The 113,115-nt window shown below is 70.5% G+C and carries 104 protein-coding genes and 1 riboswitch (2 of these 105 only partly in view); of the genes, 60 read left to right on the top strand and 44 right to left on the bottom strand.

Going from position 1 to position 113,115, the window contains the following annotated elements; translation table 11 throughout:
* Positions 1-363: the 3' portion of a PLP-dependent aminotransferase family protein gene (locus RUR49_RS14525; protein WP_409147092.1), read on the top strand. It extends 1,152 nt beyond the left edge of the window; only the last 363 of its 1,515 coding nucleotides appear in the window; its start codon lies off the left edge, out of view; it ends in the stop codon at positions 361-363.
* 16 nt (positions 364-379) lie between these two features.
* On the opposite strand, the gene RUR49_RS14520 is transcribed toward RUR49_RS14525, so the two are convergent.
* From RUR49_RS14520 to RUR49_RS14510, 3 genes are all read right to left on the bottom strand, one after another.
* On the bottom strand, positions 380-1,177 hold the full coding sequence (locus RUR49_RS14520) for a L,D-transpeptidase (RefSeq protein WP_409147091.1): 798 nt from the start codon (positions 1,175-1,177) through the stop codon (positions 380-382).
* Between the two features lie 80 nt (positions 1,178-1,257).
* On the bottom strand, positions 1,258-2,115 hold the full coding sequence (locus RUR49_RS14515; protein WP_409147090.1) for a thaumatin family protein: 858 nt from the start codon (positions 2,113-2,115) through the stop codon (positions 1,258-1,260).
* A gap of 44 nt (positions 2,116-2,159) precedes the next feature.
* Entirely contained in the window at positions 2,160-2,939 is a 780-nt protein-coding gene (locus tag RUR49_RS14510; RefSeq protein WP_409147089.1) for a thaumatin family protein, read from the bottom strand.
* Between the two features lie 339 nt (positions 2,940-3,278).
* On the opposite strand from RUR49_RS14510, the gene RUR49_RS14505 reads away from it, so the two are divergent.
* The 5 genes from RUR49_RS14505 to RUR49_RS14485 all read left to right on the top strand — a co-directional run bounded on the left by RUR49_RS14505 (position 3,279) and on the right by RUR49_RS14485 (position 6,398).
* Positions 3,279-3,614 carry a hypothetical protein gene (locus RUR49_RS14505; RefSeq protein ID WP_409147088.1) on the top strand — a complete coding sequence of 112 codons (336 nt, stop codon included), beginning with the start codon at positions 3,279-3,281 and terminating at the stop codon, positions 3,612-3,614.
* On the top strand, positions 3,611-4,189 hold the full coding sequence (locus RUR49_RS14500) for an RES family NAD+ phosphorylase (protein WP_409147087.1): 579 nt from the start codon (positions 3,611-3,613) through the stop codon (positions 4,187-4,189). Before RUR49_RS14505 ends, RUR49_RS14500 begins: the two co-directional genes overlap by 4 nt.
* 342 nt (positions 4,190-4,531) lie before the next feature.
* Positions 4,532-5,389, top strand: coding sequence for a pentapeptide repeat-containing protein (locus RUR49_RS14495; protein ID WP_409147086.1), 858 nt, complete (start codon positions 4,532-4,534; stop codon positions 5,387-5,389).
* 60 nt (positions 5,390-5,449) lie between these two features.
* On the top strand, positions 5,450-6,079 hold the full coding sequence (locus RUR49_RS14490) for a hypothetical protein (RefSeq protein WP_409147085.1): 630 nt from the start codon (positions 5,450-5,452) through the stop codon (positions 6,077-6,079).
* On the top strand, positions 6,072-6,398 hold the full coding sequence (locus RUR49_RS14485; protein ID WP_409147084.1) for a hypothetical protein: 327 nt from the start codon (positions 6,072-6,074) through the stop codon (positions 6,396-6,398). Before RUR49_RS14490 ends, RUR49_RS14485 begins: the two co-directional genes overlap by 8 nt.
* A gap of 161 nt (positions 6,399-6,559) precedes the next feature.
* Here the strand turns inward: RUR49_RS14485 and RUR49_RS14480 are convergent, their stop codons facing one another.
* A complete protein-coding gene (locus tag RUR49_RS14480) occupies positions 6,560-7,549 on the bottom strand; it encodes an acetamidase/formamidase family protein (protein ID WP_409147083.1) in 990 nt (329 codons plus the stop codon).
* 354 nt (positions 7,550-7,903) lie between these two features.
* Here RUR49_RS14480 and RUR49_RS14475 point away from each other — a divergent pair, with 354 nt between their 5' ends.
* Complete coding sequence (locus RUR49_RS14475; RefSeq protein ID WP_409147082.1) at positions 7,904-8,662, top strand: SDR family NAD(P)-dependent oxidoreductase; 759 nt, start codon at positions 7,904-7,906, stop codon at positions 8,660-8,662.
* Positions 8,663-8,680: 18 nt separating this feature from the next.
* On the opposite strand, the gene RUR49_RS14470 is transcribed toward RUR49_RS14475, so the two are convergent.
* Entirely contained in the window at positions 8,681-9,169 is a 489-nt protein-coding gene (locus tag RUR49_RS14470) for an Lrp/AsnC family transcriptional regulator (RefSeq protein WP_409147081.1), read from the bottom strand.
* A 112-nt stretch (positions 9,170-9,281) separates the two neighbouring features.
* On the opposite strand from RUR49_RS14470, the gene hppD reads away from it, so the two are divergent.
* The gene (hppD, locus tag RUR49_RS14465) at positions 9,282-10,382 is read left to right on the top strand and encodes a 4-hydroxyphenylpyruvate dioxygenase (protein ID WP_409147080.1); all 1,101 of its coding nucleotides are present in this window, start codon (positions 9,282-9,284) and stop codon (positions 10,380-10,382) included.
* Positions 10,383-10,429: 47 nt separating this feature from the next.
* Here the strand turns inward: hppD and RUR49_RS14460 are convergent, their stop codons facing one another.
* The 10 genes from RUR49_RS14460 to RUR49_RS14415 all read right to left on the bottom strand — a co-directional run bounded on the left by RUR49_RS14460 (position 10,430) and on the right by RUR49_RS14415 (position 20,342).
* Positions 10,430-11,590 carry a BMP family ABC transporter substrate-binding protein gene (locus tag RUR49_RS14460; protein ID WP_409147079.1) on the bottom strand — a complete coding sequence of 387 codons (1,161 nt, stop codon included), beginning with the start codon at positions 11,588-11,590 and terminating at the stop codon, positions 10,430-10,432.
* A gap of 121 nt (positions 11,591-11,711) precedes the next feature.
* Positions 11,712-12,173, bottom strand: coding sequence for a GFA family protein (locus tag RUR49_RS14455; protein ID WP_409147078.1), 462 nt, complete (start codon positions 12,171-12,173; stop codon positions 11,712-11,714).
* 15 nt (positions 12,174-12,188) lie between these two features.
* Positions 12,189-13,478: an amidohydrolase family protein gene (locus tag RUR49_RS14450; RefSeq protein ID WP_409147077.1), complete on the bottom strand. Its 1,290-nt coding sequence runs from the start codon at positions 13,476-13,478 to the stop codon at positions 12,189-12,191.
* Between the two features lie 68 nt (positions 13,479-13,546).
* Positions 13,547-14,491: an ABC transporter permease gene (locus RUR49_RS14445; RefSeq protein ID WP_409147076.1), complete on the bottom strand. Its 945-nt coding sequence runs from the start codon at positions 14,489-14,491 to the stop codon at positions 13,547-13,549.
* On the bottom strand, positions 14,488-15,567 hold the full coding sequence (locus RUR49_RS14440; protein ID WP_409147075.1) for an ABC transporter permease: 1,080 nt from the start codon (positions 15,565-15,567) through the stop codon (positions 14,488-14,490). Before RUR49_RS14440 ends, RUR49_RS14445 begins: the two co-directional genes overlap by 4 nt.
* On the bottom strand, positions 15,564-17,090 hold the full coding sequence (locus RUR49_RS14435; protein WP_409147074.1) for an ABC transporter ATP-binding protein: 1,527 nt from the start codon (positions 17,088-17,090) through the stop codon (positions 15,564-15,566). The genes RUR49_RS14440 and RUR49_RS14435 overlap by 4 nt, the downstream gene beginning before the upstream one ends.
* Positions 17,087-18,607: an MFS transporter gene (locus tag RUR49_RS14430; RefSeq protein ID WP_409147073.1), complete on the bottom strand. Its 1,521-nt coding sequence runs from the start codon at positions 18,605-18,607 to the stop codon at positions 17,087-17,089. Before RUR49_RS14430 ends, RUR49_RS14435 begins: the two co-directional genes overlap by 4 nt.
* A 64-nt stretch (positions 18,608-18,671) precedes the next feature.
* Positions 18,672-18,995 carry a HigA family addiction module antitoxin gene (locus RUR49_RS14425; protein WP_409147072.1) on the bottom strand — a complete coding sequence of 108 codons (324 nt, stop codon included), beginning with the start codon at positions 18,993-18,995 and terminating at the stop codon, positions 18,672-18,674.
* Positions 18,985-19,269, bottom strand: coding sequence for a type II toxin-antitoxin system RelE/ParE family toxin (locus RUR49_RS14420; protein ID WP_409147071.1), 285 nt, complete (start codon positions 19,267-19,269; stop codon positions 18,985-18,987). The genes RUR49_RS14425 and RUR49_RS14420 overlap by 11 nt, the downstream gene beginning before the upstream one ends.
* 68 nt (positions 19,270-19,337) lie before the next feature.
* Positions 19,338-20,342 carry a BMP family protein gene (locus RUR49_RS14415; RefSeq protein WP_409147070.1) on the bottom strand — a complete coding sequence of 335 codons (1,005 nt, stop codon included), beginning with the start codon at positions 20,340-20,342 and terminating at the stop codon, positions 19,338-19,340.
* 474 nt (positions 20,343-20,816) lie between these two features.
* Between RUR49_RS14415 and RUR49_RS14410 the strand changes: the two genes are divergently transcribed.
* The 3 genes from RUR49_RS14410 to RUR49_RS14400 all read left to right on the top strand — a co-directional run bounded on the left by RUR49_RS14410 (position 20,817) and on the right by RUR49_RS14400 (position 26,768).
* Entirely contained in the window at positions 20,817-22,316 is a 1,500-nt protein-coding gene (locus RUR49_RS14410) for an aldehyde dehydrogenase family protein (RefSeq protein ID WP_409147069.1), read from the top strand.
* A 262-nt stretch (positions 22,317-22,578) separates the two neighbouring features.
* The gene (locus RUR49_RS14405; RefSeq protein WP_409147154.1) at positions 22,579-24,306 is read left to right on the top strand and encodes an ABC transporter ATP-binding protein; all 1,728 of its coding nucleotides are present in this window, start codon (positions 22,579-22,581) and stop codon (positions 24,304-24,306) included.
* 83 nt (positions 24,307-24,389) lie between these two features.
* Entirely contained in the window at positions 24,390-26,768 is a 2,379-nt protein-coding gene (locus RUR49_RS14400; RefSeq protein WP_409147068.1) for a putative bifunctional diguanylate cyclase/phosphodiesterase, read from the top strand.
* A 12-nt stretch (positions 26,769-26,780) separates the two neighbouring features.
* On the opposite strand, the gene RUR49_RS14395 is transcribed toward RUR49_RS14400, so the two are convergent.
* Positions 26,781-28,448: a methyl-accepting chemotaxis protein gene (locus RUR49_RS14395; RefSeq protein WP_409147067.1), complete on the bottom strand. Its 1,668-nt coding sequence runs from the start codon at positions 28,446-28,448 to the stop codon at positions 26,781-26,783.
* 375 nt (positions 28,449-28,823) lie between these two features.
* A riboswitch (cobalamin riboswitch) is annotated at positions 28,824-29,042 on the top strand.
* Positions 29,043-29,148: 106 nt separating this feature from the next.
* On the opposite strand from RUR49_RS14395, the gene RUR49_RS14390 reads away from it, so the two are divergent.
* Positions 29,149-30,390 (top strand): BLUF domain-containing protein, encoded by a 1,242-nt coding sequence (locus RUR49_RS14390; protein ID WP_409147066.1) that lies wholly within the window; start codon positions 29,149-29,151, stop codon positions 30,388-30,390.
* Positions 30,391-30,489: 99 nt separating this feature from the next.
* On the opposite strand, the gene RUR49_RS14385 is transcribed toward RUR49_RS14390, so the two are convergent.
* Positions 30,490-30,741, bottom strand: coding sequence for a DUF6894 family protein (locus RUR49_RS14385; RefSeq protein ID WP_409147065.1), 252 nt, complete (start codon positions 30,739-30,741; stop codon positions 30,490-30,492).
* 343 nt (positions 30,742-31,084) lie between these two features.
* On the bottom strand, positions 31,085-31,723 hold the full coding sequence (locus RUR49_RS14380) for a TetR/AcrR family transcriptional regulator (protein ID WP_409147064.1): 639 nt from the start codon (positions 31,721-31,723) through the stop codon (positions 31,085-31,087).
* Between the two features lie 107 nt (positions 31,724-31,830).
* Here RUR49_RS14380 and RUR49_RS14375 point away from each other — a divergent pair, with 107 nt between their 5' ends.
* Positions 31,831-33,144: a flavin monoamine oxidase family protein gene (locus RUR49_RS14375; protein ID WP_409147063.1), complete on the top strand. Its 1,314-nt coding sequence runs from the start codon at positions 31,831-31,833 to the stop codon at positions 33,142-33,144.
* A gap of 107 nt (positions 33,145-33,251) precedes the next feature.
* The gene (locus RUR49_RS14370; RefSeq protein WP_409147062.1) at positions 33,252-34,328 is read left to right on the top strand and encodes a saccharopine dehydrogenase C-terminal domain-containing protein; all 1,077 of its coding nucleotides are present in this window, start codon (positions 33,252-33,254) and stop codon (positions 34,326-34,328) included.
* A gap of 5 nt (positions 34,329-34,333) precedes the next feature.
* On the opposite strand, the gene RUR49_RS14365 is transcribed toward RUR49_RS14370, so the two are convergent.
* Positions 34,334-34,900, bottom strand: coding sequence for a hypothetical protein (locus RUR49_RS14365; protein ID WP_409147061.1), 567 nt, complete (start codon positions 34,898-34,900; stop codon positions 34,334-34,336).
* Positions 34,901-35,146: 246 nt separating this feature from the next.
* On the opposite strand from RUR49_RS14365, the gene RUR49_RS14360 reads away from it, so the two are divergent.
* Entirely contained in the window at positions 35,147-35,425 is a 279-nt protein-coding gene (locus tag RUR49_RS14360) for a hypothetical protein (protein ID WP_409147060.1), read from the top strand.
* A 75-nt stretch (positions 35,426-35,500) separates the two neighbouring features.
* On the opposite strand, the gene RUR49_RS14355 is transcribed toward RUR49_RS14360, so the two are convergent.
* The 5 genes from RUR49_RS14355 to RUR49_RS14335 all read right to left on the bottom strand — a co-directional run bounded on the left by RUR49_RS14355 (position 35,501) and on the right by RUR49_RS14335 (position 39,647).
* Positions 35,501-36,094 (bottom strand): hypothetical protein, encoded by a 594-nt coding sequence (locus RUR49_RS14355; RefSeq protein WP_409147059.1) that lies wholly within the window; start codon positions 36,092-36,094, stop codon positions 35,501-35,503.
* Between the two features lie 9 nt (positions 36,095-36,103).
* A complete protein-coding gene (locus RUR49_RS14350) occupies positions 36,104-36,346 on the bottom strand; it encodes a DUF2783 domain-containing protein (RefSeq protein WP_409147058.1) in 243 nt (80 codons plus the stop codon).
* Entirely contained in the window at positions 36,343-37,953 is a 1,611-nt protein-coding gene (locus tag RUR49_RS14345; protein WP_409147057.1) for an FAD-dependent oxidoreductase, read from the bottom strand. The genes RUR49_RS14350 and RUR49_RS14345 overlap by 4 nt, the downstream gene beginning before the upstream one ends.
* A 437-nt stretch (positions 37,954-38,390) precedes the next feature.
* A complete protein-coding gene (locus RUR49_RS14340; protein ID WP_409147056.1) occupies positions 38,391-38,618 on the bottom strand; it encodes a thioredoxin family protein in 228 nt (75 codons plus the stop codon).
* Between the two features lie 30 nt (positions 38,619-38,648).
* Positions 38,649-39,647, bottom strand: coding sequence for a permease (locus RUR49_RS14335; RefSeq protein WP_409147055.1), 999 nt, complete (start codon positions 39,645-39,647; stop codon positions 38,649-38,651).
* Positions 39,648-40,133: 486 nt separating this feature from the next.
* On the opposite strand from RUR49_RS14335, the gene RUR49_RS14330 reads away from it, so the two are divergent.
* The 3 genes from RUR49_RS14330 to RUR49_RS14320 all read left to right on the top strand — a co-directional run bounded on the left by RUR49_RS14330 (position 40,134) and on the right by RUR49_RS14320 (position 43,352).
* On the top strand, positions 40,134-40,880 hold the full coding sequence (locus tag RUR49_RS14330; RefSeq protein ID WP_409147054.1) for a HugZ family protein: 747 nt from the start codon (positions 40,134-40,136) through the stop codon (positions 40,878-40,880).
* A 206-nt stretch (positions 40,881-41,086) separates the two neighbouring features.
* Positions 41,087-42,700 carry a phosphoenolpyruvate carboxykinase gene (locus tag RUR49_RS14325; RefSeq protein WP_409147053.1) on the top strand — a complete coding sequence of 538 codons (1,614 nt, stop codon included), beginning with the start codon at positions 41,087-41,089 and terminating at the stop codon, positions 42,698-42,700.
* 103 nt (positions 42,701-42,803) lie between these two features.
* A complete protein-coding gene (locus RUR49_RS14320) occupies positions 42,804-43,352 on the top strand; it encodes a putative glycolipid-binding domain-containing protein (protein WP_409147052.1) in 549 nt (182 codons plus the stop codon).
* Positions 43,353-43,434: 82 nt separating this feature from the next.
* Here RUR49_RS14320 and xseA read toward each other — a convergent pair whose 3' ends face one another.
* Positions 43,435-44,967 carry an exodeoxyribonuclease VII large subunit gene (gene xseA / locus RUR49_RS14315; protein WP_409147153.1) on the bottom strand — a complete coding sequence of 511 codons (1,533 nt, stop codon included), beginning with the start codon at positions 44,965-44,967 and terminating at the stop codon, positions 43,435-43,437.
* 339 nt (positions 44,968-45,306) lie between these two features.
* On the opposite strand from xseA, the gene RUR49_RS14310 reads away from it, so the two are divergent.
* The 14 genes from RUR49_RS14310 to RUR49_RS14245 all read left to right on the top strand — a co-directional run bounded on the left by RUR49_RS14310 (position 45,307) and on the right by RUR49_RS14245 (position 60,934).
* Positions 45,307-46,056 (top strand): 16S rRNA (uracil(1498)-N(3))-methyltransferase, encoded by a 750-nt coding sequence (locus RUR49_RS14310; RefSeq protein ID WP_409147152.1) that lies wholly within the window; start codon positions 45,307-45,309, stop codon positions 46,054-46,056.
* Between the two features lie 119 nt (positions 46,057-46,175).
* Entirely contained in the window at positions 46,176-47,549 is a 1,374-nt protein-coding gene (locus RUR49_RS14305; RefSeq protein ID WP_409147051.1) for a glutamate--cysteine ligase, read from the top strand.
* Between the two features lie 301 nt (positions 47,550-47,850).
* Positions 47,851-49,866: a M4 family metallopeptidase gene (locus RUR49_RS14300; protein ID WP_409147050.1), complete on the top strand. Its 2,016-nt coding sequence runs from the start codon at positions 47,851-47,853 to the stop codon at positions 49,864-49,866.
* 194 nt (positions 49,867-50,060) lie between these two features.
* Positions 50,061-51,497: an MATE family efflux transporter gene (locus RUR49_RS14295; RefSeq protein WP_409147049.1), complete on the top strand. Its 1,437-nt coding sequence runs from the start codon at positions 50,061-50,063 to the stop codon at positions 51,495-51,497.
* A gap of 139 nt (positions 51,498-51,636) precedes the next feature.
* A complete protein-coding gene (locus RUR49_RS14290; RefSeq protein WP_409147151.1) occupies positions 51,637-52,338 on the top strand; it encodes a response regulator transcription factor in 702 nt (233 codons plus the stop codon).
* Positions 52,339-52,385: 47 nt separating this feature from the next.
* Complete coding sequence (locus RUR49_RS14285) at positions 52,386-54,368, top strand: stimulus-sensing domain-containing protein (protein WP_409147048.1); 1,983 nt, start codon at positions 52,386-52,388, stop codon at positions 54,366-54,368.
* Entirely contained in the window at positions 54,365-54,886 is a 522-nt protein-coding gene (locus RUR49_RS14280) for an HPr kinase/phosphorylase (RefSeq protein ID WP_409147047.1), read from the top strand. The genes RUR49_RS14285 and RUR49_RS14280 overlap by 4 nt, the downstream gene beginning before the upstream one ends.
* Before the next feature lie 139 nt (positions 54,887-55,025).
* A complete protein-coding gene (locus tag RUR49_RS14275) occupies positions 55,026-55,430 on the top strand; it encodes a PTS sugar transporter subunit IIA (protein WP_409147046.1) in 405 nt (134 codons plus the stop codon).
* Complete coding sequence (locus RUR49_RS14270; RefSeq protein ID WP_409147045.1) at positions 55,414-55,740, top strand: HPr family phosphocarrier protein; 327 nt, start codon at positions 55,414-55,416, stop codon at positions 55,738-55,740. The genes RUR49_RS14275 and RUR49_RS14270 overlap by 17 nt, the downstream gene beginning before the upstream one ends.
* Positions 55,741-55,819: 79 nt before the next feature.
* Positions 55,820-56,434, top strand: a complete 615-nt coding sequence (locus RUR49_RS14265; protein WP_409147044.1) for a CDP-alcohol phosphatidyltransferase family protein — start codon at positions 55,820-55,822, stop codon at positions 56,432-56,434.
* 35 nt (positions 56,435-56,469) lie between these two features.
* Entirely contained in the window at positions 56,470-58,230 is a 1,761-nt protein-coding gene (locus tag RUR49_RS14260) for a bifunctional alpha/beta hydrolase/class I SAM-dependent methyltransferase (RefSeq protein WP_409147043.1), read from the top strand.
* Positions 58,220-58,873, top strand: coding sequence for a lysophospholipid acyltransferase family protein (locus tag RUR49_RS14255; protein WP_409147042.1), 654 nt, complete (start codon positions 58,220-58,222; stop codon positions 58,871-58,873). The genes RUR49_RS14260 and RUR49_RS14255 overlap by 11 nt, the downstream gene beginning before the upstream one ends.
* Positions 58,870-59,811 (top strand): phosphatidate cytidylyltransferase, encoded by a 942-nt coding sequence (locus RUR49_RS14250; protein WP_409147041.1) that lies wholly within the window; start codon positions 58,870-58,872, stop codon positions 59,809-59,811. Before RUR49_RS14255 ends, RUR49_RS14250 begins: the two co-directional genes overlap by 4 nt.
* Positions 59,812-59,935: 124 nt before the next feature.
* Positions 59,936-60,934: an MBL fold metallo-hydrolase gene (locus RUR49_RS14245; protein ID WP_409147040.1), complete on the top strand. Its 999-nt coding sequence runs from the start codon at positions 59,936-59,938 to the stop codon at positions 60,932-60,934.
* A gap of 22 nt (positions 60,935-60,956) precedes the next feature.
* Here the strand turns inward: RUR49_RS14245 and RUR49_RS14240 are convergent, their stop codons facing one another.
* Positions 60,957-62,321 (bottom strand): ABC1 kinase family protein, encoded by a 1,365-nt coding sequence (locus RUR49_RS14240; RefSeq protein WP_409147039.1) that lies wholly within the window; start codon positions 62,319-62,321, stop codon positions 60,957-60,959.
* Positions 62,322-62,487: 166 nt separating this feature from the next.
* Here RUR49_RS14240 and RUR49_RS14235 point away from each other — a divergent pair, with 166 nt between their 5' ends.
* Both RUR49_RS14235 and RUR49_RS14230 read left to right on the top strand, forming a co-directional pair.
* Positions 62,488-62,826, top strand: a complete 339-nt coding sequence (locus tag RUR49_RS14235) for a FitA-like ribbon-helix-helix domain-containing protein (RefSeq protein ID WP_409147038.1) — start codon at positions 62,488-62,490, stop codon at positions 62,824-62,826.
* Positions 62,823-63,242 carry a type II toxin-antitoxin system VapC family toxin gene (locus tag RUR49_RS14230; protein ID WP_409147037.1) on the top strand — a complete coding sequence of 140 codons (420 nt, stop codon included), beginning with the start codon at positions 62,823-62,825 and terminating at the stop codon, positions 63,240-63,242. Before RUR49_RS14235 ends, RUR49_RS14230 begins: the two co-directional genes overlap by 4 nt.
* A 6-nt stretch (positions 63,243-63,248) precedes the next feature.
* Here the strand turns inward: RUR49_RS14230 and RUR49_RS14225 are convergent, their stop codons facing one another.
* The 3 genes from RUR49_RS14225 to RUR49_RS14215 are packed head-to-tail and all read right to left on the bottom strand — an operon-like array spanning position 63,249 to position 66,561.
* Positions 63,249-64,154, bottom strand: a complete 906-nt coding sequence (locus RUR49_RS14225) for a heme-dependent oxidative N-demethylase family protein (RefSeq protein WP_409147036.1) — start codon at positions 64,152-64,154, stop codon at positions 63,249-63,251.
* Entirely contained in the window at positions 64,151-64,657 is a 507-nt protein-coding gene (locus RUR49_RS14220) for a DUF6790 family protein (protein WP_409147035.1), read from the bottom strand. Before RUR49_RS14220 ends, RUR49_RS14225 begins: the two co-directional genes overlap by 4 nt.
* Positions 64,658-64,698: 41 nt before the next feature.
* Positions 64,699-66,561, bottom strand: coding sequence for a M3 family oligoendopeptidase (locus tag RUR49_RS14215; RefSeq protein WP_409147034.1), 1,863 nt, complete (start codon positions 66,559-66,561; stop codon positions 64,699-64,701).
* A gap of 432 nt (positions 66,562-66,993) precedes the next feature.
* Here RUR49_RS14215 and RUR49_RS14210 point away from each other — a divergent pair, with 432 nt between their 5' ends.
* Together RUR49_RS14210 and RUR49_RS14205 are read left to right on the top strand one after the other, a co-directional pair.
* Entirely contained in the window at positions 66,994-68,643 is a 1,650-nt protein-coding gene (locus RUR49_RS14210; protein WP_409147033.1) for a murein L,D-transpeptidase, read from the top strand.
* Positions 68,644-68,821: 178 nt separating this feature from the next.
* A complete protein-coding gene (locus RUR49_RS14205; RefSeq protein ID WP_409147149.1) occupies positions 68,822-70,636 on the top strand; it encodes a DUF882 domain-containing protein in 1,815 nt (604 codons plus the stop codon).
* 132 nt (positions 70,637-70,768) lie between these two features.
* Here the strand turns inward: RUR49_RS14205 and RUR49_RS14200 are convergent, their stop codons facing one another.
* Positions 70,769-72,109 carry a dihydroorotase gene (locus tag RUR49_RS14200; RefSeq protein ID WP_409147032.1) on the bottom strand — a complete coding sequence of 447 codons (1,341 nt, stop codon included), beginning with the start codon at positions 72,107-72,109 and terminating at the stop codon, positions 70,769-70,771.
* A 164-nt stretch (positions 72,110-72,273) separates the two neighbouring features.
* Between RUR49_RS14200 and RUR49_RS14195 the strand changes: the two genes are divergently transcribed.
* Positions 72,274-74,547 carry a mechanosensitive ion channel domain-containing protein gene (locus RUR49_RS14195; RefSeq protein WP_409147031.1) on the top strand — a complete coding sequence of 758 codons (2,274 nt, stop codon included), beginning with the start codon at positions 72,274-72,276 and terminating at the stop codon, positions 74,545-74,547.
* A gap of 528 nt (positions 74,548-75,075) precedes the next feature.
* Here the strand turns inward: RUR49_RS14195 and purQ are convergent.
* From purQ to purC, 3 genes are all read right to left on the bottom strand, one after another.
* Positions 75,076-75,741, bottom strand: coding sequence for a phosphoribosylformylglycinamidine synthase subunit PurQ (gene purQ, locus RUR49_RS14190; protein WP_409147030.1), 666 nt, complete (start codon positions 75,739-75,741; stop codon positions 75,076-75,078).
* Positions 75,742-75,758: 17 nt separating this feature from the next.
* Positions 75,759-76,001, bottom strand: coding sequence for a phosphoribosylformylglycinamidine synthase subunit PurS (purS, locus tag RUR49_RS14185; protein ID WP_409147029.1), 243 nt, complete (start codon positions 75,999-76,001; stop codon positions 75,759-75,761).
* Positions 76,002-76,140: 139 nt separating this feature from the next.
* On the bottom strand, positions 76,141-76,938 hold the full coding sequence (gene purC, locus RUR49_RS14180) for a phosphoribosylaminoimidazolesuccinocarboxamide synthase (RefSeq protein ID WP_409147028.1): 798 nt from the start codon (positions 76,936-76,938) through the stop codon (positions 76,141-76,143).
* Between the two features lie 318 nt (positions 76,939-77,256).
* On the opposite strand from purC, the gene RUR49_RS14175 reads away from it, so the two are divergent.
* Together RUR49_RS14175 and RUR49_RS14170 are read left to right on the top strand one after the other, a co-directional pair.
* The gene (locus RUR49_RS14175; RefSeq protein ID WP_409147027.1) at positions 77,257-77,580 is read left to right on the top strand and encodes a DUF1476 domain-containing protein; all 324 of its coding nucleotides are present in this window, start codon (positions 77,257-77,259) and stop codon (positions 77,578-77,580) included.
* Positions 77,581-77,582: 2 nt separating this feature from the next.
* The gene (locus tag RUR49_RS14170; RefSeq protein WP_409147026.1) at positions 77,583-78,365 is read left to right on the top strand and encodes an HpcH/HpaI aldolase family protein; all 783 of its coding nucleotides are present in this window, start codon (positions 77,583-77,585) and stop codon (positions 78,363-78,365) included.
* Between the two features lie 12 nt (positions 78,366-78,377).
* On the opposite strand, the gene RUR49_RS14165 is transcribed toward RUR49_RS14170, so the two are convergent.
* From RUR49_RS14165 to RUR49_RS14155, 3 genes are all read right to left on the bottom strand, one after another.
* Positions 78,378-79,679 carry a capsule biosynthesis protein gene (locus tag RUR49_RS14165; protein ID WP_409147025.1) on the bottom strand — a complete coding sequence of 434 codons (1,302 nt, stop codon included), beginning with the start codon at positions 79,677-79,679 and terminating at the stop codon, positions 78,378-78,380.
* A complete protein-coding gene (locus tag RUR49_RS14160; RefSeq protein WP_409147024.1) occupies positions 79,676-81,007 on the bottom strand; it encodes a capsule biosynthesis protein in 1,332 nt (443 codons plus the stop codon). The genes RUR49_RS14165 and RUR49_RS14160 overlap by 4 nt, the downstream gene beginning before the upstream one ends.
* 200 nt (positions 81,008-81,207) lie before the next feature.
* A complete protein-coding gene (locus tag RUR49_RS14155; RefSeq protein WP_409147023.1) occupies positions 81,208-82,224 on the bottom strand; it encodes a polyprenyl synthetase family protein in 1,017 nt (338 codons plus the stop codon).
* Between the two features lie 132 nt (positions 82,225-82,356).
* Here RUR49_RS14155 and RUR49_RS14150 point away from each other — a divergent pair, with 132 nt between their 5' ends.
* On the top strand, positions 82,357-82,584 hold the full coding sequence (locus tag RUR49_RS14150; protein ID WP_409147022.1) for a DUF2007 domain-containing protein: 228 nt from the start codon (positions 82,357-82,359) through the stop codon (positions 82,582-82,584).
* A gap of 23 nt (positions 82,585-82,607) precedes the next feature.
* Entirely contained in the window at positions 82,608-83,393 is a 786-nt protein-coding gene (locus RUR49_RS14145) for a tRNA1(Val) (adenine(37)-N6)-methyltransferase (RefSeq protein ID WP_409147021.1), read from the top strand.
* A 57-nt stretch (positions 83,394-83,450) separates the two neighbouring features.
* Here RUR49_RS14145 and RUR49_RS14140 read toward each other — a convergent pair whose 3' ends face one another.
* From RUR49_RS14140 to efp, 3 genes are all read right to left on the bottom strand, one after another.
* Entirely contained in the window at positions 83,451-84,488 is a 1,038-nt protein-coding gene (locus RUR49_RS14140; protein ID WP_409147020.1) for a 4-(cytidine 5'-diphospho)-2-C-methyl-D-erythritol kinase, read from the bottom strand.
* A gap of 1 nt (position 84,489) precedes the next feature.
* The gene (locus RUR49_RS14135; RefSeq protein WP_409147019.1) at positions 84,490-86,334 is read right to left on the bottom strand and encodes a tetratricopeptide repeat protein; all 1,845 of its coding nucleotides are present in this window, start codon (positions 86,332-86,334) and stop codon (positions 84,490-84,492) included.
* A 62-nt stretch (positions 86,335-86,396) separates the two neighbouring features.
* Positions 86,397-86,963 (bottom strand): elongation factor P, encoded by a 567-nt coding sequence (efp, locus tag RUR49_RS14130; protein WP_409147018.1) that lies wholly within the window; start codon positions 86,961-86,963, stop codon positions 86,397-86,399.
* Between the two features lie 62 nt (positions 86,964-87,025).
* On the opposite strand from efp, the gene epmA reads away from it, so the two are divergent.
* The 9 genes from epmA (at position 87,026) to RUR49_RS14085 (ending at position 95,732) form a co-directional block, all read left to right on the top strand.
* The gene (gene epmA / locus RUR49_RS14125) at positions 87,026-88,099 is read left to right on the top strand and encodes an EF-P lysine aminoacylase EpmA (protein ID WP_409147017.1); all 1,074 of its coding nucleotides are present in this window, start codon (positions 87,026-87,028) and stop codon (positions 88,097-88,099) included.
* 137 nt (positions 88,100-88,236) lie between these two features.
* The gene (locus RUR49_RS14120; protein WP_409147016.1) at positions 88,237-89,328 is read left to right on the top strand and encodes a Gfo/Idh/MocA family protein; all 1,092 of its coding nucleotides are present in this window, start codon (positions 88,237-88,239) and stop codon (positions 89,326-89,328) included.
* Positions 89,329-89,428: 100 nt separating this feature from the next.
* Entirely contained in the window at positions 89,429-90,235 is an 807-nt protein-coding gene (locus RUR49_RS14115; RefSeq protein WP_409147015.1) for a creatininase family protein, read from the top strand.
* Positions 90,235-90,624, top strand: coding sequence for a cupin domain-containing protein (locus tag RUR49_RS14110; protein WP_409147014.1), 390 nt, complete (start codon positions 90,235-90,237; stop codon positions 90,622-90,624). The genes RUR49_RS14115 and RUR49_RS14110 overlap by 1 nt, the downstream gene beginning before the upstream one ends.
* Before the next feature lie 5 nt (positions 90,625-90,629).
* Positions 90,630-91,643 (top strand): NAD(P)-dependent oxidoreductase, encoded by a 1,014-nt coding sequence (locus RUR49_RS14105; protein WP_409147013.1) that lies wholly within the window; start codon positions 90,630-90,632, stop codon positions 91,641-91,643.
* A gap of 105 nt (positions 91,644-91,748) precedes the next feature.
* A complete protein-coding gene (locus RUR49_RS14100) occupies positions 91,749-92,729 on the top strand; it encodes a tripartite tricarboxylate transporter substrate binding protein (RefSeq protein ID WP_409147012.1) in 981 nt (326 codons plus the stop codon).
* 10 nt (positions 92,730-92,739) lie between these two features.
* Positions 92,740-93,192, top strand: coding sequence for a tripartite tricarboxylate transporter TctB family protein (locus RUR49_RS14095; RefSeq protein ID WP_409147011.1), 453 nt, complete (start codon positions 92,740-92,742; stop codon positions 93,190-93,192).
* 201 nt (positions 93,193-93,393) lie between these two features.
* Positions 93,394-94,917, top strand: coding sequence for a tripartite tricarboxylate transporter permease (locus RUR49_RS14090; protein ID WP_409147010.1), 1,524 nt, complete (start codon positions 93,394-93,396; stop codon positions 94,915-94,917).
* A 116-nt stretch (positions 94,918-95,033) separates the two neighbouring features.
* Positions 95,034-95,732: a fumarylacetoacetate hydrolase family protein gene (locus RUR49_RS14085; RefSeq protein WP_409147009.1), complete on the top strand. Its 699-nt coding sequence runs from the start codon at positions 95,034-95,036 to the stop codon at positions 95,730-95,732.
* Positions 95,733-95,782: 50 nt separating this feature from the next.
* Here RUR49_RS14085 and RUR49_RS14080 read toward each other — a convergent pair whose 3' ends face one another.
* Positions 95,783-96,511 (bottom strand): GntR family transcriptional regulator, encoded by a 729-nt coding sequence (locus tag RUR49_RS14080; RefSeq protein WP_409147008.1) that lies wholly within the window; start codon positions 96,509-96,511, stop codon positions 95,783-95,785.
* 565 nt (positions 96,512-97,076) lie between these two features.
* Between RUR49_RS14080 and RUR49_RS14075 the strand changes: the two genes are divergently transcribed.
* The 5 genes from RUR49_RS14075 (at position 97,077) to RUR49_RS14055 (ending at position 102,389) form a co-directional block, all read left to right on the top strand.
* On the top strand, positions 97,077-98,825 hold the full coding sequence (locus tag RUR49_RS14075; RefSeq protein ID WP_409147007.1) for an FAD-binding protein: 1,749 nt from the start codon (positions 97,077-97,079) through the stop codon (positions 98,823-98,825).
* Complete coding sequence (locus RUR49_RS14070; protein WP_409147006.1) at positions 98,815-99,102, top strand: ferredoxin family protein; 288 nt, start codon at positions 98,815-98,817, stop codon at positions 99,100-99,102. The genes RUR49_RS14075 and RUR49_RS14070 overlap by 11 nt, the downstream gene beginning before the upstream one ends.
* A gap of 146 nt (positions 99,103-99,248) precedes the next feature.
* Positions 99,249-100,766, top strand: a complete 1,518-nt coding sequence (locus tag RUR49_RS14065; protein WP_409147005.1) for a tripartite tricarboxylate transporter permease — start codon at positions 99,249-99,251, stop codon at positions 100,764-100,766.
* A complete protein-coding gene (locus tag RUR49_RS14060) occupies positions 100,763-101,323 on the top strand; it encodes a tripartite tricarboxylate transporter TctB family protein (protein WP_409147004.1) in 561 nt (186 codons plus the stop codon). Before RUR49_RS14065 ends, RUR49_RS14060 begins: the two co-directional genes overlap by 4 nt.
* A gap of 46 nt (positions 101,324-101,369) precedes the next feature.
* Positions 101,370-102,389, top strand: coding sequence for a Bug family tripartite tricarboxylate transporter substrate binding protein (locus RUR49_RS14055; protein WP_409147003.1), 1,020 nt, complete (start codon positions 101,370-101,372; stop codon positions 102,387-102,389).
* Positions 102,390-102,457: 68 nt separating this feature from the next.
* Here RUR49_RS14055 and RUR49_RS14050 read toward each other — a convergent pair whose 3' ends face one another.
* Together RUR49_RS14050 and RUR49_RS14045 are read right to left on the bottom strand one after the other, a co-directional pair.
* Positions 102,458-103,498: a CobW family GTP-binding protein gene (locus RUR49_RS14050; RefSeq protein WP_409147002.1), complete on the bottom strand. Its 1,041-nt coding sequence runs from the start codon at positions 103,496-103,498 to the stop codon at positions 102,458-102,460.
* On the bottom strand, positions 103,476-104,708 hold the full coding sequence (locus RUR49_RS14045) for an LVIVD repeat-containing protein (protein ID WP_409147001.1): 1,233 nt from the start codon (positions 104,706-104,708) through the stop codon (positions 103,476-103,478). Before RUR49_RS14045 ends, RUR49_RS14050 begins: the two co-directional genes overlap by 23 nt.
* A gap of 617 nt (positions 104,709-105,325) precedes the next feature.
* On the opposite strand from RUR49_RS14045, the gene RUR49_RS14040 reads away from it, so the two are divergent.
* Positions 105,326-106,048, top strand: coding sequence for a FadR/GntR family transcriptional regulator (locus RUR49_RS14040; RefSeq protein WP_409147000.1), 723 nt, complete (start codon positions 105,326-105,328; stop codon positions 106,046-106,048).
* A gap of 22 nt (positions 106,049-106,070) precedes the next feature.
* Here the strand turns inward: RUR49_RS14040 and RUR49_RS14035 are convergent, their stop codons facing one another.
* On the bottom strand, positions 106,071-107,300 hold the full coding sequence (locus tag RUR49_RS14035; protein ID WP_409146999.1) for an alpha/beta hydrolase family protein: 1,230 nt from the start codon (positions 107,298-107,300) through the stop codon (positions 106,071-106,073).
* Between the two features lie 106 nt (positions 107,301-107,406).
* A complete protein-coding gene (locus tag RUR49_RS14030; RefSeq protein ID WP_409146998.1) occupies positions 107,407-108,291 on the bottom strand; it encodes a LysR substrate-binding domain-containing protein in 885 nt (294 codons plus the stop codon).
* A gap of 102 nt (positions 108,292-108,393) precedes the next feature.
* Between RUR49_RS14030 and RUR49_RS14025 the strand changes: the two genes are divergently transcribed.
* The 4 genes in view from RUR49_RS14025 to RUR49_RS14010 are tightly spaced (at most 49 nt apart) and all read left to right on the top strand, a layout consistent with a single transcriptional unit that may run on beyond the window.
* Positions 108,394-108,570, top strand: coding sequence for a hypothetical protein (locus RUR49_RS14025; RefSeq protein WP_409146997.1), 177 nt, complete (start codon positions 108,394-108,396; stop codon positions 108,568-108,570).
* 49 nt (positions 108,571-108,619) lie between these two features.
* Positions 108,620-111,583, top strand: a complete 2,964-nt coding sequence (locus RUR49_RS14020; RefSeq protein ID WP_409146996.1) for a molybdopterin oxidoreductase family protein — start codon at positions 108,620-108,622, stop codon at positions 111,581-111,583.
* The gene (locus tag RUR49_RS14015) at positions 111,580-112,311 is read left to right on the top strand and encodes a 4Fe-4S dicluster domain-containing protein (RefSeq protein WP_409146995.1); all 732 of its coding nucleotides are present in this window, start codon (positions 111,580-111,582) and stop codon (positions 112,309-112,311) included. Before RUR49_RS14020 ends, RUR49_RS14015 begins: the two co-directional genes overlap by 4 nt.
* 11 nt (positions 112,312-112,322) lie before the next feature.
* Positions 112,323-113,115, top strand: partial view of a dimethyl sulfoxide reductase anchor subunit family protein gene (locus tag RUR49_RS14010; RefSeq protein WP_409146994.1) — the 5' portion only. The gene runs 143 nt beyond the window's last position; the window shows 793 of its 936 coding nt (coding positions 1-793); its start codon is at positions 112,323-112,325; its stop codon lies off the right edge, out of view.

The following is a 113,115-nucleotide window of genomic DNA, read 5'->3' as shown; positions in this document are numbered from 1 at the left end:
ATGGACGAGGGCCACTTCGCCGCCCACATCCGCCGCATGCGCAAGCTCTATTCCGAGCGCCACGACGCCCTTCTCGACGCCGCCCGCGCCCGTCTCGCCGGTGCGCTGGACGTCATGCCGACCGAGACCGGCCTGCACACCATCGCCCGCCTGGCAGACGGCTTCGACGAGACCGACGTGACGGAGCGCGCCTGGGCCCGCTCCGTCACCGTCGTGCCCTTGTCGCGCTTCTGCCTGGAGCCCGTCGCCGAGCGCGGCCTCGTCCTTGGCTTCTCCGGCGTGCGGGTGGAGGAGATCGCCAAGGGCGTCGGCGTTCTCGCCGATGTCTTCGACGATGCCCGCCGCCTGCCGCTCGCCGGCTGAGGCGCGCAGCCCGTCGTCACACCGCGTAGGCGGCGCCCTCGTGCGGCTTGACGACGACGATGCTGCCGCGCGGCACGCGGTTGTAGAGATCGATGATGTCCTGGTTGAACAGGCGGATGCAGCCCGACGACAGCGCCTTGCCGATCGACCACGGCTCGTTGGTGCCGTGGATCCGGTAGATCGTGTCGCGGCCGTTGGAGAACAGGTACAGCGCCCGCGCGCCCAAGGGGTTCTCCAGCCCCGGCTCCATGCCGTTGCGATAGGGCTCGAGCTCGGGCCGGCGGGCGATCATCTCGGCCGGCGGCGTCCAGGTGGGCCACTCGCGCTTCAGCGGGATGTCGGCGCGGCCCGACCACGAGAAGCCGTCCTTGCCGACGCCGATGCCGTAGCGCATCGCCCGGCCATTCTCGCGCACAAGATAGAGGAACGGCCCGGACGTATCGACCACCAGCGTGCCCGGCCGCTCGCCGGTCGGGTCGGCCACCTCCTGGCGCAGGAAGCGGCGGTCGATCTTGCGCACGTCCACCGCCGGCACCGGGAAGCGCTCGTAGGGAAGTGCTGCATACATCTCGGTGTAGTAGGCGAGGTCGGGGCCGGTGGGGGCGTTCGGGTTGACCGCGCCGGCAGTGCCGGGGCGCGCGTTCGCCGCCCCCGGTGCCCGGCTGGCGACCGCGAGCCCCGCCACCGGGCTTCCCCCCGGCATCGTCTGGCACCCTGCCACGAACGCCGCCGCGCCGAGCACGAGCCCCCGCCGGGTCAGTTTGGTGAAGGGCGAGGCGGGGTCGCGGACCGGCGGAGGCGTGGTGCGGATCATGATTGTGTCGTTCCCGAGCAAATGAATGTCGGGCCGAAACAAACCGCCTCATCCGGCCAAAACACGGCAGGCCCCCGGCGCTACCCCTTCGGGCAGATCGTGTAGACGAGGCGGATCGGGCCGGTGCAGGTGTGCAGCCCGTGGGCCTTGTCGTAGGCCCACGCGTCGGCCTCGCCGTCGCACGCCTGGTCGACGAGCTTCGCGTACTTGGTCTTGTCGACCGGGCCGGCCCGACAGGCCTCGTGGCCGGCGAAGGCGCCGGTACAGCAATAGGCCTGGGCCTCCGTGTCGGTCTGCTTGAAGCCGAGCCCGCCGACGCGCGTCGGTGCCGTGAGTTTCCCGCACGGCGAGAAGCAGCCGATCGGCTCCTTGCTCTTCGGATCGCGCATCCGCAGGTCCTGGCGGGCGAGCTTCGGGAACGCCCCGTCGGTCGACAGGTCCTCGCGCGTCGGGCAGGCCTGCGTCGTCAGGGCGGGGCAGGCGGCCGGGCTGCAGCCGGCGACCGTGTTCTCCGCCGCCTTCGGCTCTACCGAGACCGGCAGCGTGTAGCCGCCGTTGAGCTCCAGCGAGAAATAGCTGCGGCAGCCCTCGCCCGAGCACCACGTCGCCTCGAGCCCCGAGTTCACCGTCGCCGACCGCCGCTCGCCGATCGTGCAGTTCTCGCCCGTCTTGTCGCAGCCGGCCTTCGGCCACACCTTCGTCGGCAGGATCACGGCGTCCCCGATCTTCACCGCGAGGCTCCTGCGCTCTCTCGGCGCGAGCTTCACCACCGCCTTGGTGCCCGGCAGCCCCTCCTGGGCGATCCAGACCGGGAAGGAGCAGAGGTTGCGCACCACCAGCCGGTCGTCCGCCTGCGCCGGGGCAAGGGCTGCTAGCGCCAGCACCAGCGTCGCCAGCACCACCGTCAGCGCCGCCCCGAACCTCGCGGTCCATCCCATCGCGACCCCGCCCCCGTTCCCGCCCATCGCCGCCGCTCCCGCCGTCATTTCGGCACCGGCGGGCAGAAGGTGGCCGTGATGGTGACGCTGCCGATGCAGCTGTGGGTGCCGTTGGCGTCGTCGTAGGGGTAGGCGTAGACCTCGCTGGCGCAGGCCTTGTGGATCAGCGACACGTACTTCGTCGTCGCCACCGGCCCGGCCTTGCAGGCGGCCGCCTGGCCGTAGACCGGGCCCTGGCAGCAATACTGGGCCGCCGCCGCGTCGGTCGGCTGCAGCCCCTCGACCTTGGTGAGATAGGCGCACGGCGCCATGCAGCCGACGAACGCGCCGCTCTCGTAGAGCCGGAGGTTGACGCTCTTGTAGGCCGGGAAGGTGCCGTTCGACGACAGGTTCTCGGTGGTCGGGCAGCTCGTCTCGGTGATCGTCGGGCAGACGGCCGGCGTGCAGTTGCTGGTGTGGCCGGCATTCTTGCTCGGCACGATCGAGACGGGCAGCGAGAAGCCGTTCACCATCGAGGCGTCGATGAAGGTCTGCCCGCTCGCCCCCGGCACGAAGGTGACCTCCGGCATCGAGGCGATCGGATAGGTGCAGCCCTCGGGCGGGCAGGGCGCCGCCTGCTGGCCGGTCTTGCAGTTCTGCCCGGTGTCGTCGCACCCGGTCTTCGGCCACAGCGCCACCGACGGCGTCGCCACCGTGTTGGAGATCGCATAGGTGTGCGAGGCCTTCGGCGCGAGCTCGACGACGACCGGATTGTTCACCCCGCCGCCGGCCGGGTTCATGTTCTGCTGCTGGATCCAGATCGTCTCGCTGCAGAGGTTCTGCACGACCAGCGCATTGTTCGCGAGCGCCGCCGTGGCCGCGAGGACGAGGGGGAGGGCGGCGAGGAGGGAGCGGACGCCCGACCGGCCACGCGCAGAAACAGGGGGGCGCCCGCGGCGGCCCCGACCAAACCCGAACACTATGAGACCCCCGACGACGCTTGCACCGAGGGGCAGTGTCGGCGGGGCGGGGGGCGGGGGTCAAGGTCAGCCGATGCCGCATTGGCCTTTCACGGATCGGCTGCTGTGAAAAATCCGTGCTACAATCCGGCTCGTGCGCCGTTGCCGCCGGTCCTCGTTTTCCGCCGCGGCGGCGCGGCCCCGGCTCGAGAAGGCCCTTGCACCATGACGGCCGTCGCCCGCTATATCGACACCCTCCAGGACCAGGGCGGCCTGAAGGGAACGGACATCGCGAACTTCACGGACGTCTCGTCCGCGACGGTGCATCGCTGGAAGGCGGGAACGCATCTCCCGCACCCGGACACCCAGCTGCTGCTCGCGCAGCTGCACTACATCGTCAGCCGGCTCGACGAATACTACAGCCCGGCGGAAGTCCGCCTCTGGCTCTACGCGCCGCATCCGCAGCTGGAAGGTCGGCGCGCCATCGACGCAATCGTCGCCGGCCGCGCCACCGAGGTCATCGCCATCCTCGATCGCCTCGATGCCGAGGCCTATCTTTGAGCGAGCCTCGGCCGCCGCGCCCGAAGGCGCTGCTCGATGCGATCGAAGCGGAGCCGGCCGGCGCCTTCCGCGGCCCCCTCTGGCGGGTGGTCACCGACGGCTATGATCCGCTGCGGCCGTCCCGCGCCGGCGGCCGCTGGGACGACGGCAGCTTCGACGTCCTCTACACGTCTACTGCGCGCGACGGCGCCCTGGCGGAATCCTGGTTCCACGCCGCGCGCGGCCAGCCGATCATCCCATCGAAGGTCCAGAAGCGCCTGTTCCGGCTGCAGGCCACGCTAGACCGGGTGCTCGACCTCACCGCCGACGGCAAGCTCGCCGGCCTCGGCGTCACCATGGCCACCTACGGCCGGCTGAGCTACCTCCGGCGCAGCGACGAGTACCCGACCCTCCAGCAGATCGGTGAGGTCGCCTTCTTCTACGAATACCAGGCGATCATGGTCCCGAGCGCGCGCTTTCCGGCGGCGAACGCCGTCATCCTGACCGAGCACGTCGCTCCGTCGCAGGTCCGCGTCGTCGAGGACGAGGCGGTCGATCTGGAAGCGTGGTCGCGGGAGAGCCGCGGGAGGCCGTAGGAAGGCCGCTGCGAAACGGGGGCCGCCGCGCTCACCCGCCTCAACCCCCTCGGCTCGTCATGCTCCGGCTCGACCGGGGCATCCATCCCAGGCTCGTCGCGGGCGTTTTCTACGCGGAGTGGATCGCCCGGTAGAGCCCGGAAGCGAGGTAGGGGGGACGGAGAGCGCGGCGCTCATGAGCTGGAATGAAGAAAACTGTAGCATCCTCCACATGAAACAGCGAAATGCAGCGACTAACGTTTGGGTTCTGCCGCCGCACAGATCTAGCGAGGCTTTGCCAGTCACCTCTAATGTGCGCTAACATCGTCACACGTACACGGGACTGGTTGGGGAGAAGGGTATATGAACGGGTTGGGAGGGACCAATCAGAAAAATCCGCAGGCCGCGCCGCAGAGGCTGCAAAGGATAAAAATCAAAGATAATAACGGAAGGAAAATTAACTGGATACATAGCATCGCAGTAGATGTTAATGCAAGCAAGGCAAAATTTTCAGAGTGCAAGTTTGACTACTCCCAATTTGAGTGCGGTTATTTTCGCAACTCGGAATTTAGAAATTGCAGTTTTCTCGGAGTCTCGTTCTATGACTGCAATTTTAGAGGGGCAAAATTTTACAAGTGCGATTTCCGCTATGCAACGTTTCATAGATGCCTGATAGATGTTGAAGAAATACTCGCATCAATACCCCATGAACCTAACATCAGGCGCGAATCGCTCCAGAATCTGAAGGCAAATGCTCTGGAGATGGGCGATTATGAGAGTATTAAGACTCTGGTTATGGATGATATACATGCGCGAAAGCTGCATTACCTTTACATCATAAAGGGAAAGGACTCTTACTATCGGGAAAAATATCCGACAACGATTTCAAGATTAGTTGCGGCTGTGAGGCTTAATGGCCTACGGCTGCAAGGGCTTGTTTGGGGCTACGGCGAAAAGCCATGGAGGCTCTTGGGAAGTTGCATAGTGATTTTAGCCGCGCTCTCCTTCATAAATCTCTGGGGAATCTTCCCACGGCTGACCTGGACGGAGTCGCTGGCGGGTCTGAAATCCCTTGAGTACGTTGTAAGACTGTTTCTAGATATGCAGGTCGATCCGAGATTCAGTGGATTCTACGCAATTGATTACATCGTTGTTTGCATGAGGTATCTGTACATTGGACTGTTTGTTTCTGTTCTGTTTCGTTCAGTTTCTCATAGGTAGATCACGATGCTTCTTTCCGTTGGTATATTCGGATCCGTGGGGCGGCGGGAGAACGATTCTATGAGTGATCTGGATGTTCTGGCAGTTGTAAAAAGTGGGACTAGTAAAATTGATAAAGAAATTGTAATTAGCTATCTTCCGGCCGAATATTTGCCAATGCCGCTGTCTATCTCTTGGTATGGCGAAAATAGAATAAGAAATATGTATCTAAATGGAGAGCTATTCGCTTGGCATATATTTTACGAAACAATTTTATTGTACGATGCTTATCATTTCCTTGAGTCACTTGGGCGTCCGGAAAAATATAAGAGCTGCATACAAGATGTGAGATCTTTTCGCGCGATATTTGATAATGTAGCTAGCCAAGTTACCAGTATGCCGTATAATTCTATTTACGAAGCCGGGATTATATATTCCTGTGTTCGCAATATAGCGATGTCAGCTTCATGGTATTTGTGTGCAAGGCCAAACTTCAGCAGATACTCCCCATTTGATCTGCAACTGGAGTCGCCGTGCCCGATTTCCCGCGAGGAGTACATTCTGGCGATGAAGTGCAGAATGTCGTCCCAGCGAGGAGATGCCCCGCCTCCTGGTGTGGATGCAGACTTCGTTTTGAAGATAGCGTCTGTATTGCCAGCGTGGCTCGATGATATAGAAACTGAAGTTAAGGGAAGGATGAAAAATGGCTAAGGCAGATCGGCGTACACGGTTCGAGGCGCGCATCCAGATCGAGCGGTCGATGCTATCTGCAGTGAATGCGAAACTGGGCCATCTGGAGCCGCTTGCCGGTATGACATTGCCGGCTCTGTTGTCGTGGAAAGGTCGGATCAGTCAAAAATGCGACGCCGAATTTGTAAATGATATATATAAGATACTTACAGAATGTTCGATTCGTGCCGAACTTCTCGCGGATAATAGTAAGGATGTATTCGAGAAGTCGCTTGTCAGGAAGAGCAGTCAGTTCGAAGTTATTTTGGAAATGCTGAATGAGAGGTTGGCGCATCGTTGATATCGACTATGCATTGCTGAATGTGAGGGCGCCGCAGCCATCTGCCCTTGTACCGTTCCGCAACGAAGTTTGAGTTTTAGCAGCGCTACGAGGCGATACCCGTGCGCCTCGAAGTGCACAGGGGAGGCAAAGCCCTTTGAGGTTGCCCGCTCCAGCCACCCCTACCCCACTATCTCCTTCAGCACCGAAGCCCCGATCGTGTACTTCGGGTCGACCATATTCCCGAGCCGCACCCGCCCGGCCTGCGTCAAGAGCATGTACGCGTCGAGCTCGTCGAAGCCGTAGTCGGCGGCCAGCCAGCGGGTGAGCTCGCGGTAGGCGATGCGGGCGGCGTCTTCCATCGGGCGGCCGGAGCCGATGGTCATGATGAAGCGCTCGTTCTCCAGGCGCGGCCAGCGGAAGGTCCAGCCCTTGATGAGGTCGATCTGCACCGTCGTCACCGTCGGGTGCTCGATGGCGACGCCGCAGAGCTCGCCGTCGCCCTGGGCGGCGTGGCAGTCGCCGAGGAAGAGGAGGGCGCCCGGCGTGTTCACCGGCAAGTAGACGATGGCGCCCGGCGCCATGTCCGGCAGGTCCATGTTGCCGCCGTAGTAGTCCGGGACGATCGAGGCGATCGCCTCGATCTCCGGCGAGGTGCCGATGGTGCCGATGAAGGGCTCGTAGGGCAGCGTGATGCGGTCGCTCCACTTGACGCCGGTGACCGGGTCGACGTGCACCTTCTTGACGATCTCCGGCAGCGGCTTGTTCAGCATCGCCGTGTCGCCGGTGCCGGTGAGCCCGCCGAACTCGGGGATCAGGCAGGTGGTGCCGGCCGGCTGCGGCCCGCGCGGCACGATCGTCTGGATGTGGACGGCGAGGCAGTCGCCCTTCTCGGCGCCCTCCACATAGATCGGCCCGTTCTGCGGGTTGACGTAGGGGAAGTTCAGCACCTTGGTCGGCAGGTCGGCATCGGTCTTCACCGCGCCGTGGAAGGCGTCGTGCGTCTCCGCGGCCACCACCGCGCCGGGCTTCACCCGCAGCACGGGCGCCGCGTAGGGGCCGTAGACGTATTTGTATTCGCCCTGCTCGGCCTCGGTCAGCGTGTGATGGGCGCGCGCCTCGCCCTTCGCCACGCCGCGCTTCGCCATGATCGAGCCTTCGAGCCAGGACATCCGCCACTCCCTCAAGTCGCCGTTCCCCGCGGCCGGCCGGGTGCTCCCCGACCCTTTCGCCGCGCTCCGGACCCGAGCATAGCGCGCCCGGAGGGCGGCGCCAGCCGTTCGCGCCTTCGTTTCTCTTACTCTCGAGGTCATTCCCGGCCTTGTGCCGGGAACCCATTCGCTTCCACGGGGGAGAACCTCGCGAGGGTGCATGGTGGGGCTGGCGTTGCATGGGTTCCCGGCACAAGGCCGGGAATGACCACGGAGGGGGAGGGGGCCGCTGCTTCCCCCCGTGACGGCCCCGCCGCCCGGTGCCACACTCTCACCCGAGGCCGCCGTCGGCCGTCACCACACGAGGGGAACCCCATGGATCTCGGACTGAAGGGCCTGAAGGCGATCGTTTCCGGCGGCACCAAGGGCATCGGGCGGTCGATCGCCGACACGCTGGCCGACGAGGGCGCCGACGTCGCCATCTGCTCGCGCAACGCCGCCGAGGTCGACGAGGCCGTGAAGGCGCTGTCCGCCAAGGGCGTGCACGCCTCCGGCCAGGCGGTCGACGTCGCCGACGGCCCGGCATTGGCCGCCTGGGTGAAGGAAGTCGGCGAGGCCGGCGGCATCGACATCGTGGTGGCGAACGTCTCGGCGCTCGCCATCGGCCCGGAGGAGGAGAACTGGAAGAAGGCCTTCGAGACCGACCTCCTCGGCACCGTCCGCATGGTCGAGGCGGCGCTGCCGTACCTCGAGAAGAGCAAGGCGCCATCGATCGTGGCGATCTCGTCCGTCTCCGGCCGCGAGATCGACTTCGCCGCCGGCCCCTACGGCACCTTCAAGGCGGCGCTGATCCACTACATCCAGGGCATCGCCTTCCAGCTCGCCGGCAAGGGCATCCGGGCGAACACCGTCTCGCCGGGCAACACCTATTTCGCCGGCGGCGTCTGGGAGAAGATCGAGAAGGGCAACCCGGACTTCTTCAAGCACGCCCTGTCCCTGAACCCCACCGGCCGCATGGGCACCCCGCAGGAGATGGCGAACGCCACCGTGTTCCTCGCAAGCCCGGCCGCGAGCTTCATCACGGGTGCGAACCTGGTGGTGGACGGCGCGCTGACGAAGGGCGTGCAGTTCTGACGCTCAGCTGACCCCGCCTCAGGAGGGCGCGAGCGGCAGCGCCGCGCTCTCCTTGAGCGTCTTCAGCACGAGGTTCGACTTCACCCGGTCGACGGCCGCGTGCGTCAGCAGGTGGTCGTTGACGAGGGCCGAGAGGTCGTCGAGGTCGCGCACCCGCACCTTCAGCTCGTAGTCGCTGTCGCCGGTCAGCATGTGCGCCTCCAGCACCTGCGGCAGGGCATCGAGCAGGGCGGCGAAGCGGGCGTGGTTCTCCGGCGAGTGCTCGCGCAGCCTGACCGTAATGAACACCAGCACCGGCACGCCGGCGAGCCGCGGGTCGAGCTCGGCGCGGTAGCCGCGGATGACGCCGACTGCCTCCAGCGCCTGCCGCCGCCGCGCCACCTGCGAGGCCGACAGCCCGACGGCGTCGGCGAGCGCCTGCCGGTCCTCGCCGGCGTCGCGCTGCAGTCGCTCGAGAATCCGCACGTCGAAGGCGTCGTACTTCATGTCGCGCACGCTCCGCGTCATTCGTGCGCAGTTTCGCGCATGAGGACGCTCCACGCCAGTACTGAATGCGCGCCACCGCGCGGGCTGGCGCGCTTAAGCTGCTTCCTCGCCATTCGCCCGAGGGAGCAGCATCATGGGTCCGTTTCCGCACGACGCACCGCCCGCCACGATCTCGGCCGCGAACCCCGCCGGCACCGACGGCTTCGCCTTCGTCGAGTTCGCCCACCCGGACCCCGCGGCGCTGGAAGCCTTAATGGTCACGATGGGCTTCACGGCGGTGGCCCGCCATCGCAGTCGCGCCGTCACTGCCTGGCGCCAGGGCGACGTCGTCTACCTCACCAACGCCGAACCCGGCTCCTATGCCGCCCGCTTCCTCGCCGAGCACGGCCCATGCGCCGTCGGCATGGGCTGGCGCATGGTCGATCCGGAGTTCGCCCACGCCCGCGCGCTCAGCCTCGGGGCCGAGCCCGCCCCGCGCGACCGCGGCGCGCTGGCGCTGGACGCTCCTGCAATCGCCGGCATCGGCGGCTCGGTGATCTACTTCCTGCCGCAGGATGGCGGCGGCCTCCTCGCCGAGTTCGAGCCGATTGAGGGCGCGGAACAGGCTCCCGCCGGCGTCGGCCTCGCCTACATCGACCACCTCACCCACAACGTCGTGCGCGGCCGCATGGACCTGTGGGCGGATTTCTACCGTCGCCTGTTCAACTTCCGCGACATCCGCTTCTTCAACATCGAGGGCAAGCTCACCGGCCTCGTGTCGCGGGCGCTGACGAGCCCGTGCGGCAAGATCCGCATCCCGATCAACGAGTCGGTCGACGACCGCAGCCAGATCGAGGAGTTCCTGACGCTCTACCGCGGCGAGGGCATCCAGCACGTCGCCTGCGGATGCCGCGACATCACCGCCACCGTCGCGGCGCTGCGGGCCGCCGGCCTGCCGTTCATGCCGGCCCCGCCCGCCACCTACTACGACAAGGTCGACGCGCGCCTGCCCGGCCACGGCGAGCCGCTCGAAATCCTCGCCGACCTCGGCATCCTCATCGACGGCGAGGCGGTGGAGGGCGGCGGCCGCACGCCGGTGCTCTTGCAGATCTTCTCGGGCACGGTGCTCGGGCCGATCTTCTTCGAGTTCATCGAGCGCAAGGGCGACGATGGCTTCGGCGAGGGCAACTTCCGCGCCTTGTTCGAATCGATCGAGGAAGACCAGATCCGCCGCGGCGTCCTCGACGCGGCCTGACTGGCGGAAGGGGAGGACCGCCCGGGGGCGCCCTCAGGCCACGTCCCTCAGGTCACCGAGCCGATGACGCCCTCGATCAGCCAGTCGGTGCGCTGCAGCTCGTCGGCGTAGGGCGCGAGCGTCGTGCCGGCCGGCACCACCACCTTGCCGGTATTGTCGCGGATCGGGCCGACGAAGATCGCGTCGTTGTCGTGCATCGCCTGCATCGCGGTGGTGGCCGCGGCGATCGCTTCCGGGTTGGCGCCGGCGCCGAACGGGCTCGAGCGGACATAGTCCTTGTCGTAGCCGCCGATGAGCCAGTTCGGCAGCGGCTTGCCCGCCTCCATCGCCTCCAGGAAGCCCTGGAACATCCCCGTCCAGTGGTAGTCGGCGCCGGTGATGTAGCCCCTCGGCGCGAGCGGGTTCTGGTCGAAGGCGTGGCCGCACACCTTCACGCCGCGGTGCTCGGCCGTCTCGATGGCGACCCGCGGCGCATCGAGGTGGCTGCCGATGACGTCGCAGCCGGCGTCGACGAGCTCGTTCACCGCCGCCGCATCGTGCACCGCGTCCTCCCAGCCGCCGGTGAAGATCACCCGCACGGTGGCGTCCGGGTTGGTCTGGCGCACGCCGAGCATGAACGAGTTGATGTTGAGCAGCACCGGCGAGAACGGCATGCCGGCGGCAAAGCCGATCTGGTTCGTCTGCGTGCACAGCCCGGCCGCGACGCCGTTGACGTAGTGGCCCTGGTTGATCAGTGCGTTCTGGCTGCCGACGTTTGCCGGAAAATCCGGCTTGCCGAGCGCGGTGGCCTGGCGGAACAGCACGTCCGGGTGCTTCTTCGCCGCCGCCAGCAAGAACGGGTCGTGGTCGAACGAGGTCGAGACGACGAGGCCGGCGCCCTCGGTGACCAGTCCTTCGAGCGCCGCCGCGTAGGCGCGCGTCTCGGCGTCGTCGACGCCGTCGGCATAGTTGGTGCTCTCGGGCAGGTAGCCGGCGTGGACGACCCGCGCCCCCGGCACGCCGCGCAGCGCGCCCGCGGCGCGGGCAAAGCTCTCGTTCCAGCCCCAGTCGAGCCGCGGGCCGATGTAGACGAAGCCGGCCGTCAGGCGCGCGGCGGGGCCGGCCGCGCGGGCCGCCCCCGACGGCAGCGCCGTGGCGGCGAGGGCTGCCGCTCCGGCCCGGCCCATGAGGGTGAGCGCGTCGCGCCGCGTCGGATCGAAGAGTTCCATGCCGCCCCCGCCGCGGCTCTCAAAAGGCCGCTTCGTGTAACCCCGGCGGCGATCCTACACGAAAGCCGGGCCGGCATGGCGATCTCGCGCCGGCCCGCCAGACGGTCGAGGGCTGGGGCCCTTACGCCTCACCCGCCGTCGCGTACTCCGCGATCAGCCGCTCGAAGTCCTCCATCGGCGGGAAGCCCTCGAAGCGGTGGCGCGCCGGCGTCTCGGCCCACGGCAGCTTCTCCTTCGTCATCGTCTCGATGAAGGGGACGAACCAGTCGTGGTCGTCCAGAAGCGTCGGCCGCACGTTGACGAAGCCGTCGAAGCCTACGACGCGGGTGAACATCCACGTCATGCAGTGCGGGCAGAAGAAGTGGTGCAGGTCCGGGCCGTGCAGGCCGCCGATCACCGGCGTGCCCGCCGTCACCCGGAAGCCGTCGGCGGGCATGATCGCCGTCAGCGAGAAGGCGCTGCTGCTCATCGACTGGCAGCCGCGGCAGTGGCAGGCCGCCGTGATCAGCGGCGGCGCCGAGATCTCGACGCGCACCTGCCCGCACCGGCACGCCCCCGTCAGCGGCAGCCTCGGTGGCTTCACGGGCGTCCCTCCCTCTCAGCCGAGCCGCGGCGCATACTCTGCCGCCGCCACCCGCGCCGGACGCCCCTCGATCGACAGCGTCGAGACGCGCGGCGGCCCTTCGGCGATCACGTTCCCCCGCCGCACCACGGCGAGCCGGTTCGCCTTCAGCCGGATCGCCTCGATCGGATCGCGGGCGTCCAGCACGACGAAGTCGGCGTTGCAGCCGGCCTCGAGCCCGTAACCCTCGAGCCCGAAGATCGTTGCTGGCGCGGTGGTGACGCTTTCGAAGCAGCCGCGCATGGCGTCGAGGCCGGTCAGCTGGGCGACGTGCAGTCCCATGTGGGCGACCTCCAGCATGTCGGCGTGGCCGAGCGAGTACCAGGGGTCCATCGTGCAGTCCTGGCCGAAGGCGACCGTCAGCCCCGCCGCCTTCAGCTCCGGCACCCGCGTCATGCCGCGGCGCTTCGGATAGGTGTCGTGGCGGCCCTGGATGGTGATGTTGATCAAGGGGTTGGAGATCACCCGCATGTTCGCCTCGGCCATCAGCGCGATGAGCTTGGAGGCATAGTAGTTGTCGAAGGAGTGCATCGAGGTGAGGTGCGAGCCGGTGACGCGGCCCTGCAGGCCGAGCCGCACCGTCTCCGCCGTCAGCGCCTCGATATGGCGCGACCACGGGTCGTCGCTCTCGTCGCAGTGCATGTCGACCAACAGCCCGCGCTTCTCGGCGATCTCGCACAGCGCCCGCACCGAGGCGGCGCCGTCCGCCATCGTCCGCTCGAAGTGCGGGATGCCGCCGACCACGTCGACGCCCATGTCGAGCGCCCGCTCGAGGTTCGCGACCGCCGTCGGCGAGCGGTAGTAGCCGTCCTGCGGGAAGGCGACGAGCTGCAGGTCGAGATAGGGGGCGACGCGCTTCTTCGCCTCCAGAAGCGCCTCCACCGCCAGCAGCCGATCGTCGCAGACGTCGACGTGGGTGCGCACGGCCAGCAGGCCCTGCGCCACCGCGAGGTCGCAGTAGCGCAGCGCCCGCTCCAGCACCGCCTCCTGGGTCAGGATCGGCTTCAGCTCGCCCCACAGCGCGATGCCTTCCAGCAGCGTGCCGGAGGTGTTGAGCCGCGGCAGCCCGAGCGACAGCGTCGCGTCCATGTGGAAGTGGATGTCGATGAACGGCGGCGTCACCAGCCGGCCGGTGGCGTCGATCTCGCGCGCCGCCGCCGTGCCGATCGCCGTCGCCGTCTCGACGATGCGGCCGTCCTTGACGGCGATGTCGATGCCGGTGCGCCCGTCGGGCAGGTTGGCGCGGCGGACGATCAGGTCGAGCATGGACAACTCCTCGAGGGGCACATCACCAGGGGGCGCATCAGCGCTGCGCGTTCACAGGGTCGGCAGCGTCACCGCTGCCCTTTCACATACGGGATCATCAGCGCCTTCGGCACGGCGGCGCGGCGCGACACCACGACGAGCGCGACGATCGACAGCACGTAGGGCAGCATCAGGAAGATCTGGTGCGGGATGGCGCCACCCATCGCCTGCTGCAGGCGCACCTGGAAGGCGTCGAAGGCGCCGAACAGGATGGCGCCGAGCACCGCCTTGCCGGGCATCCACGAGCCGAAGACGACGAGTGCCAGCGCGATCCAGCCGCGCCCGGCGATCATCTCGAAGAAGAAGGCGTTGAAGGCCGACATCGTCAGGAACGCCCCGCCGATCGCCATGATCGCCGAGCCGGCGACGACGGCGAGGATCCGCACCCGCGTCGGGTCGATGCCCTGCGCCTCCGCCGCCGCCGGGTTCTCGCCGACCGCCCGAACGGCGAGCCCCGCCGGCGTCTTCCACAGCACGAACGACACGACGGCGGCGAGCGCCAGCGCCAGGAAGGTCAGCGCCGTCTGGCCGGCGAGGATCGGCCCGATGAACGGGATCGCCTCCAGCCACGCCCAGCCGACCGGCTGGAACGGCTCGATGCGCGGCGGCGACGACACGTCCGGCAGGATCATCCGGTAGAGGAAGTAGCTGCCGGAGGACGCGAACAGCGTGATGCCGATGCCGGTGACGTGCTGCGAGCGCCCGAGCACGACGGTGAGCAGTGCGTGCAGTAGCCCGAGCGACGCGCCGACGAGGGCCGCCACAACCACGCCCGTCCACAGATCGGCGCCGAAATAGACGCTCATCCAGCCGGCCATGGCACCGGCCGTCATGATCCCCTCGATGCCGAGGTTGAGCACACCCGCCCGCTCGCAGACGAGCTCGCCGATCACGCCGAAGATCAGCGGCGTCGCGATGCGCAGCGCCGCGATCCAGAAGGCGACGGTCGCCAGCATGTCGAGCGCCTCGATCATGCCCGCCCTCCCGCGGCCGGCCGCCCGCGCCAGCCGACCTTCCACTGCAGGAACAACTGGCCGACCAGCATCGTCAGAAGCGACAGCGCCACGATGAGGTTGGCGATGTAGCTCGACACCCCGAGCGTGCGGCCCATCGTGTCGGCGCCGACGAACACGCCGGCCATGAACACCGCCGCCACCACCACGCCGAGGGGGTGCAGCATGGCGAGCATGGCGACGACGATGCCGGTGTAGCCGAAGCCCGGCGACAGGTCCTGGGTGAGGTTGCCCTTCAGCCCCGCCACCTCCGAGACCCCGGCGAGCCCTGCGAGCGCGCCGGACAGGATCGCCACCCGCACGAAGGTGGCGTTCACCCGGATGCCGGCAAAGCGCGCGCCGGCCGGGTTCAGCCCGACGGCACGGGCCTCAAAGCCCCACACCGTGAAGCGGTCGAACGCCCAGATCAGCACGGCGGCGGCCAGCGCCGCGAGCAATCCGGCGTGCAGCCGCGTCTGGCTGACGAGCCGCGGCAGCTCCGCCTCCGGCAGCACCGGCGCCGATTGCGGCCAGCCGCCGCCCATCGGGTCCTTCAGCGCCCCGTCGAGCATCATCGAGACGAACAGGATGACGATGAAGTTCGAGAGCAGCGTCGTCACCACCTCGTCGACGCCGAAGCGGGTCTTGAGCAGCGTCGGCACCAGCATCATCACCGCGCCCGCCGCCGCGCCGGCGACCGCGACGAGCGGGATCATGAGCACCGGCGGCAGCGTCACAGCACCGGCGCCGATCGCCACCGTCGCCAGCGCCCCGGCATATAGCTGCCCCTCGGCGCCGATGTTCCAGAGCCGTGCCCGGAAGGCGACGGCGGCGGCAAGCCCGGTGAAGATGAGCGGCGTCGCCCGCGTCAGCGTCTCGGTCAGCGCATAGACCGACCCCGCCGCCCCCTGCGCCATCAGCACGAACGCCGCCCCGACGGGCACGCCTGCGAAGGCGAGCGGCACCGCGGCGAGCAGCAGCGCCACCACCACCGCCGCCACCGGCACGCCCAGCGCCAGCGCCGGCGAAATGCGGGTGCGCGGCTCGAGCCGGATCATGCCGGCACCTCCTGTCCCGCCATCATCAGCCCGATGCGGCGGATGTCGAGATCACGGTTTTCGCCCGCCTCCGTCAGCCGGCCATGGAAGAGCACGACGACGCGGTCGGACAGCGCCAGGAGCTCGTCGAGGTCCTCGGTGATCAGCAGCACCGCCGCGCCGCGGCCGCGCGCCTCGATCAGGCGGGCGTGCACGGCCCCTGTCGCGCCGACGTCGAGGCCGCGCGAGGGCTGGGCGGCGAGCACCAGCTTCGGTTCCGGGATCAGCGCCCGGGCGAGCACCAGCTTCTGCATGTTGCCGCCGGACAAGAGCCGCACCCGCGCCGTCGGGCCGGGGCAGCGCACGTCATAGGCCTCGATCGCCGCCACCGCGCGGCGGCGGATGTCGCGGAACTGCAGGAGGCCGCGGCGCTGCGTCGCCGGCCCGCGCAGGCCCTCGAGCACCAGGTTCTCCTCGACGCTCATGTCGCCGACGACGCCGTCGCGGTGGCGGTCCTCCGGGATTCGCCCGACGCCCGCCGCCACCGCCGCGCGCGGGTCGGCGGAAAGCGCCACGCCGTCGACCGTCACCGAGCCTGCCGTCGCGGCCACGAGCCCGGAGATGACGTTCGCCAGCGCCTCCTGGCCGTTGCCGGACACGCCGGCGACGCCGACGATCTCGCCGGCCCGCACGGAAAGGTTCGCGTCGACGAGCCCCGCCCGCCCGCCGCGGCCGGCGACCGTCACGCCGGCGAGCTGCAGCACCGATCGCCCCGGCGTGCCCGGCGAACGGGCGGGCGGCGTCAGCGGCCGGCCGACCATCGCCTCGGCGAGACCCGCCCGGTCGAGGCCGCGGTTCGCCGCCTCGTAGACCTTGCGGCCCTGGCGCAGCACGGCGACGCGGTCGGCCACCGCCAGCACCTCGCCGAGCTTGTGGCTGATGAAGATCACCGCGAGGCCCTTCCCCGTCAGCACCTTCAGCGTCGCAAACAGCCCCTCCGCCTCCTGCGGCGTCAGCACCGCGGTCGGCTCGTCGAGCACGAGGATGCGGGCGTCGCGGTAGAGGGCTTTGAGGATCTCCACCCGCTGCCGCTCGCCGACCGACAGCGCGCCGGTGCGGGCCGACAGGTCCACGGTGAGCCCGCACTCCGCCATCAGCCTTTCGAGCTTCGCCCGCGCCGGGCCGGTGTCGCGCCACGGCCGCCACAGCGGCTCGGTGCCGAGCATGACGTTGTCGAGGACGGTCAGCGCATCGGCGAGCGCGAAGTGCTGGTGCACCATGCCGATGCCGGCGGCGATCGCCGCCTTCGGCGAGCCCGGCGGCAGCGCCACCATCGCCCCGTCCGGGCCGGCGACGCGCACCTCGCCTTCGTCCGCGACGTAGTGGCCGAACAGGATCGACATCAGCGTCGTCTTGCCGGCGCCGTTCTCGCCGAGCAGCGCCAGCACCTCGCCGCGGCCGAGGTCGAGGGAGATCTGGTCGTTGGCGACGAGCGGCCCGAACCGCTTCGTCACGCCGTCGATGGCGAGCACCGGCACCGTCATTGTTGCGCCCCCGCGGCCGGCTCGGCGGCCCGCGCCTCGTCGCGCCGATGCAGCAGCGCCGCCGCCGCGGCGATCAGCGCGAAGGCCGCCGGCACCAGCAGGCTGCCCGCGACGGCCGAAAGCAGCACCGCCTCGTCGACGCCGACCGTCGTCGCGCCGCCGCTGGTGCCGAGGCGCCACGACAGCACGGCGGAGGCAAACGCAATGCCGAGGCCGCACCCGATCATTCGCATCAGGTTGAGGAGGCCGCCGGCCGAGCCGGTGAGGTGCTCGGGTGCGGCCTTCAGCGTCATGTTGTTGTTGGGGGCGATGAACAGCCCGAGCGACCCGCCGAAGACAGCGAGCGCGGCGAGGCGCACCGCGAGGTCGAAGCCGCCCGGAGCCACCGCGGAGGCGAGCACGAGGATCGCCGCCGCCGCCGTCGTCATCGCCACCACGAGCGTGCGCCGCTCGCCGAAGCGCGTCCCGACCCGGCCGCTGAACGGTGCCACCAGCGCCAGCGCCAGCGGGATGATGACGAGGCGGAGCCCCGCTTCCAGCGGCGAGGCGCCGAAGCCGCGCACCAGCGCGAACGACATCAGGAAGAACATGCCGTAGAGCACGGCATAGGCCGAGGCGGTCGCCACCATGCCGCCGGCGAAGGCCGGCGTCGCCAGGAGCTCGAGCTTGATCAGCGGGTGGCGGGCGCGGCGCTCGCGCCAGACGAACGCGGCCAGCAGCACCGGCACCGCGACCATGCAGCCGAGGAAGGCGGCGGAGCCGAGCCCCCAGCGGTCGGCCTGGGTGATGGCGAGCAGGAGTGCGGCGAGGGCCGGGATGAGCAGCAGCGCCCCCCAGCCGTCGAGGCCGCCTTCGCCCGCCGGCCCGGATTTCGGCACCACGAGAAAGGCGGCGACGGCGCCCACAGCGGCGATCGGCACGCCCACCCAGAACACCGCCCGCCAGTCGAAGAGGTCGAGCAGCAGGCCGCCGAGCACGGGGCCGAGGCAGACGCCGATCGCCTGGGCGGCGGCGAACACGCCCATGGCGGTCGCCCGCCGCTCCGGTCCGGCGCTGCGCACCAGGATGACGATGCTGTTCGCCCCGGCGAGCGCGCCGGAGATGCCGAGCAGGAGCCGGCAGGCGATCAGCGTCTCGAGGTTCGGTGCCATCGCGCAGCCGGCCGAGCCGATCGCGAAGAGCGCGAAGCCGAGGATGTAGAGGATCTTGCGCCCGGCGATGTCGGCGAGGCGGGCGAAGATCGGCAGCGCCGCGGCGAAGGCGAGCTGGTAGCCGATCGCCACCCAGCTCACCGTCCCGAGCCGCGCGTCGAAGCTGCGCTCGAGCGTCGGCAGGGCGAGCTGCACGATGCTCGCATCGAGCTGCCCGAGGAACGCGCCGATGCACGTCGTCGCCACGACATACCACGGCCACCGCGGCGAGGCGGCGAGCGCCGGCAGCGGCGCCGGCTCCCACCGCGCAATGCGGTCGGGCCACGTGGCAGCGGTTACTCCGGACCTGCGATCCTGGCTGAACAAGGAGATCTCCGCCCGGAGAGGGTGGTCGAGGGAGGCGGGAGGCGGAAAGCCCGGGCTGGGTGGCTCAGGCGGCGGCCTGGCGATCGGCGCGGAGGGTGGGGATGGCGGAGACATCGACCTCGCGCTCCGCCCTGCGGACGTCGTAGTCGGCCTGCAGCCGGACCCAGGTTCCCGCACTCCCGCCGACGAGCTTGGCGAGCCGCACGGCCACCGTCGGCGAGACCGGCTGCCGTTCGTTAAGGATGTCGTAGAGCGTCTGCCGGGAAATGCCGAGAAGCCTGGCGATTTCCGCCTTGCTGCGGCCGAGCCCGGGAAGAACGTCCTCGCGCAGGATTTCGCCAGGATGCGCCGGCTCGATCGACGGGTGCCTCAGCGTCTCAGCCGCCATGATAGTCCTCCAGATCGAGTTCGACGGCGTCGTGCCCGTCCCACCCGAACGTCAGCCGCCAGTTGCGCGACACCAGCAAGGCGTAGCGCCCCGCCTGATCGCCTCGCAGCGTGTGAAAGCCCCAGCCCGGCAGGTCGGCTTCCTCGGGCCCGTGCGCCTGTTCGAGCACCAGCAACTGACGCCTGATGCGGCCGCGCCAATCGGGGCGCAGGCCGCTCTCGTCGCCTTTCGTCCAGTATCGCTTGAGCGCACGGCTCCGGAAGCTGACGATCATGATGTGTAAGGTCTTGCCTTACAGATGTCAACCGCCGCCTGGCGGTGACCACCAGGCGATGGCTCCCCTCACATCGTCGGCTTCGGCTCGCTGTCGTTGATGTTCACGCGGAACATGCCGCTCTTGATCTCGTTGAACTGCGCATCGACCTTCGCCGCGATCTCAGGCGAAACGATCTTCTCGTCGAAGACGAGCGAGCCGCCGCCGTACTGGACGAAGGAATACTTGCCGTAGTCCTCCGGCTCGAACTCGCCGTCGAGCACGGCCTTCACCGCCCGGTCGATCGTCGGCTCCATGTGCCAGAGCGCCGAGGCGATCACCGTGCCCGGATATTCCGGCGCCGTGTCGATGACGTTGCCGATGGCGTAGACGCCGCGCTCCTTGGCGGCGTCGGAGACGCCGAAGCGCTCGGCGTACATCACGTCGGCGCCCTTATCGATCATCGCGAAGGCGGCTTCCTTCGCCTTCGGCGGGTCGTACCAGGAATTGATGAACGTCACCATGAACTTGGCGTCCGGGTTGACCGACAGCGCGCCGTCCATGAAGGCGTTCATCAGCCGGTTCACTTCCGGAATCGGGTAGCCGCCGACCATGCCGATGACGTTCGACTTGGTGCTCGCGCCGGCGATCATGCCGGTGAGGTAGGACGGCTCCTGGATGAAGTTGTCGAACACCGAGAAGTTCGGCTCCGAAGGCCCGAACGACGAGCCCATCAGGAAGGCGGTGTTGGGGAAGTCGGCCGCCACCTTGCGGGCGGCGCGCTCGACGCCGAACACCTCGCCGACGACGAGGTTCGCCCCCTCGCTCGCATACTGGCGCATGACGCGCTCATAGTCGGTGTTGGCGACGTTCTCGGAGAACGTGTAGGTGACGTCGCCGCGCGCTTCGGCCTCCTTCAGCGCCTGGTGGATGCGGCTCACCCACTGCTGCTCGACCGGCACGGTGTAGATCGCCGCCACCTTGATCGGCTTCTCGGCGGCGTCCGCCGGCCCGCCGGCAACGGCCACGGCGGCGAGAAGGCCGGCCGCCATCAGCGCGGCGCGGCGGGTCAGCCCGGTCAGCTTTGACGTCATGTCGAAACGCTCCCCATTTTCCGGCCGCGCGGCGGCCACTCCCGATTTCCCACCGCCCCGGGGCGGCCTCGTCGCCTGCCCTTGAGCCTAGCCGAGAGCGGCGGCGGCGCGAAGGCCGCTTCGTCGCAAGTTCCGGGCCGCCACGGAGCGCGTGCACCGCTTGTCCACAGGGAGCTACCGCTCACCGCGACGTGTTCGGCCGTGATCGGCATTTCGGCGGACAATGCGGATGGTCGCCTGGCTCCGCGACCTCCACGCCGCTTCGGGCGAGGGTGCGCGAAGCCTCGGGCGGCGCGACGGCTCCTCCCTGAACTCGGCCCGGTCGGCCCGCACGGCGCGTCCGGGCCGCCTTTTTTAGTGGCGCGCCTGCCCTCGGCGGGTGCAAAACCACGGCAATCACACACGAGGTCGGCCCCGCCCGGCGCATGCGCTCGATCGACATGCGCCCGGCCCCGGCCGTCGCGAGGAAGTTCGATGAGCCACCAAGATGTTCTCGCCGCCTGCGGCCTCGACGCCGCCTCCCTCACCGGCGGCACGCTCGCCGTCCGCTCGCCGGTCGACGGCGCCGCGCTCGCCCGGCTGAAGGAGCACACCGCCGACGAGGTGCAGGCGGTGATCGCAGCCGCCGCGAGCGCCTTCCCCGCCTGGCGCGACACGCCTGCGCCGCGCCGCGGCGAACTCGTCCGCCTGCTCGGCGAGGAACTGCGGGCATCGAAGGCCGAACTCGGCCGGCTGGTCTCGCTGGAAGCCGGCAAGATCCTGCAGGAGGGCCTCGGCGAGGTGCAGGAGATGATCGACATCTGCGACCTCGCGGTCGGGCTGTCGCGCCAGCTGCACGGGCTCACCATCGCCTCCGAGCGGCCGGGCCACACGATGCGCGAGACCTGGCACCCGATGGGGCCGTGCGCGATCATCACCGCCTTCAACTTCCCCGTCGCGGTGTGGTCGTGGAACGCGGCGCTGGCGCTCGTCTGCGGCGACCCGGTGATCTGGAAGCCGTCGGAGAAGACGCCGCTGACGGCGCTCGCCACCATGAAGATCTTCGAGCGCGCGCTCGCCCGCTTCGGCGATGCGCCCGCGGGCCTCGCCGGCATCGTCATCGGCGGCCGTGCCGTCGGCGAGGCGCTGGTGGAGAGCCCGAAGGTGCCGATCGTTTCGGCCACCGGCTCCACCCGCATGGGCCGCATGGTCGGCCCGAAGGTGGCCGAGCGCTTCGGCCGCTCGATCCTCGAGCTCGGCGGCAACAACGCCATGATCGTCGCGCCCTCCGCCGATCTCGAGATGGCGGTGCGGGCGGTGGTGTTCTCCGCCGTCGGCACCTGCGGCCAGCGCTGCACGTCGCTCCGCCGCCTGATCGTCCACGAGAGCGTCGCGGACGGCCTCGTGCAGCGGCTTGCGTCGGCCTATGCCGGCCTGCCGGTCGGCAGCCCGCTCGAGGCCGGCACCCTCGTCGGCCCGCTCGTCGACCGCGCCGCCTTCGAGGGCATGGAGCGGGCGCTGGAGGCGGCCCGCGCCGACGGCGGCACCGTCCACGGCGGCGGCCGCGTGCTGGAGGACCGCTTCCCCGAGGCGTTCTACGTGCGGCCCGCCATCGTCGAGATGCCCGGCCAGACCGACATCGTCCGCCACGAGACCTTCGCGCCGATCCTCTACGTGCTGCGCTACAGCACACTCGACGAGGCGATCGCGCTGCAGAATGGCGTGCCGCAGGGGCTCTCCTCCTGCATCTTCTCCACCGACGTGCGCGAGACCGAGGCGTTCCTGTCGGCGGCCGGCTCCGACTGCGGCATCGCCAACGTCAACATCGGCCCGTCGGGGGCGGAGATCGGCGGCGCCTTCGGCGGCGAGAAGGAGACCGGTGGCGGCCGCGAGTCGGGCTCCGATTCCTGGAAGGGCTACATGCGCCGCCAGACCGCCACGGTGAACTACTCCCGCGCCCTGCCGCTCGCCCAGGGCATCAAGTTCGAGATCTGATGCCCAAGGCCACGCCCGTATCTGCGTCATTGTTCACTGTTGGGAGTCATTCCCGGCCTTGTGCCGGGAACCCATGGCTCGCTGCGAGCGATAGCGTTGCGGACAAGCCCACAACCACTGTCCCGCCGTACCTGTGGGTTCCCGGCACGAGGCCGGGAATGACTCCGGAGGGTGGGGTGCATCGGGGCCGACCGGCCGCCGTCACCGTTTCGGACGCCACACGATGACCGCCATCCCCGGGCCAGAGCCGCGCGTGCGCGCGCTGCTGCCGCGCTTCTTCGCCTACTATCGGCCGCACCGCGGGCTGTTCCTGCTCGATTTCGGCTGCGCCGTTCTCTCCGGCCTGCTCGAGCTCGGCTTCCCGATCGCCGTCAAGCTGTTCGTCGACCGCCTGCTGCCGAGCCAGGACTGGGCGCTCGTCGCCATCGCCTCGGCCGGGCTGCTGTTCATCTATCTCGTCAACTCCGGCCTGATGGCGATCGTCATCTACTGGGGCCACATGCTCGGTATCAACATCGAGACCGAGATGCGCCGCAAGGCGTTCGAGCACCTGCAGAAGCTCTCCTTCGCCTACTTCGACAACCAGAAGACCGGCCGCCTCGTCGGCCGCCTGACCAAGGACCTGGAAGAAGTCGGCGAGGTCGCGCACCACGGCCCCGAGGACGTCTTCATCGCCGTGATGACGTTTGTCGGCGCCTTCATCCTGATGCTCTATGTCAGCGTGCCGCTCGCCCTCGTCACCGCCGCGGTGGTGCCGCTGATCGTCTGGGTCACCGCCCACTATGGCGGCCGCATGACCGCCAACTGGCGCACGCTGTTCAACCGCGTCGGCGACTTCAACGCCCGCATCGAGGAGAACGTCGGCGGCATCCGCGTCGTCCAGGCCTTCGCCAACGAGGCGCACGAGAAGCGGCTGTTTTCCGTCGACAACCAGAACTACCGGACGACCAAGCTCGAGGCCTACAAGCTGATGGCGTTCACCAACGCCCTCAACTACGTCTCGCTGCGCCTCACCCAGATGATCGTCATGGTCGCCGGTAGCTACTTCGTGCTGACGGACCAGCTCACCGCCGGCGGCTTCGTCGGCTTCCTGCTGCTCGTCAACGTCTTCGTCAGGCCAATCGAGAAGATCAACTCCGTCATCGAGACCTATCCGAAGGGCATCGCCGGCTTCCGCCGCTACCTCGAGTTCCTCGACACCGAGCCCGACATCGTCGACCGCCCGGGCGCCGTCGCGGTCGCCGGCCTGAAGGGCGACATCCGCTATTCGAACGTCTCCTTCTCCTACAAGGGCGGCGGCCGGCCGGTGCTGTCCGGCATCGATCTCGCGATCCACGCCGGCGAGACCATCGCCTTCGTCGGCCCGTCGGGCGCCGGCAAGACGACGATCTGCTCGCTCCTGCCGCGCTTCTACGAGGTCACCGGCGGCTCGATCTCGATCGACGGCATCGACATCCGCGACATGACCCTCGCCTCCCTGCGCGGCCAGATCGGCATCGTCCAGCAGGACGTCTTCCTGTTCGCCGGCACCCTGCGCGACAACATCGCCTACGGCCGCCTCGGCGCGAGCGAGGCCGACATCCTCGACGCCGCCCGCCGCGCCCATCTCGACGCGGTGGTGGCGGCGCTGCCGAAGGGCCTCGACACCGTCATCGGCGAGCGCGGCGTCAAGCTCTCCGGCGGCCAGAAGCAGCGCCTCGCCATCGCCCGCATGTTCCTGAAGAACCCGCCGATCCTCATCCTCGACGAGGCCACCTCCGCCCTCGACACCGAGACCGAGCGGGCGATCCAGCAGTCGCTGGCCGAGCTCGCCGAGGGCCGCACGACGCTCGTCATCGCCCACCGTCTCGCCACCATCCGCGACGCCGACCGCATCGTCGTCGTCGACGAGAGCGGCATCGTCGAACAGGGCCGCCACCGCGACCTCGTCTCCGCCGGCGGCGTCTACCGCCGCCTGCACGACGCCCAGTACGGCGCCGGCATGGTGTGAGCGCACGCGCGACGCTGGCCCCCGCCGCCCCGCTGTCTTAAGGAAGCAATCGGCGCTTCCAGCCGGAGCGCGGGATTTCGTTCATGAGCGTGTCGCGTTTCCTGTTGCGTGTCGTGCTGCCGGTCGTGGCCCTGCTCGCCGGTTCGCTCGTGCTCGCCGTCGTCGTGCTGTTTGCCGCCGTGCGCGGCGCCGACGAGGCCGCCGTCGTCGGCGAGACCATGCTGCTCGGCACCGCCACCCGCGAGCGTGTCGAAGAGGTCTCGAAGGAACAGCGCAGCGTCGCGATCTGGGATGATTCCGTCCAGAACATCCAGCTCGCCTTCGACGAGGCGTGGACGCACGTCAACTTCGGCGCCTGGATGTTCGAATACTTCGGGCACAACCTCACCTACATCCTGCGCGAGGACGACCAGCCGATCTACGCCTCGAGCGAGGGCAAGCTCGTCGAGCTCCGGCATTTCGGTCGCGTCCGCGAGGACCTGGAGCCGCTGATCGAGGCCGTTCGCGCCCGCTCCGACGCCCGGCTCCGGGCCCCGGTCGAGGAGCGTGCGGAGCTGCCGGCCTTCGCGTCCGAGGCGGCCGTCACCATCGTCGACGGCCGGCCATCCGTCGCCGCGGTGATGACGATCGTGCCGGAGGACGATGCCCTGCGCAGCGGCGCCCGGCCCTTCCTGCTCGTCAGCGTCAAATATCTCGACCGCGCCTTCCTCGACGCGCTGGTGCGCGACTACCAGCTCGCCGGTGCGCATTTCGAGAGCATGCCGCCGGCGACGTCGGAGCAGACCTTCGTGGCGCTGCGCGACGGCACCGGCACGCCGCTCGCCTTCCTCGTCTGGACCCCGCAGCGGCCGGGCGCCCATATCCTCGCCGACGTTTCCGCCGGCTTCACGCTCGCCGCCCTGGCGGTCCTGGTGCTGACGATCGCCGTGCTCGCCGGCCTGTGGCGGACGTCCTCGCGGCTGCTCGCGAGCCGCGAGGAGGCGACCGCGCTCGCCGGCACCACCGCCACCCTCGCGAGCCACGACGCTCTCACCGGCCTCGCCAACCGCCGCGTGCTGCTCGACACCGCCCACGCCTGGCTCGCCGCAAGCGGCCCGGGCCGCGGGGTCGCCCTTCACGCGGTCGACCTCGATGACTTCAAGGGCGTCAACGACCGTTTCGGCCATGCCATGGGCGACGCCTACCTGCGCGAGATCGCCCTGCGTCTGAAGAGCTTCGCTCCCCTGGACGCGTGCGTCGCCCGCCTCGGCAGCGACGAGTTCGCCATTCTGGTGGCGGGGATCGCCACGCCCGAGGAGGCCGAGCTCCTCGCCGCCCGCCTGGTGGCGGCGATGCGGGTGCCGGTGGAGGTGCGCGGCAGCGAGTTCCCCGCCTCCGCCTCGGTCGGCACCGCCTTCACGACCGATGCGGAGATCGACGGGTCCGAGCTCTTCCGTCAGGCCGACGTTGCGCTCTTCGAGGCGAAGCAACTGCCGGGCGGCGGCCGCCGCGCCTACGACGAGGCGATGAGCGATCGGGTCAGGCGCCATCGCCAGCTGCGCGAAGATCTCGCCGCCGCCATCGCCGCCGACGGCATCGCCCTCGCCTATCAGCCGATCTTCGACCGCAACGGCACCATCGTCGCCGTCGAGGCGCTGGCGCGCTGGCGGCGCGAGGACGGCGCGAGCGTCGCCCCGTCGGAGTTCGTCCCCATCGCCGAGGCGAGCGGCGTCATCGGGCGCCTCACCGACCGCGTCATCGGCCACGCCGCCCGCGACGCCGCCGGCTGGGCCGGCATCGCCGTCTCCGTCAACGTCTCGCCCGCCGATCTCGTCACCCCGACCTTCGCGGGCCGCCTCGCCGATGTGCTGGAGGGCGCGGGGCTGCCGCCGTCGCGGCTGATCATCGAGGTGACGGAACAGGCCTTCGCCGGCAGCGACGACCTCGCCGGGGCGCTGGCCGCCCTGCGCGGCCTCGGTATCACCGTGGCGATCGACGATTTCGGCGCCGGCTACTCCAACCTGTCGCGACTCTCCCGCCTGCCGGTGGACATCGTCAAGATCGATGCCTCGCTGGTCGCCGCCGCCGCCATGGCGACGCCGGTGCTGGGGCCGGGGGTGGACCGGGTGGCGGAAGCGCCGGCGCTCGGCTCGCCGCCCCCCGGCGCGCCGGCCGCGCCGAGCCCGGCCGGACCGGCGGTGCTCGGCGCCGTCGTCACGCTCGGCCGGGCGATCGGCCTCCGGGTGGTCGGCGAGGGGATCGAGCGTCCCGCCGATCGCGACGCGGCGCTCAGCGCCGGGTGCGATCTGCTGCAGGGCTTCCTGCTGTCGCCGCCGCTCGCGGCCGACGACCTCACCCGCCGCCTCGCCCAAGCCGGCGGCACGCCGGGGACAGAATCCGGCGGCAAGCCGCGTACAGATTCCGGCGGCACGCCGCGGACAGGCGCCGGCGGCGAGGACGCCCCGGCGGCCGTCACCCTCTAGCTGCGCGCGCCCTCAGGCCGCGCGGACCTGCGCGACGAAGCTGTCGAACAGGCCGCGCAGTGCCACCGCCTGCTCGTCGAGGTCGTTGGCGGCCTTCGCCACCTCGAAGGAGACGCGGCCGGTCTGGTCGGCGGCCTGGCGCACGCCGCTGATGTTCGACGACACCTGCTGGGTGCCGCTCGCCGCCTGGTGGACGCTCTCGGCGATCTCGCCGGTCGCCGTACCCTGCTCCTCCACCGCCGCGGCGATGGTGTTCGACACCTCGTCGACCCGCTTGATCGTCGCGGTGATCGCCTCGATCGCCCCGACCACCTGGCCGGTGGCGCCCTGCACCGCCGCGATCTGGGTGGAGATCTCGCCGGTCGCCCGGGCGGTCTGTTCGGCGAGCGTCTTCACCTCCTGCGCCACCACCGCGAAGCCCTTGCCGGCCTCGCCGGCGCGGGCCGCCTCGATCGTCGCGTTGAGGGCGAGCAGGTTCGTCTGGGCGGCGATCGTCTCGATCAGGCTCACCACCTGGCCGATGCGCTCGGCGCTGTCGGAGAGGCCCTTGACGAGGGCCGCCGTGCCGCTCGCCTGGCTCGTCGCCTCGCCGGCGATCGCGGCGGCATGGGTGACCTGCGCCCCGATCTCGCGCACCGAACCGGCGAGCTCCTCGGCGGCGGTGGCGACCGTCTGCACGCTCGCCGTCGCCTCCTCGGCGGCGGCGGAGACGGCGGTCGACTGAGCGGTGGTCTCCTCGGCGGCGGAGCTCATCGAGGCGGCGCTCGCCTTCAGCTGGCTCACCGCGGCGGCGACGGTGCGCACCACGGCCGAGACCTGGCCGTCGAGCACGGCGACCTTCTCCATGTTGGCGGCCCGGGCGAGGCGCGCGGCCTCCTCGGCCGCCACCTGCTCGGCGCGCAGGCGGTCGGCCTCCTCGCCGGTCGCCTTGAAGACGGCGAGCGCCTCGGCCATCGCGCCGACCTCGTCGGTACGCCCGAGCTCGGGCACCACCACCCCCGCCTCCCGGCGCGACAGCCTGAGCATCGCGTCCGTCATGCGCCCGATCGGACCGATGACGCCGGCGAACGCCGTCCACAGCGAGAAGGCGAGCGCCCCGAGCCCGAGTGCGATGGTGGCGACCATCACGGCCGTGGCGAGTTCGTAGGCCCGCTCGACGGTGTCGTAGACCTGCTTCGACACCGACACCTGCAGGCCGATCAACGCGCTGATCGCCTCGGAGATCGGGTCGATCGCCGGGTAGAGGCGGTCGATCACGAACGCGTCGAGGGCGGCCGTGTCGTTGCTGCGCAGGATGGCGACGAGCGCCTCCACCTCGGCGGAGGCGATCGTCTTCAACCCTTTGGCCCGGTCGGCGAGCGCCCGCTCGTCGGCGTCCATGTAGGTCAGTTCGTAGGCGGCCCACAGGCGCTCGATGTCGCTGCGGGCCGCGTCGATGGCGGCGATGCCCGCTTCGCTGCCGATGTTGCCGTTGCGCACCTTGTGGGCCGCGTCGACGATGTTCACGGCATAGGCATCGGCGATCGCCTTGAGGTCGGCCAGCGGCACGACGCGGTCGGCATAGACCGTCACCAGCCCCTTCTGGGCGGTGCGGGCGGCGTAGAACCCCGAGGCGGCGATCGCCACGAGGGCGACGAGCATCAGGCCGAGCGAAAGCGACAACTTCGAGCGAATGGTCATGATGATCTCTGGGCGGGTGTGCACGGCTGATAGGAGGTCCCCGCATCGGGCGTGCGCCGCGACAGGGGGGCCGGTTGTGAGCGACTGGATGGGTCGTGGAGCGTCGGCCGAACGGGCCATCGCGGCCGGTCAGACGATCAGCCGACGCTTGCGCGAGGCTTGCGGCCGGGTCCTGCATCTCCCCTCGGAGCCGCCCGACCTGCTCCGTCGTGGACAAGGTGTGCTGCCCGGGCGGTGACGCCGGCAGGCCGGGAGCGTGCGCGACCAAGGCCGACGGCGGCGCCCGGTGGGCGGGCCGTCCGCGGCCAGCCGCGCGGGCGGAAGAACTGGGCTGTGCGGCGACCGTCAACGCGCCTTGACACTTTGTGCCGGTGTGCAACGATGGGGAGCTTCGGTCCTCGCGGATAGACGAAATCTCTGAGGCTAAGAGGGAATCCGGTGCGCTGGTCGCCAGCAACGCCGGAGCTGTTCCCGCACCTGTGAGCGGAGAGCCGTCTCGCCTGGAACGCCACCGCCGGGGTCCGCCCCGTCACCACGGCCTTCCGCCGCGACCGTCCGTGAGCCAGGAGACCTGCCGGGGTCTGGACGTTCGCGGGCGGGGTGCACCGGCGGAACGCCTCGGCCTGGTGTGCCCGTTCCGGCTGCCGGTCCGGGGGCGTGCCTCGATCACTCCCGATAAAAAATCGTTTGGGAGGATCGGATGGCTGGCCTGGCGCGCGACATCTCACCGGCGGACGACGTCGCGGACCTGTCGGATGCTGGCCGCCGTGAACCCGGTCTCCGCGAGCCGTCCCGCCTCGAGCCGTCCCGTGTCGCTCTGGCCCGCCCGCTCGTCGATCCGGCCCTGACGACGCTGTCCTATCGCAGCCGCGCCCGCGACGTTCCGGGCGAGGACGAGATCCAGCAGCTGCTTCTCGATGCCCGCACGCGCAACCGCGCGCTGGGCGTCACCGGCATGCTGCATTTCACCGGCGGGCGCTACTACCAGTGGCTCGAGGGGCCGGACAAGGGCGTCGCCGAGGTCTGGCATTCCATCCGTTGCGACGGCCGCCACGCCGAGGTCGAGCTCCTCGGTGCGCGGGCGGCGCCAGCGCGCCTGTTCGCCGGCTGGGACATGCAGTGGTTCCGCCACGCCGATGCGGCGGCCGATCCGGGTGGCATCGCCGAGCAGCGCGCCCGCACGGAGGACGCCGCGGCGCTCGCACACTTCGCCGTCGCGGGCGACCGTGCCGCGGTGGACGCCCTGCTCGCCGGCCGCCTCGTGCCGGGCAGCCCGGTGCGCTCCCTGTTCGGCAGCCTGCTCGAGCCGGCCGTCCGCCTCCTCGGCGACTGGTGGCGCGAGGACCGCTGCCGCGATGTCGACGTGACGCTCGCTCTCACCCTTCTGCAGAGCGCCGTCCGCCCGCTGGTGCTGCCCCATCCCGTCCCCTTCCAGGCGAAGGCGTGCCGCGTTCTCGTCACCCCGCAGCCGGGCGAGCACCACATCCTCGGCTCCGCCCTCGTCGGCGAGTGCTTCTGGGACGCCGGCTGGAACGTCTCGGTGGAGTTCCCGAACACCGATGCCGAGCTGTCGGCGCTGGCGGAGGGCACCTGGTTCGACGCGATCACGCTTTCGCTGAGCGACGTCTACGGCCGCGAGGAGTGGCTGCCGCGCATGGCCGAGACGATCCGCGCCGTGCGCGCCGCCTCCCGCAATCCCGATCTCGTCGTCGGCGTCGGCGGGCGGGCCTTCCTCCACCATGCCCAGATGGCGGCCGTCACCGTCGGCGCCGACATCGGCGTCTCCTCGGCGATCGAGGCGGTGGACGAGGTGAGCTACGCGATGTACCGCCGCGCCACCTTCTCGATGCGCCGCTCCAGCACCCCGACCACCCTCGTCGCCCCGCCCCCGGTCATCACGCTGGCCGCCGCCGTCTCGCCGGGCTGGAAGATCGTGCACTGAGGGGGAGGGGACGGTCGCCGGCACCGCTGCAGGCGGCCTTCCGATCTCAGTTTCATGAAGGCAGCCGCCTGGCGGCTGATGCCTCTGCCACCGGGCGCTCTAGCGCCCGCGTGCGGTGGTCGCCGGCGACCGGTTCGCGGTCACGTAGATCACGTAGAGGATGAGGCCCCGCTGATCGGTCACGTCGATCTGCCAGTCCTCGTCGACCCAGAGCTGGTGCGCGTGCTCGGTCAGAAGTTCGCCGATGCGCTTGGCGGCCTCGACGCGCGCGGCCGTGCTGTCCGGCAGCTCGGCGCCCTGCGTGAGCATGACATGGGTCGGGGTGCGGACCTGGAAATTGTAGAACGGCAACGGCGCCTCCTCTGGCCACAGAACGCCACCGGCGCCGAAAGTTTCCCGGCGGCACCGACCCGCGCTCTGCATCAGTCGACGCTCGCAGCGATTGCTTCACCTGAAGGTCCCCTCGGCTCTGCCTCGCCCGGTCATCACGCCCGCCGCCGCCGTCTCGCCGGGCGTCGAAGATCGTGCACTGGGGGGCAGGGCAGGGCAGGGGGCGCGCGTGGCTCTGCCGCCCGTTACACGTGCCCTGCTGGTCTCCACTCTCCTTCGTCATTGCCGGCCTTGTGCCGGGAACCCGAGCGACACCGCCACGGTGCGCGGCAGGGCGAGGGCGTCGACCGAGCCCCGGGCCCGACTATCCGGACGGGCCGGGCGGCGTGACGGCCTCGTCGGGGGACGCCGTCAGATAGGCGAGGAGAAGGATCTTCACCTCGCTCAGCCGCGTCTCGTCCGCGCCGGCCCAGGGCAGCAGCGCGTCTCCGACCTCGATCAGGGCCGAGACGACCGACGCCATGCGGCCTTTGGCGATCGGCGCTCCCGTGGCGTGCAGCATCTCGCGGAGGTGGGCGGCGATCGTGGCGTCGGCCCGATCTTCCGTGTCCAGCACCGCCGCGCTGCGCGGCAGGGCGAGCCGGATCTCGCGATAGGCCGGGTTCGCCGCGTAGAAGGCGGCGAGCGCCGGCACGAGGACGTCGATCATCGTCTTCGGTGTCCGGGGGGCGGGCGCGTCCCGGACCGTCGCGTGACAGCGCGCCACGACGGCGACGAGGTCGTCGGCGAGGCGCGCATGCAGGGTCGCGACGAGGGCGTCCTTGGCCGGGAAGAACTGGTAGAGCGACCCCTGCGCCGTGCGCGTGCGCCGGGCGATCTGGCTGAAGGCGACGCCGTCGACGCCGTGTTCGGCGATGAGGTCCGCCGCCGCTGCGAGCAGAGCCTCGAAGCGTGCCCGTCCGCGCGCCTGTGGCGGCGGCGCCACCACCCGTTCCGATGACATCCCGCTCCCCGCGTCCGTCGGGGGCCCGAAGAGGCCCGTCGGGCTTGCCTTGCGACACTCTTGTCGTATATGCAAACACGACAACACTGTCGTATTTGGAGGGGAAGATGGCGACGAAGCTGTCGAGGCGTGGATTTCTGTCCGGGGCGGCGGTGCTCGTGGCGGCGCCGGCCGTGGTTCGCGGCGCCACCGCCGCGGTCGATGCCGACGTCGTCGTGGTCGGTGGCGGAGTGGCGGGTCTCGCTGCGGCCGGCCGGCTGGGTGCCGCCGGCCGCCGCGTCGTGGTCCTGGAAGCCCGCGGGCGGATCGGCGGGCGGGCCTTCACCGACGAGGCCGCCCTCGGCGTCCCGTTCGATCGTGGCGCCCACTGGCTGCACAATGCCGACGTCAACCCGTTCCGGGCGGATGCGGCGCGACTGGGCCGGCGCACCTGGCCGAGCCCGGCGGACGACATGCTCGTCCTGCGCGATGGCCGGCCGCTGGCGGACGGGGCGGCATCGCTGTGGTCGGCCATGGCGGCCCTCGAGCGCCGCGCCTGGCTGCGCGGTATCGTCGGCAGTGACTTCGCGCTCGGCACCGCGGCGCGGGGGGAGATGCAGCAGGCCGCGGCGGACCTTGCCGCGTTGACCATGGCCACCGACGCCGACCGCCTCTCGGCGCGGGACTACGCAACACTGGCCGAAGGCGAGGACTACGTCGTCGAGGGCGGTCTCGGGCGGCTCGTCGCGGACCTCGGGGGCGCCGTCCCGGTGCGGACCGGCCATATCGTCCGGCGCATCGACTGGACCGGTGCGGGCGAGGTCGCCGTGGCCGGAGACTTCGGCACGGTCCGGGCGCGCCGGGTCGTGGTCACGGTACCGCCGCCGGTGCTGGCGGGCGGCGCGATCCGCTTCGACCCGCCCCTGCCCGCCGACAGGCAGGCGGCACTCGCGGCGCTCGAGGGCGGTCGCTTCGTCAAGGTCGGGTTTCGCCTCGACGCGCCCCTGTCGGAGGTGCCCGAATACGTGTTCGACATCGGCCGTGCCCTGCGCGGCGAGGCGGCGGGTCTCTACCTCGACCGGCGGCTGCCGCTGGCGACGGTGATCTTCGCCGGGTCCCACGCCGAGGCGGTGTCACGCGGCGGCGCCGCGGCGCTGGAGGCGGCGGGCCGGCAGGCCCTCACCGACGCCCTCGGGGCGGCTGTCGCCGCCCGCGTCAGCCGGGCGACGTCGACGGACTGGTCGGCCGACCCTTTCTCCGGCGGGTCCTACACGGTGCTGCGGCTCGGCGCCGCGGGGGCGCGGGAGGCTTATGGCCGCCCCGTCGACGATCGCCTCTTCTTCGCCGGCGACAGCGCTGCCGGCCCCTATGCGGTCACGGTCATGGGCGCACGGCAATCGGGTGAGGCCGCCGCCACCGCCATCCTGTCGCTGCCGGTCTGACGCACGGTCGCTCCGCGGGTGGGCCACCCCAACCCCGTCCTCTGCTACTCTCCCCCATCCGCCGGCGCCACGACGTGCCGGCGCACAACACACTCGGGGGAACCGCCATGTCCTTCAACGCCATCGCCGTGCTCGGGCTCGGCAAGGTCGGCACGCTTGCCGCGACGCTGCTCGCCGAGAGCGGCTTCACCGTCACCGGGGTCGATGCGCGACCGGCAGCGCCGGACGTGCCGTTCCCGGTGGAGGTGGCCGATGTGGCCGATGCGGCGGTACTGCGGGGGCTGTTCGCCGGTCGGCAGGCGGTGCTGTCGTGCCTGCCCTACCATCTCAACCGCGCGGTCGCCGAGGTCGCGCACGCGGCGGGCCTGCACTATTTCGACCTCACCGAGGACGTGCCGACGACGCAGGCGATCATCGGCCTCTCGGCCACGGCGAAGGGGCTGATGGCGCCGCAGTGTGGCCTCGCGCCGGGCTTCGTCGGCATCGTCGGGGCGAGCCTCGCCGCCGAATTCGAGCTGTGCCGGTCGATCCGCATGCGCGTCGGCGCGCTGCCGCAGCACCCGACCGGCCTGCTCGGCTATGCCTTCAACTGGTCGCCGGAGGGCGTCGTCAACGAATACCTCAACGACTGCGAGGTGATCGAGGAGGGCGAGCGCAAGTGGGTCTCTGCCATGGAGTGGCTGGAGACGATCTATGTCGACGGGGTGAAGCTCGAGGCCTTCACCACCTCCGGCGGGCTCGGCACGATGTGCGACACCTTCCACGGGCGGGTGGCGAACATCGACTACAAGACGATGCGCTATCCCGGCCACGCCGAGCTGATGAACTTCTTCTTTCACGAGCTCCTGATGCGCGAGAAGCGCGGGCTCGCCGGCGAGATCCTGACCAACGCCAAGCCGCCGGTCGACGAGGACGTCGTCTACGTGCACGTCTCGGCGGAGGGGCGCGCCGAGGGGCGGCTGCAGCGGCGCGAGTTCGTCCGCGCCTACTATCCGCTGGAGCTCGCCGGCCGCCACCGCACGGCGATCGCGTGGACGACGTCGGCCTCGGTGGTGGCGGTGATCGAGATGGTCCGCGACGGCGCCCTGCCGGACACCGGCTTCCTCCGCCAAGAGGACATCCCACTCCCCGCCTTCCTCGCCACCCGCACCGGCCAGTTGTTTGCGCAAGGGGGGCGGCGGTAGGGGCCTCAGCGCACCGTGATGACGAACGGCTTCTCGATCCCGGCGACGGGGTCGAACTGGCTGCGCGGCACGAAGTTGAGGTGGCGGCCGTAGAGATGCAGCGACAGCGACAGGCTCGCCGTCCTGTTCTCGACGCTGTGGATGTCGGTCGGCGAGACGGTGACGACGGTGCCCCGCGAAAGGTCGGTGACGGCACCCGGCTCGAGGTGGGCATGGCCGGGGTCGGAGCCGTCGTCGGTGCGCCGCCACGCCGTGTTGGTCTCGGTGCCCTCGACGCCGCAGACGACGCCCCAGGTGCCGTGGTTGTGCGCCGGCGCGCCGCGGCCGGGCAGCCAGGCGACGCAGAAGATCGCGAGATCGTGGCCGGGCTCCTCGTGCAGCAGGTGCGAGCCGAAGCCCTGCTCCGGCACCGCCTCGCGCAAGTCCGCCGTCAGCCAGTCGGCGGACAGCGCGGTCTTGCGCATCGGCTCGGCGAGCGCCGCGGCGATTTCGGCCGGGTCGGCGGTGGTGGCGGTGACCGCGCGAGCCGCCGCCACCAGGGCGGCGATCGAGGGGGCGGACGAGAGCGTCACGGGCGGTCTCCGCGGCACGTGCAGGGGTGGCGAGCCGCAGCCTAGCGGTGTCGGCGGCGACGCGCCATGCCGTCGCCTTTCGCAGGTCTCGCTTGGCCTTCGCAGATGCGGAACCGAACGCCGGGAGAGGGCGTTCTCACCGCACGGCCCTCGCGGCCCCTCTCACCCCCGGAGTATCGAGCGATGCTCACCCGTCTCGAAACCTGTCCCGGCTTTCCCGTGCCGGGCGAAGGAGTGTGCTTTCGCATGCGCGACGTCCGCCGCCGCACCGTCCGCTTCTTCGCCTCGAACGCGCTGCTGCGCCGGGTCACCGGCCGGCCGGTGACCGACGAGCGCGAGGCCTTCGCCGTCGCCCGCGGCGACATCGAGGCGCTCGCCCGCCTCGCCCACGCGAGCTGGCCCTATGACGACGACAGCGTCATCGAGCTCGACGCCGGCCACTTCGCCGGCCGCGCGATGAAGCCGGATGCGCGGCCCTACGCGCAATCTCCGATTGCGTCCACGGGGTTGACCGTCGCGGCGTGACGGGATGCCGGAGACGGTGACCGGCAACGGCGGTCGCCGTCGCGCGGCCATTCGGGTTGGAATTCTCTTTGTGTGTCAGTGACTTATGGGCGCGCTCCGGTGCGCCTGCCAGGCGGCGATCTGCGCCCGGGAAAGGTCAACGATTTCAGACTGTTGACCCCACCGGCACGGCACTTCGACCGTGCGCGCCATGGCGGCCGCCGCTGATGGCTCCCGACGGGCACCGTCGAGGATGCCCCGCCAAACCACCGTCTCCTCGCGGGCTTTCTCCAGTCTTTCCAAGCGGTTGGCCGCCGCCAGCGTGCGCGGCAGCAGGGCGTCGTCGTCTGAAGGCATCAGGACCACGGTGAAATGGGGAACGTGATCAAAGATCACGATCGTTTCCGGGGCCGCGTCGATCAGCCAGGGGTGCGGATTGAGCGGGCAGGCGGCGGCCATCACGGTGGCGTAGTCCTCGCCGTAGAAGGCGCCGTAGAGATACTGCGCCGGCCAGAACAGCGTCCCCGCCGCTTGTCGGTAAGTCTCTGGCGAAACTGAGGTCTTGAAGCGATCCCCCGGCCGTGCCGGCCGCGTCGTCAGGGTATGGACGACGCCGCAGCCCTCAGTCGCGAGCGCCTCGATCAGCGTCGTCTTGCCGACCCCGGTCGGCCCGCCGATGAGCACCAGCACCGGCGGTCCTCAGCGGTCGCGGGCGTGGCGGATGGCGGCGATCGCCGTGTCGGCGTCGCCGACAAGATTGAGCAGCAGCAGGATCAGCCGCGCATCGAGCGCAGCACTTTCCTGCGCCGTCAGCCCGGAATGCGCAACGAGCAGAGCGGCATAGACATCGTCGCTGCGCCCGCCGAGCCGGTCGGCGCCGAGGTCGAGCGGAGCAGCCGACTGCTCTGTGGCAGCCGGGTTCGCATGGTCCGAACCGCTCATGCCGCCCTCTCGTCGCTGCGACGGCTCGCCCCGCCGGCCCTCGCGAGCGCGTCCGCCATCATCGCTGCCGTTGGACGGGAGAGGCGCGCGGCGACGTGCTGGTCGGGGCGGATCAGGTAAAGAAAATCAAGACCATAGCGCGCCGCCACGAGCTCCTCCGGATCGCCGAGCCCGCCGGTGCCGACGCGCACGAGGCGCTCCCGGGACGGCGGCACGGCGATGTCGCCGACCGCCAGCCAGCAGAAGTCACCGCCCAGTCGGTCGAGCAGGAAGCCGGCCTTGCCGTCGCTCTCCGTCACCGGCGCATCGGGACAGACGCGCCCCGGCTCGACAGCAGCTCCATCCTCCGCCGGGGTCTGCAGCGACAGCCCGGCGAGGCTCGCGGGCAAGGACAGCCGGCCGGAATTGACGAAGCGGCGGGCGAACGGCTCGGTGGCGGCGAGCCTGAGCACGGCGGCGCGGAAGGTGCGCTCGGCCTCGCTCTTCGGCGTCATGAAGTGGGTGGAGCGGGCGGAATTGAGGATGTTCTCGTCGGCCGCCCGCACGCGCTCCTCGTCGTAGGTGTCGACCAGGCCCGGCCCGGCCTCGCCGCGGATGACGCGGGCGAGCTTCCAGGCGAGGTTGTCGGCGTCCTGGATGCCGCCGTTGCCGCCGCGCGCGCCGAACGGCGAGACGATGTGGGCGCTGTCGCCGGCGAAGACGACGCGGCCGTGCACGAAGCGCTCGAGCCGCCGGCACTGGAAGGTGTAGACCGACACCCAGTCGAGCTCGAACGGCCGGTCGCCGACCATGGCGCGGATGCGCGGGATCACATGCTCCGGCCGCTTCTCCACTTCCGGATCGGCGTCGGGGCCGAGCTGCAGGTCGATGCGCCAGATGTCGTCGGGCTGCTTGTGGAGCAGCGCCGACTGGCCGGCGTGGAAGGGCGGCTCGAACCAGAACCAGCGCTCGGACGGGAACGGCGCCTTCATCTCGACGTCGGCGATGAGGAAGCGCTCCTCGAAGGCCTCGCCGGCGAAGTCGAGCCCGAGGGCGGTGCGCACGGTGGAGCGGACGCCGTCGCAGGCGACGAGCCAGTCGGCCTCCAGCGCGTAGGCGCCGTCGGGGGTCTCGACGGTCAGCGTGACGCCGTCGGGGCGCGCTGCCACGCCGGCGACGCGGTTCTTCCAGCGAAGCTCGATCAGGTCGGGGAAGTCGGCCGCCCGCTCGGCGAGGTATTCCTCGACATAGTATTGCTGCAGGTTGACGAAGGCCGGCATGCGGTGGCCGGGCTCCGGCAGGAGGTCGAAGGCGTAGACCTCTGCATCGCGGTGGAAGAGGCGGCCGACCTTCCAGGTGACGCCCTTCTCGACCATGCGCCGGCCGACGCCGAGGCGATCGAAGATCTCCAGCGTCCGCTTCGACCAGCAGATGGCGCGGCTGCCGACGGAGACGCGGTCGTTGTCGTCGAGCACGACGACGGGGGTGCCGTGCATGGCGAGGTCGACCGCGAGCGCGAGCCCGACCGGCCCGGCGCCGACGACCACCACCGGCCGCCTTGCTGCACCACCCCCGGACAGTTCCGGCGGCTTCACATAGGGAAACGTCGTGTAGGCGTAGCGCGTCATCGCCTCCCCCCGGTAGCCCGTTGAGGTGGGTCCGTTGCGCGACAGTCTAGCGGCGGAGGGGGCGGGCTGTCGCGGGGGGTAGCGGGTGCGGGCCTTCACCCCCACCGAGGTCATTCCCGGGCTTGTCCCGGGAACCCATTGTTCTCGGCGAGCACACCGACCCAAACCGGGCATGTCCTCTGATGCGGCGTCGCATGGGTTCCCGGCACAAGGCCGGGAATGACTACGGAGGGGGTAGTGTGAGGGAGGAGAGGCAAGCGATGACTGCTGCGCCGCGCTGGCTGCCGCCCGCTCGCCCCATCCTCGCCTTGCGCCACATCCCCGCCTGGGGGCCCGCCCGCTCGCCCCCCGCCCGCTCGCCCCCCGCCCGCTCGCCCCCCGCCCGCTCGCCCCCCGCCCGCTCGCCCCATGCCCACCTCGCGCTGCGGCGTCCCGCGTCAGATGAACTTGCCGATCTCCTCGGCGCTCAGGACCTTGCCGGAGGAGACGAGCTTTTCGTCGATGACGAGGCCGGGGGTCGACATCACGCCATAGGCGGCGATGGCGGCGAAATCGGTGACCTTGACGATCTCGGCCGGCTTGCCGGCGGCGGCGGCCGCGGCCCTGGCGTTGTCGCCGAGGGCGACGCACTTCCTGCAGCCGGATCCGAGGATCTTGATGATCATGGCCTGTCCTTTCACACGGGAAGAGGAGCGTCACAGCAAGAGGGCCGAGACCTCGTTGAAGATGAAGCCGATGGCGAGGATGCCCACCGTCACCACGGCGAGAAAGGCGATCAGCAGCGGCAGCTTCACCACCCGCTTCAGCAGGATCAGCGACGGCAGCGACAGGGCCGTCACCGCCATCATGAAGGCGAGCACGGTGCCGAGGCCGACGCCCTTGCCGACCAGCGCCTCGGCGATCGGCAGCGTCCCGAAGATGTCGGCATACATCGGGATGCCGATGAGCGTCGCCACCGGCACCGCCCACCACTTGTCCTGGCCCAGCAGCGCCCCGATCGCCTCCTGCGGGATCCAGTTGTGGATCGCCGCGCCGATGCCGACGCCGACGAGCACATAGGGCCAGACGCGGTGGACGATCTCGGTCACCTGGTCGCGGGCATAGGAGAGTCGCTCCCGCCGCGTCATCGTCTCGACCGCGCCGGAGACCGGCACGGTGCGGACGAAATCGGCAACCTGGCTCTCCATCCCGAGCTTGCCGATCACCGTGCCGCCGACGACCGCCACCACCAGCCCGACGCCGACATAGGCGAGCGCGATCGGCCAGTTGAAGATCGAGGCGAGCAGGATCACCGAGGCGAGATCGACCAGGGGCGACGAAATCAGGAACGAGAAGGTGATCGCCAGCGGCAGGCCGGCTGCGGTGAAGCCGATGAACAGCGGGATCGACGAGCAGGAACAGAACGGCGTCAGCGTTCCGAGCAGGGCCGCCAGCGTGTTGGCGCCGAGGCCGGAGCGGCCGCCCAGAAGGGCGCGGGTGCGCTCCGGCGGGAAGTGGCTCTGCACATAGGAGATGGCGAAGATCAGCACCGCGAGCAGCAGGAAGATCTTGATGACGTCGTAGACGAAGAACTGCACGGACCCGCCGAGACGCGAGGCGGGGTCGAGCCCGACGGCGACGACCCCCGCCCGCACCAGTTCGTCGAGCCACACCATGCGGAGCAGCTGGTCGTTCAGCCAACCGAAGACAGTCACGTCGTCGCCTCGCGGGCGGGGGCGCACGCAGGCGTCCGGAAGGGATGGGGTCGGGGCTCGCCCGCTGTCGGCAGCGTCGGCGGATCAGCGCACGCGCGGTGACAGTCTGCCTTGATGCGGATCAAGGCTGCCGAGGGGCGGGCCGTCGGGCGGGCCGTCGATGGGGGCGGGCCGTCGTGGGGGTGGGCTGCGGGAGGGCTGCCCCTTAAACCCTCCCCTTGTGGGAGGGTCGGGCCGCGCAGCGGACCGGGGAGGGCGCCGGTGGCGGAGCCGCCGGCGTGCGACGGTAGCGACCGCTCGCAGTCCCGTACCGCCGCGCGAGCGCGGCGGCCCCCTCCGGCCGGCTGCGCCGGCCACCTCCCCCACGAGGGGGGAGGAGCCAGCGCGCCGCTGAAACCTGAAACAATTCAAATATATCCGCCTTGCGTGCCGATCCGCCGCTCGCTAACGGAAAGGGATCATCCGACGCTTCCCGCGAGGTTCGCCATGTCCGACGGTTCGTTCTCCCCGGTCGCCGCCGCCCGCACCCTGTTGCGCACCGTCCGCACCGGGGCGCTCGCGACGCTCGCCACCGGCTCCGGCGACCCGTTCGCCTCGCTCGTCACCGTGGCGACGCTGCCCGACGGCACGCCGGTGCTCTTGATCTCCGACCTCGCGCTGCACACCCAGAACGCCAAGGCCGATCCGCGCGCCTCGCTGCTGCTGGCGGCGGAGGGCAGCGAGGGCGACCCCCTCGCAGGCGCCCGCGTCTCCATCGGCGGCCGGCTGCGCCGGCTCGACAAGGACACGCCCGAGGACGCGGCGGCGCGGCGCCGCTTCCTGATGCGACATCCGGACGCCGCCGGCTATGCGGGCTTCGCCGACTTCTCCGTCTGGGTGCTCGAGGTTTCGGGTGCGCACCTCGTGGCCGGCTTCGGCCGCATCGTCGCGATCGCCGCGAGCGACCTCCTCCTCGACCTGTCCGACGCCGAGCAGCTGCTCGGCGCCGAGAAGGGCTCCGTCGACCACATGAACGAGGACCACACCGACGCGCTGGCCCTCTACGCCACGAAGCTGTGCGGCGCGCCCGACGGGTTGTGGATCACAACCGGCCTCGATCCGGAGGGGATCGACCTGATGACCCGCGACGGCGGGCAGAGCGCGCGACTGGTGTTTCCGGACCGGGTGCGTACATCGGCGGAGCTCCGCGGGGTGCTCGTCAAGCTCGCCCACGCCGCCCGCGCGGCCGCCTGAGCGCGGATAAGGCGAAGCTCGCGCCGCACTTGTGCCCCTTCGGACGGTGTCCTAACGTCCGTATTCACGACCCCAGCTAATGAATACGAGGCCGAAGGCCCGACCCGTCCGACCCGGCGCCGCCAGCGCACCAGACGCCCCATAAAACTCAACAAACGGCGGCCGCCATACAACTTCAACGCGAGCGAACGTCGAGAGGGACTATCGTGAGGGAGAGCGGAACGCGCAACGCCGCCTGCGGCGTGGAGGCCAGCGGTCTCAAGGATCTGGCCGCGATCAACTGGAATTTCGGGGACGCCCGCCTCTTCGAGGAGGCGGTGCTGCGCAAGGAAGGCATCGTCGCCTCCACCGGCGCGTTCACGGCCGAGACCGGCATCCACACCGGCCGTTCGCCGCGCGACAAGCACACGGTGAAGGACGAGCACACCGCCGACCAGGTCTGGTGGGGCAACAACAACGCCATGAGCCCCGAGCACTTCGACGTGCTCTACAACGACATGATCGAGCACGCGAAGGGCCGCGAGCTCTTCGCCCAGGACCTCTACGGCTCCGCCGACCCGACCTACCGCGTCTCGGCGCGCATCTTCACCGAGTTCGCCTGGCACTCGCTGTTCATCCGCAACCTGCTGATCCGCCCCACAGTCGATCAGCTCGCGAGCTTCGTGCCGGACCTGACGATCATCGACCTGCCGAGCTTCAACGGCGATCCGAAGCGCCACGGCTGCCGCACCGAGACGGTGATCGCCGTCAACTTCACGAAGCGCATCATCCTGATCGGCGGCACGTCCTACGCCGGCGAGATGAAGAAGTCGGTGTTCACCTACCTCAACTACATCCTGCCGCCGCAGGGCGTCGTCGCCATGCACTGCTCGGCGAACGTCGGCAAGGCCGGCGACACCGCGCTGTTCTTCGGGCTCTCGGGCACCGGCAAGACGACGCTGTCGACCGATCCGGACCGCGAGCTGATCGGCGACGACGAGCACGGCTGGGGCGACACCGGCGTCTTCAACTTCGAGGGCGGCTGCTACGCCAAGACGATCAACCTGTCGAAGGAAGCCGAGCCGGAGATCTACGCCGCCACGGAGCGCTTCGGCACGGTGCTGGAGAACGTGCCGGTCGATCCCGACACGCGCGTCCCCGACTACACCGACGAAACGAAGACGGAGAACACCCGCTCCGCCTATCCGATCCACTTCATCGCCAACGCCAAGCTCGATGGCCGCGCCGGGCAGCCGAAGAACCTCATCCTGCTGACCGCGGATGCCTTCGGCGTGCTGCCGCCGATCGCCAAGCTGACGCCGGCGCAGGCGATGTACCACTTCATCTCCGGCTACACGGCGAAGGTCGCCGGCACCGAGAAGGGCGTGACGGAGCCGGAGGCGACGTTTTCCACCTGCTTCGCCTCGCCTTTCCTGCCGCGCCATCCGAGCGAGTACGGCAACCTCTTGCGCGACCTCATCGCCCGCTACGACGTCGACTGCTGGCTGATCAATACCGGTTGGACGGGCGGCAAGTTCGGCGTCGGCCGGCGCATGCCGATCAAGGTGACGCGCACTTTGCTCGCTGCCGCCCTCGACGGGTCGCTGAAGGACGTCGGCTACCGCACGGACCGCTATTTCGGCTTTGAGGTGCCGACGGCGGTGCCGGGCGTCGAGCCGCACATCCTCTATCCGATCAAGACGTGGAAGGACAAATCCGAGTTCGACGCCACGGCCCGGCACCTGATCGCCATGTTCCAGAAGAACTTCGAGCAGTTCGCCACCCACGTCGATCCGGACGTCAACGACGCGGCCCCGGTGGTGCGCGAGGCGGCCGAGTAGTCCATCCGCCGCTTCTATCGCGAAGACTTTCGACGGCCCGCGGCACCAACCGCGGGCCGTCGTCGTTTGGGGATCGACGACGTGTGGCAGACGGGAGGCGGCGATGGCGGTGACGGCACGGTGGCGGAGCGCCGACGGCGGCGGGCTCGAGCATCTGGTGATCGAGGAGACTTCCAGCGGTCAGACGGTGGATGCCGTCGTCGTCGGCGACACCGAGGGCGCGGCCTTCGCCGCGCACTGGCGTCTCGTCGTCGATGCAGGCTGGCGTGCCCGGCGCCTCGACGTCGAGGTCATTGGCCTCGACCGGCGGCTGGCGGTGCTGGCCGATGGCGAGGGCAGCTGGACCAACGCCGACGGCGTGCCGCTGCCCGAGCTCACGGGCGCGATCGACGTCGACATCTCCGCCTCGCCCTTCACCAACACGCTGCCGATCCGCCGGCTCGCCTTGCCGGTGGGCGGCGTGGCGGAGATCGTGGTGGCCTACGTGTCGTTCCCGGACCTCGCGCTGTTCCCGCACCCGCAGCGCTATACCAACCTCGGCGAGAAACGCTGGCTGTTCGAATCGCTCGATGCAGACTTCAAGCGCGAAATCACGGTGGACGAGGACGGGCTGGTGGTGAGCTATCCCGGCCTGTTCGAGCGGGTGCTGTGAGGGCGGCGAGCTAAGGCTTCGGCCGCGCGCCAACGCCCGCAACGGGGTAGCTCGGGGCACGCCTCCATCGGGGGGCCTCGTCTCAGAACAGCCGCCCCTGATCCTCCGAGGACCGCTTCGGCCGCGCTGCGGCCCGCGAAGGCTGGGCGGCGCGCTTGGCCCCGGGGGTTGCTTCGCCGCCGACCTCTGCCCCCTCCTGCGGCCGGTCCCGCGCCGCGGGCGGCTGGCTACCGCCGCCACCCGCCGGCGCGCTTCCATCCGCCCGCCGCGCCGCGACGTCGCCGTCGGCGAGGCGGACGGTGAAGGCCTCCGGCACCGCCGCGACCGATCGAACGAGGTGCCCGTCCGGACCCAGCACGAGGGCGTAGCCGCGGGCGAGCGTGCCCTTGTAGCTGAACGATTCGAGCAGCTTGGCCGTCGCGCCGAGGTCGCGCCGCCGCCGCTCCGTGCCGGCGATGAAGCAGCGCGTCAGCCCCGTCCCGGCGCGGTCGAGCCGCGCCCGCGCCTCGCCGAGCTTCAGGCGCTCGGCTCTTAGCCCGAGCGCCACCGCCTCCAGCCGCTCGCGCCGGCGGGACAGCAGGCGCAGCAGCGCTGCCGGTGTGAGGCGGGCCGCCGCGCGTTCGAAGCGCGTGCGGTGCTGGCGGCTCGCGCCGGCGAGCGCGTGGCCGAGGCGGGCGCCGGCGAGGTCGAGGCGCTGGCGCGCCGTCGCCACGAGGTCGCCCGCCTGCGGCAGCGCCCGGGCGAGCGCCCTCAGCGCCTGACGCCGGTCGGTGAGGCCGCGGCGGGCGCAGGAATCGATGCGCCGGCCGTAGTCGTCGATCGCCGCCAGAAGCTCGAGCCGCACCGGCACGGCCATCTCGGCGGCACCGGTCGGCGTCGGGGCGCGGCGGTCGGCGGCGTGGTCGAGGAGCGTCCAGTCGGTCTCGTGGCCGACGGCGGAGATGAGCGGGATCGGGCTCTCGGCCGCGGCGCGCACCACCGCCTCGTCGTTGAAGCCCCAGAGGTCCTCGAGGCTGCCGCCGCCCCGCGCGACGATGAGGAGGTCCGGGCGAGGCAACGGCCCACCCGGCGTCAGCGCTCCGAAGCCGCGGATCGCCGCCGCCACTTCCGCCGCGCTGCCGTCGCCCTGCACGCGCACCGGCCAGACGAGCACGTGGACGGGGAAGCGGTCCGACAGGCGGTGGAGGATGTCGCGGATCACCGCCCCGGTCGGCGAGGTGACGACGCCGATGACGCCCGGCAGCACCGGCAGCGGCCGCTTGCGCGCCTCGTCGAACAGCCCCTCGGCGGCGAGCTTCGTCCGCCGCTCCTCGAGCAGCGCCATCAGCGCGCCGACGCCGGCGGGCTCCAGCGCCTCGATGACGATCTGGTATTTCGAGCCGCCGGGGAACGTCGTCAGCTTGCCGGTGGCGATGACCTCCATGCCCTCCTCGGGCTTGAAGCGCAGCCGCTGGAACGAGGTGCGCCAGACCACCGCCTCGATGCGCGCCTTGTCGTCCTTCAGCGAGAAGTAGGCGTGGCCCGACGAGTGCGGCCCGCGGTAGCCGGAGATCTCGCCGCGCACGCGCACGAAGCCGTAGGCGTCCTCGATCGTACGCTTCACCGCGAAGGCGATCTCGGAGACGGAGAACTCGGCGACGTTCGGGCGGGCCTCGGCCGGGGCCGAGGCATTGGCGCGCGTCTCGGCTGGGGCGGAAGCGTCGGCGCGCGTCTCGACCGGGGCCCGTTCGGGTTTCGGCGGGCCGGCCTTCGGCGTGCCGGGGAAGCGGAACTCTGACAAGCGGCGGCTCCACGAACAGCGTTCGTCATCAGCGCCGACGCCCGCCGGCCCGTCAAGGCGGACACGACTGCGGAAGCGGTCCGGCCGAAGCACCGCCCGCTTGCGTCCGCCGTCCCCGCCGCGGCATGGTCCCGCCGCCGTCCACAGGGAAGCCGCGAGACTGGAGCCGCCCCCATCGCCCGCCACGACATCACCTCGACGCGCCTTTATGTCGACGCCCCCCTCGAGGCCGGCGCGGGCGTGCCGCTCGCCCGCGAGCAGGCGAACTATCTCATCGCCGTGCTCCGCCTCGGCGAGGGCGACGGGCTGCTCGTCTTCAACGGCCGCGACGGCGAGTGGCGCGCCGACATCGCCGACGCCTCGAGGAAGGCCGCCCGCCTCGTCGTGCGCGGGCTGACGCGACCACAGCCGCAGACGCCCGACCTGCATCTCCTGTTCGCGCCGCTGAAGCACGCCCGCCTCGACTACATGGTGCAGAAGGCGGTCGAAATGGGCGCCGGCGCGATCCGCCCGGTGATCACCCGCCGCACCCAGGTGGCACGGGTCAACCTCGAACGGATGCGGGCGAACGTCGTCGAGGCCTGCGAGCAGTGCGGCGTGCTCGCCGTGCCGCGCGTCGACGAGCCGGTGGCGCTCGACCGCGTGCTGGCCTCCTGGGAGACCGACGAGCCCGGCCGCCGCCTCGTCTTCTGCGACGAGGACGACCATCGCAACGGCCCGCTCGCGGCGCTTGCAGGCCTCGCGCCGGGGCCGCTCGCGGTGCTGATCGGCCCCGAGGGCGGCTTCGACGAGGACGAGCGCAAGCGCCTGCGCGCCATGCCCGACGTCACCGCCATCCCGCTCGGCCCCCGCGTGCTGCGCGCCGACACCGCGGCTGTGGCGGCGCTGGCGGTGGTGCAGGCGGCGCTGGGCGACTGGCGCTGAGGGTCTCCGCCGCCTGCCGGATGCGCAAGAATTTCGTGTTTGTGCCTCCCCGGACCCGCCGCTATCGTCCCGGCCGCCCGGCACCCCCTGCCCGGGCCGCCAACGACGAGCCGACCCGCATGGCACGCGATACCATCGACAGCACCCCGATCGACGGACGCGACGAGCTCGTCGCCAACCTCGCCTCCGGCGGCAAGCCGCCCGAAAAATGGCGGATCGGCACGGAGCACGAGAAGTTCGGCTTCCACACCGACGACCTCTCGCCCGTCCCCTACGAAGGGCCGCGCGGCGTCGAGAAGCTTCTGACCGGCATGGAAGGCCTGCTCGGCTGGGAGCCGATCGTCGACAAGGGCAAGATCATCGGCCTCGGCGATCCGACCGGCGGCGGCGCCATCAGTCTCGAGCCCGGCGGCCAGTTCGAACTCTCCGGCGCGCCGCTCGAAACCCTCCACCAGACCTGCCGCGAGGTGCACGCCCATCTCGCGCAGGTCCGCCAGATCGGCGAGCCCCTCGGCATCGGCTTCCTCGGCATCGGCATGTCGCCGAAGTGGACGCTCGCCGAGACGCCGGTGATGCCGAAGTCGCGCTACGCCATCATGACGGCCTACATGAAGAAGGTCGGCACGATGGGCCTCGACATGATGTACCGGACCTCGACGATCCAGGTGAACCTCGACTTCGAGGACGAGCCGGACATGGTCAAGAAGCTCCGCGTCGGCCTCGCCTTGCAGCCGATCGCCACCGCCATCTTCGCCAACTCGCCGCTGACGGAAGGCGTGCCGAACGGCTACCAGTCGCTGCGCGGCGAGATCTGGCACCACACCGATGCCCACCGAACCGGCGGCCTGCCCTTCGCCTTCGACGAGGGCTTCGGCTTCGAGCAGTATGTCGACTGGGCGATCGACGTGCCGATGTACTTCGTCAAGCGTGGCGACACCTACATCGACGTCTCCGGCGAGAGCTTCCGCCGCTTCATGGCGGAAGGCCTGCCGCAGCTCGACCCCGATGATCGACCCACCATCGGCGACTGGAACAACCACCTCTCCACCGTCTTCCCGGACGTCAGGATGAAGAAGTACCTCGAGATGCGCGGCGCCGACGGTGGCCCGTGGCGGCGCATCTGCGCCCTGCCGGCGTTCTGGGTCGGCCTGCTCTACGACCAGGCCTCCCTCGACCAGGCGTGGGAGATGGTGAAGGACTGGACGACCGAGGAGCGCGAGGCGCTGCGCCGGGCCGTGCCGCGCACCGCGCTGGAGACCCCCTTCCGCAACCGTCGCGTCCTCGACGTCGCCCGCGACGCCGCCGAGCTCGCCCGCCAGGGACTCGCCCGTCGCGCCCGCCTGAACGGCGCCGGTTTCGACGAGACGCAGTACCTCGATCCGGTGCTGGAGACGGTGACGAGCGGGCGCACCCCGGCCGATGCCATCCTCGCCAAGTACAAGGGCGAGTGGGGCGGCAACGTCGATCGGGTGTTCGCCGAGTACGCCTACTGAACTTCTTCCCGGAGCGCTTCGGGGGAAAGCCCATACTCGCCAGCCTGTTGCGATAAGGAGAATCGCATTCACGCGATGGCGGCGGCGCGGGCGCGATGCTAGTTTCGCGGTCGGCGGGGGGACGGGGGCGTCCATCCACCAACTCGGCCGGCCGGACCGGGCCGCTGCGATCCTTTGGGATCGCGCGGCCGCGTGGGTGCGCGCATCCGACCGCCGTCGCAGTGCCGGCCAGCGGCCGGGTGAATGTCGCAGCGGCCGCGCGTCATCGCCGGGCCGCGCCTCGCGGATGTGGGTCTAACCGATGAAGAAGACCGTCTTCCCAATCCTCGCTGCCCTCGCGGCGGGTCTCCTCGCCACGAGCGCGGGCGCAGCCGAGATGCGCGACGTCGGCAGTGTCTCGCTCAGCCGCGTCGTCGTCCCGAACGCTGCGGCCGCGACGGCCGAGAGCGCGGCCACTGCGATCGCGCCGGCGCTCGCCCGGGCGCTCGGCCTCGACCGAACCTCCTCGCTGCGCCTGCTGGCGAGCCGCGACCTGCCGCGCAAGCGCGGCCGCAGCCTGCGCTTCGCCCAGCTCTATCGGGGCGTGCCGATCTGGGACCAGCAGGTCGTCGTCCGCCAGGCCGCCGACGGCAAGCTGATGGATGCCAGCGGCACCGCCGTCTTCGGCCTCGCCGCGGCGGCCGCGACGCCGCCCGCCGCTGCCCTCGACGCCGACGCGGCGCTTCGCATCGCCATCGACTCCATCGTGCCGAAGGTGCGCAAGCGCGACAGCGTCATCGAGAACCCGACGTCCGAGCTCGTCTACCGGATGGGCGAGCGTGGCGACATGCAACTCGTCTACAAGGTGTCGTTCTTCACCACCGTGTTCGGCGAGAACGATTCCTGGCCGACCCGCCCGGTGATCTTCGTCGACGCCGCCTCGGGCCGCATCGTCGACGGCTACGAGAACCTGCAGCACATCCGCGACGACTACCTGACGAACTCGAAACATGCCGGCACCGGGCCGGGCGGCAACGAGAAGGCCGGGCGCTATCGCTATGGCGGCGCGGTCTTCCCGAAGTTCCTCGTCACCGAGAAGGACGGCGAGTGCCTCATGGACGGTGACGAGTACCTCCAGACGGAGGATCTCGCCGGCACCGCCGTGGCGACCGACGTGCCCTTCTCGTTCGACTGCTTCAACAACCCCGGCATCGCGGTCAACGGCGCCTACTCGCCGATGAACGACGCCCAGGGCATGGGCGAGGTGGTCTGGGACCTCTACAATTCCTGGTACGGCACCCAGCCGCTCGGGCGGCGCAAGCTGCTCCTCCGCGTCCGCTATGCCGACGACGACGGCGACATGGACAACGCCTTCTGGAACGGCGTCGCCATGACCTTCGGCAACGGCAAGGAGATCTTCTATCCCCTCGTCAGCCTCGACGTCACCGGCCACGAGGTTTCGCACGGCTTCACCGAGTTCAATTCGGGCCTCGTCTATTTCGGTGAGGCGGGCGGCATCAACGAGGCCTACTCGGACATGGCCGGCGTCGCGACCGAGGCCTTCTTCGCCGCGCGCTACGGCCAGCCGTTCAGCTACGAGATCCCGAACTTCGACATCGGCCAGGAGGTCTGGAAGGGACCGGGCTCGGCGATGCGCTACATGTGCGATCCGCCCCGCGACGGCCGCTCGATCGACCACGCCTCCGACTTCGTCCCGGACATGGATCCGCATCAGGCCAGCGGCGTCTACAACAAGGCCTTCTGCATTCTCGCCAAGTCCGAGGGCTGGACCATCCGCAAGGCCTTCGAGATCTTCCTGGTCGCGAACGAATCCTACTGGGTGCCGCGCACCACCTATGTGAGCGGCGCCATCGACGTGATGCGGGCGGCGGTGCTCGTTGGCAATGTCCCGACGGATCCGATCGCGGCCGCCTTCGAGGAGGTCGGCGTGATGACGCCGGTGCTGACGGTCGGCGAGGCGAAGCGCGCCTTCACCGGCAAGCGCGGCGGGCCGTTCGGGCCGAAGTCCGTCAACCTCCGCCTCTCCTCGAAGGTGCCGGTACGCTGGGACGTCTCGGGGGTGCCGGACTGGCTGAAGATCAGCGAGACCAGTGGCGTCGTGCGCGGCAAGACGGTGCTGAAGCTCGCCGTGAAGCCCTCGGCGGCGAAGACGCTGAAGGCGAGCCAGTCGGCGGTGCTGACCTTCCACAACGGCTCGCAGACCGGCCAGGCGCCGATCCGCCGCCGCGTCGAGATCGTCATCGACGGCAAGGGCAAGCAGCGCCTCGAGAGCGCGGCCGTCGAGGCGGGCGCGACGGCGACGGCGGCGGCGGAATAGGGACTTCCCGCTCGGGCCGGCCGCCTGCGAGGCGCGGGAGGCCGGCCCCGCCGTCCTCGAACTCGTCTGCCTCAAAAACGTGCAACCGGTTACCTTATCGGTTATAGAGCGGGGCCCCGGCACGGGGACCCCGCTGGCCGACCGGCCGGCTCCCGTGGCGGCCAGAGCCCGCGCCGGCACGAGCCCCCGATCCGATGACCCTCGCTCCCTCGCGTCCCCTCGCCGCGGCCCCCGCCACGACGACGGGGGCGGCCGTGACCGCGCCGCAGCCGCTCTCCGTGCACGTCCGGGAGACGGTGAAGCTGGCACTGCCGCTGATCGCGGCGCGCACCGGCCTGATCCTGATGCTGACCGTCGACACGGTGATGACCGGCCGCCTCGGCGGCGAGGAGCTCGCCTTCCTGGCGGTGGGCATCTCCCCGCAGATCACCCTGATGCTGGTGGCGATCGGCGCGCTGCAGGCGACCGTCGTGCTGACGGCGCAGGCGATCGGCGCCGGCGAATCCTGGCGCGCCGGCGCGGTGCTGCGCGCCGGGCTCATTCACGCGGCGCTGCTCGGCGTGCTGGCGGGGCTCGCCTCGATCTGGGCGGAGGAGATGTTCCTCGGCATCGGCCAGTCGCCGAGTGTCGCCCTCGGCGCGGCGGAGGTGTCGCACGCGTTCGCCTTCGGGCTGCCGGGGCTGCTCATGTACATCGTCGCGAGCTTCTTCCTGGAAGCGAGCGGGCGGCCGCGCACCTCGATGGTGATCATCTTCGTCGCCAACCTCGTGAACGTGCCCCTGAACGGCCTGCTCGCGCTCGGCTGGGGCGGGCTGTTCGAGCCGATGGGCGCCGACGGCGCGGTGCTGGCGAGCTCGATCCTGCGCTGGGCCGCCTTCCTCGCCGCCTTCGCCTGCATCGTCCGGCCGGCGCGCGGCGGCGACCAGTTCGGCGTGCTCGCGTCGCTCGCGGAATGGGGACGGGCGACGCTGACGCTCGGCGGCGCCGTCGGCCGGCAGATCCGCCGGCTCGGGCTGCCGATGGGCATCGCCCAGGGCATCGAGAGCTCGGCCTTCACCACCGTCGTCTTCATCGCCGGCAGTGTCGGCGCGGCGGTGGCGGCCGCCCACCAGACGACGATGACGCTGGTGGTGCTCGTCTACATGTGCGCGATCGGCTTCGGCGGTGCGGCGGCGATCCGCGTCGGGCGCGCCGTCGGCCGGGGAAGCGCGCCGGACGTGCGCCGCGCCGGCCTCAGCGCGGTGGCGCTCGGCTCGCTCGTCGCGGTGCCGGCCGGCATCCTCTTCCTCACCGTGCCCGAGGCGATGGTGCGGCTCGTCACCGACGATCAGGCGGTGGCGGCGATCGCCGCGCCGGCGCTGCGCCTTGTCGGCTTCTTCCTCGTCTTCGACGCCGCCAACGGCATCACCACCGGGGCGCTGCGCGGCATGGGGGAGGTGTGGATCCCGATGTTCACCCAGTGCGCCTCGTTCTGGATTGTCGCGGTGCCGCTCGCCTGGTGGTTCGGCGTGACGCTCGGATGGGGGCCCCTGGGGCTCATCGCCGGGATCTGCGCGGGCATGGTGGCCTCGGCGGGAACCTTGGTGCCTCGGTTCGTCTTCGTCTCGGGACGGCCGCCGAAGCGGCTGTGAGCCGGCGAAACGGCGGATTTTCGGGAAAACGTGCAAAAAAGCCGGGCACGCGCCATAATTCGGCTCGCCTCGCGCTTCACCAGCGCAAACGGGCGCCGCGCCGCGGTGTGCGAACGAACAACGGGACATGAGCCACGCCATGCCGACGATCGCTCTGGTCGACGATGATCGCAACATCCTGACCTCGGTGGCGATCACCCTGGAAGCCGAGGGCTACCGGGTCGAGACCTATACCGACGGCGCCTCGGCGCTGGACGGCCTGGCGCAGAACCAGCCCGACCTCGCCATCCTCGACATCAAGATGCCGCGCATGGACGGCATGGAGCTGTTGCGCCGGCTGCGCCAGCGCACCGACATGCCGGTGATCTTCCTCACCTCCAAGGACGACGAGATCGACGAGCTGTTCGGTCTCAAGATGGGCGCCGACGACTTCATCCGGAAGCCGTTCTCGCAGCGCCTCCTGGTCGAGCGGGTGAAGGCGGTGCTCCGGCGCGCCTCGCCGCGCGAGGGCCAGGCGGCGAAGCCGACCGACGCGGCGAAGGTGCTGGAGCGCGGCCAGCTTGTGATGGACCAGGAGCGCCACACCTGCACCTGGCAGGGCCAGCCGGTGACGCTGACGGTGACCGAGTTCCTGATCCTGCACGCACTGGCGCAGCGGCCGGGCGTCGTGAAGAGCCGCAACGCCCTGATGGACGCGGCCTATGACGACCAGGTCTATGTCGACGACCGCACCATCGACAGCCACATCAAGCGGCTGCGCAAGAAGTTCAAGGTGGTCGACACCGAGTTCGACATGATCGAGACGCTCTACGGCGTCGGCTACCGCTTCAAGGAGTCCTGACCGGGCTCCGACGGCTGCCGCGCCCGGCGCGCGCCGCAAGGACGATGATGGCCGCCGACCTCGACACTGAGGACGCCGACACCAGCGCCGGCCGGGCCCGCCCGGCGGCGGGGGATGCCGGCGCGCCCGCGTCGCGGCCAGACGCGTCCGGGGCATCGGCGCCGGGGACGGCCGAGAGCGCGGCGAACAGCGCCGCGGAGCCTTCGGCGACCGCCGCCCCCGCTGCTGGCAAGGCGCCGCAGCGCGAGTCTCGCCGCCGCTCCGGCCGGCGGAGCGATGCCGACAGCCGCAGCCGGCGCCGCACGCCGCAGGGCCGGCCGCTCGCGCGGGTGAGCCGCGTGCTCGGCACCTACGTCTTCTCGAGCCTGACGCGGCGCATCGTCATCCTCAACCTCGCCGGCCTGATCGTGCTGGTGAGCGGCATCCTCTTCCTCAACCAGTTCCGCGCCGGCCTGATCGACGCCCGCGTCGAGAGCCTGCTCACCCAGAGCGAGATCATCGCCACCGCCATCGCGGCTTCCGCCGCGGCCGAGCAGGGCGGCGTGCTGCTCGATCCCGACCAGCTGTTCCGGGCGCAGGCGAACGAGGCGGCGCCGCAGGCCTCCGACGACGGCCTCGGCGCCCTCGACTTCCCGATCAATCCCGAGCGCGTCGCGCCGGTGCTCCGGCGGCTGATCTCGCCGACGAAGACGCGCGCCCGCATCTACGATCGCGACGGCGTCCTCCTGCTCGATTCGCGTCACCTCTACGCCCGCGGCCAGATCCTGCGCTTCGATGCGCCGGCGCCGGCGGTGCCCAAGGACGACCTCCTGTCGAAGGCGTGGACGGCGGTGGAGCGCTGGCTCGGTCCCGGCGACCTCGCGATCTACAAGGACCTCGGACCGACCGGCGGGCGCGGCTATCCGGAGGTCGAGCGGGCCCTCGACGGTGCGCCGGCGACCGTGGTGCGCTCCAACGAGCGCGACGAGGTGGTGATCGCCGTGGCGGTGCCGATCCAGCGCCAGCGCACCGTGCTCGGCGCGCTGCTGCTGTCCACCCAGGGCGGCGACATCGAGCAGATCCTCGCCGCCGAGCGCATGGCGATCGTGCGCGTCTTCCTCGTCGCCGCCGCGGTGATGGTGGTGCTGTCGGTGCTGCTCGCCGGCACCATCGCCGGGCCGATGCGCCGCCTCGCCGCCGCCGCCGACCGGGTGCGCCGTGGCGTCAAGGCGCGCGAGGCGATCCCGGACTTCCCCGAGCGCAACGACGAGATCGGCCATCTCGCCCGGGCGCTGAAGGAGATGACCTCGGCGCTCTACCGGCGTATGGATGCGATCGAGGCCTTCGCCGCCGACGTGGCGCACGAGCTGAAGAACCCGCTGACCTCGCTGAAGAGCGCGGTGGAGACCCTGCCGCGGGCAAAGAGCGAGGAGTCCAAGGCGCGCCTCTACGCCATCATCGAACACGACGTCCGGCGGCTGAACCGGCTGATCTCCGACATCTCGGATGCCTCGAGGCTCGATGCGGAGCTGTCGCGCGAGGACACCGAGCCGGTCGACATGGCGCGGCTGCTCGCCGCCGTCGTCGAGGTGCAGCGCGGGCTCGTCAAGACCGACGGGCCGACGGTGGTGCTCGAGGTGGAGGCGGAGAAGCCGAACGCCTACTTCACCTTCGGCCACGACAGCCGGCTCGGGCAGGTGTTCACCAACCTGATCGACAACGCCCGCTCGTTCTCGCCGCCGGGTGGCGAGGTGAGGGTGACGATGCGGCGCGACGGCGACGACATCGAGGTGCTGGTCGAGGACGAGGGCACCGGCATCCGGCCCGACCAGATGGAGCGCATCTTCGAGCGCTTCTACACCGACCGGCCGGAGAGCGACGGCTTCGGCAACAATTCCGGCCTCGGGCTGTCGATCTCCAAGCAGATCGTCGAGGCGCACCGCGGCAGTATCATCGCCGAGAACCGGATGGCCGAGAACGGCGGCAGCGAGGGCGAGGCGAAGGTGCTGGGCGCCCGCTTCGTCGTGCGTCTGCCGGCGGCCGCCCCGTGACGACGCCGACGGTGCACGCCAACGCGGTGCTGATCGGCGCCGAGGGCGTGCTCATCCGCGGCCGGCCGGGCTCCGGCAAGAGCGCGCTGACGCGGGCGCTGATCGCGGCGGCGACGGCCGAGGGCCGCTTCGCGCGCCTCGTCGCCGACGACCGGGTGGGGCTGACGGCGTGCCACGGCCGGCTGATCGCCCGCCCGCCGGCATCGCTCGCGGGTCTCGCCGAGCGGCGCGGCCGCGGCATCGAGGCGGCCGAACACGAAAACGCTGCGGTGGTGCGCCTCGTCGTCGACCTCGTGGCGGCGGCGGAAGCGGAGCGGATGCCGGCACCGGCGGCGCTCGAAACCGAGATCCTCGGCGTGTCGCTGCCGCGTCAGCCGGTCGCGTGCGGGGCCGCGGAAGCGGCCGGTCTCGTGCTCGCGGCGCTGGCGGCGGCGGTGGCGGCGCGCGCGGCGGACCAGTCGGCGACGGCGCCCGCGCCGCTTTTCGCTTGCGCGAAAGGCGAGCCTAGCCAATCTTGAGCGGCCCGCGCGGGCGAGGCCCGCGCACCCGGAGCGGTCCCGACCCCTGGATCGCGAATCCGACCCCTGCGGGGCCGCCCCGGCCCGGTGCCGACGGCACCGGAGTGGACGGTGGGGCAGGCGGAGATGCCGGAGCACCATGATCGGTCTCGTCCTGGTCACGCACGGACGGCTCGCCAATGAGCTGAAGGCGGCCCTCGAGCACGTCGTCGGGCCGCAGGAGAAGGTGGAAGCCGTCTCGATCGGGCCGGACGACGACGTCGAGCGTCGGCGCCAGGACATCATCGATGCGGTGGCGCGGGTCGAGAGCGGCACCGGCGTCGTGCTCCTCACCGACATGTTCGGTGGCACGCCCTCCAACCTCGCGATCTCGGTGATGGACGGGCGCAGCGTCGAGGTGATCGCCGGCGTCAACCTGCCGATGCTTGTCAAGCTCGCGAGCGTGCGCGGCGAGCTCGACCTGCCGTCGGCCGTCGAGGAGGCCCGAAAGGCGGGCCAGAAGTACATCAGTGTCGCGAGTCAGATCCTTGCCGGCCAGCGCTGACGGGGCGGCCGACGGCGACGTGTGGCGAGGGGCGCTCCTTCGCGAACTCACGATCGTCAACAAGCGCGGCCTGCATGCGCGGGCGTCGGCGAAGTTCGTCCGCGTCGTTGAGGCGCACGAGGCGGACGTGCACGTCTCCAAGGACGGCCAGATCGTCGAGGGCGCCTCGATCATGGGCCTCCTGATGCTCGGCGCCGGGCCCGGCTCGACGATCATGGTGTCCGCGCGCGGCACGGATGCAGCGGCGGTGCTGGAGGCGCTCGCCGCCCTCGTCGACGACGGCTTCGGCGAGGACCACGGCGAGGACTGAACCCGTTCGCCGGCGGCCCCGACGGGGCTGCGGCGCGGCGTGTGACAGCGGGGGGGCGGCCGATGGCACGCGTGAGCCTGTGACCCTCTACGAGCTGAAACCGCGCTTCCAGGCACTGCTGCGCCCGCTGGTCGCCCGGCTGGCAGCCGCCGGCATCACCGCGAACCAGGTGACGATCGCCGCCGCGATCGTCTCGGTGGTCGTCGGCGTCGGGGTGGCGTGGGGCGCGGACGCGCGGCTCCTGTTCCTGCTCCTGCCAGTGTGGCTGTTCGTGCGGATGGCGCTCAATGCCGTCGATGGCATGCTCGCGCGCGAACACGGCCAGAAGAGCCGGCTCGGCGCCTACCTCAACGAGCTCTCCGACGTCGTCTCGGACGCGGCGCTGCTGCTGCCGTTCGCGGTGCTGCCGGTGTTCGGGGCGATCGCGGTGGCGGTCGTCGCGGTGCTGGCGGCACTGTCGGAGCTCGCCGGCGTGCTCGGCCAGACGGTCGGGGCGTCGCGACGCTATGACGGGCCGCTCGGAAAGAGCGACCGCGCCTTCGTGTTCGGGGCGCTTGCGTTCTGGATCGGCGTCGGCGGGCCACTGCCGGGATGGCTGTTCTGGCTGATGCCCGTCATCGCGGTGGCGCTCACGCTGACGACAATCAATCGTGTCCGCGCCGGGCTTGCGGAAGCGGCCGCGCGCCCCTCCTGATGGCGGCCGATTTCGACCGGCCGGAGGAGGAAGCCATGCGCCCGCACGACGAACTCTCCTTCGCCACTGCCGACGGCGTGTCGCTGTTCTACCGCCACTGGCCGGCCGTCGAGGCACCGGCGCGCGGCGCCGTCGTGATCCTTCACCGCGGCCACGAGCATTCGGGACGGGTGGCCCACCTTGCCGATGAGCTGGCCCTGCCGGGCTTCGACCTGTTCGCCTGGGACGCCCGCGGCCACGGCCGCTCGCCGGGCCCGCGCGGCCACGCGCCGAGCTTCGCCGCGCTGGTGCGCGACCTCGATGCCTTTGTGGCCCATATCGGCGCCACGCATGGCTTCGCAGTCGAGGACACGGCGGTCGTCGCCCAGTCCGTCGGAGCGGTGGTCGCGGCGACGTGGGTGCACGACTATGCGCCGAAGATCCGGGCGCTGGTGCTGGCGTCGCCGGCCTTCCGGGTGCGGCTCTACGTGCCGCTCGCCCGGCCGGGCCTCCGGCTGCTGCGGCGCCTGCGTGGCAACTTCGACGTCCAGTCCTACGTCAAGGCGCGGATGCTGACGCACGATCCGTCCCGCGCCGCCTCCTTCGACGCCGATCCGCTGATCACCCGGGCGATCTCGGTCGACATCCTGCTCGGGCTGAACGATGCGGCGGAGCGCGTCGTCGCGGATGCGGCGGCGATCACGGTGCCGACGCAGCTTCTCGTCTCGGGGTCCGACTATGTCGTCGAGGGGGGGCCGCAGCACCGCTTCTACGAGCGGCTCGGCAGCCGCACCAAGGAGCGCCACGTGCTGGCGGGCTTCTATCACGACACTCTCAGCGAACTCGGCCGGGCGCCGGCGGTGGCGGCGGTGCGACGCTTCCTCGGCGAGCAGTTCGAGCGGCTGCCAGAGCGGCCGTCGCTTCAGGACGCCGACCGCCTCGGCCACACTCGCGCCGAAGCCGACCGGCTCGCCTCGCCCTTGCCCGTGCTGTCGCCGCGCGGGCTGTTCTGGGCGACGACGCGGGCGGGCCTGAAGCTTGGCGGCACGCTGTCCGACGGCATCCGGCTCGGCCACGCGACCGGCTTCGATTCCGGCGCGACACTCGACGCCGTCTACCGCAACCAGCCGTCGGGCCGCGGCGCGATCGGACGGGCGATCGACCGCGCCTATCTCGACAGCGTCGGCTGGCGCGGCATCCGCACCCGCAAGCGCCACCTGGAGGAGCTGATCCGGGACGCGATGGCGCGGCTGCGGCACGCGGGGATGCCCGTCCACGTCCTCGACATCGCCGCCGGTCACGGCCGCTACGTGCTGGAGGCACTGGAGGCGGGAGACCTGGGGCGGCCGGATTCGATCCTGCTGCGCGACTACGTGCCGGGCAACGTCGAGGCCGGGCGGCGGCTGATCGCAGAGAAGGGGCTTTCCGACATCGCCCGCTTCGAGGTGGGCGACGCCTTCGATCCGGCGAGCCTGGCGGCGCTCCAGCCGAAGCCGACGCTCGCGATCGTTTCTGGTCTCTACGAGCTCTTCGCCGACAATGACCTCGTGCGCTGGTCGCTCGGCGGCGTGGCGGCGGCGGTGCCGGCGGGGGGCTTCCTCGTCTACACGAACCAGCCCTGGCACCCGCAGCTCGAGTTCATCGCCCGGGCGCTGACGAGCCATCGCGGCGGACAGGCGTGGGTGATGCGCCGGCGGACGCAGGGCGAGATGGACGAACTCGTCGAGAGCCACGGCTTTACGAAGCTCGTCCAGCGGATCGACGACGACGGCATCTTCACGGTGTCGCTGGCGCAAAGGGTCGGCGATGCCGGCTAGCCTCGTCCGCCGCGCTGCCGCGGGTCTCACGGCGCTCGCCACGATCGCCGTCGCCCGCATCGTCACCGGCGTGCGCGGCAACTGGGTTGGCTGCACGCCCTCGGCGACGCAGCGCGTCTACTTCGCCAACCACACCAGCCACGGCGACTTCGTGCTGATCTGGACGGTGCTGCCGCCGGCCTACCGGGCGCGGACGCGCCCTGTCGCCGCTGCCGACTACTGGCGCGCCGACCGCATCCGCCGCTTCCTCGGCACCGACGTGTTCGACGCCGTGCTGATCGACCGCGACGCCAATGCTCGCACCGCCGATCCGGTCGCGACGCTGGTGGCGGCCGTCGACGGCGGTGCCTCGCTGATCTTCTTCCCCGAGGGCACCCGCAACACCACGGAGGAGCGGCTGCTGCCGTTCAAGTCGGGCCTCTACCGCCTCGCCTTCGAGCGGCCGGCGCTCGAGTTCGTGCCGGTGTGGATCGAGAACCTCAACCGGGTCATGCCGAAGGGCGAGTTCCTGCCGGTGCCGCTGCTCTGCACCGTGACGCTCGGGACCCCGCTGACGCTGGAGGCCGGCGAGGAGCGCGGTGCCTTCCTCGATCGCGCCCGCGCCGCGCTGCTGGCGCTGTCGGTGAAGGAGGGGGCGCGATGACGGCGGGCGAGCAGACGCTGGCGCTGTTCCTCGGCGTGCTCGCCGTGCTGGCGCTCGCCTCCACCGTCGGCTGGGTGCTGTCGCGTCGCGACGGCGGCCAGACGAACTCGGGGGTGCAGAACCTCAACGCCCGCATCAAGGCGTGGTGGGTGATGGTGGCGCTGCTCGCCGCAGCCTTCCTCTGCGGCACCGGCGGCGTCGTGCTGCTCTTCGCCTTCGCCTCGTTCTTCGCACTTCGCGAGTTCCTGACGCTGACGGAGACGCGGCGCGGCGACCACTGGGCGCTGGCGGCGATGTTCTTCGTCGTGCTGCCGGTGCAGTACTGGCTGATCTTCATCGACTGGTACGGGCTCTATTCGATCTTCGTGCCGGTCTACGTCTTCCTGCTCTTGCCGATCGTCGCCGTGCTGCGTGCCGACACGACGCGCTTCATGGTGCGGATTGCCGAGATGCAGTGGGGGCTGATGATCTGCGTCTTCTGCCTGTCGCACGTGCCGGCGCTGCTCACCCTCGACATTCCCGGCTACGAGGGGCGGGAGCTGCTGCTGATCTGCTTCCTGGTGCTCGTCGTGCAGTCGAGCGACGTGCTGCAGTACGTCTTCGGCAAGCTGTTCGGCCGGCGCAAGGTGGCGCCGTCGCTGTCGCCCTCGAAGACCTGGGAAGGGCTCGTCGGCGGCGTCGCGAGCGCGAGCGTGCTCGGCGGGGCGCTCTGGTGGATCACGCCCTTCACCATCCCGCAGGCCTTCGGCATGGCGGTGGTGATCACGCTCCTCGGCTTCTTCGGTGGGCTCGTGATGTCGGCGATCAAGCGCGATCGCGGCGTCAAGGACTGGGGCCGGATGATCGAGGGCCACGGCGGCATGCTCGACCGGCTCGACTCCGTCGTCTTCGCCGCGCCGATCTTCTTCCACCTGACGCGCTACTGGTTCACGCCGTAGCGGTTGCTCCTCCGACGGTGGACGCCCGGCGTCGCTGCCCCATCTACCGGCGCGTGTCCGCCCGCCGGCCGCTTCACCGCGGCCGCGCGGGCACCCGCAATCCGCGTTGGAGGAGCCTACGACCATGCCGACCGATAGCTTTTCGACCGACAGGCGCAGCCTCATCCTGGGGGCCGGTGCCGCCAGTGCGGCGGTAGTGGCCGCCGCCACCGGCGTCTTCGCCGGCGCCCGCCCCGCCTTCGCCGCCGCCGAGAAACAAGGCCCGATGAAGCCCAACGTCTACCGCTTCAACCTCGGCGACTTCGAGGTCGTCACCGTCCAGGACGGCACCGTGCCGATGGAAAACCCGGCCGGCACCTTCGGCGTCAACCAGACACCGGAAGCGGTGGCGGAACTCGCGACCGCGAACTTCCTGCCGGCCGACAAGCTGATCAACGGCTACACGCCGACGCTGGTGAACACCGGGTCCGAGGTCGTGCTGTTCGACACCGGCACCGGCGCGGCACGCCTGCCGGCCGCCGGCAACCTTGCCGAGCGGCTGACCGCCGCCGGCTATCCGCCGGAGAGCGTCGACGTCGTCGTCCTGACCCACATGCACGGCGACCACATCGGCGGCCTGATGGCCGACGGCAAGCCGGTGTTCCCGAACGCCCGCTACGTCACCGGCGCGACGGAGTACGACTTCTGGTCGTCGCCGGACCGCCTGTCGGGCCCGACCGAGGGCGGCGCCAAGCTCGTGCAGGCGAACGTCGTGCCGCTCGCCGAGAAGACGACTTTCGTGAAGGGCGGCGACAGCGTCGTCTCCGGCATCACGGCGATCGAGGCCTTCGGCCATTCGCCGGGCCACATGATCTACAACCTCGAGAGCGGTGGCCGCCGGCTGGTGCTGACCGCCGACACCGCCAACCACTATGTGCTGTCGATGCAGCGGCCGGACTGGCACGTGCGCTTCGACATGGACAAGGACAAGGGGGTCGCCACCCGCAAGGCCGTGCTCGGCATGATCGCCGCCGACAAGGTGCCGTTCGTCGGCTTCCACATGCCGTTCCCGTCGGTCGGCTACCTCGAGCCGAAAAGCGAGGGCTACCGCTTCGTGCCGGTGTCCTACCAGCTCGACCTGTAAGGGGCTGCGGCGAGCGCCGGGCTCAGGCCGCCATCGGCTCGAGCCCGGCGCCGGCGAGCGCCCGCGCCTGACGCTCGGCGAGAAGCCTCTCCTCGTAGCCCTCGATGGCGGCGTTGAAGAGGTCGTGGAAGTTGAGCTCGGCGTCGAGGTGGATGAAGACGCCGCCGAGGCCGAGGGCGGCGCGGTCCATGAAGACGAACTCGCGCGGCACCGTCACCGGGCCGTGTTCCTTCAGGGCCTGGGCGACGCGGAACGCCTCTCGGCGGCCGTACTGGGCGGCGCTGACGCCGTCGGCGATGCGGCGCACGCGGTCGTCGAGCAGCGGGCCGTAGATGAAGCGGGCCCAGATATCGAGCGCCTCGATGATCTCCTTTTTGAGGCCGCGGAAGCCCCAGACCTCATAAGCCGCGACGACGCGCTCGTGGTCGTTCTGCTGCAGGCCGCGATAGAGCTCGATGACGCCGGTGACGAACTTCGGCGGGAAGATGCGCACGCAGCCATAGTCGAGCAGGTTGATGCCGGCGGGCGCGCCGTCCTCCTCGTAGACCGTGTAGTTGCCGAGGTGCGGGTCGCCGTGGATGACGCCGACGCGCGTGAAAGGGTGCCACCAGGCGCGGAACATCGTGTCGGCGATGCGGTTGCGGTCGGCGAGGTCGTGGCCCTTGAACTCGAGCAGGCGGCGGCCCTCGAGCCAGCCCATCGTCAACAGGCGGCGGGTCGACAGATCGCTGTGGACGTCGGGCACGCGGATGCCGGGTTCGTCGGCCAGCACAGTGCGATAGAGCTCCGCGTGGCGGGCCTCGCGGCGATAGTCGAGCTCCTCGCGCAGGCGCGCGCCGATCTCCTCGGCAACCTCGCGGGTGTCGATCGCCGGCCGCATCCGCCGATGCAGCGACAAGACCAGCGAGAACTGCTTGAGATCGGCCTCCACCGCCGATTCCATGTCCGGGTACTGCAGCTTGACGGCGAGGGGCGCGCCGTCGAGGGCGGTGGCGCGGTGGACCTGGCCGAGGGAGGCGGCGGCCGCTGGCACCCGCTCGAAGCGGGCGAAGCGGCTTTCCCAGTCGGGGCCGAGCTCGGCGATCATGCGGCGGCGGACGAAGGCCCAGCCCATCGGCGGCGCGTTCGACTGCAAGCCGGCGAGCGCCTCGGCATATTCCGGCGGCACCGCCTCGGGGATGGTCGAGAGAAGTTGTGCCACCTTCATCAGCGGGCCCTTCAGCCCGCCGAGGACGGCGGTGATCTCGGCTGCCGTCTTCTCGTCGTCGAGGGCGCGGCCGAGCAGGCGCGAGCCGACGATCTTGGCGGCGACGCCGGAGACGTCGCCGCCGACGCGGGCATAGCGCGCCGCGCGGGCGGTGAAGCGGTTGCGTTCGTCGTCGGCCATCAGGGCGTCCCGGCTGTCGTCGGCAAGAGTGCGTCGGGCGCGGGGAGGGCGCCCGTCAGGCATATGGACAGGGGAGAGGAGTTCGCCAAGCCGGCGCGGCGTTGTGGGCGGGGGAGGTGGTGGGCTATGATGTAAGCAATGCTGTCAAAGACGGCGATGCTGCGCCTTGGAGTTGGAGCTTTTCTCTAGAGGCAGTTCTGCATCGTCATTTTTCGAGGAGGGTGTCGTGGCCGTTCTGACGATCCGCAACCTCGACGAAGCGACGAAGGCCCGCCTGCGCATCCGCGCCGCCCACAACGGACGCTCGATGGAAGCGGAGGCGCGTGAGATCCTGCACCGTGCGGTGGGCGCCGGTCCCGATGCCGACGTGCCGTCCGGCCTCGGTACCCGCATAAGCCGGATGTTCGCCGAAGTCGGGGGTGTCGATCTTACGATACCGGAGGACCTGCCTCCGAGACCAGTTCCGGGCCTTGAAGACTGGGGGCGCGACGACGAGCCGAGATGATCATCCTCGACACGAACGTCCTCTCGGAGATGATGAAGTCCAGCGGAGAGCCGCGCGTAATCGCATGGATCGATCGCATGCCACGCTCTCGGCTCTTCACGACGGCGGTCTCGCATGGCGAGGTCTTGAGTGGTTTGGCAACAATGCCCGACGGGCGGCGCCGCGATGAGTTGCAGGGACGTGCCGTCGCCTTGTTCAGCCTCCTCACGGCGGATCAGATTCTCCCCTTCGATTCCGAAGCGAGCGTGCACTACGCACGCATCGCTGGACTTACGAAGCGTCGCGGCGAAATTGTCGGAGCGTTCGACATGCAGATTGCAGCAATCTGCTGCGCCAATGCGGCTCCGGTCGCAACGCGGAACGTCAAGCACTTCCAGAGCTGTGGAATTGACGTCATCGACCCCTGGTCACTTTGACCCTCTTCAACTCCCCGCCGCGATCCGCTGCAGCGCCTCGGCCAGGCGGTCGCGGTGGGCCGCGAGGCCCTTGTAGGTGAGTTGTGCCGGGTCGAGGGACAGCAGCCGGTCGCGCAGGCCGGACGCCATGCGGGCGCCGTCGGGGTGGCGGCGGAAGGCGAGCATCGGGTCGACGTGGATCCGGATGGTGAAGAGGATGTCGCCGGACGTTGGCAGCCGCCGCAGCGTCTGGCGTTCGACGCGGACGAAGGCCGAGGCGGCGAAATCGTCGGCGCCGCCGAACCAGGCGCGTGGCTGTTCCTTCGATTCCGGATGGTGCAGGCGGTCGTCGGGGTAGATCGACCAGTTGAGCCGCCAGACCGGGTGCTCGAGGCGCAGGCTGTCGAAGATGCGGGCCATGCGCGTGCCCATCGCGCCGGCGTAGCCCGGCACGTTGCCGTGCAGGCCGTCGAGGCTGGCGCCGAACTTCCCCGTCAGCGACCAGGCCGAGGGGAAGCAGAGCGCCGCGGCGGCGAGGCGCCAGCCGTCGGGCCCCCGGCGCATCAGTACGAGGTCTTCCTGCACCAGCCGCGCGGCGGCGAGGAGCGGCACGCCGGCGTCGGCGGCGGGGTCGACGCGACGGCCGCCGGCGATCGCCACCGTGCCGTCGGGGTCGATGCGCCAGATTTCGGGGAAGCGTTCGGTCAGGTGGGCGAGGAGGAGGGCGAGCACCTCGCGCTGCGCCTCGACCGTATCCGGCTCGGCGGCGAAGACGATGTCGCGGCGCTCGGCGAACAGGCGGTCCTTCTCGGCGAGGTCGGCGAGGAGCCGCTCGTCGGGCTCGATCCAGTCGGCGAGGTCGAGCGGCGCGAGGCCGATGGAGAACGGCTTGTGGCCGTCGGCATAGGGGGTATGGGCGAGGCCATGGCTCACGGCGCCGTCTGCCGGCCTCCGAACAGCCGCTGCACGGCGAGCGCGGCCAGCAGCGCGATCGGCGACAGGAAGTCGGTGTAGAGGATCGGCCCGGCATTGCCGGCGGCGAGATTGCCGGTCTGCGAGATCTGCACGAGGTGCGTCACCCCGGCGCCGCCGAGGAAGCAGAGTGCGACGATGGCGAGCGCCAGCCGGTAGGGCGGCGCGGCGATGAAGGCGCCGAGCACGCCGGCGACCCCGATGCCGAGGTTGGCCATGCCGACCTCGGTCTGGAACGGGCTCGTCGCCCAGCCGATCGCCTCCGCCGCCCGCTCGGGGAAGAAGACGTGGCCGAGGAAGCCCCAGAGGCCCATCAGCCCGAGCGGCACCAGGCAGACCCAGCGGGCGAAGCGGTCGGCGACGAGCGCGACCGTGATCGGCCGCGGCCCGCGACCGAGGTCGAAGCCGGTGCCGATGAGCGTCGCCACCCAGGCGAGGATTGGCACGAGAAACACCTGGCTCATCGGAATGCCCTCGCCCGCCGCGTTTCGTTGCGTGCCCCGCGTCAGGCGGCGCGGTCGGCCGCCTCGAGCTCGTCGATCATCCGCTCGATGACCGAGAGGCCCTTGCTCCAGAAGGCCGGGTCGCGGGCGTCGAGGCCGAAGGGGGCGAGGAGCTCGGAGTGGTGGCGCGTGCCGCCGGCCTTCAGCATGGCGAAGTACTTGTCCTGGAAGCCCGTCGCGGCGTCCTCGTAGACGGCGTAGAGCGAGTTCACCAGGCAGTCGCCGAAGGCGTAGGCGTAGACGTAGAACGGCGAGTGCACGAAGTGGCCGATATAGCACCAGAAGGTGTCGTAGCCCGGGCCGAGGCGGATCGCCGGGCCGAGGCTCTCGGCCTGCACCTCCATCCAGATCTCGCCGATGCGCTCGGCGGTGAGCTCGCCGTCGCGGCGCTCGAGGTGGATGCGCCGCTCGAAGCCGTAAAAGGCGATCTGGCGGACGACGGTGTTCAGCATGTCCTCGACCTTGGCCGCCAGCATGGCGCGGCGGGTCTTCGGGTCCTTGGCGGCGTCGAGCAGCGAACGGAACGTCAGCATCTCGCCGAACACGCTCGCCGTCTCGGCGAGCGTCAGCGGCGTCGGCGCCATCAGGGCGCCGTTCGGGGCGGCGAGCAGCTGGTGCACGCCGTGGCCGAGCTCGTGGGCGAGCGTCATCACGTCCCGCACGCGGCCCTGGTAGTTGAGCAGCAGATAGGGGTGGACACTCGGCACTGTCGGGTGGGCGAAGGCGCCCGGTGACTTGCCGGGCCGCGTCGGCGCGTCGATCCATGGCTTGTCGAAGAACTTGCGGCCGAGTGCGGCGAGCTCGGGCGAGAAGCGGCCGTAGGCCTCGAGCACGGTGTCGCGGGCGGCGTCCCAGCCGATCTCGCGCTCGTCGCTCTCCGGCAGCGGGGCGTTGCGGTCCCAGTGGTCGAGCTTGTCCTTGCCGAGCCAGCGCGCCTTCATGGCGTAGTAGCGGTGGGAAAGCCGCGGATAGGCCTCGCGCACGGAGGTGACGAGCGCCTCGACGACCTCGCGCTCGACGCGGTTGGCGAGGTGGCGCGAGTCCGCGACGTCCTCGAAGCCGCGCCAGCGGTCGGAGATCTCCTTGTCCTTGGCGAGCACGTTCATGACGAGGGCGAAGGTGCGCGTCTCGCCCTTGAAGGCTGTGGCGAGCGCCTCGGCGGCGGCGCGGCGACGCGCCTCCTTCGGGTCCTGCAGGCGGTTCAGCGCCGCCTCGAGCGTCAGGCTCTCGCCCTCGACGTCGACACGGATCGCGGCCACCGTCTCGTCGAACAGGCGGTTCCAGGCGCCGCGGCCGGTGACGGACTTCTCGTGGAACAGCTGCTCGACGCGCGGCTCGAGCTCGTAGGGCTTGCCGCGGCGGACGTCCTCGAGCCACGGGCGGTAGTGGCCGAGCTCGGGGTCGTCGAGGGCGGCGTCGAGGACCGCTTCCTCGATGGCGTTGAGCTCGAGGGAGAAGAACAGCAGGTGGGCGCTCGCGGTCGTCAGCCGCTCCTGCACGTCGCCGTAGAACTTGCCGTGGGCGACGGTATCGCTGTCGCCGGCATAGACGAGGCCGGCATAGGAATAGAGCCGGCCGATCAACTCCTCGAGCGCCTCGTAGCGGCGGATGACGGCGGCGAGCGCTGCCGCGCCGCCCGGCTGTGCCAGCGCGTCGGCGAGCTTGCCCTTGTACTCGCCCTCGAAGGCGACCGCCTCGGCATGCGCCCGGTCGAGGTCGGCGCGCACGGCGGGCGAATCGATCGCCGGATAGAGGTCGTCGAGGTTCCAGACCGGCAGGTCGCTCGCTGTCGCTCCGGCGCTCGCCGCGGCGGACGGCGAGGCGAGGGCGGAGGGCAGGCGGGAGAGCGGCGGCTTAGTGAACATGGACGATCCTGACGCTGAACGGCGGCAACCCCAGGCTTTCCTAGTCGAAGCGCGGCCTCCTGTCATGCCGGGGCACGAGCGCCGACGTGGCGCCGCTGCAACAGCCAGGCGCAATCGCCGGCGAGATCCTGCGCATGGCTTGAGGCGGCGCCGTCGTTCACCTTCCCTCAAGGCTCGCGCCGGCACCTTCGCCGCCGAAGACCACCGAACGGATCGACGGGATGCGCAGCGCACGGACGCGTGAGACGGGACGGCCGGACCGGCACCACAGGCCCGCTGCGGTCGTGCTCGCGGCGATGCTGGCGGGAACGATGGCCGCTCCCGCGGCCGCTGCCGTCGTCGGCGATTCGCTGGTGATGCGCGCCGTCGTGCCGCCGCCCCGGCCGAGCGTTGCCGTGCCCGTCGTCGCCCCCCCCGAAGGCCGCCGTCGTCATGCCGGCGGCGCGTCAGCCCGTCGTCACCGCCCTGCCGCCGCCCCCGGTGTTCCCGCAGACCGCACCGCCCGCCCCGCCGTTGCCTGTCGCCGCCCCGCGGCCGGCGCCCGGGGATGGCCTCGTCGCCGGCCGCAAGCTGCCGCCTGTGGCGTCGCAACTCGCCGACCCGCTGCGCTCCCGCCTCGCCTTCGAACTGGCGATCGCCGCCGCCGACCCGAAGGACGCCACCGCCACGGCGTTGCGCGACTTCTATGCGGGGCGCGAGTTCGCCCCGGCCTGGGTGGAGGGGAACCGCCCGACGGATCGGGCGCGCGCCGGCCTCGCCCGCCTCGCCCGCGCCGGCGAGGACGGCCTCGACGCCACCCGCTATGCCGTGGCCATGCCGGCTGCCGCCGACCCCACGGCCCGCGCGGCGACGCTTGAACTCGCGATCTCGCAGAGCTTCGCCCTCTATGCCCGCGAGGCCTCGGCCGGCCGCACGCGCCCGGCGACCGTCTGGGCGCTCGCGACCCTGAAGCCGGAAGCGCCCGAAGCCGACGACGTCCTCGCCACCCTGGCACAAAGCCGGGACATTGCCGCTGCGCTGGACACCTACAACCCGCCCCACGAGGGCTACCGGCGCCTGAAGCGGGCGCTCGCCGTCATCGCCGCGGACAAGGCGGCCGTCGACCCGGAGCCGGTGCCGACCGGCCCGGCGCTCAAGCTCGGTATGCGCGACCCGCGGGTCGAGGTGATCCGCCGTCGCCTCGCAGTCGGCGTCGTCACCGCCGATCCGACCCTCTACGACGCCGACGTGCGCGCCGCGGTGATGGACTTCCAGAAGGCGCAGGGGCTGACCGACGACGGCATCCTGGGCGCGCTGACGGTGCGGGTGCTGAACGGCGGCCGCAAGAAGGACCGCACGGCGCTGGTGCTCGCCAACATGGAGCGCTGGCGGTGGATGCCGCGCGATCTCGGTCGCGATCACGTCTTCGTCGACGTGCCGGGCTACGAACTCGCGATCGTCCGCGACGGTCTGCCGCGCTTCCGCACGCGTGTCGTCGTCGGTGCACCGACGACGCCGACGCCGCTGTTCTCCGACGAGATCGAATTCATCGTCGTCAATCCGTTCTGGAACGTGCCCGTCTCGATCGCCTCGAAGGAGATGCTGCCGTCGATCCAGCAGAACCCAGACGGCTACTTCGCGCGGCGCAACTACGAGGTCGTCGTCGACGGTCGGGTCGTGCCGCCGAGCTCGGTGTCGTGGAACGAATCGACCATCCGGCGTGTCCGCATCCGCCAGCGGCCGGGCGACGGCAACGCCTTGGGGAACCTCAAGTTCATGTTCCCGAACGAGCACGCCGTCTACCTGCACGACACGCCGTCGAAGGCGCTGTTCGACAAGCCGGTGCGCGCCTTCAGCCACGGCTGCGTGCGGGTGGAAAATCCGCTCGCCTTCGCCGACGCCCTCTTGGAGGGTCACTCGAAGTGGAACGGCGAGCGGCTGCGCAAGATGATCGGTGGCCGCGAGGCGCGCGTCGACCTGACCGAGCCGATGCCGGTGCATCTCGCCTACTTCACCGCTGTGGCCACGAGCGATGGAACGCTGGCGCTGCGCGGCGATCCTTACGGCCTCGATACCCGCACGATCCGCGCCCTCGGCCTGTAGAGGAAAGTCTCTCCTCCGGAAAAGCCACAGCCCCGGTTTTCTTCGCGGCCCGGATACGGTAAACGCTCATTAACGGGTTTGGACGTAATCACGTTCGGGGGCGGCACGGCGCGGCGCGGCGTCGAGTGGAGACGGACGGATAGTGATCCATTTGGCACGACGATTCGCGTTTGCGCGCATCGCCCGCTTTGGGGCGGTCGCTGCTGCGCTCGTAGCGGGATGCTTCGCCCTCGGAGCGTCCCCGGCCTCGGCCGAGACCCGGACCCTGGACCTCTACTATGTCCACACCGGCGAACGCGCCCAGATCACCTTCAAGAAAAACGGTCGCTACGACCCGGCGGGGCTGAAAAAGCTCAACCAGATGCTGCGCGACTGGCGCCGCAACGAGCCGACGCGCATGGACCCGGCCCTGTTCGACCTCGTCTACGAGGTCTGGAAGGAATCCGGGTCGCGCAAGCCGATCACCGTCACCTCCGCCTATCGCTCCCCGGCGACCAACAGCATGCTGCGCAAACGCTCGCGTGGCGTCGCGAAGAACAGCCAGCACACCTACGGGCGTGCGATGGACTGGTTCGTCACCGACGTGCCGACCGCCAAGCTGCGCGCCATTGCGCTGCGCAAGCAGGTGGGTGGCGTCGGCTACTACCCGTCGTCGCGCACCCCATTCGTGCACACCGACACCGGCAGCGTCCGCCACTGGCCGCGGATGAACCGCGCGCAGCTCGTCGCCATCTTCCCGAAGGGCCGCACCCTGCACGTGCCGACGGACGGCAAGCCGCTGCCCGGGTACGAGGAGGCCGTCAACGACTATCTGCGCCGCAAGAAGGGCCTGAGCGTCGCCTCGTCGTCCGGTGGAGAATCCGGACCCGGCGCGATGGCCGGCTTCGGCCGCGGCGACGGCATCATCCGGCCGCCCGCCGGTGCCAGCAAGAGCCTGCTCGCGCAGCTGTTCGGCGGTGGTGTCGACGAGGAAGAGGATACCGTCGATTCTTCCGGTGCCATCGGCGGCGGCGACGAGGAGGATGCGCCCGCTCCGGCGCGCGCCACGACGCCGGCCCGTGCCACCGAGATCGCCCGCGCCCCGACGTCGACAAGCGGCCGCGTGCCGCCGTCCGACACCGCGCTGCCGGGCGTCGACGCCGAGACGGACCCGCCGGCCGCGACCCGCGCCGCTCCGCGGCAGCCCGAGCCGGCGGTCGTCGCCGCTCCGCCGCCGCCTGCTCCGCCGGCCCCGGCCGCGGCACCCGAGCCGGCGCCCGTCGCTCCGGGCACCGATCCGGTCGGCGCGCTGCTCGTCGCCTCCAACACCCTGCCGCCCCGGGCCAAGCCCGACGCGCCGGCCGTGGCCGAGCCGGCACCGGCCGCGACGGAGGCCGTTGCCGTGGCCGCGCTCCGCGTGCCGGTTCCGGCCCCCGGCCGCGAGCCCGGCTCGGTGGCGATCGCCGTCGCCTCGACGGCGCCGCCGAAGCCCAAGCCGGCCGAACTGCTCGTCGCCGCAGCGCCCCTCACCCCGGGCACGACGCCGCCGGTGCTCGGCTACGCGTCCGCCGGTCCCGCCTCGCTCTCCGGCGACACCGTCGATCCGTTCGCGGAGACGGCGGCGACCGTGCTGCGCGACAGCCGGCCGCCGGCGCCGATGCGCGGCTCCGCCACCGCCTCGCGTGGCGTCTCCGACGACGCCATGCCGGGTGCGAGCGATCTCGGCATCACGCCGATGCCGGGCCTCGTCGCCGTGGCCGCCTATGATCCCTTCGCCGACGAGTTGACGGCTCCGGACCGCTCCGAGCCGATGCTGCTGTCGAACGAGGTGACCGTGCGGGCGATGGACTTCGCCAAGCTGAGCGCCCCGGATTGCCGCAGCCTGCCGGCGATCATCGCGGCGGTCGACCTGCCGGGCACCGACGGTCTCTATGCCGGCGTCGTCCCCGGCCCGCGCACGGATCGGTTCGCCCCCGACGTCGGCGACACGATGATCACCGTCGCGCTGCGCTGACACGACCACACCCGGCTGGCCGGAGCGCCGGCCGACCCTGAACATGAAAACGGCCGTCGCTCTCCGCGACGGCCGTTTTGCTTTCAGCTCTGCCGCACGCGCGGCCCCGACGCTTGTGTGGGCCGAGCCGGCTCAGGCGGACGGGGCGAGGGCGGCGTGGAAGCGCACCGGCTCGCCCCGACCCTCCTCGACGAGGTCGCCGTCCCAGACGACGCGGATACCCCGCACGATGGTGCCGACCGGCCGGCCGGTGACGGTGCGCCCGTCATAGGGTGTCCAGGCGGCGCGGGAGGCGATCCAGGCGTCGGTGATGGTCCAGCGCGCCTGGGCGTCGACGATCGTGAAGTCGGCGTCGTAGCCGACCGCGATCCGCCCCTTGCCGGCGATGCCGAACAGCCGCGCCGGGCCGGCGCTGGTGAGGTCGGCGAAGCGCTGCAAGGTGAGCCGGCCGCTCGCGACGTGGTCGAGCATGATCGGCACCAGCGTCTGCACACCCGTCATGCCGGAGGGCGACTGCGGGTAGGGCAGTGCCTTCTCCTCCAGCGTGTGCGGGGCGTGGTCGGAGCCGAGCACGTCGACAATGCCCTGGTCGAGCGCGTCCCAGAGGGCGGCGCGATGGCCGGCGTCGCGCACCGGCGGGTTCATCTGCAGACGCGTGCCGAGGCGGGGGCCGTCCTCCTCCACCGCCATCGTCAGATGGTGGGGTGTCGCCTCGACGCTGGCGATGTCGCGGTGGCCGGCGAGGAAGGCGAGCTCGGCGGCGGTCGAGATGTGCAGGACGTGCACCAGCGCGCCGTGACGGCGGGCGAGGCCGACGAGGCGGCGGGTCGCCATCAGCGCCGCCTCCTCGTCGCGCCAGGCGGGGTGGGAGCTCGGGTCGCCGGCGACGCGCAGGCCCTTGCGGGCCTCGAGCCGCGGCTCGTCCTCGGCGTGGACGGCGACGCGCCGGCGCGTCTTCGCCAGCACCCGGCCGAGGGCGGCGTCGTCGGGCACCAGCAGGTCGCCGGTGGACGAGCCCATGAAGATCTTGATGCCGGCAGCGCCCGGCAGGCGCTCGAGGTCCGGGATGTCGTCGACCGTCTCGGCAGTGCCGCCGACCCAGAAGGCGTGGTCGCAGTGCATGCGGCCACGGGCGCGCGCGAGCTTGTCGGCGAGCCGCTCAGCGGTGACGGTGGTCGGCTTGGTGTTCGGCATCTCGAAGACGGCGGTGACGCCGCCGAGCACGGCCGCGCGCGACCCCGTCTCGAGATCCTCCTTGTGCTCGAGGCCCGGCTCGCGGAAATGCACCTGGCTGTCGACGACGCCCGGCAGCACCGTCAGGCCGCGGCAGTCGATCTCCTCGCGGGCGACGCCGGCGGGCAGGTCGCCGATGCGGGCGACGCGACCGTCGCGCACGGCGATGTCGGCCGGGCCGATGCCGCCGATGCCGACGACGGTGCCGCCTCGCAGGATCAGGTCGTAGGTCTCGGCCATGGGTGCTCCTCTGCGCTCGCTTGGCCATAGCGCAGCCCGCGCGCCCGGTCGACGGTCTCGTCGCCTTGGCACGGCGAACGGCGCCAGCGCCCGCTTGACGACCCGGAACGGGGCGGCGAAGGATGCCGGGGGATCGCGTCGCATCGCGAGTTTCGGGGGCCGCCATGTCAGATCGTCGGAATGCGGGGACGTGCGCCCCGGAACGCGCGGGAGCCCGGCGGGGGAGACCCCTGCTTCAGGCCGCGCTCGGGCTCGTCGTCGCGTTCGGGCTCGCCTGCGCCGTCGCGCCCGGCGTTTCGGCCCAGGAGGCCGGGGCTGCGCACGCGACGGGCGGCCACGCCGCCGCCGCGGCGGCCCCGGCGGCTCCGGCCGAGACCACCGGCCAGGCGCTCGTGACCGAGGTTGCGGCGGAGGAGATCGACATCCAGCTGGCGCTGGAGGCGGCGCGCGACCAGCTGCGCGAGGCGATCGCCTCGGCGCCTGAACTTCCCGACGAAATTGGCGAAGCGGTGGAGAAGGAGGCGCCGCCCGGCGCCGGCAACTGGCTGCCGTCGGCGCTGGCAGTCGGCGTGGTGGCCATCCTGATCGGCCTGATCGCCGATTGGCTGTTCCAGAAGTGGGCACGCCGGCGGTGGCTGTCGAAGCTCCCCGCGGTGCCCGAGCACCTGCACGAGCGGATCGGCTGGCTCTTGATCTGCACGGCGATCGGTGTCTGCGGCGCGCTGGTGCTCGGCATCGTCGCCGTCGTCGCCAAGGAGATCGCCCACGGCATGGCGCCCTATGCGCACCGCACCGTGATGATCATGATCGCCGCCGCCGTGCTGGCGCGCGCGTTCACGGCGATCGTCAAGTGCGTGATCGCTCCGCACATGCCGCACCAGCGGGTGCTGAACTTCGACGACGGCGAGGCCCGCCGGCTGACGCGCGACGTCAATGTCGTCGTGACGCTGGCGGTCGTGGTGCTCGCGCTGAACACCTGGCTCGCCGGGCTCGCCATCAGCGATGCGGCCCGTGACCTGATCGCCATCGTGCTGAGCGGTCTCGGGGTGCTGCTGATCATCGGGGTTTGCGTCGTCAATCGCCGCGCCATCGCCGAGGCGATCCTGCCGCCGACCGGGCGGCCGGCGCCGATCTGGAAGCGCTGGCTCGTCTACAACTGGCACCTCTTCGTCATCGTCTACCTCCTTGCCGCCTGGCTGGTGCGCTCGGTGCGCCTGCTGCTCGGCCATCCGGGGGCCGAGGCGCTGGTGGTGGCGCCGCTGCCGATCCTGATCATCTGCCTCGGCCTCTACGGCATCGCCGTCCTCGTCATCGAGCGCAGCATGAAGCGGCTGCCGGAGCTCTATGCCGGCCACAGCCGCGCCGACGAGGGCAAGCGGATCGCCGACTACCGAGACCTGCTGGAGCGCGGCGCTGCGCTCGTCGTCATCTTCGGCGGCATCGCGGTGCTCTTGCACCTGTGGGGCGTCGACTTCATCGGCCAGCCCGACGTCGGCGGGCGCATCTTCGACGTGCTCGTCGTCGTCTTCCTCGGCTGGCTCGCCTATGACGCGGTGAAGATCTGGATCGACCGCAAGATCGCCGAGGAGGACTCCTCGCCGCACGGTCCGGACGGGGCGGACGTCGATTCCGGCGACGTGCCGATGGCCGCGGGCAAGTCGCGGCTCGCCACCATCCTGCCGCTGCTGCGCTTCTTCCTGCTCGCCTCGATCGTCGTGATGGTGGCGATGATGGCGCTGTCGCAGATCGGCGTCGACATCACGCCGCTGTTCGCCGGTGCCGGCGTCATCGGCCTCGCCATCGGCTTCGGCTCGCGCCAGCTGGTGGAAGACGTCATCTCCGGGGCGTTCTACCTCGTCGACGACGCCTTCCGCGTCGGCGAGTACATCGACATCGGCAAGATCAAGGGCACGGTGGAGAAGATCTCCATCCGCTCCTTCCAGCTGCGCCACCAGAACGGGCCGCTCAACACCATCCGCTTCGGCGAGGTGGCGTCGATCACCAACTTCTCGCGCGACTGGGCGATCATGAAGCTGCCGCTCCGGCTGCCGCTCGACACCGACAGCGAGAAGGTCCGCAAGATCATCAAGAAGGTCGGCGAGGAGCTGCTCGCGGACGAGACCTACGGGTCGATGTTCCTCGATCCGCTGAAGTCGCAGGGCGTCTACGAGATGGACGATTCGGCGATGATCATCCGGGTCAAGTTCCGCACCAAGCCGAACGACCAGTTCGTGCTGCGCCGCGTCGTCTACCACCGCATCCAGGCGGCCTTCCAGAAGGCCGGCATCAAGTTCGCCAACCGCGTCGTGACGGTGCGCGTCGAGGGAGAGCCGGGGACGCCGGAATACGCCGCGGCGCGCACCCAGGCGATCCAGGCCGGGGCCGTGGATGCGATCGCGCTCACCGACGAGGCGGCGGCGAAGAAGGCGGGCGGCTGAGGGCGGGAGGTCGGAGACGCGGCTGATGCACCCTAAAAAACTTGGTGCAACCTCCAGCGTGCCTCAATGATGTCTGGCCGCTCGCTCGTCGAGCTATTGACTGATGCGGGGTGGTCGCGCGAACAATTTATCAATGATGGACCGTCACCGCCCTACGTAAGGGTGGGAATGAGCTTCTTGCCATACGCGGCCACCTTCGAACCATCACGGCTAGTGGACCGACTGCTACGCCGGAAATTGATTTTCCAGGTGAGAGATTTCATCTTAAGAAGAAAGATAACTATAGATTTTGAGACGCAACTAGAGTTGCGATCTTCTGGATATGTAAAAGACTTTGACAACTTCCCGTTTAACAAACCACTTCTCGTGTTTAGATGCGATCCGCATAGCTTTCTTGCGAGATCGGACGAGGGCATTTTTGAGATTGAGTACCCCGCGTTTATTGCGGCCAAGGGAATCAGAATCTCAAACGGCTAGTCGCGTTGGCTGAGTTTCCGGTTGGGGTTCGGCAGGCCATGGCCTTGGGCATTAAGCGGCTGCGGCGAGGCTCTCGAACAGCGGCTTGCCGTCGATGCCCCCGGCGATCTCCTCGACGAGGTTCTCCGGGTGCGGCATCAGCCCGAGCACCTTGCGGTTGGCCGAGCAGATGCCGGCGATGTCGCGGGCTGAGCCGTTCGGGTTGGTGCCCTCGGCATAGCGGAACACCACCTGCCCCTCGCCCTCCAGGCGGTCGAGGGTGGCCGCGTCGGCGAAATAGTTGCCGTCGTGGTGGGCGACCGGGCAGCGGATGACCTGGCCGGCCTGGTAGTGGGCGGTGAACGGCGTGTCGGCGCGCTCGACGGCGAGCTTCACCTCGCGGCAGACGAAGGTGAGGCCGGCATTGCGCATCAGCGCGCCGGGCAGCAACGTCGCCTCGGTGAGGATCTGGAAGCCGTTGCAGATGCCGAGCAGGAGCCCGCCGCGCTGGGCGTGGCGGCGAACGGCGGCCATGATCGGGGCGCGGGCGGCGATGGCCCCTGAGCGCAGATAGTCGCCATAGGAGAAGCCGCCCGGCAGAACGACGAGGTCGACGCCCTCGGGCAGCGTGGTGTCGGCGTGCCAGACGGTGGACGCCTCCGCGCCGGCGAGCGTCAGCGCCCGCAGCACGTCCCGCTCGCGGTTGGAGCCGGGGAAGACGACGACGGCGGCTTTCATCGGGCGAACTCCGGCTCTCAGGCAGCGATCTCGATCGCGTAGCTCTCGATGACGGTGTTGGCGAGGAGCTTCTCGCACATCTCGGCGACCCGTGCCCTGGCGGCGGCGGGGTCGGTCTCGGCGAGATCGAGGTCGATGACGCGGCCCTGGCGGGCGGCCTCGACGCCGGAGAAGCCGAGGGCGGAGAGCGCTCCCTCGATCGCCTTGCCCTGCGGATCGAGGACGCCGGACTTCAGGGTGACGACGACGCGGGCTTTCATGGCTGCTCCGGAGCTGCGGTCCACTGCGCGTCGGGCACCGGGACGCACGTGCGAGGAAGCCGCGTCTAGCACCAAGACGCGCGTGCGGGGAAGCCGGTTCGGACGAATGCCCGATCCGGCGCCCCCGTCGCGTGCGCCGTCACTGCACCAGGGTGGGGCCCTGGGTGGTGGTGCGGTCGTTGTCGTTGAGGATGCCGAGCCGGCGGGCCACCTCCTGGTAGGCCTCCAGCATTCCGCCGAGATCCCGGCGGAAGCGATCCTTGTCGAGCTTGTCGTTGGTGACGATGTCCCACAGCCGGCACGAGTCCGGCGAGATCTCGTCGGCGACGACGATGCGCATCATGTCGCCTTCCCAGAGGCGGCCGCACTCCATCTTGAAGTCGACGAGGCGGATGCCGACGCCGAGGAAGAGCCCGGCGAGGAAGTCGTTGACGCGGATGGCGAGCGCCATGATGTCGTCGATCTCCTGGGGGTTCGCCCAGCCGAACGCCGTCACGTGCTCCTCGGAGACCATCGGGTCGCCGAGCTCGTCGTTCTTGTAATAGAACTCGATGATCGAGCGCGGCAGCGGCGTGCCTTCCTCGATGCCGAGGCGGGTCGACAGCGAGCCGGCGGCGACATTGCGCACCACCACCTCGAGCGGAATGATCTCGACTTCGCGGATCAGCTGCTCGCGCATGTTGAGCCGACGGATGAAGTGCGTCGGGATCCCCATGTTGTTCAGGTGGGTGAAGATGTACTCGGAGATGCGATTGTTCAGCACACCCTTGCCGTCGATCACCTCGTGCTTCTTCGCATTGAATGCGGTGGCGTCATCCTTGAAGTGCTGGATGAGCGTACCAGGCTCGGGACCCTCGTAGAGGATCTTGGCCTTGCCTTCATAGACACGGCGGCGACGGTTCATGGGGATGTACCGAGTGGGCTTGAGGAAATCCATGCCGGGGTCAGGTCTCCGCGGATGAGGCGTCGCGATCGGGAACGACAGGCGTTCTTGAACGCGAGCCTTGGGCCATCGGTCGAAGCCGCCACAGCAACGACAAATGCGCGGGCAACGGCCCCTTTGGCCCGTCCCCCGCGTTCACGTCCGGACCCTAGCCGATCCGCCCGGACAGTACAAATGTGGCGGTCCGGCGGCCGCTGGGCGCCCGGGCCGGATGCGGCCCGCGACGCGGCCCGAGGCTGCCGGCGTGACGCCGTTGATTTGGCCACTGCCCGTCGATATGCAAGGGCCGGCTGGTGCTTCCGGAGGAACCCGATGACCACGTTCGACAACCGCGAGAAGGCTTTCGAGAGCAAGTTCGCGCGGGACGAAGAGCTGCGCTTCAAGGCGGGCGCCCGTCGCAACAAGCTGCTCGGGATGTGGGCCGCCGAGAAGCTCGGCTTGTCCGGCGAGAAGGCGGCCGAATATGCCGTCGAGGTGGTGCGCGCCGACTTCGAGAAGCCGGGCGAGGAGGACGTCTTCGAGAAGATCCGCGGCGATTTCGACGCCGCCGGCATCGCTCAGAGCGACGCGCAGATCCGCACGGCCATGAACGAATTCATGGCGATGGCGGTCGAGCAGCTGCGCAGCGAAGGCTGACCGTGGCGCACGCCCGCTCGGCTCCGATGGACCTCGCCCGCCGGATGCGGGCGGGCGAGACGATCATCACGGCCTGGAGCGGGCTGCCCGACCCGCGCGTCCCGGCGGTGCTCGGCCGGGCCGGCTACCCGGCCGTCACCTTCGACATGCAGCACGGCCTGCACGACCTCGCCTCGGTGGCGCTCGGCATTCCCGCCGCCGCCGCCAATGGCGCGGCTCCCATCGTGCGGCTGGCGGTCGACGACTTCGCCGGCGCGAGCCGCGTCGCCGACATGGGTGCGGTGGCGATCATCGCGCCGATGATCGAGGACGCGGCCGGCGCGCGGCGCTTGGTCGCACACGTCAAGTACCCGCCGCTCGGCCAGCGCAGCTGGGGGCCGTTCGAGGCGATGGGCGTCGCCGGCATCACCGACCAGCACGAGTGGCTCGCCACGGCCAACGCCGCGACACTGGCGTTCGCGATGATCGAGACGTCCGCCGCCTACGCGGCCCTTTCCGAGATCCTCGCCGTCGAGGGGCTGGATGGCGTCTTCGTCGGCCCGTCCGACCTGTCGATCGCGCTCACCGGCGGACGGCTCGCGCCCTCGGCGCCGCAGACGCTTGACACGGTCCGGGCGATCGGCGCGGCAGCGGTGGCCGCCGGCAAGCTCGCCGGCGTCTATTGCCAGAACGCCGAGGAGGTCGCCTCGATGCAGGCGGCCGGCTTCCGCCTGATGGCGCTCGGCGGTGATTCGGGCCTGCTGGCGTCCGCCGCTGTGGCAACGCTGGCGCCGCTCAAGCTCTGATCACGCGCCGGCCTAAAGCGGGCACCCCTGCGCCCGGGCGCGGGCGAGGCGCGGCGGCGGGTCGACGAAGCCGCCCGGCTGGTTGAGCGTGCGGTCGTGGATGCGCGCCGCGATCGCGTCGGCGGCGGCGACGCAGCCATCCTTCGAATAGATCGTCCCCTTCACCTGCACGGTCGCGGCGAGCGCCCGCACGAAGGCCTCAAGCAATGCGGGGTCCGGCGCCCGTGGCGTGCGCCAGAAGCCGTCGAGGGGTCCGGGGTCGACCAAGCCGGGGATGTCGTAGATCGCCGGCGCCAGCGTCTTCACCGGCATTCCCCACTGCAGCGCCTCGAGGCCGGCGGAGGAATTGACGGTGACGAGGCCCCGGCTCGCCTGGACGAGGGGCGCGAGGCCGCCGCCGTCGGCGAAGAGGACACGGCCGCGCAGGCCGTGCGCGGCCGCCAGGCGGTGGACCGCGGTGCGCCAGCCTTCGAGGCCGTTGTCGAGCGGGTGGTTCTTGACGACCAGCATGGTGCCATGGGGCGCGTGGGCGTGGAACGAGGCGAAGACCTCGGCGAGCGCCGGGCGCAGGCTGCCATAAGGCGAGTGGTCGCGGATCTGGAAGTCGCCCTCGAGCTGCATGGCGAAGACGAAGAACGGCGTGCGGGCCGCCATCAGCTCGGCGAGCAGCAGCTCCGCATCGGTCTTGCGGCGGCGCTCGGTGAGGAGGCGGAGGCCCCAGGCCGGGTAGTCGGCGAAGGGGTGGTGGATAGTGTGGCGCCGGTAGCCCGGGTGCAGGAACCAGAACAGGCTGTTCGACAGATTGTAGACGACGTCCGGCACCGCCTGGGCTGCGAAGGAGCCGCGGTAGCGCAGCGTCAGGTCCGGCGCCGGCACGGCGGCGGCGATGGCGCGGATCGCGTCGGGGTCCTCGGGGAAGTGCGAGCCGGTGGCGGTGGCGTCGCGCTCGATCGTCATGAAGTCCGGCCGCAGGTAGCCGAGCTCGGTCGCCGCGACGACGATGCCGCGCTCGCGGGCCGCATCAGCGGCGGCACGGTGGTAGATTCGGCGGTCGCCGTGCAGCACGAGGTCGGTGACGGCGTGTTTGTCCATCAGCCTGGCGACGAAGGCCGGGAACTTCGCGACCGAGCCGCGGTAGGCGACGGCGCCGCGGCGGCGCCAGTCGAGGCTGTCGCCGAGGCAGAGATTGATGCGGTGGACGGCGTGGCCGCGCGCCTCCAGCCGGTCGCCGATCATCGCGTAGAGCGGCGACAGCGGCCCCTGCAGGAACAGCGTCGAGCGCCGCCTGGCCGCCGCGGTGCCGACGGCGGTCACCGGCGGACTTCTCCCGGCAGCGCCGCTGCCGCGTCGTCGACCTTGGCGTCCATGCCGAGGGCGCGGGCGCGGACGAGGCGCGGCGGCGGGTCGACGAAGGCACCGGGCTCGTTGACGCGGTCGGCGATGAGCCGGTCGGCCGCCTCGGTGATCGCAGCGGCGCGACCTTCGGCGGTGTAGAAGCAGCCCTTCACCTGGGTGGCGGCGGCGAGCAGCCGCACGAAGGCGTCGCGCAGCTCGGCGTCCGGCCGCTCGGCCGTCGTCCAGAAGTCGTCGAGCGCGCCCTGGAAGGTGAGGCCGGGCACGTCGAAGACGGCAACGCCGAGCACGGCCACCGGGCAGTCGAGGCGGAGCGCGTGCAGGCCGACGGTGGAGTTGACGACGACGCAGCCCTCGGCCTTGCCGAGCAGCTTGTAAAGGTCGCCCCCGTCGATGACGTCGACGCGATCGGCGAGGCCGAGCTCGCGGGCGACGATGCGGGCGTGCATCGGCCAGCGCTCGATGCCGGGATCGAGGGGGTGGATCTTGACGACGAGGCGCGTCTCCTGCGGGGCGTGCTCGGCAAACGAGATCATCACCTTGCGGAGGACCTCGCCGAGGTCGTCGAAGGGCGAGTTGTCCTGGATCTGGTAGTCGCTCTGCAGCTGCATCGGCAGCACGAAATAGGGCGTCGTGCCGGCGACGAGGCGCTCCACCGTGGCGCGGGCGCGGCGCTCCTTGAAGGGCTCCAGCGCCAGCTTCGGCACCCACGACAGGTAGTCGTGGATGGGATGGTAGTAGGCGCTCGAGCGGTAGCGCGGGTGGAGGTAGGGCGCGAACACCTGGGCGAGGTTGTAGACGACCTCGTGGAAGGCCTCGGTGCGGAACGGGTAGCGGTAGCGCACCGTGGCGTCGGGCTCGGGCAGGGTCGCGGCGGCGGCGCGGATCGTCTCGGCGTCGTCGGGGAAGTGGGAGTAGACCCCCATGCCGTCGCGCTCGAAGGTGATCCAGTCGGGGCGCAGGTAGCCGAACTCGACCGCGGTGACGCGGGCGCCGAGGGCGCGCGCCACGGCCCCGGCGACGCGGTGATAGGGATAGCGGTCGGCATAGAAGAGGACGTCGGTGACGCCCTCGCGCGCCATCAGGGCGCTGACGTAGCCGCGCCACTCGGCGAACGAGCCGCGATAGTTGAGGGCGCCGGGGCGGCGCCAGTAGAGGCGGTCGCCGGCGGCGAGGTTGACGCGCACGACGCGCTCGCCACGCCGCACGAGCTCGTCGGCGAGCTCGGCGAAGAAGGTCGACGGGGGGCCCTGCAGGAACAGGAAGACGCGGCGGGACGCGCTCGACATCGGGTCCGGGGTTCCTCACCCTTGCCGCGGGCCGGCGCCGGACGGCCTGATCGCCCCGGCGCCGCTCGGCCGTCGGGTCCGAGTCTCGAGGGCGTCGCGAAGGGCGCGGTCGAAGCGTCGGGTGGCGGTTGCGGGACCGCGGTGCATAGCGCGCGCCGCCGGAGCGATCAAGCCGGCGGCGGCACGCGGGTCGTCGCGCCTCAGTGCGTGCGCGACAGCGTGAAGCCGACGACGTCGGTGAGGGCCCGGCGGAACGGCGAGGGGGCGAGCCCGTCGAGGGCTTCGATCGCCGCCGTGCCGAAGCCGCGGGCGCGCTCGAGCGTCGCCGTGATGGCGCCGTGGCGCGCGAGGTGCTCGATGGCGGTCGCGAGGTCGGCGTCCTGGACGTCGCCCTCCTCGATGCAGCGCCGCCAGAACGCCCGCTCGTCCGGCGAGCCGGCGGCGTAGGCGAGGATCACCGGCAGGGTGATCTTGCCCTCGCGCAGGTCGTCGCCGACGCGCTTGCCGAGCTTCTGGCTGGAGCCGCCATAGTCGAGCGCATCGTCGACGAGCTGGAAGGCGAGGCCGAGATTGAGGCCGTAGGCGGAGAACGCGGCGCGCTCGGCCGCGCCGGCGCCGGCGACGACCGGGCCGACCTCGGCGGCAGCGGCGAACAGCACCGCCGTCTTCGCCCGGACGACGGCGAGGTAGGTGGCCTCGTCGGTCTTCAGGTCCTTGGCGGCGTCGAGCTGCATCACCTCGCCCTCGGCGATCACCGCCGCGGCGCTGGAGAGAATGTCGAGAGCGACGAGCGAGCCGACCTCGACCATCATCTTGAAGGCCTGGCCGAGCAGGAAGTCGCCGACGAGCACGCTCGCCTGGTTGCCCCAGACCATGCGTGCCGCCGGCTTGCCGCGGCGAAGGTCGCTCTCGTCGACGACGTCGTCGTGGAGCAGCGTGGCGGTGTGCATGAACTCGACGGAGGCGGCGAGCTTGATGTGGCCCTCGCCCGGATAGTCGAAGTGGGCGGCGCTCGCGAGCGTCAGCATCGGCCGCAGCCGCTTGCCGCCCGACGAGATCAGGTGGTTGGCCACCTCCGGGATCATCTGGACGTCCGAGCCCGTGCGCGACAGGATCATCGCGTTGACGCGCGCCATGTCGGCGGCGGTGAGCCGGACGAGATCGTCGATCCCCGTATCGTCGGCCGCGCGTTCCGCGACCGGCTGGGCCAAAGCCACGCCTGCTCTCCCGATTTGCCTTCGTCGTGCGGGAGGATAGGGAGTAGGGCGGGGCGCGACAAGGGAGGCGCGGCGGCACGCACCGCCGCATCGACACAGTGTTGCCCGGGTGCGGACGGGCCTGGAGGACGGATGGAAGAGATCCTGAGGACGAACGACCCGGCGACGCTCTCCTTCGCCGAGGCGCTGCTCAAGGAGGCGTCGATCGGCTACGCCGTGCTCGACACCAACATGAGCGTGCTGGAGGGCTCGCTCGGCATCCTGCCGCGCCGGGTCGTCGTCCAGCAGGACCGGGCGGCGCAGGCGCGCGCCATCCTGTCCGACGCCGGGCTCGGCGGCGAACTCGCCCCCGTCCGCTAGCCACCCTGCAGCGGGAGGGCGCGGTGGACGACGGCGAGGCACCGGCGACGACGACCGACCTCCTGCTCGGCGGCCGCTTCGCGGTCGTGCAGCCGGCGCGCGGCCATCACCGCGCCGGCACCGACGCGCTGCTGCTCGCCGCCGCGGTGCCGACGGACGCCCGCGGCCTCGTCGTCGATCTCGGCGCCGGCTGCGGCACGGCGGGGCTCGCCGTCGCGGCGCGCTGTCCGGCGGTGACGGTGGCGCTGGTGGAGCGGGAGCCGCTGCTCACCGGCCTCGCCCGCGCCGCGCTCGCCGTGCCGGAGAACGCCGGCTTCGCCGACCGCGTGACCGTGGTCGAAGCCGACATCGGCGCGCCGGAGGCGGAGCGGGTGGCGGCGGGGCTGGCGCGTGGCGGTGCGACGCACGTCATCCTCAACCCGCCCTTTCACGCACCCGAAGCCGTGCGGGCCTCGCCGGCGGCCGGACGGGCCGCGGCTCACGTGCTCGCCGCCGACGGGCTGGAGCGCTGGCTCAGGACGGCGGCGTGGGCGCTGGCACCGGGCGGCGTCGTCGCGGTGATCTTTCCCGCCGACGGGCTCGACCGGCTGCTTTCGGCGCTGGAGGGACGGTTCGGGGCGGTGGCGATCCGGCCGGTGCATCCCCGTGCCGGGACGCCGGCGATCCGCGTCGTCGTGCGGGCCGGGCTCGGCAGCCGCGGGCCGATGCGGCTCTGCGACCGGCTGGTTCTGCATGCCGGCACGGGGTCGGCGTGGACGGCGGAGGCGGACGCGATTTTTCGCGACGCGGCGCCGCTGGCGTTCGCCTGAACTGGACCCGCGGGGTCTCACCAATGGCTTGCGATGCCGCCCGCCTAGGGCGGCGCCTCAGCCGGGCGCGTCGAGCGCGGCGGCGGCCACCCACCACGGCCGGCCGAGGCCGGTGATGCGGGCGCCGATGCGGTCGGCCGACGCTGCGTCGGCGGTCAGCGCGAACACCGTCGCACCTGAGCCGGACAGCCGCGCGAGCAACACCTCGGGGTCGGACGAAAGCGCGGCGAGGACGTCGCCGATTGCCGGCGCGACGGTGCGGGCGGCGGCTTCGAGGTCATTGCGGCCAAGCCTCAGCCAGGCCGCCAGGTCGGCGGCGTCGGTGAAGCGGTCGGGCAGCGGTGGCAGGGGCGGATTGTCCCGGCGCGCGAGGATCGAGAACACCGCCGGCGTCGGTACCGCGACGCCGGGGTTCACCAGCACGATGCCGGCGGCGGGCAGGGCGACGAAGCGGTCGACGACGTCGCCGATGCCGGTGGCGCGCAGCGGCCGGGCGTGCACGCACATGGCGACGTCGGCGCCGAGCGGGCGGCCGAGATCGGCGAGGCGGCCGGGGTCGAGGCCGAGGCTCCACAGCCGGTCGAGGGCGCGCAGCGTCGCGGCGGCATCCGACGAGCCGCCGCCGAGGCCGGCGGCGACGGGCAGGGCCTTGGTGAGCCGGATATGGGCGGCGGCGAGCCGGTTCGCGGTCGGCGGCGCACCGACCGACGCATCCGGTCCGGCGGCCAGGGCGATTGCTGGCGCGTCCGCGGCCGCACCGTAACCGGCGGCGAGACGGGCGGCGGCGCGCAGAACGAGGTTGTCGGGACCGGTCGGGACGGCGGCGGCGAACGGACCATCGACGGTGAGGCCGAAGCCCCCGCCATCACCGGCCGCCGTCACCGTGACGGTGTCGGCGATCGGCGGGAAGGCGACAAGGGTGTCGAGGGTGTGGAAGCCGTCGCCGCGCCGGCCGGTGACGTGGAGGGCGAGGTTGACCTTCGCGCGCGCCGGCTCCGTGCACGACCCGGCGAGACGGGCGCCGTGTGGAGAGATGGTTGGCCCGGCACCCGGCGCGAAGCGACCCGGCCCGCCGTCCCGTGCCGGGTCGTCCACCTCAGTTCGGCGCGGCGGTGGGCGCCGGCTGCTGGCCGCCGGCATCGGCGGCGGTGGCCGGCGTCGGGGGCGGCAGGCCCTTGTCGAGCTTGGCGAGGATCTTCTCGAGATCGGCCGGCTCCGGCTTGCTGTCGCGGGCGTGCGACCACTGGAAGCGGGCCTCGAGGCGGCGGCCGACCATCCAGTAGGCGTCGCCGAGGTGGTCGTTGATGACCGGGTCGTCCGGCATCATCTCGACCGCGCGCTCGAGCTCGGCCACGGCCTCCTCGTAGCGGCCGAGGCGGTAATAGGCCCAGCCGAGGCTGTCGATGATGTAGCCGTCGGTCGGACGCAGATCGACGGCCTTCTGAACCATCTCCAGGGCCTGGTCGAGGTTGCGGCCCATGTCGATCCAGCTGTAGCCGAGATAGTTCAGCACCAGCGGCTGGTCGGGATAGAGCACGAGGGCGCGCTTGAAGTCGGCCTCGGCCTTCTCCCACTGCTTCGAGCGCTCGTAGGAGATGCCGCGCTGGTAGAACAGCGTCCAGTGGCGGCGGTCCGGCGCCTTGACGCTGTCGATACCGAGGCTGTAGGCCGCCGCCGCCTCGGCGAAGAGATCGCGCGAGCGCAAGACGCTGCCGAGCGCCACCACCGCCTCGAGATCGCTCGGATCTTCCTTGACCAGCGCGTCGAGCACGGCGCGCGCCTCGTCAGCGCGCTCGAGGGCATTGAGGTTGAGGCCGAGCTGTGTGCGCGCATCGCGCGACAGCGGCGAGGTCGGCGGGATCTTCTCGAGGATCTCGACCGCCTCGGCGGACTGCTCGAGCCGCTCGTGCAGGCCGGCGAGCGCCATCGCGGCAAGGCCGGAATTGGGCTCGAGCGTTAGCGCGAGCTGCAGGTAGGCGGCGGCGAGCTCCTCGCTGCCTTCCCGCGAAATCGCCGAGCCCAGCGCGAACAGGGCTTCCGCCACGCCCGCCTGCGGGTTCTCGACCAGCGGCGGCGGCGTCCGGCCGGCGGCGATCTCGTCCTTCAGCGTGGTGATGATCGGATGGGTGCCGACGGTGGCGGTGTAGCGGTCGAGGACGCCTGACGCCTCCTTCGCGGCACCGTCGCGGGCGAGCGCCCGGGCATAGGCGTCGACGATGCGCAGCATCGACGGTTCGTTGTCGTAGGCGACGGCGAGCCGGCGGCGCGCCTCGGCGTGATCGCCGAGATAGTCGGCGATGATGCCGCCGTGGAAGGTGGTGAAGGCGGTGTAGAGGTCGGGCCCGCGCAGCGTGTCGAGCCGGTTCAGCGCGGCGGCGCGGTCGCTCTCGGCGGCGTAGGTCCAGGCGCCGACGAGGGCGGCGGTGAGATCGGCGAGCGGACCGCGGGCGTGTTCGCCGACGACCTTGCGGGCGGCGGCGTTGTCGCCGCGCTGCAGGTCGAGCACCGCCTGCGCGAGGCCGGCGAGGCGGTTGGTGTCGGCGCGCGGCGGCAGCCGCTCGGCGAGCGCTGCAGCCTCCTCGATGTCGCCGCTCGCCAGCGCCAGCGTGAAGGCGCGCTCGATCAGCTGCGGATTGTCGGGGTCGTCCGCCAGCGCTTCCTTGTAGAACTCCGCGCCGGCGGCCATGTCGCGGGCGGAGCCCGCCAGCCGGGCGGCGAGATAGTTGCCCGACAGCGAGGTCGATCCCGGCAGCACGATACGGATCGCGGCCGGGTCGGCCTCGGCGGTGGCCGCCGCCGGGGTGAGGGCGGCGAGCACCATCGCCAGCGCCACCCCCGGCGCGCAGGACCGGAGGACGATCCGGCGGGGGGCCGGGGCGGAGCGCGGGCCGAGGGCCCGATCGGTGCGAATGGGCATCATGACGGCAGGATGGCGCGCCATGCGGCCGGTTTCAAGGCTGACGCCGCTGCGGCACGACGGCCGCAGCCGGAGGGACCGACGGATCAGTCCTTGGCACGCTCGACGTAGGAGCCGTCGGCGGTCAGCACGACGATGCGGGTGCCGGTCGAGATGTGCGGCGGCACCGCGGTGCGCACGCCGTTCGACAGCATCGCCGGCTTGTAGGACGACGACGCCGTCTGCCCCTTCATCGTCGGCTCGGTATCGACGATTTCGAGCGTGACGCGCTGGGGAAGCTCGATCGCCACCGGCACGCCTTCGTGCAGGCTGAGCTTCACCGTCATGTTCTCCTGGAGATAGACGTCGAGCTCGCCGATCACGTCGGCTGGCACCACCACCTGGTCGAACGTCTCGCCGTTCATGAAGGTGTGGCCGTCGCCGTCCTTGTAGAGATACTGGAAATCGGCGGCCTCGATGAAGGCGCGCTCGACCTGCTCGGTGGTGCGATAGCGTTCCGACACCTTCACGCCGTCGCTGATGCGGCGCATGTCGAGCTGCGTCACCGGCGTGCCCTTGCCGGGGTGGATGTTTTCGGCCCGCAGCACGGCGTAGAGCCGACCGTCGACCTCAATGACGTTGCCCTGCCGGAGCGAGCTCGCCTGCACCTTCACGAGAGTTTCCCTTCAGTCTAAGAAGCGCGCGGTTTCTATAGTTTTTTCCGCCGTCCGCCGCAATGACGGCGGGGCGACGAGGGATTTCCCAGTTGGAGAACGCTGAGACGCCGTGGTGGCGGCCGGACGTGCTGGCCGACCGCCGGCCGTTCCTGGCGGCGCGCGGGCGCATCGTTGCGGCGATCCGCGGCTTCTTCGCGGAGCGCGACTTCGTCGAGGTCGAGACGCCGATCCTGCAGCGCTCGCCCGGCAACGAGGTGCATCTCGCGGCCTTCGCCACCGAGCGGATCGCGCCGGACGGCAGCCGCGACCGCCTCTACCTGCACACCTCGCCTGAGTTCGCCTGCAAGAAGCTAGTCGCCGGCGGAATGCCGCGGCTGTTCACGCTGGCCCGCGTTTTCCGCAACGGCGAGCGCAGCCGCCTGCACCACCCCGAGTTCACGATGCTGGAGTGGTACCGGGCGAACGAGCCCTACGAGACGCTGATCGAGGACTGTTCGGATCTGATGCGGCTGGCGGCCGCGGCGGCGGGCACGGACGAGCTGCGCTTCGACGGGTCGACCGTGGATCCGGCAGCACCTGTCGAGCGCATCACCGTCGCCGAGGCGTGCCTGCGCCACGGCATCGACGTGCTGGCGACGCTCGCCGATCCCGACCGGCCCGACCGCGCGGCGCTCGCGGCGATGGCGCGGGCGGCGGGCGTGCGCGTCGCCGACGACGACGCCTGGTCGGACGTGTTCACCCGCATCCTCGTGGAAAGGGTCGAGCCGGCGCTCGGCGGCGGCCGTGCCTCGGCGCTGATGGAGTATCCGGCACCGGAGGCCGCGCTCGCCCGCCGCAAGCCGGGCGACCCGCGCGTGGCGGAGCGCTTCGAGCTGTTCGCCTGCGGCGTCGAGCTCGCCAATGCCTTCGGCGAACTCACCGACGCCGCGGAACAGCGCCGCCGCTTCATGGCCGACATGGACGAGAAGCAGCGCCGCTACGGCGAGCGCTACCCGATCGACGAGGACCTTTTGGCGGCGGTGTCGGCGATGCCACCGACCAGCGGCATCGCGCTCGGGCTCGACCGGCTGGTGATGCTGGCGACCGGGGCGCGTCGCATCGACGACGTGCTGTGGGCGCCGGTGGCGTCCTGAAACCAGCTTCCCGCCCGCCTGTCGGACCGCGATCGCCGCGGGCAATTCGGCCTTGCCACAGCGATCTGATGCCGCTATTTGACGACCCCATCAGACCGTAATACAGTACGACGGTCGCTAAGAAATGGAGGTCGCCTGTGTCTTCCGGACCCGTCAAGCTTGGGATCATCGGCCTTGGCCGCTGGGCCCGTGTGCTCACCCGCGCTGCCAAGAAGTCGGACAAGCTCGAGATCGTCGCGGGCTTCAACCGCTCGGCCGAGAAGCGCGAGAGCTATCATCGCGACACCGGCATCGCCGTCTATGACGACCTCAAGGTGATGCTCGCCGATCCGTCGATCGAAGGCGTCATCCTGACGGTGCCGAACGAGCAGCATCTCCCGGTGGCGGCCGAGGTCGCGGCGGCCGGCAAGCACGTCTACACCGAAAAGCCGATCGCCTCGACGCTCGAGGAAGGCCTGCAGATCGCGGCGCTCGAGCGCCAGCACGGCGTGACGGTGACGGTCGGCCACAGCGCCCGTCTTCTCGCCGGCATCCGCCAGATCCGCGCGGCGATCGATTCCGGCGAGCTCGGCACGGTCGGCTTCATCGAGGCGAACTTCTCCAACGAGCGCGCCCTCGAGCTCACCCCGCAGACCTGGCGCTGGTACAACCACCGCGCCCCGGGTGGCCCGCTGTCGCAGCTCGGCATCCACATGTTCGACCTCGTCCACTATCTCGGCGGCGACATCGTCTCGGCCTCCTCGACCTCGTCGAAGCTGTCGCCGGTCGGTGCCGAGGTCGACGACCAGTCGATGACGCTGCTCAAGTTCGCCGACGGCAAGATCGCCTATGTCGGCACCTGCTGGACGTCGCCGGGCATCTTCGCGGTGCGCGTGTTCGGCTCGAAGGGGCTGATGCACTACGAGATCGACTTCGGGGTGTGGGACGATCCGGACCAGATCCACAAGTCGTCGTCGCTCTACATCCAGCGCGGCAAGGACGGCTTCGCCAAGCGCGAAGTGCTGCAGGAGCCCGAGTCCGACATGTTCAAGGCGGAGCTCGAGCTGTTCGCCGAGAGCTGCCGCTCGGGCAAGCCGAGCGAGCTGTCGGCGCACAACGGCAACGTCGCCGTGGCGTGCTGCTATGCGGCGCTGAAGTCGCTTTCGGAAGGCGGCAAGCACGTGCCGCTCGCCGACATCTACCAGGCGTCCAACCAGAAGCTCGCCGCTCAGGGCCAGAAGGTCGCCTGACACGCCAAACGCGGGGCGCTGCGCAAGCCAGCGCCCCGCCGACATTGCGCGCCAAGCACGGGCCGGCAGCGACCGGTCCGGCCCAGAAACGGATGCACCGATGCTGCCGAGCCGCTACTTCTACGACCTGACGCAGCCGGAGATCGCCGAGCACTTCAAGCGGTCCGGTCTCGTCATCATGCCGGCGGGAAGCGTCGAGCAGCATGGTCCGCACCTGCCGACCGGCACCGACTCGATCGCCGCCAACGTCATCGCCCACGCCGTCGCCGAGCGCATGGACGGCATCGTCCTGCCGGGCACGCAGCTCGGCGTGACGCCGATGCACGCCCCCTTCGCCGGCACCATCACGCTGACGCCCGACACCTACATGCGGCTCGTCATCGAGACCTGCTCGTCGACCGCCAAGCATGGCGCCAAGTACCTGCTCATCCTCAACTGGCACGAGGGCAACATCCCCTCGCTCGCCATCGCGGCCGAGACGCTGCATCGCCAGCACGGCATGACGGTGCTGACCGTGCAGGCCTGCTACGTCGCGAACGAGCTGTTCGGCCACCAGTGCGGCGGCCTCACCCACGGCGGCGAGATCGAGGCGCTGGCGGTGATGGCGAACCGGCCGGACCTCGTCCACCTCGACCGGGTGGACTACTCGTCCGACCACTCGCACGGCCACCACATGGACAAGCTCCGGCGCACCCACAGCTACCAGCCGGTGCTGACCGACATCCGCTGCATCGCGCCGACCGGCTGGTACGGCGATCCGAAGAACGCCACCGCCGACCGCGGCGAGGAGCTCGTCGCCACCGTGGCCGACTCGATCACCACCGAGGCGACGGAGATCTTCAAGCAGCTCGATACCGTGCTCGGCGGCGGCACCGCGGAGGTCCGCAGCTTCCGGCAGGCGGTCTGATGGCCGTCGTCGTCCCGCTCGCCGACGCCCGCCTGCTGTCATTGCCGGGGCGGGTGTCGCGCGAGATCGTGGGCGCGAGCACCGGCGCGCGCTCGGTGGCGGTGCGCCACGTCACCATCGAGCCCGAGGGCCCCGGCGGCCCCGGCCGCGGCAAGCACGTCCACGACGGCTTCGAGGAGGTGATGATCATCGTCTCCGGCGAGGGCGTCACCGAGTGCGACAGCGGCCGTCTGCCGGTGAAGCCGGGCGACACCATCCTGATGCCCGCCGGCGAGCGCCACGCCACCCGCAACACCGGCAGCGAGCCGCTGGTGATGCTCTGCTTCTTCCCGGTCGTCGACGTCGCCGCCGGCACGCGCGAATTCCCGCCCGAGAGCCATTCCGGATAAGTCGCATGAATGCTTCCGTCTCCTCGTCGGCCGGCGCTTCCGCCGCTGCCGACGTTCTCGTCCTGCGCCCCGAGGCCGATTTCGCCCGCGTCGGCGCGATGCCGCCCGCCGGCCTCGACGTCGCCTATACCGGACCCGCCGATCCGGAGCTGAAGGCGCGGATCGCGGCGGCGAAGGCACTCGTCATCCCCGCCGTCGGCCCGAAGCTCGCCCCGGACCTGTTCGACGGCGCCAAGCTGTCGCTGGTGCAGGTGACCGGCGCCGGCCTCGACCGCCTCGACAGGGCGGCGATGCAGGGCTTCGGCATCCCGGTCGCCAACGTGCCGGGCGGCAGCAACGCCGCGCTCGCCGAGTACGCGGTGTCGACCGCGCTCGTGCTGCTCAGGCGCCTCTCGTGGGGTCACGCCGAGATCCGCGCTGGTCGCTATGTGGAATCGCGGGCGAAGCAGCTTGCCGAGAACCTCGGCGGTCTCGGCGGGCTGACGGTCGGTGTCGTCGGCTTCGGAGTCATCGGCGCCGCGGTGGCGAAGGCCTTTCACGCGATGGGCAGCCGCATCGTCTTCTACGACCCGGCCCCGGCCGACCCGTCGGCGGCGCAAGCGCTCGGCGCCGAGGCGCTGCCGCTCGACCGGCTGCTCGCGGAATCCGACGTCGTGACGCTGCACGTGCCGCTGTTGCCGGCGACCACCGGCCTGATCGGCGCGCGCGAGCTTTCGTCGATGAAGAAGACGGCGGTGCTGATCCAGGCCGCCCGCGGCGGCATCGTCGACGAGGCGGCGCTTGCAGCGGCACTCGAGGCCGGCGACATTGCTGGCGCAGCGGTCGACGTCTACTCCGTCGAGCCGCCGCCCGCGGACAACCCACTGGTGGCGATCGGCGAGGCCGGCGCCGCCCGCCTGCTCCTGACGCCGCACATCGCCGGCGTCACCCGCCAGTCGGCCGCGACGCTGTTCCGGGCGTCGTGGGAGAACGTCGAGCGCGTGTTGCGCGGCGAGGCGCCGAAGCACCGCGTCTACTGAGGTCCCCGCCCCGGGCAACGGCCCGGTTGGCAGAGTGACGGCCGCGCCGGTTCCATTCAGCCGGCTGGCGAAGGCATGACAAGAAACCGATAGGGAGATTGCAGCATGTTGAGCAGACTGACCTGTGCCGCGGCGCTTGCCGCGGCCGTCGCCTTCGCGCCCGCCGGCGCGATCGCCCAGGAAGGCCCGCAGGGCGACATCGAGATCACCGTCGGCTCCGGCGCCGGCGCCACCCCCGACGTGATGATGCGCCGCGTCGCCAAGGTGCTCAACGAGACCGGCATCGTCACCCAGCCGATCGTCGTCACCAACCGCCCCGGCGGCAGCTGGACGGTGGTGTCGAACTACGTCCTCGGCCAGGAGGGCAACCAGAACCTGATGGTCACGATCAATCCGACCATCATGACGACGCCGATCGTGCAGAACCTGCCGAACACCTACGAGAAGCTCACCCCGGTGGCGATGCTGCTGCGGATGAACCTCGTCGTCGTCGAGCGGGTCGACGGGCCGGACGCCGACCTCGCCGCGCTGGTGAAGCGCGTCAAGGAGGGCGGCGAGCGCTCGGTCGCCTTCGGCGGCGCCAATGTCGGCACGACCGACCACATCGTCGCATCGCTGATCGACAAGGCGGCGGGCATCAAGTTCAACTACGTGCCCTTCGATGGCGGTGGCGGGCCGCTGATGTCGGCCTTCCTCGGCGGCAGCGTCGAGGTGCTGGTGCTGACGCTCGACGAGGCCTTCCCGCTGCTCGAGGGCAAGAAGGCGAAGCCCCTCGCGGTGCTCTCCGACGAGCGCGTCGACATCGGCATCTACAAGGACGTACCGACCGCCAAGGAGCAGGGCATCGACGTCACCTGGGGTGCCTGGTACGGCATCGCCGGCGCGCCGGGCATGAAGCCGGAGATCGTCGCCTGGTGGGACGACAAGTTCGCCAAGATGATCGAGACGGAAGAGTGGAAGAAGGAAATGGCCGCCAACTTCCTCGTCACGGACTATGTTCCGTCGAGCGAGATGGGCCCTGTCCTCGAGCAGCTCTACAACCGCTTCCTGACCGTGCTGCGCGAACTGCAGCTCGCCAAGAAGTAAGGTCGGCTCCGTGAAGGCGATCGACATCGTGACGGCCCTGATCATGATCGCCCTCGCGGTGATCATGGTCTACTCCACGGCTCACCTGACCTACTGGGACGAATACGCGCCCGGCGCCGCCTTCATCGTGCGGTGGGTGGCGGGGGTGGGGGCGATCCTCGGGCTGGTGCTGCTGGTGCAGGCGATCCGCGCACCGACACGTGCGGTCGACTGGCCGACGGGGGGCGGGGCGATGCGGGTGCTCGCCGGCATCATCGCGCTCGTCGCCTTCATCATGGTGGTGCCGCTGTTCGGCACGGCGATCACGGCGACGGCCTTCATGCTCGTGCTGCTGCTCGTCGTGCAGCGGCAGAAGCTGGTGGCATCGATCATCACCACCGTGCTGACGGTCGGGCTGATCGAGGTCGTGTTCGACATCTGGCTTGGCGTCGGCTTCCCTCGCGGCATCCTCACCGGGATCTGAGCTCGGGCTCATCCGACGACCCTCGCGGACGCGGTTTCCCAGGGACCGCGTCCGCTTCTCGCCGCGCCGCGATCGTGCCCACCGGGCCGGGCGTCGTCGCGCCTCGACAGGCGGCCGCAGCGTCGCGGCCGGACAGATTTCGGCAACCGCCGGCGCGGGCTCGCCCATCGCCGCCGCGGCTGCTGTGGGGAGAGGCTTCAGGTGTTCGAATCCCTCGGGTTGCTGGCGGACGGTTTTGCAACGGCGGCGACGCCGGGCAACCTCCTCGCCGTCTTCGTCGGCGTGCTGCTCGGCCAGGTGATCGGCGCGCTGCCGGGCATCGGCCCGTCGCTCGGGATGGCGCTGCTGCTGCCCGTCTCCTTCGGCATGGAGCCGGTGACGGCGATCGTCATGCTGTCGGGCATCATGTACGGCGCCATGTACGGCGGCACGCTGACCTCGGTGCTGATCAACGTCCCCGGGGAATCCTCGGGGGTGATGACGACGATCGAGGGATACAAGCTCGCCCGCCAGGGCAAGGCGGGTTCGGCGCTCAGCGTCGCCGCCGTGGGATCCTTCATCGGCGGCACCTGCAGCATCTTCGTGCTGATCGCCGCGGCGCTGGCGATCAGCGAGGCGGCGCTGCTGTTTGGCCCGCCGGAGATGTTCCTGCTCGCCGCCCTCGGCATCATCGCCACCGCCGCCCTCGGCTCGGGTTCGGCGACAAAGGCGCTTTTGATGGCGGTGTTCGGCGTCATGCTGGCGCTGATCGGCACGGACCCGATCGTCGGCACCGAGCGCCTGACCTTCGGCATGCTCGGTCTCGTCGACGGCATCGACTTCCTGCCGGTGGCGATCGGCGTCTTCGGCATCGCCGAGGTGCTGGTCTCGCTGGAGCGCCTCGTCCACCTCGATCCGATGCGGCTGCCGCTGCGCGACATGTGGCCGAAGTGGGCGGACTGGGTCTCGTGCCGCATGGCGATCATCCGCGGCTCGACGATCGGCTTCATCCTCGGCGTGCTGCCGGGCGCCGGACCGACGGCCTCGACGTTCATCGCCTATGCTGTCGAGAAGAAATACAGCAAGCAGCCGGAGAAGTTCGGCAACGGCGCGCTCGACGCCGTCGCCAGCGTCGAGAGCGCCAACAATGCCGCCGTCACCGGCTCGATGGTGCCGATGCTCACGCTCGGCATCCCCGGCTCCGGCCTGACCGCGGTGCTGCTCGCCGCCTTCACGCTGCAGGGCATCCGCCCCGGCCCGCTCTTGATGACCGATCAGCCCGAGCTGATCTGGGGCCTGATCGCCTCGATGTTCATCGGCAACCTGATGCTGCTCGTGATGAACCTGCCGCTCGCGCCGCTGTTCGCCTCGATGCTGCGCATCCCCTACGCACTGATGGCGCCGGGCATCCTGCTGTTCTGCCTGATCGGGGCCTTCGGGGCGACGCTGAACCTGTTCACCGTCGGGCTGACGGTGTTCTTCGGCGTGCTCGGCTACTTCATGATCAAGGCCGACCTGCCGCGGGCTCCGCTGATCCTGGCGCTGGTGCTGACGCCGATCATGGAATCGTCCCTGCGCCAGTCGCTGATCCTGTCGCAGGGCTCGCTGAAGATCTTCCTCCACCACCCGCTGACGGTCATCCTCGTCGCCGTCGTCATCGCCTGCCTGGTCTGGCCGATCGTGCGGTTGCTGCTCGACCGGCGAGCCGGCCGTCGTGGCCCGCGCGCCCTCGACGAAGCCGCCTGAGATCGCGGGACGGCGTCACCGCCCCGCCTCGTCCCGCCCGCCGGCCGGTCGCCCGTCCCTCCCGGACGGAGCCCCGCGTGCGCCTTCCCCCCTGCAAACGAGGCCCGGACTTTCCCATGACAGACTACGTCATCGCTCCGCCGACCGTGCCGAGCGTCGCCGTCGCCGGCAGCACCGCGCGCTTTCCCGTCCGCCGCATCTTCTGCGTCGGCCGCAACTATGCCGCCCACACCCGCGAGATGGGCTTCGAGCCGGAGCGCGAGCCGCCGTTCTTCTTCTCCAAGCCGGCCGATGCGGTGATCGATTCCGGTCGCGTCATGGCCTACTCGCGCGACACCACCGAACTCCACCACGAGATCGAGCTCGTCGCCGCCATCGGCCGCGAGGCGATCGACGTGTCGGCGGCCGACGCGCTCTCGTACGTGTGGGGCTATGCCGCCGGCATCGACTTCACCCGCCGCGACCATCAGTTCAAGGCGCGCGACAGCGGCCGGCCGTGGGACCTCGGCAAGGGCTTCGACGAGTCCGCCCCCTGCGGTCCGCTGCGGCCGGCGAAGCCCGGCGAGGACCCGGCGACGGGCCGCATCTGGCTGTCGGTGAACGGCGTCGTGAAGCAGGACGGCGACCTGTCGGAGATGATCTGGAAGCTGCCCGAGATCATCGCGATCCTGTCGCACTCGTTCGAGCTGAAGCCGGGCGACCTCATCTACAGCGGCACGCCGGCCGGCATCGGCCCGGTCAAGCCGGGCGACGTGATCGCCGGCGGCGTTGAGGGCTACGGCGACCTCAGCCTGACGATCGGTCCGGCCAAGTAGGCCGAACCAGGTCGCGAAGAGCGGGTGGGCGCGGTGCGGCGCCGGCCCGCTCAGGCGTTGACCGCCTCGGCGGAGAGCAGCGTCATCACCTCGTGGGCGGCGTTCTCGACCTCGCGCCGGGTGATGCGCTCGGCGGCGTCGGCATCGCCACGCTCGATCGCGGTGAGGATGTCGCGCAGGCCCTGGATGCTCTCGCTGGAGCGATCCGGCGAACGCTTCGGGTGGGCGAGGCCGAGTGCCCGCCAGCGCCAGATGCGGGCGTGCAGCGCCGCGATCATCGACGACAGCGCCTCGCTGCCGGCACCGGCGAACAGGGTGTCGTAGAAGCGGTTCTTGGCGGCGAGGATCGCCTCGGGCGAATCGTGCTGGTAGGCGTGGATGGTGCTGTCGAGGGCGAGGCGCAGCGCCGCGATGTCCTTCGGCGCGTGGTTCGACACGAACATCCGCGCCGCCAGCCCCTCGAGCACCGAGCGGATGAGGTAGAGATCCTTCGCCTCGCCGATGGTCAGTTTGCGGACAACGGGTCCCTTGTTGGGGATGATGTCGACGATGCCTTCCGTCTCGAGCTGGCGCAGCGCCTCGCGGATGACGGTGCGCGAGACGCCGGTCATCTCGATGAGCTCGCGTTCGACCAGGCGCTCGCCGGGGGCGATGCGGCCCTCGATGATGGCGGTGCGCAGGGCATCGACGACGTGATGGCGCAGCGGGGCCGCCGACTTGCGGATCGTCGGCACCGACGGTCGCTCTGCGAAGAGCGCGCTCTGGTTCGCTTCGGCCATCTACGCCACCATTCCTTCCGCCCCTCGCCGCCGTCTCCGCCGGCCTTGCGCGCGACGGACCGGGTACGCTGCCGACATGCAGCGGTGGGTGTCGTCGGAAAGCCGGCGGTGCTGCCGATGCGGGGGGGCTGGGCCGCCGGCCCAGAAGGCCATTGGTGCGCCCCGAATCCAGCATCGACTGACCGCTATCCAATCATATGACTATATCACAGGAAGACGGCAAGTCTCCTGACGCGGGCCCATCATGGATTGGTTCGCCCTGTGGATGCGATTCGCCCGCCAAATGCCAGCGTCTCGTTGTTGCAGAGGCAGCACGATCGGCCCGCTGCGTCGGGCCAGCTGCCGTTTGGAACTCGTACAATTCGCGTTGACACTACCGTAATACGATCACACAATATGACCAACGGTAGGCAAAACGCCACCCGCCGCTAACGCGGCGACAAGGGTTGGAAACGTTGTCGGGCGCGGCCTCGGCCGCTGCCCTCGGATCATCGGCGGCTCGTCGAGCCGGCCGGCGCGTGGCGCCGGGCCGGCCTCGCGCGGACGACGAACCGGAGGAGCGTGCATGACGGAGTGGCGGACGATCGACACCGACTTGCTGGTGATCGGCGGCGGCGTGGCGGGCTCGATGCTCGCGATCCCGGCGCTGGAAGCCGGGCTCGACGTGACGATCTGCGAGAAGGGGCGGGTGCTCGACAACTGCGGCAGCGTCGGCTGCGGCGTCGACCACTACCTCACCGTCATGGAAAGCGGTGCCGAGTGGGACACCGCCGAGTTCCTGATGAAGCACATCCCGACGCTCACCGACGGCATCGTCGATCTCGACGTGACCCGCCGCGTGCTCGAGGAAATGCCGCGTATCCTGCGCAAGATCGAGGGCATGGGCGTCGACTTCAAGGACCCGCGCACCGGCGACTACTCGCGCCATCCCTCCTTCGGACTGCCCGGCGCCTACCACATCAACTTCGAGGGCACCGACTTCAAGCGCCGCATCGGCAAACACGTGCGCGCCGGCAAGGCGACGCTCCTGATGCGGACGATGGCGCTGCAGCTGCTCGTCGAGGACAACGTCTGCTATGGCGCGCTCGCCTTCTGCTTCCGCACCGGCGAGTGGGTGGCGGTCAGGGCGAAGGCGATCGCGGTGACCACCGGCGACGTCAACCGGCTGTCGATGAACGCTTCGGGCCTGGCGTTCGACAGCTGGCACTTCCCCTTCAACACCGGCGACGCCCAGGCGATGGGCTACAAGGTCGGCGCGCAGCTCGCCAACATGGAGTTCACCGAGGCGACGCTGACGCCGAAGGGCTTCTCCGCCCAGGGCCTCAACGCCCTCGTCAGCATGGGCGCCTATTTCCTCAACAAGACCGGCGAGCGGTTCATGTTCCGCTACGACAAGAAGGGCGAGAACGCCCGCCGAGCGGTGCTGGCCGACGCCGTCGTCAACGAGTACCTGCTCGGCAACGGCCCGATCTACGTCGACTGCCGGCATCTGCCGGCAGACGAGCTCGACCACATGGAATCGACCCTGCAGGTCGATCGCTACACCCTGCCGGCTTTCTACCAGCAGAAGGGCGTGCACTTCCGCGACACCCCGATCGAGGTGTCGATCTCGGAACTGACGATCCGCCGCTCCGGGCTCTATTTCCGCGGCAGCGGCCTGTCGGTCGACACCTCCGGCGAGACCTCGGTGGAGGCTCTGTTCTCGGCCGGCGACTGCTCGACCGTCTCCGGCGGCATCGCCGGAGCGGCCGTGCTCGGCCACATCGCCGGCGAGGGTGCGGTGCGCCGCATCAACCAGCGTGGCAACGCGGCGCTGCCGGATGTCGACTGGGAGAGCGCCAACCGCCTGCGCGCCGGTGCCGAGGCCTCGCTGAGGCGCGACAGCGACCTCGGCTGGAAGGCCTACGAGGACGAGATCCGCGCGACCGTCACCGACTATGCCGGCGTCCGCCGCACCGGGAAGGGCCTGAGGCTCGCTCTCGACACGTTGCAGGCGCTGGCGAAGAAGGAGGACACCGTGAAGACGGACAACCTCCACGGCGTCATGCGATTCCAGGAGGCGCGCAACATCCGCCTCAACGCCGAGATCATGACGACGGCGGCGCTCGCCCGCACCGAGACGCGGACCCGCTCGGCGCACCGTCGCCTCGACTATCCCGAAACCGACGAGGCGAACTGGCGCAAGTTCGTCATCGTCGAGCAGGGCGGCGACGGCAATCCGACGGTGCGCACGCTCGACGCGACGAAGCCGCTGTCGGCCGCCTTCGCCCGCACCCCCACCGCCAGCGCCGGGAGGATCGAGCATGTCAACTGAGACCCGGGCCGACGCATCCGTGCACAATCCCATCGTCATCGACGAGGCGCTGTGTATCCGTTGCAATCTCTGCGACTGGATCTGCCCCGGCGACATCATCTACAAGATCGAAAACGACAAGACGACGATGCCGGAAGTCGTCTATCCCGACGAATGCTGGTATTGCGGGCTGTGCCAGTCGACGTGCCCGACGGAGGCGATCACGATCGTCTTCCCGGAGGTGATGATCAACAACAAGAGCGACGTCGTCCGGCTGCTCGGCAAGATCGTCGACTGACGGAGGCCGGGGCGGCGTCGGCCAGCCGCGCCGGGTGCCATGAGAGCGGGAGCCAGTCGCGCCGTGTAGTCGAATGAGAGTGCGGTGACGGGCCGAGGCGGAGCAACCGCCCGGCGGACCGAACCCGACGGGAGGACGTCGAAGCGATGTTTGAAGCCATCGGCGCGGGCCTGGTGTCGCTGCTCACCGTGCAGGCGATGCTGTTCATGTTCATTGGTGTCGTCTACGGCATCATCGTCGGCATCCTACCGGGGCTGGGCGGCATCGTCGCGATGGCCCTGCTGTTGCCGTTCACCTACGGTTACGACCCGGCCGCCTCGCTGGCGCTGCTGCTCGGCGCCCACATCGCGACGATCTGGGGCTCGTCGGTGACGAGCATCCTGTTCCGCGTGCCGGGGGCGGCCAAGAGCCTGGCGCTGATCTTCGATGGCTATCCGATGACGCTGAAGGGGCAGGCGAGCCGGGCGCTCGGCGCCTCGGCGACCGCCGCCCTGCTCGGCGGCATCATCGGTGCGGTCTTCCTCGCTTTGTCGATCCCGATCGCCCGGCCGCTGATGCTGATGTTCGGCCCGGCCGAATACCTGATGATGGCGCTCTGGGGCCTCACCATCATCGCGACCTTCAGCGAGGGCTCTCTTCTGAAGGGCCTCGCCGCCGCCTGCCTCGGCATCCTCGTTGCCTTCGTCGGCATGGACATGGTGACGGCGACGCCGCGCTTCACGTTCGGTTCCTTCTACCTGCTCGACGGCTTCTCCTTCCCGGTCGCGATGATCGGCCTGTTCGCCGTCTCCGAGATGATGAAGCTCTATGCCAAGGGCGGGGCGCTGATCGAGCGCGAGGTCGGCGCCGAGACGAGCACCGTCTGGCAGGGCGTGCGCGACGTCTTCGAACACAAGTGGCTGGTCTTCCGGGCGAGCCTCCTCGGCCTGTGGATCGGCGTTTTGCCGGGCATCGGCGCGAGTGTCGGCGGCATCGCCGCCTATGCCCATGCGGTGCAGACCTCCAAGCATCCCGAGACCTTCGGCACCGGCAACGTCGAAGGCGTCATCGCCCCTGACGCGACGGTCGGCGCCAACGAGGGCGGCGGCCTGCTGCCGACGCTCGCCTTCGGCATCCCCGGCGGCGAGAGCATGGCGATCCTGCTCGTCGCCTTCATCGGTCTCGGCATCACGCCCGGCCCGCAGATGCTGACCGAGCACCTCGACGTCGTCTTCGCCATGGTGTGGATCATCGTTCTGGCGAGCGTGATGGTGTCGATCATCGGGCTGATCATCTCGCCGACGCTGGCGCGGCTGCCGAGCCTCAACCCCAACGTCATCATCCCGCTTGTGCTGAGCGTCTGCTTCATCGGCGCGTACGCGACCCGCGGCCAGCTGTCGGACGTGGTGGTCGCGGCGGCCTTCGGCGCCGTCGGCTACCTGATGGACAAGTACAACTACTCGCGGGCGAACTTCGTCATCGGCATGGTGCTCGCCGTGATGATCGAGCGGAACCTGCACGTGTCACTCACCCTCTATGGCGACTGGTTCCTGTTCGATCGGCCGTTCGCTCTGCTCATGCTGGTGCTGATCGTGCTGACGACGGCGATGCCGTTCTGGAAGAACTGGCGGAAGAAGAAGGCGGCCGAGGCCGCCGCCGCCGGCAGCGTGAGGAGCGCGTCATGACCCGGCGCATGCAGGAAAACCTCATCGCCTTCATCATTCTCGGCATCTTCGTCGCGGCGATCGTGGCGAGCCTCGACTACGGCCCGCGCGCCCGCCTCGTGCCGATCCCGATCGCCGTGATCGGCATCCTGTTCATGGTGGGACAGATCATCCTGCAGAACATCAAGTCGGAAGACAGCCTGCAGGTCGATCTTCTCGATTTCCTGACCAAGAAGGGCGACAAGGCCGATCCGGTGCTGGCCGCCGCCGCCGCGCCGCCCGTGGCGACCAAGCGCAGGGCGACGCCGAAGAGCGAGTTGCAGGCGTTCGGCATCGTCGCCCTGCTCGTCGCGATCTTCCTGGTGCTCGGGCCGATCCCGGCGATGTTCATCTTCACGGCTGGCTACTTCATCGTCTCCCGCCACCACGCGCCGTGGAAGGGCCTCGCCTACTCGGCGTTCTGGACGATCCTCGTCTATCTGGTGTTCACGACGGGCCTGAAGGTGCAGCTCGACCGCAACCTGCTCGGCATCCGCTTCGACACCATCGGCAAGTGGATCACGCAGCTGTTCACATAACGACGCGAAACAAGGCGTCGGCATCTCAAGAAGGAGGGACGCGACCATGAGGAAGAGGACATTCCTGGCGACGCTGGCGGCGGCGACGCTTTCCGCCGCTGCCGGCTTCGGCATCACGACGGCGCAGGCCGGGCCCGTCTATGACGGCCAGACTGTGATCCTGATCGTGCCGAACTCGCCGGCCGGCATGATGACCCAGTACGCGCGCACCATCGCGCCGTTCCTGGCCAAGCACCTCGGTGCCAGCGACGTTCGGGTGGAGAACCACCAGGGCGCCGGCAGCCTGAAGGGCACCAACCTGCTCTGGCACTCCGACCCCGACGGCATGACGATCGCCTTCACCAACATCCCGACGCTGATCATGGCGCAGCTCGCCGAGAGCCCGGGCGTGCAGTTCGATTCCGCCAAGTTCACCTATCTCGGCCGGGTCGTCGACGATCCGCGCGTCGTCGTCGTCGGCAAGGAGGCGGGCTTCAAGGACGTCGAGGGCCTGAAGGCGCTCGGCCGGCCGTTCGTCTACCCGTCGCAGGGCACCGACGAGGACTTCTACTCGATGGCGGTGCTGGCCGACTCGCTCGGCGCGCCGATCAAGGTCGTCACCGGCTTCGAGGGCAATGCCGATACGGCGCTGGCGGTCATCAAGGGCGAGGCCGACGTGCACATGACGTCGTGGTCGTCGTCGCGCGGCCCGGTCGAGGCCGGCGACATGTCGCCCCTCCTGATCGTCTCCTCGAACCGCATCCCCGAGGCGCCGGATGTTCCGACCGCCATCGAGGTCGTGACGGACCCGGCGAAGAAGGCCGGCATCGCCGCGATCGCGCAGATCCTCGACATGAGCCGCGGCTTCTTCGGCCCGCCGGAGATGGACGAGGCGGCGACCGCCGAGATGCGCGCGGCGATCGAGGCGACGCTGAAGGATCCGGAGCTCCTCGCGCTGACCGAGAAGAACAAGATGCCCATCAACTACGCGCCCGGCACCGAGCAGCAGGCGACCGTCGCCTCGCTGACGGAGACGAGCGCCAGCCTGACGCCGATCCTCAAGGCGGCGCTGGAATCGATCAAGTAGGGCTCGCTTCCGCAGCGAACGGCCCATCGACCGCGACGACGGCCGCCCTCCGGGGCGGCCGTTTGCGTTCAAAGCGCCAGCAGCGCGTCGAACACCGCCGCGACGCGGTCACGATCGAGGCCGCGGCCGATCACGACGAGCCGGCCAGCACGGTCGCCGTCCGGCCACTCGACGAGTTCCACCGGCGGATGCACGAGGTGGCGCACGACCTGGACGACCAGCGGGCCCGCCAGACCGTCGACCGCGATCAGCCCCTTCATGCGCAGGATGTCCTCGCCGCGCAGCGCCACCAGCGCGTCGATCGCCTGGGCGAAGGCCGGCCAGGCGAGGGGCTGCGGAAACGGCAGCACGAAGCTCGACACGCCCTCGGAGTGCAGGGCGCCGCTGGCGACGAAGTCGGAGCGCGGCAGCTCCGAGGCGGCCCAGGCCGAGGCGGGGATCTCGCCGCCCTGCGCGACGACGATCTCGGCCTGCGGGTTGATGGCGGCGATCGCCGCCCGCACCGCGTTTTCGGCGTCCGTGTCGGCGAGGTCGCGCTTCGAGATCACCACCCGGTCGGCAACGGCCACCTGGCGGCGCGCCTCCGGTGCGCTCGCCAGCATCGCCGCGCCGCCGATCGCATCGACGACCGCGACGACGAGGTCGACCGCCATCTCGCGGCCGATGCCGCGGTCCGACACGAAAGTCTGCAGGATCGGCAGCGGGTCGGCGAGGCCACTAGTCTCGATCAAGACGCGCGCCATCGAGGGCACGCGTCCGAGGCGGGCGTCGGCGAGGAGTTCCTGCAGCGCCGTCTCGAGATCGCTGCGGGAGGCGCAGCAGAGGCAGCCGTTGCCGAGCAGGACGGTCTTGTCGGTGGCGCCGCGCAGGAGCGCGTCGTCGATGCCGATCTCGCCGAACTCATTGACGATGACCGCCGTCCCCGCCCCCTCGGGGGAGGCGAGGAAGCGCTTCACCAGCGTCGTCTTGCCGGCCCCGAGGAAGCCGGTGACGACGATGACGGGCGTGCGGGCACCGCGCGGGCGCTTCTGCGCCCGCCCGAACGGTGCTGGCCGGGCGGACGGGAACAGCCGGTCGGTGAGGGCCTCAGAAGTCCATCTCGAGGACATAGAGCCCCCCGACGAAGCGGTCGACGGTGTAGACGATGCCGCGCTCGTCGACGAAGACGTCGTTGAGCTGGATCGCGCCCTTCGGCGAGCCCGCCGGCGTTTCCGGGATGTAGTAGCCGACTTCCTGCGGCTGGTAGGGGTTGGAGATGTCGAAGGCGCGCACGCCGGCGCTGTAGAAGGTGCCGAGCACGATCTTGTCGGACTTCCACGACGTCGGGTGCGGCGTGTTCTCGTGGATGTTGTGCGAGCCATAGCGGCCGCCACGGTTGGCGAAGGCCTCGACCGGCGGCAGCGGCAGGGTCGAGATCGGCACCGGCCGGCTCTCGTCGCGGATGTCGAGCACCCAGATCAGCTTCGGCCAGTCGGCGGCGGCGTCCGACGTCGATTCGTCGGTGACGATCATCAGGCCACGGTCGAACAGCGGCATCGCCGTGTGCATGAAGCCGTGATAGGGCGGCGAGTTCGCCCAGTGGCCGACCGGCTTCGGGTTCGCCTTGTCGGAGATGTCGAGGATGAACATGCCGCCGTCGACGTAGCAGACATAGGCGCGGTCGGGGCGGTCCGGGTAGACGTTGGTGTTGTGGGCGCGGCAACCGGCGTGCTTGCCGGGCAGGCGCTCCGGCGGCGGCACGCTGTCACCGACGCGGGTGCCGGGCATCCACCAGCGGCCGACCTCCTCGGGCTTCGAGGGATTGCGCACATCGATGATGCGGTAGAACTGGTCGTCGCCCTTGTAGTGGCTCTCGAAGTCGGCGGCGCCGGCGGCCATGTGGACGTACTCGCCGTCGCAGAACCACAGCTGGTGGACGCCGCGCGAGGTCGGGCCCGAGGCGTCGAAGAAGGCGATCGAGCGTGGGGTCTCCGGCACCGAGATGTCGAAGAGCTCCATGCCGGCCGGCGTCTGGCCCTTCTCCTTGCACTGGTAGGCGACGGCGAGGATGTCGCCGCAGACCTCGAGCGAGTTGGAGCGCATGTAGGGCTGCGGCAGGGCGGTCTGCACCACCATCTTCGGGTTCTTCGGGTCGGTGACGTCGACGCCGGTGAAGTTCTTCGGCGCGCTCTCGTGGGCGAGCCAGAGGATGCGGCGGCCATCCTTCGTCAGCGAGATGGACATGCCCTCGCCGATGCCGCCGAAGCCGTCGAGCTCGTGGTGGGAGAGCAGCTTGAAATTGCGGGCGACGGGTATGTCGGTCCGGGGCATGACGGTCATCAGGGGTTTCCTCTTGGCGGCTCGGTCCGACCCCGTTTCTGCGGGCCGGTGGCGAGGGATCGAAGGCCGGCGGACCCGGCTGGCGGGTCGGTGTTCGTGTGCCAGGTGACAGGGCCGGCGCCCCGCGCCGGCGGTCGTATTACGGTAGCACTCCCCGCAGGGATTGTCGCCGGTGAGCTGTGCGCCGGCGGGCGATGGCAGAACACGACGGGACGGTGCGTGGCGCCATCTCGACTGCGTTCTTCGTGTGTTGCCTCCTCGAAACCCCCCGCCTTTCCATCCCGCGGGTCTGCGGAGCGGCCTCCTGGCGGCCTGTTCGAGCAGCGCACATGGCGAACCAATAAGACAATTGGATCGTTTCCCGGCTCTCCGTGCATGGAGAAGTGGCATTATGCATACAGACTAGCGTGACGCAATCGATTGCATTACGGTGTATCGAGCCTGCGACTGTGGCATGGCCGCGGTTGGGTCGAGTACCAATTGAAGGCTTGGGTCGCCATTGGTACAGATCGCGTCTGTTTCGCTCCGCCCTTCGCCCGAGCCCGGGCGGGGTGCTTCGCGGAGACACCCACGAACGCCCCCGGGCGATCCTTCCGAAGATCGAGCGAGCCGCCGAGATGAAGAGCGCCGACGAACCGTTGTTCGACCACATCGTCGACGCCATCCGGCGGCGGATCGGCAACGGCCAGACCGATCAGGGCCGCCTCGCGCCGGAGCGGATGCTCGCCGCCGAACTCGGCGTCGGCCGCCGCACGGTGCGCCGCGCCCTCGACCGGCTGGAGGCGGAGGGCCTGCTCTGGCGCCGGCAGGGACAGGGCACCTTCGTCGGCGTGCCGCCGCTGCCGCGCGCCCGAAGGCTGTCGCCGCTGTCGGAGCACACGAGCCCGCTCGACCTGATGGAGGTGCGTTTCGAGCTCGAGCCGGTGCTCGCCCGCTTCTGCGCGCTGCGCGCCACCGGGGCGCAGGTCGAGACGCTGAGGCGCGCCGCGGCGAAGGCGGCCGACGCCCGCACGGCCGCCGACTACGAGACCTGGGACAGTGCCTTCCACCGCCGCATCGCCGAGGCGGCCGGCAACAAGCTTTTCCTGGCGATGTTCGATGCGGTGAACGCAGTGCGGCGCGACACCCGCTGGTCACGGCTGCGCGAGAGCACGTTCTCCGAGGCGCGCCTCATCGCGCTGGCGGCTCAGCATGCCGAGATCCTCGAGGCGATCGCCGAGCGGGACGGCGCGCGCGCCGAACAGGCGATGCGCCATCACCTCGGCCTGGTCGGCGCCACCCTCAACGGCTGGGGCGGCGGCGAGCCGTATGCGGCGGCGAGGGCGATGCCGGCGGCGTGAGGGTCGCCCCGCGGCAGCGGCTTCAGAGACCGTCGAACCACGCCTTCCACAGCGGCACGGCGCGGGCGAAGGTGCCGCGGTGGGTGGTGTCGCCGGTCGAGACCGCCTCCACCGTCGGATTGCCGGTGCCGATCGCCGCCTGATAGGTCGCCGCCATGCGCGCGACGCCGACCGTTATCGCCTCGTCCGCCTCGCCGTAGTAGTTGCGCACGGGCGTCCGGATGACCCAGCGATAGGCCGAGGTGGCGGCGATCAGCCGGCCATAGGCGGAGGCGGCGAAGAACTGCGGGTCGAAGTACTCCGGCCGGATGAGCTTGTGGAGATCGGTCGGGATCGTCGCGACGTCGATCGGCTCGCGCCGGTAGGCCTTCGCGAGGGTGTCGTAGGTCTCCTCGGTGAACAGCGAGCGGGCGAGGCCCGGCACCGCATAGTAGTTCTCGAAGGCGAAGGCCGAGAGGATGAACAGGCTGTTGACCCAGACGGCGTCGTTCGGCCGGGGGAAGTTGAGGAAGCCGTTCAGCGCCGCGAAGACGTCGAGCGGCGCGCTGGCGGTGGCGGCGGCCTTCACCGCCACGCCGTCGCGTTCGAGCTTTTCCAGCATCGCCATGGTGACGAAGCCGCCCTGCGACCAGCCGGCGAGGTGGAGGCCGGTGTCGGAGAGCCCCATCGCCGACATCACGGCGCGGCCGGCGACCAGCATGTCGCTCGTCGCCTGCTGCTGGCTCGCCTTGACCATGTAGCCCTCGGGCTCGCTGGAGCCGCCGAGGCCGAAATAGTCGGCGCCGATCAGGAGGTAACCCTGGCCGGCGAACTGGGCGATCATCAGCTGCGTCTCCGGCGACTGCTCCGGATAGGAGGGCACCTCCTCGTTCAGGTAGACCGTGCCGTGCTGGTAGGAGACGAGCGGCAGGCTGGCCGCCGTCCCCTCCGGCACCGCGATCAGTCCCGTCGTGACGATCGGCCGGTTGCCCTGCTCCGGGATCACCGAGGGAAAGGTGACGCGGTAGAGCAACACGGCGTTGGTCGCCGGCGTGTAGGTCTCGGTGATGCCGGCGAAGGCGGGCGTGTCCTTCGTCAGAATCTGGTTCAGCCGGTCGGCGTCCCAGCGGCCGATCGCCTGGTAGGAGATGCCGCCGGCGACCGTCACCACTGGCTCGTCGGCGCGGGCGGGTGCCGCCGGAGCGGCGAGGCCGAGGAAGGCGAGGGCCGCGGATGCGGCGACGGACGGGGCACGGAACCGGGACTGCTTCACGACGACCTCCACGGCGATGGCACAGCCGAGGGCCGCCTCGCCTGCGGCCGATCATAGAGCCTAGATCACGGCCTGAGCCTTGCGTTGGCGCCGCGGCCTGAAAGGTTCAGCCGGCGGGCTCGAGCAGGGCGATCAGCGCCCGCTGCGCCACCGAGCCGACCCGGTCGCGGTGGTAGACGAGGGCGAACTCGCGCGGCGGCAGGTCGACCTCCACCGCCGTCAGCCGCCCGGCCGCCACGGCAGTCGCGACGACGTGCTCGGAGATCAGCGTCGCGCCGGTGCCGCTCTCCACCGCCTCGCGCACGGCCTCGTTGCTCGGCAGCACGAGGTCGACGCGCAGGTCGTCGAAGCGCAGGCCTTCGAGGCGGGCCAACTCCTCCAGAACGACGCGCGTGCCGGATCCCGCCTCGCGCACCACCCACGACACCGCCCGCACGTCGGGCCGGCCCGGCGCCACCTGCGGCGGGGCGGGGCGGCCGGCGGCGACGACGAAGACGAGCCGGTCCTCGCCGATGTGGCGACGGACGAGCCCGCCATGCTCTGTCGGCCCCTCGACGAGGCCGAGGTCCGCCTCGCCCGCCACCACCGCCTGTTCCACCTGGCGCGTGTTGCCGATCGACACGTCCAGCCGAACGCCGGGATGGGCGTCGTGGAAGCGGGTGAGGCGGCGCGGCAGCCAGTAGTTGGCGATCGTCTGGCTCGCCGCCACCGAGAGCGAGCCGGTCGACAGGCCCGAGAGGTCCTCCAGCGAGGCGCGCGCCGCCGCCGCCCGGTCGAGCACGGCGTGGGCCTCGTGGAGGAAGCGCCGTCCCGCCTCGGTCAGCTCGATGCCGCGGCCGACGCGGTCGAACAGCTGGACGCCATAGCGGCTCTCCAGCGCCGCGATCGCCGCCGAGGCGGCCGGCTGCGTCAGGCCGAGATCGGCGGCGGCGCGCGTCACGTGGCGGCGCTCGGCGACGGCGACGAAGATGCGGAGCTGCTCGAGGGTCATCGCCAATTCATAGACTGAGCCTTTCAAAATCAGAAGAACAATCGATTTGATGGATGGTATTACGGTAGGCATAGTGCGGGCCGACCGAAGGATCGTCGACCCATGCCGCGCACCGGCCAGTTGCTCAGCCCCGCCCGCCACCTCACCGACGCCATCGTGCGCGCGCTCGCCGCGCTGATCGGGCGTCCGCAGGCGGAGCGCTACCGGCCCGAGCGCCACTACATGCGCGGCCCCGGCCCGAAGTGCCGCGCGAAGTCCGGCGGGGCGGAGCGCGCGTGAGCGCCGACGCCGGCGCTCCCCTTCCTCCGACCGCGGTGACGGCCTTCTCATGAACGCCCCGACACGGCCCGTTCCCGGGCAGCATGCGCCGCGCGGCGCCAACTCGCTGCCGTCGCAGCGCCCGCTCGCCGACAATCGCGCGCCGAACGAGGGCGACGGCGTCGAGACGTCGCCGACGGTCTCCGACGAGGTGCGCAAGACCACCTGCTACATGTGCGCCTGCCGCTGCGGCATCGACGTGCACATCAAGGACGGCGTCGTCCGCTACATCGCCGGCAACCGCGACCACCCGGTCAACCGCGGCGTGCTCTGCGGCAAGGGCAGCGCCGGCATCATGCAGCACTACAGCCCGTCGCGGCTGAGGAAGCCGCTGCTGCGCGTCGGCGAGCGCGGCAAGGGCGAGTTCAAGGAGATCGAGTGGGAGGAGGCGCTGACCATCGCCGCCGACCGCCTCAAGCACATCCGCGCCACCGACCCGAAGAAGCTCGCCTTCTTCACCGGCCGCGACCAGTCGCAGTCGCTCACCGGCTGGTGGGCCTCGCAGTTCGGCACGCCGAACTTCGCGGCGCACGGCGGCTTCTGTTCGGTCAACATGGCGGCGGCCGGGCTCTACACCATCGGCGGCGCGTTCTGGGAGTTCGGCGAGCCGGACTGGGAGCGCGCCCGCTACTTCCTGATGTTCGGCGTCGCCGAGGACCACGATTCCAACCCGATCAAGATCGGCATCGGCCGCCTGAAGGCGCGCGGCGCCAAGGTCGTCTCGGTCAATCCCTGCCGCACCGGCTACAACGCGGTGGCCGACGAGTGGATCGGCATCCGGCCGGGCACCGACGGCCTGTTCGTCATGGCGCTGATCCACGAGCTCCTGAAGGCCGGCCGCGTCGACCTCGACTATCTCGCGAAGTTCACCAACGCCCACGTGCTCGTCATCCGGGATCCCGGTGCGGCCGACGACGGCCTGTTCCTGCGCGACACTGAGGGCAAGCTCCTCGCCTTCGACAGCGTCGAGAAGCGCCCCGTCGACGCGATGTCCCCGGACATCCACCCCGCCTTGGTCGGCGACTTCACCGTCGAGGGCCGGCGGTGCGTGCCGGTGTTCCAGCTCCTCGCCGAGCGCTATCTCGACCCGTCCTATGCGCCGGATGCGGTCGCCGAACGCTGCGGCCTGCCGGCCGACACCATCCGCCGCATCGCCGCCGAGCTCGCCGAGGCTGCCTTCGAGCAGTCCTTCGAACTCCCGATCCCGTGGACCGACTGGGCCGGCCGCCGCCACGAGACGATGCGCGGGCGGCCCGTCGCGATGCACGCCATGCGCGGCATCTCCGCCCATTCGAACGGCTTCCACACCTGCCGGGCGATCCACCTCCTGCAGGTGCTGCTCGGCACCGTCGATGTGCCCGGCGGCTTCCGCTTCAAGCCGCCGTTCCCGAAGCCCGCGCCTCCTGGCCCGAAGCCCGCCGGCAAGGACGGCGGCAAGCCGAACACGCCGCTTGCCGGCATGCCGCTCGGCTTCGTCACCGGGCCGGAGGACCTGCTGGTGGACGCCGACGGCGGCCCGGTGCGCATCGACAAGGCCTATTCGTGGGAGGCACCGATCGCCGCCCACGGGCTGATGCACATGGTGATCGCCAACGCCGCCAAGGGCGACCCGTACCGCATCGACACACTGTTCCTCTACATGGCCAACATGGCCTGGAACTCGTCGATGAACACGGCCGGTACGATGGCCATGCTGACGGCGAAGGACGAGGACGGCGGCTACAAGATCCCCTTCATCATCTACGCCGACGCCTATGCGTCGGAGACGGTGTCGTATGCCGACCTGGTGCTGCCCGACACCACCTATCTCGAGCGCCACGACTGCATCAGCCTGCTCGACCGGCCGATCAGCCATGCCGACGGCCCGGGCGACGCCATCCGCTGGCCGGTGGTTGAGCCCGATCGCGACGTCCGGCCGTTCCAGACGGTGCTGATCGACCTCGGCGCTCGCATCGGCCTGCCGGGGCTGGTGAAAGAGGACGGCAGCCCGCGCTACCGCGACTATGCCGACTACATCGTCCACCACGAGCGCGCGCCCGGCATCGGCCCGCTCGCCGGCTGGCGCGGCGAGGACGGCAGCAAGCACGGCCGCGGCGCGCCGAACCCCGAGCAGCTCGACCGCTACATCGAGCACGGCGGCTTCTGGCACCACGACTTCGAGCCGAACCAGCGCTACTACAAGATGGCGAACCGCGACTATCTCGAGACCGCCGTGCAGATGGGCTTCATCGCCAAGGCGGAGCCGATCGTCTTCCAGCTCTATTCCGAGGTGCTGCAGAAGTTCCGCCTCGCCGCCCGCGGCCACGGGGCGGTGCAGCCGCCGGAGGGCGAGCGCGCCCGCATCGAGGCGCACTTCGACCCGCTGCCGATCTGGTACGTGCCGTTCGAGGAGGCGGCCGAGGGCGACGCCGACTATCCGCTGCACGCCATCACCCAGCGGCCGATGCACATGTACCATTCGTGGGGATCGCAGAACGCCTGGCTGAGGCAGATCACCAACCAGAACCGGCTGTTCGTCCACCGCGGCACCGCCACCGGCCTCGGCATCTCCGACGACGACTGGGTGTGGATCGAGAGCCGCCACGGCCGCGTCCGCGGCCAGGTGAAGCTCGTCGACGGCGTCAACCCGAACACGGTGTGGACGTGGAACGCCATCGGCAAGCGCAAGGGCGCCTGGCGGCTGAAGGACGGCGCGCCGGAGGGCGAGCGCGGCTTCCTGCTCAACCACGCGATCTCCGAGCTGACGCCGCCCGACGCGAAGGGCCGCCGCTACTCGAACTCCGACCCGGTGACGGGGCAGGCGGCGTGGTTCGACCTCAAGGTCCGGCTGATCCGCTGCACCTCGGGCTCCGAGTGTGCCGAGCCGCAGTTCGAAAAGCTGCCGTGTCCGCCGAACATGCCGCCCGTCACCGACTGCTCGCACTTCGGCGAGGGCTTCCGGCGCGAACGCGAGCGCGAGGAGGGCGCGCGATGACCTGCCTCCCGCAGCCGACCAGCGACGTCCGCCTCGGCCTCGTCATCGACCTCGACACCTGCGTCGGCTGCCAGGCATGCGTGACGGCGTGCAAGGAATGGAACACCGGCGGCCACATGGCGCCGCTCACCGACTACGACCCCTATGGCGAGGCGCCGGACGGGGTGTGGTTCAACCGCGTCCACTCCTACGAGCACACCAAGGCCGACGGCTGCGGCGAGACCGTGCACTTCCCGCGCTCGTGCCTGCACTGCGAGACACCGGCCTGCGTCACCGTCTGCCCGACCGGCGCCTCCTACAAGCGCGCCTCGGACGGCATCGTGCTGGTCGACGAGGACAAGTGCATCGGCTGCAAGCTCTGCAGCTGGGCGTGCCCCTACGGCGCCCGCGAGTTCGACACCGACGTTGGCGTGATGAAGAAGTGCACGCTCTGCGTCGACCGCATCTACAACGAGAACCTGCCCGAGGCCGACCGCGTGCCCGCCTGCGTCGCCTCGTGCCCGACCGGCGCCCGCCACTTCGGCGACCTCGGCGACCCCGCCTCGCCGGTGTCGCAGCTCGTCGCCGAGCGCGGCGGCGTCGACCTGATGCCCGAGCTCGGCTACCGCCCGACCAACAAGTACCTGCCGCCGCGGACACGCAAGGCGGCCGCGCCGGCGCCGGCGCTGACGGCGACCGACGGCGTCGGCGGCCTGCTCGGCTGGGTCGACCGCATCCTGTCGCGCTGACGAGACGAGCCATGCATCCCGCCTTCTCCGTCATCGCCTTCACGGTCTGCTCCGGCGCCGGCTTCGGCCTGCTGGCGCTCGTCTCCGCCGGGGCGGCGCTCGGCCTGATCCCGGCCGACCGGCTCCTCGGCTTCGTCGCCATGGGGCTCGGGCTCGCGCTCGCCTGCGGCGGTCTCTTGTCGTCCACCGCCCACCTCGGCCGGCCGGAGCGGGCGTGGCGGGCGTTCTCGCAGTGGCGCTCGTCCTGGCTGTCGCGCGAGGGCGTGGCGGCCGTCGCCACCATCTTCGCGGCGGTGGCGCTCGCCGCCGGCTGGGTCTTCCTCGGCCGCACCGACGGCGCCTTCGCCGCCGCGGGGCTCGCGACCGCCGTGCTGTCGGTCGCCACCGTCTGCACGACGGCGATGATCTACGCCTCGCTGAAGCCGATCGCCGCCTGGCACTCGCCGCTGACGCTGCCGGCTTACCTCTTGTTCTCGGTGATGACCGGGGCGGGGCTCTTGACGGCGGTCCTCGCCGTTTTCGGCCTCGACGTGCGCGGGCTCGCTGCCGCCGCCGCCGCGCTGGCGCTGGCCGGCTGGCTCCTGAAGCGCGCGGTCTGGCACCGCAACGCCGACCATCCGGGCGTCTCGACCCTCAACAGCGCCACCGGCCTGAAGGGCGGCACCGTCCGGTCGCTCGAGTGGCCGCACACGGAAGAGAACTACATCCTCAAGGAGATGGGCTACCGCATCGCCCGCAAGCACGCGCTGAAGCTCCGCCGCATCGCGCAAGCCCTCGCCTTCGCGTTGCCGCTGGTTCTCTTCG

Source organism: Pseudoxanthobacter sp. M-2 (assembly GCF_046156265.1).
Taxonomy (GTDB): Bacteria; Pseudomonadota; Alphaproteobacteria; order Rhizobiales; family Segnochrobactraceae; genus CAMDHY01.
Note: the sequence above shows the minus strand (reverse complement) of the source record. Positions and strands in the feature narration are given on the sequence as shown.

Coding starts and splice junctions, on each gene's coding strand:
- RUR49_RS14240 (WP_409147039.1), bottom strand. CDS start 62,321: ATGGCCGACGACGAACGCAACCGCTTCACCGCCCGCGCGGCGCGCTAT.
- hppD (WP_409147080.1), top strand. CDS start 9,282: ATGGGTCCGTTTCCGCACGACGCACCGCCCGCCACGATCTCGGCCGCG.
- RUR49_RS14065 (WP_409147005.1), top strand. CDS start 99,249: ATGTTTGAAGCCATCGGCGCGGGCCTGGTGTCGCTGCTCACCGTGCAG.
- RUR49_RS14350 (WP_409147058.1), bottom strand. CDS start 36,346: ATGAGCGGTTCGGACCATGCGAACCCGGCTGCCACAGAGCAGTCGGCT.
- RUR49_RS14255 (WP_409147042.1), top strand. CDS start 58,220: ATGCCGGCTAGCCTCGTCCGCCGCGCTGCCGCGGGTCTCACGGCGCTC.
- RUR49_RS14050 (WP_409147002.1), bottom strand. CDS start 103,498: ATGTCCTCGAGATGGACTTCTGAGGCCCTCACCGACCGGCTGTTCCCG.
- RUR49_RS14200 (WP_409147032.1), bottom strand. CDS start 72,109: ATGGCCGAGACCTACGACCTGATCCTGCGAGGCGGCACCGTCGTCGGC.
- purS (WP_409147029.1), bottom strand. CDS start 76,001: ATGAAAGCCCGCGTCGTCGTCACCCTGAAGTCCGGCGTCCTCGATCCG.
- RUR49_RS14220 (WP_409147035.1), bottom strand. CDS start 64,657: ATGAGCCAGGTGTTTCTCGTGCCAATCCTCGCCTGGGTGGCGACGCTC.
- RUR49_RS14490 (WP_409147085.1), top strand. CDS start 5,450: ATGAGTGATCTGGATGTTCTGGCAGTTGTAAAAAGTGGGACTAGTAAA.
- RUR49_RS14075 (WP_409147007.1), top strand. CDS start 97,077: ATGACGGAGTGGCGGACGATCGACACCGACTTGCTGGTGATCGGCGGC.
- RUR49_RS14460 (WP_409147079.1), bottom strand. CDS start 11,590: ATGGAACTCTTCGATCCGACGCGGCGCGACGCGCTCACCCTCATGGGC.
- purC (WP_409147028.1), bottom strand. CDS start 76,938: ATGGATTTCCTCAAGCCCACTCGGTACATCCCCATGAACCGTCGCCGC.
- RUR49_RS14275 (WP_409147046.1), top strand. CDS start 55,026: ATGATCGGTCTCGTCCTGGTCACGCACGGACGGCTCGCCAATGAGCTG.
- RUR49_RS14230 (WP_409147037.1), top strand. CDS start 62,823: ATGATCATCCTCGACACGAACGTCCTCTCGGAGATGATGAAGTCCAGC.
- RUR49_RS14495 (WP_409147086.1), top strand. CDS start 4,532: ATGAACGGGTTGGGAGGGACCAATCAGAAAAATCCGCAGGCCGCGCCG.
- RUR49_RS14375 (WP_409147063.1), top strand. CDS start 31,831: ATGGCGACGAAGCTGTCGAGGCGTGGATTTCTGTCCGGGGCGGCGGTG.
- RUR49_RS14300 (WP_409147050.1), top strand. CDS start 47,851: ATGAAGAAGACCGTCTTCCCAATCCTCGCTGCCCTCGCGGCGGGTCTC.
- RUR49_RS14395 (WP_409147067.1), bottom strand. CDS start 28,448: ATGACCATTCGCTCGAAGTTGTCGCTTTCGCTCGGCCTGATGCTCGTC.
- RUR49_RS14045 (WP_409147001.1), bottom strand. CDS start 104,708: ATGACCGTCATGCCCCGGACCGACATACCCGTCGCCCGCAATTTCAAG.
- RUR49_RS14410 (WP_409147069.1), top strand. CDS start 20,817: ATGAGCCACCAAGATGTTCTCGCCGCCTGCGGCCTCGACGCCGCCTCC.
- RUR49_RS14210 (WP_409147033.1), top strand. CDS start 66,994: ATGCCGGCGGCGCGTCAGCCCGTCGTCACCGCCCTGCCGCCGCCCCCG.
- RUR49_RS14080 (WP_409147008.1), bottom strand. CDS start 96,511: ATGGCCGAAGCGAACCAGAGCGCGCTCTTCGCAGAGCGACCGTCGGTG.
- RUR49_RS14415 (WP_409147070.1), bottom strand. CDS start 20,342: ATGACGTCAAAGCTGACCGGGCTGACCCGCCGCGCCGCGCTGATGGCG.
- RUR49_RS14345 (WP_409147057.1), bottom strand. CDS start 37,953: ATGACGCGCTACGCCTACACGACGTTTCCCTATGTGAAGCCGCCGGAA.
- RUR49_RS14085 (WP_409147009.1), top strand. CDS start 95,034: ATGACAGACTACGTCATCGCTCCGCCGACCGTGCCGAGCGTCGCCGTC.
- RUR49_RS14515 (WP_409147090.1), bottom strand. CDS start 2,115: ATGGGATGGACCGCGAGGTTCGGGGCGGCGCTGACGGTGGTGCTGGCG.
- RUR49_RS14380 (WP_409147064.1), bottom strand. CDS start 31,723: ATGTCATCGGAACGGGTGGTGGCGCCGCCGCCACAGGCGCGCGGACGG.
- RUR49_RS14425 (WP_409147072.1), bottom strand. CDS start 18,995: ATGGCGGCTGAGACGCTGAGGCACCCGTCGATCGAGCCGGCGCATCCT.
- RUR49_RS14195 (WP_409147031.1), top strand. CDS start 72,274: ATGTCAGATCGTCGGAATGCGGGGACGTGCGCCCCGGAACGCGCGGGA.
- RUR49_RS14475 (WP_409147082.1), top strand. CDS start 7,904: ATGGATCTCGGACTGAAGGGCCTGAAGGCGATCGTTTCCGGCGGCACC.
- RUR49_RS14060 (WP_409147004.1), top strand. CDS start 100,763: ATGACCCGGCGCATGCAGGAAAACCTCATCGCCTTCATCATTCTCGGC.
- RUR49_RS14445 (WP_409147076.1), bottom strand. CDS start 14,491: ATGATCGAGGCGCTCGACATGCTGGCGACCGTCGCCTTCTGGATCGCG.
- RUR49_RS14440 (WP_409147075.1), bottom strand. CDS start 15,567: ATGATCCGGCTCGAGCCGCGCACCCGCATTTCGCCGGCGCTGGCGCTG.
- RUR49_RS14435 (WP_409147074.1), bottom strand. CDS start 17,090: ATGACGGTGCCGGTGCTCGCCATCGACGGCGTGACGAAGCGGTTCGGG.
- RUR49_RS14070 (WP_409147006.1), top strand. CDS start 98,815: ATGTCAACTGAGACCCGGGCCGACGCATCCGTGCACAATCCCATCGTC.
- RUR49_RS14250 (WP_409147041.1), top strand. CDS start 58,870: ATGACGGCGGGCGAGCAGACGCTGGCGCTGTTCCTCGGCGTGCTCGCC.
- RUR49_RS14245 (WP_409147040.1), top strand. CDS start 59,936: ATGCCGACCGATAGCTTTTCGACCGACAGGCGCAGCCTCATCCTGGGG.
- RUR49_RS14485 (WP_409147084.1), top strand. CDS start 6,072: ATGGCTAAGGCAGATCGGCGTACACGGTTCGAGGCGCGCATCCAGATC.
- RUR49_RS14160 (WP_409147024.1), bottom strand. CDS start 81,007: ATGTCGAGCGCGTCCCGCCGCGTCTTCCTGTTCCTGCAGGGCCCCCCG.
- RUR49_RS14135 (WP_409147019.1), bottom strand. CDS start 86,334: ATGGCGCGCCATCCTGCCGTCATGATGCCCATTCGCACCGATCGGGCC.
- RUR49_RS14470 (WP_409147081.1), bottom strand. CDS start 9,169: ATGACGCGGAGCGTGCGCGACATGAAGTACGACGCCTTCGACGTGCGG.
- RUR49_RS14305 (WP_409147051.1), top strand. CDS start 46,176: ATGGCACGCGATACCATCGACAGCACCCCGATCGACGGACGCGACGAG.
- RUR49_RS14150 (WP_409147022.1), top strand. CDS start 82,357: ATGGAAGAGATCCTGAGGACGAACGACCCGGCGACGCTCTCCTTCGCC.
- RUR49_RS14100 (WP_409147012.1), top strand. CDS start 91,749: ATGTTGAGCAGACTGACCTGTGCCGCGGCGCTTGCCGCGGCCGTCGCC.
- RUR49_RS14340 (WP_409147056.1), bottom strand. CDS start 38,618: ATGATCATCAAGATCCTCGGATCCGGCTGCAGGAAGTGCGTCGCCCTC.
- RUR49_RS14040 (WP_409147000.1), top strand. CDS start 105,326: ATGAAGAGCGCCGACGAACCGTTGTTCGACCACATCGTCGACGCCATC.
- RUR49_RS14505 (WP_409147088.1), top strand. CDS start 3,279: ATGACGGCCGTCGCCCGCTATATCGACACCCTCCAGGACCAGGGCGGC.
- RUR49_RS14285 (WP_409147048.1), top strand. CDS start 52,386: ATGGCCGCCGACCTCGACACTGAGGACGCCGACACCAGCGCCGGCCGG.
- RUR49_RS14370 (WP_409147062.1), top strand. CDS start 33,252: ATGTCCTTCAACGCCATCGCCGTGCTCGGGCTCGGCAAGGTCGGCACG.
- RUR49_RS14295 (WP_409147049.1), top strand. CDS start 50,061: ATGACCCTCGCTCCCTCGCGTCCCCTCGCCGCGGCCCCCGCCACGACG.
- epmA (WP_409147017.1), top strand. CDS start 87,026: ATGACGGCGGGGCGACGAGGGATTTCCCAGTTGGAGAACGCTGAGACG.
- RUR49_RS14330 (WP_409147054.1), top strand. CDS start 40,134: ATGTCCGACGGTTCGTTCTCCCCGGTCGCCGCCGCCCGCACCCTGTTG.
- RUR49_RS14400 (WP_409147068.1), top strand. CDS start 24,390: ATGAGCGTGTCGCGTTTCCTGTTGCGTGTCGTGCTGCCGGTCGTGGCC.
- RUR49_RS14480 (WP_409147083.1), bottom strand. CDS start 7,549: ATGTCCTGGCTCGAAGGCTCGATCATGGCGAAGCGCGGCGTGGCGAAG.
- RUR49_RS14020 (WP_409146996.1), top strand. CDS start 108,620: ATGAACGCCCCGACACGGCCCGTTCCCGGGCAGCATGCGCCGCGCGGC.
- RUR49_RS14015 (WP_409146995.1), top strand. CDS start 111,580: ATGACCTGCCTCCCGCAGCCGACCAGCGACGTCCGCCTCGGCCTCGTC.
- RUR49_RS14420 (WP_409147071.1), bottom strand. CDS start 19,269: ATGATCGTCAGCTTCCGGAGCCGTGCGCTCAAGCGATACTGGACGAAA.
- RUR49_RS14055 (WP_409147003.1), top strand. CDS start 101,370: ATGAGGAAGAGGACATTCCTGGCGACGCTGGCGGCGGCGACGCTTTCC.
- RUR49_RS14115 (WP_409147015.1), top strand. CDS start 89,429: ATGCTGCCGAGCCGCTACTTCTACGACCTGACGCAGCCGGAGATCGCC.
- purQ (WP_409147030.1), bottom strand. CDS start 75,741: ATGAAAGCCGCCGTCGTCGTCTTCCCCGGCTCCAACCGCGAGCGGGAC.
- RUR49_RS14450 (WP_409147077.1), bottom strand. CDS start 13,478: ATGCTCGACCTGATCGTCCGCCGCGCCAACCTGCCCGACGGGCGCACC.
- RUR49_RS14360 (WP_409147060.1), top strand. CDS start 35,147: ATGCGCGACGTCCGCCGCCGCACCGTCCGCTTCTTCGCCTCGAACGCG.
- RUR49_RS14030 (WP_409146998.1), bottom strand. CDS start 108,291: ATGACCCTCGAGCAGCTCCGCATCTTCGTCGCCGTCGCCGAGCGCCGC.
- RUR49_RS14290 (WP_409147151.1), top strand. CDS start 51,637: ATGCCGACGATCGCTCTGGTCGACGATGATCGCAACATCCTGACCTCG.
- RUR49_RS14025 (WP_409146997.1), top strand. CDS start 108,394: ATGCCGCGCACCGGCCAGTTGCTCAGCCCCGCCCGCCACCTCACCGAC.
- RUR49_RS14175 (WP_409147027.1), top strand. CDS start 77,257: ATGACCACGTTCGACAACCGCGAGAAGGCTTTCGAGAGCAAGTTCGCG.
- RUR49_RS14105 (WP_409147013.1), top strand. CDS start 90,630: ATGAATGCTTCCGTCTCCTCGTCGGCCGGCGCTTCCGCCGCTGCCGAC.
- RUR49_RS14110 (WP_409147014.1), top strand. CDS start 90,235: ATGGCCGTCGTCGTCCCGCTCGCCGACGCCCGCCTGCTGTCATTGCCG.
- RUR49_RS14390 (WP_409147066.1), top strand. CDS start 29,149: ATGGCTGGCCTGGCGCGCGACATCTCACCGGCGGACGACGTCGCGGAC.
- RUR49_RS14520 (WP_409147091.1), bottom strand. CDS start 1,177: ATGATCCGCACCACGCCTCCGCCGGTCCGCGACCCCGCCTCGCCCTTC.
- RUR49_RS14215 (WP_409147034.1), bottom strand. CDS start 66,561: ATGTTCACTAAGCCGCCGCTCTCCCGCCTGCCCTCCGCCCTCGCCTCG.
- RUR49_RS14320 (WP_409147052.1), top strand. CDS start 42,804: ATGGCGGTGACGGCACGGTGGCGGAGCGCCGACGGCGGCGGGCTCGAG.
- RUR49_RS14260 (WP_409147043.1), top strand. CDS start 56,470: ATGCGCCCGCACGACGAACTCTCCTTCGCCACTGCCGACGGCGTGTCG.